The sequence below is a fragment of the Streptomyces sp. NPDC020996 genome (assembly GCF_040641355.1).
Taxonomy (GTDB): domain Bacteria; phylum Actinomycetota; class Actinomycetes; order Streptomycetales; family Streptomycetaceae; genus Streptomyces.
Window position 1 is genome coordinate 1 of sequence record NZ_JBFADM010000020.1, and the last position, 115,343, is coordinate 115,343.

The 115,343-nt window shown below is 72.9% G+C and carries 88 protein-coding genes, 1 tRNA gene and 4 pseudogenes (1 of these 93 running past the window's edge); 44 read left to right on the top strand and 49 right to left on the bottom strand.

Translation table 11 applies throughout. The features are described from left to right. The 11 genes from AB0G63_RS16550 to AB0G63_RS16600 form a co-directional block, all read right to left on the bottom strand. Positions 1–1,409, bottom strand: a 1,409-nt coding sequence (locus AB0G63_RS16550) for a DUF6177 family protein (protein WP_360750425.1), incomplete at its 3' end; no start/stop codon positions are given. Continuing rightward, entirely contained in the window at positions 1,406–5,377 is a 3,972-nt protein-coding gene (gene eccCa, locus AB0G63_RS16555; RefSeq protein WP_360750427.1) for a type VII secretion protein EccCa, read from the bottom strand. The genes eccCa and AB0G63_RS16550, both read right to left, overlap by 4 nt. 49 nt (positions 5,378–5,426) lie before the next feature. After that, positions 5,427–6,740 carry a hypothetical protein gene (locus tag AB0G63_RS16560; RefSeq protein WP_360750429.1) on the bottom strand — a complete coding sequence of 438 codons (1,314 nt, stop codon included), beginning with the start codon at positions 6,738–6,740 and terminating at the stop codon, positions 5,427–5,429. A 14-nt stretch (positions 6,741–6,754) separates the two neighbouring features. After that, entirely contained in the window at positions 6,755–8,140 is a 1,386-nt protein-coding gene (gene eccD / locus AB0G63_RS16565; RefSeq protein ID WP_360750577.1) for a type VII secretion integral membrane protein EccD, read from the bottom strand. 16 nt (positions 8,141–8,156) lie between these two features. Continuing rightward, positions 8,157–8,426, bottom strand: coding sequence for a hypothetical protein (locus AB0G63_RS16570; protein WP_360750431.1), 270 nt, complete (start codon positions 8,424–8,426; stop codon positions 8,157–8,159). Further along, positions 8,423–9,169: an immunity 49 family protein gene (locus AB0G63_RS16575; RefSeq protein ID WP_360750433.1), complete on the bottom strand. Its 747-nt coding sequence runs from the start codon at positions 9,167–9,169 to the stop codon at positions 8,423–8,425. Before AB0G63_RS16575 ends, AB0G63_RS16570 begins: the two co-directional genes overlap by 4 nt. A 126-nt stretch (positions 9,170–9,295) precedes the next feature. After that, positions 9,296–11,920 carry a hypothetical protein gene (locus AB0G63_RS16580; RefSeq protein ID WP_360750435.1) on the bottom strand — a complete coding sequence of 875 codons (2,625 nt, stop codon included), beginning with the start codon at positions 11,918–11,920 and terminating at the stop codon, positions 9,296–9,298. Continuing rightward, a complete protein-coding gene (locus AB0G63_RS16585; RefSeq protein WP_360750437.1) occupies positions 11,917–12,306 on the bottom strand; it encodes a DUF6507 family protein in 390 nt (129 codons plus the stop codon). The genes AB0G63_RS16580 and AB0G63_RS16585 overlap by 4 nt, the downstream gene beginning before the upstream one ends. A gap of 71 nt (positions 12,307–12,377) precedes the next feature. After that, entirely contained in the window at positions 12,378–12,689 is a 312-nt protein-coding gene (locus AB0G63_RS16590) for a pore-forming ESAT-6 family protein (protein ID WP_324783973.1), read from the bottom strand. 33 nt (positions 12,690–12,722) lie between these two features. Beyond that, on the bottom strand, positions 12,723–13,055 hold the full coding sequence (locus AB0G63_RS16595; RefSeq protein ID WP_324783972.1) for a hypothetical protein: 333 nt from the start codon (positions 13,053–13,055) through the stop codon (positions 12,723–12,725). A gap of 372 nt (positions 13,056–13,427) precedes the next feature. Next, positions 13,428–14,330, bottom strand: a complete 903-nt coding sequence (locus AB0G63_RS16600) for a ribokinase (RefSeq protein ID WP_360750439.1) — start codon at positions 14,328–14,330, stop codon at positions 13,428–13,430. 183 nt (positions 14,331–14,513) lie between these two features. Here AB0G63_RS16600 and AB0G63_RS16605 point away from each other — a divergent pair, with 183 nt between their 5' ends. Further along, positions 14,514–16,778 (top strand): ATP-dependent RecD-like DNA helicase, encoded by a 2,265-nt coding sequence (locus AB0G63_RS16605; protein ID WP_360750441.1) that lies wholly within the window; start codon positions 14,514–14,516, stop codon positions 16,776–16,778. 240 nt (positions 16,779–17,018) lie between these two features. Continuing rightward, positions 17,019–18,308, top strand: coding sequence for a citrate synthase (locus tag AB0G63_RS16610; protein WP_351884897.1), 1,290 nt, complete (start codon positions 17,019–17,021; stop codon positions 18,306–18,308). Between the two features lie 684 nt (positions 18,309–18,992). Here the strand turns inward: AB0G63_RS16610 and AB0G63_RS16615 are convergent. Together AB0G63_RS16615 and AB0G63_RS16620 are read right to left on the bottom strand one after the other, a co-directional pair. Then, positions 18,993–21,245 (bottom strand): heavy metal translocating P-type ATPase, encoded by a 2,253-nt coding sequence (locus AB0G63_RS16615; protein ID WP_360750443.1) that lies wholly within the window; start codon positions 21,243–21,245, stop codon positions 18,993–18,995. Positions 21,246–21,329: 84 nt separating this feature from the next. Next, positions 21,330–21,569 carry a heavy-metal-associated domain-containing protein gene (locus AB0G63_RS16620; RefSeq protein WP_360750445.1) on the bottom strand — a complete coding sequence of 80 codons (240 nt, stop codon included), beginning with the start codon at positions 21,567–21,569 and terminating at the stop codon, positions 21,330–21,332. A gap of 292 nt (positions 21,570–21,861) precedes the next feature. On the opposite strand from AB0G63_RS16620, the gene AB0G63_RS16625 reads away from it, so the two are divergent. Beyond that, positions 21,862–22,905 (top strand): zinc-dependent alcohol dehydrogenase family protein, encoded by a 1,044-nt coding sequence (locus AB0G63_RS16625; protein ID WP_324783967.1) that lies wholly within the window; start codon positions 21,862–21,864, stop codon positions 22,903–22,905. A gap of 28 nt (positions 22,906–22,933) precedes the next feature. Here AB0G63_RS16625 and AB0G63_RS16630 read toward each other — a convergent pair whose 3' ends face one another. Continuing rightward, the gene (locus tag AB0G63_RS16630) at positions 22,934–23,134 is read right to left on the bottom strand and encodes a MerR family transcriptional regulator (RefSeq protein WP_324783966.1); all 201 of its coding nucleotides are present in this window, start codon (positions 23,132–23,134) and stop codon (positions 22,934–22,936) included. 360 nt (positions 23,135–23,494) lie between these two features. Here AB0G63_RS16630 and iolC point away from each other — a divergent pair, with 360 nt between their 5' ends. The 10 genes and pseudogenes from iolC (at position 23,495) to AB0G63_RS16680 (ending at position 38,357) form a co-directional block, all read left to right on the top strand. After that, complete coding sequence (gene iolC / locus AB0G63_RS16635) at positions 23,495–24,445, top strand: 5-dehydro-2-deoxygluconokinase (protein ID WP_360750448.1); 951 nt, start codon at positions 23,495–23,497, stop codon at positions 24,443–24,445. Between the two features lie 233 nt (positions 24,446–24,678). Continuing rightward, positions 24,679–25,563 carry a deoxyribose-phosphate aldolase gene (locus AB0G63_RS16640; protein ID WP_360750579.1) on the top strand — a complete coding sequence of 295 codons (885 nt, stop codon included), beginning with the start codon at positions 24,679–24,681 and terminating at the stop codon, positions 25,561–25,563. A 123-nt stretch (positions 25,564–25,686) separates the two neighbouring features. After that, a pseudogene (locus AB0G63_RS16645) lies at positions 25,687–25,835 on the top strand (5-deoxy-glucuronate isomerase); the annotation flags it as partial. A gap of 83 nt (positions 25,836–25,918) precedes the next feature. Next, complete coding sequence (gene iolD, locus AB0G63_RS16650) at positions 25,919–27,811, top strand: 3D-(3,5/4)-trihydroxycyclohexane-1,2-dione acylhydrolase (decyclizing) (protein WP_360750450.1); 1,893 nt, start codon at positions 25,919–25,921, stop codon at positions 27,809–27,811. A gap of 14 nt (positions 27,812–27,825) precedes the next feature. Then, positions 27,826–29,328, top strand: a complete 1,503-nt coding sequence (gene mmsA, locus AB0G63_RS16655; protein ID WP_360750452.1) for a CoA-acylating methylmalonate-semialdehyde dehydrogenase — start codon at positions 27,826–27,828, stop codon at positions 29,326–29,328. 304 nt (positions 29,329–29,632) lie between these two features. Further along, positions 29,633–31,036, top strand: coding sequence for an APC family permease (locus tag AB0G63_RS16660; RefSeq protein ID WP_360750454.1), 1,404 nt, complete (start codon positions 29,633–29,635; stop codon positions 31,034–31,036). A 258-nt stretch (positions 31,037–31,294) separates the two neighbouring features. Next, on the top strand, positions 31,295–34,531 hold the full coding sequence (locus AB0G63_RS16665; protein WP_360750456.1) for an alpha/beta fold hydrolase: 3,237 nt from the start codon (positions 31,295–31,297) through the stop codon (positions 34,529–34,531). Further along, positions 34,528–35,400, top strand: coding sequence for an ABC transporter permease (locus AB0G63_RS16670; protein ID WP_351884871.1), 873 nt, complete (start codon positions 34,528–34,530; stop codon positions 35,398–35,400). The genes AB0G63_RS16665 and AB0G63_RS16670 overlap by 4 nt, the downstream gene beginning before the upstream one ends. Positions 35,401–35,422: 22 nt before the next feature. Then, positions 35,423–35,991: pseudogene (locus AB0G63_RS16675) on the top strand (YfbK domain-containing protein); the annotation flags it as partial. 437 nt (positions 35,992–36,428) lie between these two features. After that, positions 36,429–38,357 (top strand): AMP-dependent synthetase/ligase, encoded by a 1,929-nt coding sequence (locus AB0G63_RS16680; protein WP_360750458.1) that lies wholly within the window; start codon positions 36,429–36,431, stop codon positions 38,355–38,357. Positions 38,358–38,421: 64 nt separating this feature from the next. On the opposite strand, the gene AB0G63_RS16685 is transcribed toward AB0G63_RS16680, so the two are convergent. After that, the gene (locus tag AB0G63_RS16685) at positions 38,422–38,811 is read right to left on the bottom strand and encodes a rodlin (RefSeq protein ID WP_360750460.1); all 390 of its coding nucleotides are present in this window, start codon (positions 38,809–38,811) and stop codon (positions 38,422–38,424) included. Between the two features lie 247 nt (positions 38,812–39,058). Between AB0G63_RS16685 and AB0G63_RS16690 the strand changes: the two genes are divergently transcribed. The 3 genes from AB0G63_RS16690 to AB0G63_RS16700 all read left to right on the top strand — a co-directional run bounded on the left by AB0G63_RS16690 (position 39,059) and on the right by AB0G63_RS16700 (position 40,830). After that, the gene (locus tag AB0G63_RS16690; protein WP_360750462.1) at positions 39,059–39,448 is read left to right on the top strand and encodes a rodlin; all 390 of its coding nucleotides are present in this window, start codon (positions 39,059–39,061) and stop codon (positions 39,446–39,448) included. Positions 39,449–39,705: 257 nt separating this feature from the next. Further along, on the top strand, positions 39,706–39,927 hold the full coding sequence (locus tag AB0G63_RS16695) for a chaplin (protein WP_360750464.1): 222 nt from the start codon (positions 39,706–39,708) through the stop codon (positions 39,925–39,927). A gap of 102 nt (positions 39,928–40,029) precedes the next feature. Next, positions 40,030–40,830 carry a chaplin family protein gene (locus AB0G63_RS16700; protein ID WP_360750466.1) on the top strand — a complete coding sequence of 267 codons (801 nt, stop codon included), beginning with the start codon at positions 40,030–40,032 and terminating at the stop codon, positions 40,828–40,830. A 59-nt stretch (positions 40,831–40,889) separates the two neighbouring features. On the opposite strand, the gene AB0G63_RS16705 is transcribed toward AB0G63_RS16700, so the two are convergent. Next, positions 40,890–42,179, bottom strand: a complete 1,290-nt coding sequence (locus AB0G63_RS16705; RefSeq protein WP_360750581.1) for an NAD(P)-binding domain-containing protein — start codon at positions 42,177–42,179, stop codon at positions 40,890–40,892. Next, positions 42,179–43,546: an ATP-grasp domain-containing protein gene (locus tag AB0G63_RS16710; protein WP_360750468.1), complete on the bottom strand. Its 1,368-nt coding sequence runs from the start codon at positions 43,544–43,546 to the stop codon at positions 42,179–42,181. The genes AB0G63_RS16705 and AB0G63_RS16710 overlap by 1 nt, the downstream gene beginning before the upstream one ends. A gap of 180 nt (positions 43,547–43,726) precedes the next feature. Here AB0G63_RS16710 and AB0G63_RS16715 point away from each other — a divergent pair, with 180 nt between their 5' ends. Continuing rightward, complete coding sequence (locus AB0G63_RS16715; protein WP_360750470.1) at positions 43,727–45,016, top strand: glycosyl hydrolase; 1,290 nt, start codon at positions 43,727–43,729, stop codon at positions 45,014–45,016. 19 nt (positions 45,017–45,035) lie between these two features. Here the strand turns inward: AB0G63_RS16715 and AB0G63_RS16720 are convergent, their stop codons facing one another. From AB0G63_RS16720 to AB0G63_RS16760, 9 genes and pseudogenes are all read right to left on the bottom strand, one after another. Further along, complete coding sequence (locus AB0G63_RS16720) at positions 45,036–46,124, bottom strand: GNAT family N-acetyltransferase (protein ID WP_360750472.1); 1,089 nt, start codon at positions 46,122–46,124, stop codon at positions 45,036–45,038. Continuing rightward, positions 46,121–46,774, bottom strand: a complete 654-nt coding sequence (locus tag AB0G63_RS16725) for a lipopolysaccharide biosynthesis protein (protein WP_360750474.1) — start codon at positions 46,772–46,774, stop codon at positions 46,121–46,123. The genes AB0G63_RS16720 and AB0G63_RS16725 overlap by 4 nt, the downstream gene beginning before the upstream one ends. Further along, the gene (locus AB0G63_RS16730; RefSeq protein ID WP_360750476.1) at positions 46,774–47,922 is read right to left on the bottom strand and encodes a glycosyltransferase; all 1,149 of its coding nucleotides are present in this window, start codon (positions 47,920–47,922) and stop codon (positions 46,774–46,776) included. The genes AB0G63_RS16725 and AB0G63_RS16730 overlap by 1 nt, the downstream gene beginning before the upstream one ends. Position 47,923: 1 nt before the next feature. Next, on the bottom strand, positions 47,924–48,682 hold the full coding sequence (locus tag AB0G63_RS16735) for a polysaccharide deacetylase family protein (protein WP_360750478.1): 759 nt from the start codon (positions 48,680–48,682) through the stop codon (positions 47,924–47,926). Continuing rightward, entirely contained in the window at positions 48,666–50,510 is a 1,845-nt protein-coding gene (locus tag AB0G63_RS16740) for a lipid II flippase MurJ (RefSeq protein WP_360750480.1), read from the bottom strand. The genes AB0G63_RS16735 and AB0G63_RS16740 overlap by 17 nt, the downstream gene beginning before the upstream one ends. Then, on the bottom strand, positions 50,507–51,859 hold the full coding sequence (locus AB0G63_RS16745; RefSeq protein ID WP_360750482.1) for an O-antigen ligase family protein: 1,353 nt from the start codon (positions 51,857–51,859) through the stop codon (positions 50,507–50,509). The genes AB0G63_RS16740 and AB0G63_RS16745 overlap by 4 nt, the downstream gene beginning before the upstream one ends. A 4-nt stretch (positions 51,860–51,863) precedes the next feature. Beyond that, entirely contained in the window at positions 51,864–53,294 is a 1,431-nt protein-coding gene (locus AB0G63_RS16750; protein WP_360750484.1) for a sugar transferase, read from the bottom strand. Positions 53,295–53,947: 653 nt separating this feature from the next. Further along, positions 53,948–55,066 (bottom strand): annotated as a pseudogene (locus AB0G63_RS16755) (glycosyltransferase); the annotation flags it as partial. A 54-nt stretch (positions 55,067–55,120) separates the two neighbouring features. Beyond that, positions 55,121–56,221 carry a DUF3344 domain-containing protein gene (locus AB0G63_RS16760; protein WP_360750486.1) on the bottom strand — a complete coding sequence of 367 codons (1,101 nt, stop codon included), beginning with the start codon at positions 56,219–56,221 and terminating at the stop codon, positions 55,121–55,123. Positions 56,222–56,505: 284 nt separating this feature from the next. Between AB0G63_RS16760 and AB0G63_RS16765 the strand changes: the two genes are divergently transcribed. The 6 genes from AB0G63_RS16765 (at position 56,506) to AB0G63_RS16790 (ending at position 60,277) form a co-directional block, all read left to right on the top strand. Beyond that, positions 56,506–56,745, top strand: a complete 240-nt coding sequence (locus AB0G63_RS16765) for a chaplin (protein ID WP_360750488.1) — start codon at positions 56,506–56,508, stop codon at positions 56,743–56,745. Between the two features lie 370 nt (positions 56,746–57,115). After that, on the top strand, positions 57,116–57,403 hold the full coding sequence (locus AB0G63_RS16770; RefSeq protein WP_360750490.1) for a hypothetical protein: 288 nt from the start codon (positions 57,116–57,118) through the stop codon (positions 57,401–57,403). 141 nt (positions 57,404–57,544) lie between these two features. Beyond that, the gene (locus AB0G63_RS16775) at positions 57,545–58,066 is read left to right on the top strand and encodes a DUF5949 family protein (protein WP_360750492.1); all 522 of its coding nucleotides are present in this window, start codon (positions 57,545–57,547) and stop codon (positions 58,064–58,066) included. A gap of 231 nt (positions 58,067–58,297) precedes the next feature. Continuing rightward, positions 58,298–58,816 (top strand): hypothetical protein, encoded by a 519-nt coding sequence (locus tag AB0G63_RS16780; RefSeq protein WP_360750494.1) that lies wholly within the window; start codon positions 58,298–58,300, stop codon positions 58,814–58,816. A gap of 95 nt (positions 58,817–58,911) precedes the next feature. Next, positions 58,912–59,427 carry a tyrosinase cofactor gene (locus AB0G63_RS16785; RefSeq protein WP_360750496.1) on the top strand — a complete coding sequence of 172 codons (516 nt, stop codon included), beginning with the start codon at positions 58,912–58,914 and terminating at the stop codon, positions 59,425–59,427. Beyond that, complete coding sequence (locus AB0G63_RS16790; RefSeq protein ID WP_360750498.1) at positions 59,411–60,277, top strand: tyrosinase family protein; 867 nt, start codon at positions 59,411–59,413, stop codon at positions 60,275–60,277. Before AB0G63_RS16785 ends, AB0G63_RS16790 begins: the two co-directional genes overlap by 17 nt. 129 nt (positions 60,278–60,406) lie before the next feature. On the opposite strand, the gene AB0G63_RS16795 is transcribed toward AB0G63_RS16790, so the two are convergent. The 3 genes from AB0G63_RS16795 to AB0G63_RS16805 form a co-directional block, all read right to left on the bottom strand. After that, positions 60,407–60,730: a chaplin gene (locus AB0G63_RS16795; RefSeq protein ID WP_360750500.1), complete on the bottom strand. Its 324-nt coding sequence runs from the start codon at positions 60,728–60,730 to the stop codon at positions 60,407–60,409. 164 nt (positions 60,731–60,894) lie between these two features. Beyond that, positions 60,895–61,854: a D-2-hydroxyacid dehydrogenase family protein gene (locus tag AB0G63_RS16800; protein WP_360750502.1), complete on the bottom strand. Its 960-nt coding sequence runs from the start codon at positions 61,852–61,854 to the stop codon at positions 60,895–60,897. A 38-nt stretch (positions 61,855–61,892) separates the two neighbouring features. Then, the gene (locus tag AB0G63_RS16805; RefSeq protein WP_360750504.1) at positions 61,893–62,375 is read right to left on the bottom strand and encodes an SAM-dependent methyltransferase; all 483 of its coding nucleotides are present in this window, start codon (positions 62,373–62,375) and stop codon (positions 61,893–61,895) included. A gap of 184 nt (positions 62,376–62,559) precedes the next feature. Here AB0G63_RS16805 and AB0G63_RS16810 point away from each other — a divergent pair, with 184 nt between their 5' ends. After that, positions 62,560–63,618, top strand: a complete 1,059-nt coding sequence (locus tag AB0G63_RS16810) for a hypothetical protein (RefSeq protein ID WP_360750506.1) — start codon at positions 62,560–62,562, stop codon at positions 63,616–63,618. 46 nt (positions 63,619–63,664) lie between these two features. Here the strand turns inward: AB0G63_RS16810 and AB0G63_RS16815 are convergent. Continuing rightward, positions 63,665–63,751, bottom strand: a pseudogene (locus tag AB0G63_RS16815) (GntR family transcriptional regulator); the annotation flags it as partial. 1,257 nt (positions 63,752–65,008) lie between these two features. Between AB0G63_RS16815 and AB0G63_RS16820 the strand changes: the two are divergent. The 8 genes from AB0G63_RS16820 (at position 65,009) to AB0G63_RS16855 (ending at position 73,760) form a co-directional block, all read left to right on the top strand. Next, the gene (locus AB0G63_RS16820; protein WP_360750508.1) at positions 65,009–65,239 is read left to right on the top strand and encodes a hypothetical protein; all 231 of its coding nucleotides are present in this window, start codon (positions 65,009–65,011) and stop codon (positions 65,237–65,239) included. 6 nt (positions 65,240–65,245) lie between these two features. Next, a complete protein-coding gene (locus AB0G63_RS16825; RefSeq protein WP_360750510.1) occupies positions 65,246–65,842 on the top strand; it encodes a hypothetical protein in 597 nt (198 codons plus the stop codon). Positions 65,843–66,254: 412 nt separating this feature from the next. Further along, on the top strand, positions 66,255–70,055 hold the full coding sequence (locus AB0G63_RS16830; protein ID WP_360750511.1) for a hypothetical protein: 3,801 nt from the start codon (positions 66,255–66,257) through the stop codon (positions 70,053–70,055). 266 nt (positions 70,056–70,321) lie between these two features. Continuing rightward, on the top strand, positions 70,322–71,173 hold the full coding sequence (locus tag AB0G63_RS16835; RefSeq protein WP_360750513.1) for a helix-turn-helix transcriptional regulator: 852 nt from the start codon (positions 70,322–70,324) through the stop codon (positions 71,171–71,173). Positions 71,174–71,270: 97 nt separating this feature from the next. Continuing rightward, on the top strand, positions 71,271–71,660 hold the full coding sequence (locus AB0G63_RS16840; protein WP_360750515.1) for an ATP-binding protein: 390 nt from the start codon (positions 71,271–71,273) through the stop codon (positions 71,658–71,660). Between the two features lie 175 nt (positions 71,661–71,835). Continuing rightward, positions 71,836–72,687: a sigma-70 family RNA polymerase sigma factor gene (locus AB0G63_RS16845; RefSeq protein WP_360750517.1), complete on the top strand. Its 852-nt coding sequence runs from the start codon at positions 71,836–71,838 to the stop codon at positions 72,685–72,687. Beyond that, complete coding sequence (locus AB0G63_RS16850) at positions 72,684–73,505, top strand: integrase (protein ID WP_360750519.1); 822 nt, start codon at positions 72,684–72,686, stop codon at positions 73,503–73,505. The genes AB0G63_RS16845 and AB0G63_RS16850 overlap by 4 nt, the downstream gene beginning before the upstream one ends. Positions 73,506–73,550: 45 nt before the next feature. Beyond that, the gene (locus tag AB0G63_RS16855; RefSeq protein ID WP_360750521.1) at positions 73,551–73,760 is read left to right on the top strand and encodes a tyrosine-type recombinase/integrase; all 210 of its coding nucleotides are present in this window, start codon (positions 73,551–73,553) and stop codon (positions 73,758–73,760) included. A gap of 119 nt (positions 73,761–73,879) precedes the next feature. Here AB0G63_RS16855 and AB0G63_RS16860 read toward each other — a convergent pair. Next, positions 73,880–73,955 (bottom strand) — tRNA-Arg (locus AB0G63_RS16860). Between the two features lie 321 nt (positions 73,956–74,276). Between AB0G63_RS16860 and AB0G63_RS16865 the strand changes: the two genes are divergently transcribed. The 4 genes from AB0G63_RS16865 (at position 74,277) to AB0G63_RS16880 (ending at position 80,351) form a co-directional block, all read left to right on the top strand. Then, positions 74,277–75,884 (top strand): dynamin family protein, encoded by a 1,608-nt coding sequence (locus AB0G63_RS16865; protein ID WP_360750523.1) that lies wholly within the window; start codon positions 74,277–74,279, stop codon positions 75,882–75,884. A gap of 3 nt (positions 75,885–75,887) precedes the next feature. Further along, on the top strand, positions 75,888–77,906 hold the full coding sequence (locus AB0G63_RS16870) for a YfjP family GTPase (protein ID WP_360750525.1): 2,019 nt from the start codon (positions 75,888–75,890) through the stop codon (positions 77,904–77,906). A 296-nt stretch (positions 77,907–78,202) separates the two neighbouring features. Continuing rightward, positions 78,203–78,691 (top strand): single-stranded DNA-binding protein, encoded by a 489-nt coding sequence (locus AB0G63_RS16875; RefSeq protein ID WP_360750527.1) that lies wholly within the window; start codon positions 78,203–78,205, stop codon positions 78,689–78,691. A 310-nt stretch (positions 78,692–79,001) separates the two neighbouring features. Then, the gene (locus tag AB0G63_RS16880) at positions 79,002–80,351 is read left to right on the top strand and encodes a Cys-Gln thioester bond-forming surface protein (RefSeq protein WP_360750529.1); all 1,350 of its coding nucleotides are present in this window, start codon (positions 79,002–79,004) and stop codon (positions 80,349–80,351) included. 649 nt (positions 80,352–81,000) lie between these two features. Here the strand turns inward: AB0G63_RS16880 and AB0G63_RS16885 are convergent. After that, a complete protein-coding gene (locus AB0G63_RS16885) occupies positions 81,001–81,564 on the bottom strand; it encodes a hypothetical protein (protein ID WP_360750531.1) in 564 nt (187 codons plus the stop codon). Positions 81,565–82,538: 974 nt separating this feature from the next. Between AB0G63_RS16885 and ettA the strand changes: the two genes are divergently transcribed. From ettA to AB0G63_RS16900, 3 genes are read left to right on the top strand one after another with little or no spacing between them, the layout of a single operon-like run. Further along, entirely contained in the window at positions 82,539–84,203 is a 1,665-nt protein-coding gene (ettA, locus tag AB0G63_RS16890) for an energy-dependent translational throttle protein EttA (protein ID WP_324783927.1), read from the top strand. Between the two features lie 6 nt (positions 84,204–84,209). Further along, complete coding sequence (locus AB0G63_RS16895; RefSeq protein ID WP_360750532.1) at positions 84,210–84,626, top strand: thioesterase family protein; 417 nt, start codon at positions 84,210–84,212, stop codon at positions 84,624–84,626. Beyond that, complete coding sequence (locus AB0G63_RS16900) at positions 84,623–85,294, top strand: hypothetical protein (protein ID WP_360750534.1); 672 nt, start codon at positions 84,623–84,625, stop codon at positions 85,292–85,294. The genes AB0G63_RS16895 and AB0G63_RS16900 overlap by 4 nt, the downstream gene beginning before the upstream one ends. Positions 85,295–85,392: 98 nt before the next feature. On the opposite strand, the gene AB0G63_RS16905 is transcribed toward AB0G63_RS16900, so the two are convergent. From AB0G63_RS16905 to AB0G63_RS16920, 4 genes are all read right to left on the bottom strand, one after another. Then, positions 85,393–86,358 (bottom strand): ABC transporter ATP-binding protein, encoded by a 966-nt coding sequence (locus AB0G63_RS16905; protein ID WP_360750536.1) that lies wholly within the window; start codon positions 86,356–86,358, stop codon positions 85,393–85,395. A 139-nt stretch (positions 86,359–86,497) separates the two neighbouring features. Further along, a complete protein-coding gene (locus AB0G63_RS16910; protein WP_360750583.1) occupies positions 86,498–89,245 on the bottom strand; it encodes an FtsX-like permease family protein in 2,748 nt (915 codons plus the stop codon). A 319-nt stretch (positions 89,246–89,564) separates the two neighbouring features. Beyond that, positions 89,565–92,861, bottom strand: coding sequence for an FtsX-like permease family protein (locus AB0G63_RS16915; protein ID WP_360750538.1), 3,297 nt, complete (start codon positions 92,859–92,861; stop codon positions 89,565–89,567). A 197-nt stretch (positions 92,862–93,058) separates the two neighbouring features. Then, the gene (locus tag AB0G63_RS16920; protein WP_360750540.1) at positions 93,059–93,463 is read right to left on the bottom strand and encodes a globin; all 405 of its coding nucleotides are present in this window, start codon (positions 93,461–93,463) and stop codon (positions 93,059–93,061) included. Between the two features lie 134 nt (positions 93,464–93,597). Between AB0G63_RS16920 and AB0G63_RS16925 the strand changes: the two genes are divergently transcribed. After that, the gene (locus AB0G63_RS16925) at positions 93,598–94,584 is read left to right on the top strand and encodes a methyltransferase domain-containing protein (RefSeq protein WP_360750542.1); all 987 of its coding nucleotides are present in this window, start codon (positions 93,598–93,600) and stop codon (positions 94,582–94,584) included. A gap of 59 nt (positions 94,585–94,643) precedes the next feature. Here AB0G63_RS16925 and AB0G63_RS16930 read toward each other — a convergent pair whose 3' ends face one another. The 9 genes from AB0G63_RS16930 to AB0G63_RS16970 all read right to left on the bottom strand — a co-directional run bounded on the left by AB0G63_RS16930 (position 94,644) and on the right by AB0G63_RS16970 (position 108,482). Further along, positions 94,644–96,185 carry an FHA domain-containing protein gene (locus AB0G63_RS16930; protein ID WP_360750544.1) on the bottom strand — a complete coding sequence of 514 codons (1,542 nt, stop codon included), beginning with the start codon at positions 96,183–96,185 and terminating at the stop codon, positions 94,644–94,646. A gap of 58 nt (positions 96,186–96,243) precedes the next feature. Beyond that, entirely contained in the window at positions 96,244–97,599 is a 1,356-nt protein-coding gene (locus tag AB0G63_RS16935; RefSeq protein ID WP_360750546.1) for a VWA domain-containing protein, read from the bottom strand. 100 nt (positions 97,600–97,699) lie between these two features. Beyond that, positions 97,700–99,217, bottom strand: coding sequence for a protein phosphatase 2C domain-containing protein (locus tag AB0G63_RS16940; RefSeq protein ID WP_360750548.1), 1,518 nt, complete (start codon positions 99,215–99,217; stop codon positions 97,700–97,702). A gap of 3 nt (positions 99,218–99,220) precedes the next feature. Next, on the bottom strand, positions 99,221–101,746 hold the full coding sequence (locus AB0G63_RS16945; RefSeq protein ID WP_360750550.1) for a tetratricopeptide repeat protein: 2,526 nt from the start codon (positions 101,744–101,746) through the stop codon (positions 99,221–99,223). A 22-nt stretch (positions 101,747–101,768) separates the two neighbouring features. After that, positions 101,769–103,103, bottom strand: coding sequence for a hypothetical protein (locus AB0G63_RS16950; protein ID WP_360750552.1), 1,335 nt, complete (start codon positions 103,101–103,103; stop codon positions 101,769–101,771). A gap of 127 nt (positions 103,104–103,230) precedes the next feature. Continuing rightward, positions 103,231–104,271 (bottom strand): glutamate ABC transporter substrate-binding protein, encoded by a 1,041-nt coding sequence (locus AB0G63_RS16955; RefSeq protein ID WP_360750553.1) that lies wholly within the window; start codon positions 104,269–104,271, stop codon positions 103,231–103,233. 32 nt (positions 104,272–104,303) lie between these two features. After that, a complete protein-coding gene (locus AB0G63_RS16960) occupies positions 104,304–105,764 on the bottom strand; it encodes a hypothetical protein (protein WP_360750555.1) in 1,461 nt (486 codons plus the stop codon). A gap of 357 nt (positions 105,765–106,121) precedes the next feature. Continuing rightward, complete coding sequence (locus AB0G63_RS16965) at positions 106,122–107,069, bottom strand: SDR family oxidoreductase (protein ID WP_360750557.1); 948 nt, start codon at positions 107,067–107,069, stop codon at positions 106,122–106,124. 312 nt (positions 107,070–107,381) lie between these two features. Then, the gene (locus AB0G63_RS16970; RefSeq protein WP_360750559.1) at positions 107,382–108,482 is read right to left on the bottom strand and encodes a mechanosensitive ion channel family protein; all 1,101 of its coding nucleotides are present in this window, start codon (positions 108,480–108,482) and stop codon (positions 107,382–107,384) included. A gap of 317 nt (positions 108,483–108,799) precedes the next feature. Here AB0G63_RS16970 and AB0G63_RS16975 point away from each other — a divergent pair, with 317 nt between their 5' ends. Further along, positions 108,800–109,336 carry an HNH endonuclease gene (locus AB0G63_RS16975; RefSeq protein WP_351895811.1) on the top strand — a complete coding sequence of 179 codons (537 nt, stop codon included), beginning with the start codon at positions 108,800–108,802 and terminating at the stop codon, positions 109,334–109,336. 76 nt (positions 109,337–109,412) lie between these two features. Here AB0G63_RS16975 and AB0G63_RS16980 read toward each other — a convergent pair whose 3' ends face one another. The 3 genes from AB0G63_RS16980 to AB0G63_RS16990 are packed head-to-tail and all read right to left on the bottom strand — an operon-like array spanning position 109,413 to position 111,999. Further along, positions 109,413–110,780 carry an ABC transporter permease gene (locus tag AB0G63_RS16980; protein WP_360750562.1) on the bottom strand — a complete coding sequence of 456 codons (1,368 nt, stop codon included), beginning with the start codon at positions 110,778–110,780 and terminating at the stop codon, positions 109,413–109,415. After that, on the bottom strand, positions 110,777–111,469 hold the full coding sequence (locus AB0G63_RS16985; RefSeq protein WP_360750564.1) for an ABC transporter ATP-binding protein: 693 nt from the start codon (positions 111,467–111,469) through the stop codon (positions 110,777–110,779). Before AB0G63_RS16985 ends, AB0G63_RS16980 begins: the two co-directional genes overlap by 4 nt. Beyond that, positions 111,466–111,999 (bottom strand): PadR family transcriptional regulator, encoded by a 534-nt coding sequence (locus AB0G63_RS16990; protein ID WP_360750566.1) that lies wholly within the window; start codon positions 111,997–111,999, stop codon positions 111,466–111,468. Before AB0G63_RS16990 ends, AB0G63_RS16985 begins: the two co-directional genes overlap by 4 nt. Positions 112,000–112,244: 245 nt before the next feature. On the opposite strand from AB0G63_RS16990, the gene AB0G63_RS16995 reads away from it, so the two are divergent. The 3 genes from AB0G63_RS16995 (at position 112,245) to AB0G63_RS17005 (ending at position 114,971) form a co-directional block, all read left to right on the top strand. Further along, positions 112,245–112,550, top strand: a complete 306-nt coding sequence (locus tag AB0G63_RS16995; RefSeq protein WP_360750585.1) for a hypothetical protein — start codon at positions 112,245–112,247, stop codon at positions 112,548–112,550. Continuing rightward, positions 112,551–114,626, top strand: a complete 2,076-nt coding sequence (gene malQ / locus AB0G63_RS17000; protein ID WP_360750567.1) for a 4-alpha-glucanotransferase — start codon at positions 112,551–112,553, stop codon at positions 114,624–114,626. 66 nt (positions 114,627–114,692) lie between these two features. Then, entirely contained in the window at positions 114,693–114,971 is a 279-nt protein-coding gene (locus AB0G63_RS17005) for a hypothetical protein (RefSeq protein WP_360750569.1), read from the top strand. A gap of 204 nt (positions 114,972–115,175) precedes the next feature. Here AB0G63_RS17005 and AB0G63_RS17010 read toward each other — a convergent pair whose 3' ends face one another. Then, on the bottom strand, positions 115,176–115,343 hold the 3' end of the coding sequence (locus tag AB0G63_RS17010; protein ID WP_360750587.1) for a TetR family transcriptional regulator. 354 nt of this gene lie beyond the right edge of the window; the window shows 168 of its 522 coding nt (coding positions 355–522); its start codon lies beyond the right edge, outside the window — the gene reads right to left on this strand; it ends in the stop codon at positions 115,176–115,178.

Genomic DNA, 115,343 nt, shown 5'->3' on the forward strand with positions numbered 1-115,343 from the left:
CCTGGCTGGTGTGCCGGGTCGTCGCACGGGTGCCCGCGGGCGACCACCGCATCGTCGTGGCCGAGGTCGTCCTCGGCGATCCCACCGGCCCCGAGCGGGTAGTGCAGGGCCGGGGCGGAGGCGGGGCCGAGCTGCACCGGCCGCCCGGCGACCGGCGGGCGGCGGGCATGGGTGAGACCGATGCCGCGCACGTCACGCGCCCCGAGGGTGAAGGCCAACGGGGTGGGCGGCGCCTGGAACCGAGGGGGCGCGGTCAGGTCGCGGGGGGCCCGGCGCAGCGATGTGAGCATCGTCGCCAGACCGTGGTCCGCGGCCAGGGCCCCGGCCAGCGACTCGATCCGGTCCGTGGGCGGGGCCTCGTCCGCTCCGTAGCCGACGGTCAGGGTGACGTCCTCCTCGACCCCGCCCTCCGTGCGCGAGATCCGCAGCGAGGCCGTCGCCGGGCGGCCGGGGTGTCCGACGGCGAGCAGATGGGTGGGTGCGGGCGCCCGGTCGCGCGCCAGATCGGTCAACTGACGCGGGGACCAGGGCAGATTGACGGGTTCGGCGGTGCCCCAGCCACCCGGTGCGGCCCCGGTCAGCGTGCGCCAGGCCGTCTCCAGCGCCCGGCCCAGCACCAAGTCGGCGGCGGCCGGCCGCAGGGTGCGGAACGCCACCACGAGCTGCCGTTCCGCGGCCGGTTCCGCCCTGGCGAACGCCTCCGCGACCACGGCCGCGCCGTCGGCGGTGACCACGGGCGCGAACGTGCCGTCCCGCCAGCGCAGTACCGCCCCGGACAGGCCGTCGTAGTAGCCCTGCGCCGGATCCTGGACGACCCAGCGGTTGGGCACCTGCAGCAGCGTCGCACGGGCGGCGGCGGTGAGGCGGACATGCGGCGGGGTGACGATCTGCAGGGCGCGTCCCGAGGCCGCCGCCGTCCGGAAGACCTCCGACAGCCACGGTGTCAGGGCGAGCACGGGCCGGTCGGCCAGCACGACCGCCGTGCTGTCCGTCAGCACGTCCACGACGGGCTGACCGTCGTCCGGCGCGACGACGGCCGTGACGTCGACGACCCTTGTGTCCGCCGCTTCCGCCGGCCACACGCCGCCGTCCAGCAGCAGGGCGAGCCGCCCGCAGACGGAGCCCGCCAGCCGCTCGGCCTCGGGCGCCGCGGTCGAGGCCCGGGCCTCGGTCCACCAGAACGGCACCGGAGTCGTCCGCCCGAGCAGGCGTTCGGCCTCGCCCGGCACCTGGACCAGGACCGGCGCCTCCACGGACACCAGCGGCCGGCCGTCCGGCCCGCGCAGGTGCAGGACCGCGCCGTCGGCGCCGGCGCTCACGTCCGCGCCGGGGCCGCCCGCGTAGAGCCCGGCCAGCAGGGCCCAGGTGTCGGGCATCTTCCGGGTGAGCGCGATGACGTCCTTGGTCACCTGGTTCCCTCCGCGACGAGGGCCGTCTGGACCAGGAGGTGGGAGCGGCCGCGGCGGACGAGGGTGCCGCGCCCCGGCGGCTGCTGGGAGGCGTACAGGCCGGGAAAGAGCTGTCCCTCGGTACGGTCGCCGGTCATGACGAGAGCGGCCGTGCCGGTCTCGCGCAAGGTGGTCAGCAGCGGTTCGTACAGCGCGCGGGAGGCACCGGCCGTGCGCCGGGCGAGGACGAAGTGCAGGCCGATGTCCTGGGCCGAGGAGACGTAGGGCAGGAACGGCGCCAGCGGCTGCTGTCCCGCGGTGGTGAGGATGTCGTAGTCGTCGACCAGGATGACGATGCGCGGTCCGCTGAAGGAGGGCCCGGTGTCGGGTGCGTCCGGGTCGGCCGTCTCCGGCAGGCGCTTCTCCAGCTCGGTGGCGATGCCCGTGGCCAGGGCGTTCGCCAGCTTGGCGTTGTGCGCGTAGCCGCCCCGGTACGGCTCGGGAACCACGCCGCGCAGGCCGCGGCGCGGGTCGAAGACGCCGAAGACGAGCTCCTCGTCGGAGTACCGCGCGACGAGCTGGGTGGCGACGAGCTTCAGCAGGTTCGTCTTGCCGCACTCGTTGTCGCCGAGGATCAGCAGGTGCTGGTCGGCGCCGAACAGGTCGAGCGGGACCGGCGCGAGGGTCTCCTGGTCGACACCGAGGGGGATCCGCGCCGGTTCGGCGGCCGGCGGGGGCAGCCGGTCCGCGTGCAGGCGGGTCGGCAGCACCCGTACGGGCCGTGCGACGTCGCCGTGCCAGGTGGCCCGGACGGTACGCGCGGCGTCCTCCAGCGCTGCCGCCACGTCGCCCGTCGTGGCACGGCCGTCGACGCGGGGCAGCGCCACCTGGGCGAAGAGCTTGCCGTCGGTCAGCACCCGGCCGGGGGTGTCGGGGGAGAGGGTCTCGGACAGCTTCCGGTCGACGGAGGAGTCCGCGGGGTCGTTCAGCCGCAGTTCGAGGCGGGTGCCGAACATCGACTGGGTGGCGATGCGGACGTCGTTCCAGCGCAGCATGCCGGCCACGACGTGGATGCCGTAGCCGCCGCCGCGTTTGAGCAGGTCGGCCACCGCGTCGTCGAGGTCGGCGAACTCGTCCCGCAGCGCGCCGAAGCCGTCGATCACCAGGACGACGTCGGTGGCGCCCAGTTCGGGCAGCCGGCCCAGGCCGCGCAGCCGGCGCAGTTCGTCGACCGAGTCGATCCCGTGCTCGCGGAACACCGCCTCGCGGTGCGTCAGCATGGCGCGCACCTCGGCGACCGTGCGGGCGGCCCGCTCGTGGTCGGCCCGCCCGGCGACCCCGCCGACGTGCGGCAGCCCGGCCAGCACGGACAGGCCGCCACCGGCCAGGTCGAGTCCGTAGACGGCGACGTCGTCCGGGGTGTGGGTGAGGGCGAGCGAGAGGACGAGCGTGCGCAGCAGCGTCGTCTTGCCGGACTGCGGGCCGCCGATCACCGCCGCGTGCCCGCCCGCCACCGTCAGGTCCAGCAGCCACCCGCCCTGCCACTGCCGGGCGGGATCGTCGAGCACGCCGAGCGGCGGGCGCATCCCGCCCGCGGCGCCCGCCAGGTGCAGTCCGCGCTCGGAGACCCGCACCGGGCCGGCGGCCGCGTCGAGGGTGACGGCGTCCGGCAGCGGCGGCAGCCAGATCCGGCGGACGGGAGGTGCCGCCGTGGCGAGTTGTCCGACCACGACGGACAGGACGGTGGGTCCGGTCTCGCGCTTGGTGGCGACCGGCTCGTCGGCCACGGCGTCGGACGTCCGCTCCGGGCTGTAGGCCGGGTAGGGCAGGGCGAGCGGCCGGTCGCCGTCCTCCGTGCGCCGCTCGGGGCCGTGATGGGCGCCGGAGACGTAACCGGCCTTGAACCGCTGGTAGGTGGAGGTGTCCACCTTCAGGTAGCCGAACCCGGGCAGCGGCGGCAGGTGGAAGGCGTCGGTGGTGTCGAGGACCGTGCGGGACTCGTCGGCGGAGAAGGTGCGCAGACCCAGCCGGTACGACAGGTAGGTGTCGAGGCCCTTGAGCCTGCCGCCCTCGATGCGCTGGCTGGACAGCAGCAGATGCACGCCGATGGAGCGTCCGATGCGGCCGATGGACAGGAACAGGTCGATGAAGTCCGGTTTCGCGGTGATCAGTTCGCCGAACTCGTCGATGACCACGAAGAGGTGGGGGAGGGGCTCCAGGCCGGGGCGCCCGGTGGCGCGCAGGGCGGCGTAGTGGCCGATGTCGGCGACGCTGCCCGCGTCCTTGAGCACCTGCTGGCGGCGCTTGACCTCGCCGGCCAGGCTGGTGTGGACGCGTTCGACGAGGCCGGCCTGGTTCTCCAGGTTGGTGATCACGCCGGCCACGTGCGGGAGTCCGGTGAAGGGGGCGAAGGTGGCGCCGCCCTTGTAGTCGACGAGGACGAGGGCGAGGTCCTCGGGGGAGTGGGTGGCCGTCAGCGCGAGCACCAGGGTGCGCAGCAGTTCGCTCTTGCCGGAGCCGGTGGCGCCGACGCACAGCCCGTGCGGTCCCATGCCGAGCTGTGAGGACTCCTTCAGGTCCAGCAGCACCGGCTCGTGACGGTCCGTCACGCCGATCGGCACGCGCAGGAAGTCCCGTTCGCCGCGCGGCGCCCACAGCCGCTCCAGGTCGAGGGCGGCTGGGTCGTCGACGCCGAGCAGGGCCGGGAAGCCGACCGGTCCGGTGACCGGCGTGCCCTCGGCGGCCGACTCCGCGGACAGCCGCAGCGGGGCCAGCATGCGGGCGATCCCCTCGGCCCCGGCCGCGGTCACTGCGTCGGCGGTGCCCTGCGCACTGCTTCCGACCAGGTCGTCCACGACCACCTGGTCGCCGTCGACGCTGATGCGCACGCTCACCTGATCGGGTTCGTGCACCTGCCGCTCCAGCAGGTGCAGCACCGTGACGCCCAGGTCCGGCAGGCCGACTGCCGAGTCCGGGCTGGGCAGCTCGGCGGCCGGCTCACCGTAGGAGTCGTGGACGACGAGCAGCCGGGACGTCGCCCGCAGCGCGTCCCGGTCGGCGAGGCCGCGCCGCACCTCGGCCGCGTAGCCCGCCCGCCGTCCCAGCTCGTGCCGGAACCGGTGGGCGAGCTGCGGCAGGCTCGGCGCGATGCGCCGGGCGGCGACGGGACCGTCGTACTCCTGGGCGTCGAGGACGTGGGGGAGCCACTTGGCCCACTCCCACTCCGCCAGCCGGTCGCCGGGCACCGCGAGACCGACGGCCAGGTCGTCGGGCGCGTGCGTCACCGCTGCCTGCACGAGCAGGGCGCGCGCCACCCGCAGGACGCCTTCCCGGTCGCCGACGACGCTCACGTTCCCCGCCCGGTCCAGGGGAACGGTGAGCGGGAAGTCGGGGGCGGCGGCGAAGCGGCTCTGCAGCGCGCGGGCCTCGTTGAGCATGAACGGATCCGGCGGCGTCAGCACCCCGCCCGCTGCGCTCTGGCCGATCGTCACCTCCTGGGCGGGTACCTCGCCCGTGCCCAGCCGCGGGTGCAGGAAGTCCGCGTCCCGGCGGCGGCGCTCCCACAGCCGGGCCGGGTCCCGCACCACGTCGTACAACGCCTCGGGCGGGGGGTTCACCTCGCGGGCCGCGCGTCGTCTCTCCCGTTCCGCCGCGCCCAGCTCCTCCCGCAGCTCCTCCAGATACTCCAGGTACCGCTCCCGCTGCACCCGCCGGGTGCGCTGCGCCTTGCCGCGCTGCGACAGGAACAGCGCCACCGCACCGAGCAGCGCGAAGACCAGGACGACCGCGCCGAGCACCGCGAACTGGCTGTTGCGGACGACCGTCATCATGATCACCGACCCCATGACGCCGGCCATGGGGAGCAGCGCCGTCGCCGCGTTGCCGAGCTTGCCCTCGGGCAGGTTGGGCGGCGGTTCCACGGCGCGCCGCGGTGCGGGCGGCAGCGGACGGGTGCTGCGGGCGGGACGGTGGACGAGGCGCAGGGTCACGGGCCGGGCTTTCGACGTCGGCGGGCAGGACGGGCGGGCGGGCGCGGTGTCACCGGACCCTCACCGCCCGGCGCATCGCCTCGGCCGCCAGTCCGAGCGCCGCGTCCCGGGTGGTACGGCCGAGCAGATCCGTACGGATGGGTCCGCCGCCGGCGAGGTGGCGGTCGTACGGCAGGACGACGACGGTGGCGCCGGTCTCCTTCAGGTGCGCGGTGGCCGTCTTCACGTCCAGCCGCGTGTCGGGCGTGTTCGCGGTGAGGGCGACCACCGTGGTCGCCAGGGCGGAGTGCGGCAGCCCGGCCAGCCAGTCCAGTACCTGACGGGTGCCGCCGACGCCCTCCGCGGTCGTGGGCGCGACGATCACCCTGGCGTGGGCGGTGTCCATCGCGGTGCGGGCCACCTCGCCGGGCAGCGTCTCGCAGTCGACCACCGTCACCGCGAAGTACCGCCGCAGCGCGAGGGTCACCCTGCGGTACGTCGGCACGTCCAAGGGGGCGCCCACCCGGCCCTGGCTCGCGGGCAGCAGCCAGCCGCCGTCGGACACGGGCACCAGGTAGCCGGTGACGTCGGTCAACTGCATGGCGGGGGTCAGGATCCGCGCCAGGTCGACGCACGACCACCGCACCGACTCCGCGCCCATCCGCACCGCGAGCGTGCCGAGCGCGGCGTCGGCCTCCAGGGTGAGGACCGGATCGTGACGGTAGTGGTTGAAGGCCCGGCCGAGCAGCGCGGCGACCGTGGACTTTCCGACACCCCCGCGGATGGAGGTGACGGCGATGATCCGCCCGGTGGTGACCGGCTGCTGCAACTCCTCGGCAAGACGGGTCTGTTCGGCCACGTCCTGAGAGACGGAGGAGGCCAGCCCGCGCAGCGAACGGCCGGTGCGGCGGCCGAGCGAGTCGCCGTGCCGGGGGCGGCCGAGGGCTATGGCGAGGCGGGGGTCGACCGTGGGGACGGACTCCGGCGCGGGGACGGCGGAAGCCGACTCCGGCGCGGGGGAGGGGCGCCGGGGGCCGGCCGGGGGGACGGGCGCGGGGGTGCGGGGATCGGCGGGCGGAGCGGCCCCGGGGTCCGGCTGCCGGCGTTCGACGGGCGGGGTGGGGTGCGGTTCCGGCCGGCGATGCCCGGTGGGCGGGGTGGGTTCGGGTTCCGGCTGCCGGGGTTCGGGCCGGGCCGAGTGGACCAGGCGCAGGGTCGGCTCGCCGGCGCTGCGTGCCGGAGCCGCGCGCTGCCCCAACTCCCGCAACACATCACGCTGCCAGTCGCCGCTGCCGCCTCCGCCTCCGCCTTCGCGCTCGCCTCCGCCCCGGCCCTCGCGTCCCGGCCGCTGCTCCCCCTGCGCCATGCCGTCCCGCTGCGCCATGCCGTCCCGCTCCCTCAAGCGAAGGTGCCGAGCAGACGCCCGTACACGCCGAAGACCCCGATGAGCAGCGGGAGCAGCGCGATGACGCCGACGGACTCGAGCAGGTCGCCCGCCCGCCGCAGCCGCACCCGCACGTGTTCGGACGGCTGGACGGCGAGGACGGCCAACGGCAGCACGGCCAGCGCCGCGAGCACGATCAGCGGCGCCCCCGCCGTGCCGGACCGCTCCGACCACACCGACACCAGCCGTACGGCCACCACGGCGCTGCCCGCGAGCAGCACCACCACCTCGCCGACCAGGGGAAACGCCCGGGCCCGGAGGGCCAGCACCACGGCCGTGACGACGGCGAGCAGCACCGTCCACACCGAGGGCGCGCGCAACGCCCACACGCCCGCGACCGTCGCCGACACGGTCAGGACCACCGTGGCGAGCACCAGCCCGCGATGGGCTGCCGCCAGGGCCGCGGAGACCTGGTGCCGGCTCACCGACACCCCGCCCGACCGCCGGTCGTCGAGTCCCGAGAGCCCGGACGCCATGAGGGCGAGACGCGGCAGCAGCCCCAGCACCACCACGGAGGCGACGGCGAGGACGGCCCCCGTCCTGGCCTGCTGTCCGGCCGTCTCCGCGCCGTTCTGCACGGCGGCGACGGCCTCCCAGCCGAGCACGGTGACGGCCACGGCGCCGGCCCCGACCACCGCGCCGCGCCCCAACGGCGTGCACAGGCCGAGCAGCACCAGAGCCGCCGCCACCACCGCGGACACGCCCGCGACCCGCAGCGTGCCCGGCCAGCCCTGAGCGTCGGCGAGACCGAACGCACCGAGTACGCCCAGCACTCCGGCGGCGCAGACGAGGGTGGCGGCGATCCCGCGCCGCCCGGCCCGCCCGAGCAGGGCCCCGGCGAGTGCGGCGACCGCGGCCGGGACGAGCAACCCACCGGCGACGGCGCCGGGCGGGTAGGCGTTCCGCGCGAACAGGGCGGCGACGCCGGCCCACCCCACGGTGGCGAGCCCCGCGGTGACCCGCCGCGCCCGCGGTCCCCACCGCCACGCCCGGCCGCCCAGGTCCTCGGCGACCTCGTCGCTCACGTCGTGCACGACGGGCGCCGAGGGCGCGTCCTCGGCGCGCACGAGCCGCAGCACGGCGCCGTCGCGGACGCCCGCGGACTCCAGGGTGCTGTCGTGGTCGAGCGCGGAGCCGTCCGTGGTCACGAGATGCCGTGGCTCGGGACGCTCACCCACCCGGTCGTCCAGCAGCCGCAGAATCTCGGGCAGCAGCAGCCCGACCGGCTCCCGCGCCGGCAACACCAGATCGATACGACGCCGCTCACCGACCAGGGTGACGCGGCTGAGGACGACCGCGGTCCCACCGGCCGCCGTATGACTCAACGCCCCCGCAGACATCACGTGTTCGAACCTATCACCGGCCGGAAGGGCTGCCCGAGGGCACGGACGACTGCACGGACCCGCCGTACGGGCTCTTCCCGACCACCCGGTGCGACACGAACGACCACCCCACACACCCGGCGCACAACACGGCCGCGATCACCACTCCGGCGAACACCTTTCCCACCCGCTCATCGACGGAGCGCCGTTGCCGCTGGGCACCGAAGAGCAGAGCATCCCGAAGACGCCGCCGCCGCACCGACACCGACTCCAGCAGCTGACTGTCGTAGTCCTGGGCCGTCACGTGGGGAACTCCCCGAGCCAGGCCCGATTCAGCAACTCACTGGGGAGATAGTCGGATTCCACCTCGATCGGGAGGCCGGCGTCGTAGGCGAGGCAGGCAACGGCGAGCGGCCCCAGTGCGAGGTAGCCTTCGACGGTTCGCTCCCGGTCCTGCGTCGCAGTCCAGAACGCCTTGTGGAGTTGCAGCGCTTCGACCAGAGCCTGATTGAACCCGGCGCGGTCCTTCCGCAGGAACTGGTGGAAGAGGCTGATCGGCTGGTAAAGAATCTTGTCCAGGAGGTCCCGGTCGGCGATTCGAGCGTTTTCCGGGGCGGACGCCTGAATTGCAGTGACCAACTTTTCGCCCAATCCCGGGCGCTCCAGCCAGTAAGACTGGAGAGCGTCGATCCAGTGGTAGACGTACTCGTCGTATTCGGTTCCCGATGCGCGCAGCGTATCGATCGAGACATCGCACAACTGGGTCATCCGGTCCTGCTCACGGCATACGACGGAGAGCCAGAAGGCCGTGAGCCAGTTGCCCGCCTTGACGTAGGGCTGTGGACCGGTCGCCGGAATCGCTCGCACGTGGTCACTGATCCGGCACTCCACGACCCCATCGGTCCGGCCGGCGACTGCGAACATCGCGGTACTCACCTGCATGGCTGTGACGACGGCCTCCCAGGTGGCCAACGCCGACGCGTCGGGATTGACCGCCAGGCGTGCCTGCACATGAGTCATCGCCTTGCTCAACGCGAGGTCGAACATGCGCGGCGACTGCTCAAGAGACGCGACGGACCGGGCAAGGCTCTCGCCCAGCCTCTGCGCGTACGCCTGGTCGTCAGGTCCCGGGCTGCCATGCCGAGCCACCCTCACCGTCACTGAATGCTCCCGTTACCCGATGTCGAACTTGTGCATTTCGTAGCCAGCGTACTTGGCGCCGTCGACCTTGCCCTTGACGAGTATGTAGTCGACCTTGCCTTCAGCAAGGGCCTGTTCGAGTTCATCCGCCAGAATATCCTCGCTGGGGTGCTCGCGGCCCCGGAGTCGCATTTCCCGGAGGATGTCCAGAAAGTATTCACGGGTCCCTTGCATGGCTCTCCCGCCGCCATCCTCCGGAGGTATTCGGCGGGAGCCGAGGTCCGTGGTAACGTTGGACTTTGCTTCGACTACGGCAAACCCGCCGTCGGCGCGGCGCCAAACCTGGTCGAACTGATCGTTGCCGTTGGCCGGTCCGTACAGTGTCTCTTTGGTGGAGTTCGGGTACAACTCCGGGATTGCCTGATGCTCCGCTACCGCCTCGCCAAAGGCTTCAGCGGCTTTGGTGCGTTCAGTCATCGCGGATTTGTACTCATTTCCGACCTCTCGCAGAGTCAGGTCGTCCGCCGTTCCTGCGAGCAGCCCCCTGTGACGGTCGGCACTCGCTGAATAGTCGATGGAACTCCGTCGGCGGCCTGCCGCATCATCCAAGGTGCGAAGTGTGTCGTCACTCAGTACCTGATTCCGCGCCCGATTTACTTCGGCACCATGGACGTACTTCTCCGGAATGGGCGGTGGGGCGTCCGAGGCTGCTGTCTTCACGCGCGTCACTGGGTCTACATCCAGCTGAACCGGCGCGAAGCCGCTCTCATCCGTGATCTTCGTGTTCAGTCGCCGGCCGTCGGCCATGTAGTATTTCGCGAAGTATCCGGGCTCATTATTGGCGCGGTAGACCTGTATCTCCTTGATCTGCGCAGGAGTGAGTCTTCCCCGGGGTCCGTAGGGGTTCGGGCCTTCCTGCATAAAGGCTGGCCGCTCCGGGCTCGTCTGCCGGCCCGGAGCATCCTGGTCGGGATAGCGTATGGCGCCCGTTGCGTCGTCCCCGGTACGGCCGAGGTCGTCCGTACTGCCGCCCCCGTGACCACCTTCTGCTCTGCCGTGCTGCGCACCGCCGTGACCGTCCTGGCCCCCGGCGCCGGTGTCGGAGCTGCGGCCTTCGGCGCCGCGCGCTGGCAACGCGTCGGCGTCGTGCCGGCCTGCCTGCTCGCCGGCATGCGTGGCGGCGTGTCCGCCGCCGTGCCCTGTGGTGCCGTCGCCGAGCGGGCGTGCTGCGGCCTCGCCCCCGGCATGTGCCGCGGCGTTGCTGCCCGCGCCCACCGGCACCGCCTCCCCGTGCGGCAGGGTGTGTTCCAGCATCGCCCGGTCCGCGGCCGAGAGTTCCACCGTGGCCGCCGCCCGCGTGCCGTCCGGTTTGATGACCGAGCCGTCGTCCAGGTTCAGGCGTGTTCCGTCCGGCCACTCGATGTGGTTGCCGACCACGACCGGGACGTCGTCGGCGATCTTCAGCACGCTGCCGTCCGGCTGGACCCTCCCCGCCCCCGAGAGGACGTCGGTGTACGCGCCGGTCCGCAGGTTCTTCAGACTGCCGAACAGGTCGGCGACCTTGACCGTGCCGAACTTCGCCGCCTTGCCGATGTACGTCATCGGGTCGACCAGCCGGCTCGCCTTGCCGAGCGCGCCGATCGTCCGTGCGACGGCGCCGCCCTTGGCCGCGGTGCCCGCGCCGCCGGTGAAGACGGTCGTCAGCACGTTGAAGGTGACCGCACCGCCGGCCCGCGCCGGGTTCCTGCCCCACTCGTCGTAGGCGATCAGCGCCTTGCCGGCCTCGGTCACCGTCCGGCGGGAGTCGCGCAGGTAGGCGGGCAGTTTGTCGTCGGGCAGCAGCCAGTACGCCGTCCCGAGCGGCGAGAGCGTGATCCCGAGGCCGGTCACGAGCTTGCCGAGCCCCTTCCAGGCCTCGCCCATCGCGTCCAGGCCGTCGAAGCCGACCAGCGTGCCGAGCCCGCGGATCGTGCCCCACACGCCGTCGACGAAGAAGCCCTTGCCGAACTCCACGACCTGGTGGCCCAGCCAGTCCAGGCCGTGCCGCTCCTTCTCGACCGTCCTGCCCCAGGGCAGTTCGTCGGAGGAGTCGAGGAGATCCTCGGTGAAGCCGTAGGTGGACGTGCCCCGCTTGAGGAGACGTTTCTGTGCGCCGTCCTCCACGATCAGCGTCGAGCCGTGCACCAGTGCCGTGATCTTGTTGTGGCAGGTGATCTCGGCCTGCCAGAAGGCCGCGGTCGCGGCGTTGACGTCGTGCACGAGGTCGTTGTTGAGCTGGACGTTGTCGTCGTCCTCACGCCAGTGGTCGTCGCCCGCGATGTCCGCCCGGAAGGTCTCGGCCCGCGCCTTCAGGCTCCTGAGCCTTGCCACCAGCGGCTGGATCTCCGCCTCGTAGGCGCTCAGCGCCGCGCCCACCTTCTCCAGGTCGTCGGCGAACCTGTCGGCCTTGGCCGCGACCGGAGCGGTCGTCGCGAAGAGCTGCTCCGCCTCCGGGGCCGAATAACACGCGGACAGGCCCTGGAACTTGGCGTGCACGTCCGCCCCGGCGAACCGGAAGGCGGACGCCTCCGCGGTCAGCAGCAGGGCGTCGGTGCTCAGCTGCTCCAGGTCGCCGGTGAACTGCGGGATGTTCTGCGGATCGATGAGGTCGGCGCTCACTGACCCCCCTGCGGTCCCTCGGCCCCGGGCAGATCGATCTTGGGCTCCTTCAGCGCGTTCGCCTGCGCCTTCGCGGCCATCTCCAGATCGCCCTTGACGTATTCGCTGGTGGCGGTGGCCGCACCGCTCAGGGAGTTCGACGTGCGCACCGCCACGTACGTCAGGTCCTTCTGGTACGCCTCGAAGAACTCACCCAGCGCCGCCGCGACCGGCCCCTGCACCCCGCTCTTCTCGACACCGCCCTGCTGGATCGTGCCGGCGGACTTCGCCGCGCTCGGCAGGGTCTCACCGAGCGCCTTGCCGGTGTTCGAGAGCCCCTCGGCGGCCTTCCCCGTCTCGTTCAGGACGTGCTGCACGCCCGAGGGCGAGATGTCCCACCCCGTCATGTGGATCCCCCGTGAAGTTCAGGCACTTGCCGTCGCCGTCGCCATGACACATCCGTCATGACACATCCGCGTCAACCGATGTTGTCGACCGCCGCCCGCGCCTTCGCCATCGTCGACTGCGCGGTCCCGTCGTTCTCCTCGAGCGTGGTGCGGACGAGGTGGATGATGTTGCGCACCTCGGTCGCGGCGTGGTTCCAGCGGACCTCCTTGCCGTGGTACTCGTCCGAGACGCCGTCGGCCTGGAAGTCGGCCATCGCGGCCTTCACCGCACGGTCACGGTCGGACAGCACCCGCTCCAGCTGGCCGATGATGCCCTGCAGGCTGCCCTGCACCTCGCTGGAGGCGCCGGTGTCGTACGAGCGGCGGTCCTGGCTCTGACCCATCGTCACAATCCCCCTGTTCCCTGTCGGCCGTGTCTACCGGCCGCCGAAGCGGGCGGCGTCGAAGTTGGCCGCGCCCATGTTCTTGGTCGCGTTGTCCCGGGTCTCGACGTCACCGGTACCGAAGGCGGTGTCCATGCCGCTCTGACCGCCGAGGATCGCGCCGAGCGAGCTGTTCAGGGCGTTGGTGATCTCGTCCGCCCTGGCCTTGAACGAGTCGAAGGCGACCTTGCCGGATCCGTTGAACTTGCCCTCCAACGGCTCCGCCGCCTGGATCAGCCACCGGATCAACGTGCCCAGGTCGTCACTGGAACCGACCGTGCTCCTGCCGAGCTCCGACAGGGTCGTCGACCCCATGTCGAACTTCACGTGCCCACCCCCGTGCATCACGTAATCATCAAAGAATCACAGCGCGTTCGCGCATGTTGCATCACAACAGGTTGCACACGCAACGCAGTTGATCGTGGTGTGGCAGGATCCGGACATCTCCGCGACGTGATCACCGCACCGCTCCGCCGACAGAGGGGACAGGCGCCCGCCGGGCCCGGAAAAAATTCCGCGCCCCCGTACAACCCTCCCCCCGCCTGGCGGGTCGTACGTGGCATCAGGGCTTCTGGGTGGGGATCCGGGGGGATCGCGGGGGTTCTGAACGGGAGGGGAGAACCGAGGGGGTTCGGCCGACGGGCCGGGCCCCCTCGAAGCATGTCCGGGCACCACGGCACCGCAGCTCAGCGGCGCGTCTCACAGCTCCTCGACCTCCGTCGCCGTCGGGAACGACTCCTGCGCGCCGCGCCGGGTGACCGCCACCGCTCCCACCCGGGCCGCGTACTCCGCCGCCTCCGGCAGGGGCGCGCCGGTGCCCAGGCGGTAGGCCAGCGCCGCCGTGAACGCGTCGCCCGCGCCCGTCGTGTCCACCGCGTCGACCCGCACGGGCGGGACCCGGCCGACGCCCGCCGAGGACGCCACCAGGGCGCCCCGCGCGCCCAGCGTCACCACCACCGAACGCGGGCCCTTGGCGAGCAGCAGCCGCGCCCAGTCCTCCGGCCGGTCGCTCACGCACGCGTCGCCCAGGATCACCCTGGCCTCGTGCTCGTTGACGATCAGCGGGTCGCAGGCCGCCAGCACCTCGCCCGGCAGCGGCCGCGGCGGGGACGGGTTCAGCACGAAACGGCTGTCCGGCGTCAGGTTGCGGACCACCTCCACGACCGTCTCCAGCGGGATCTCCAACTGGGCGGAGACCACCCGCGCGGCCTGGAAGAGGCTCGCGGCCGTCCGGACGTCCTCGGGGGTCAGCCGGCCGTTCGCGCCCGGCGAGACCACGATGCTGTTGTCCCCCGACGGGTCCACCGTGATCAGCGCGACCCCGGTCGGCGCCCCGCCCACCAGCACGCCCACCGTGTCCACCCCGGCCGCCCGCTGCGAGTCCAGCAGCAGCCGGCCGTGGGCGTCGTCGCCGACCCGGGCCAGCAGGACCGTACGGGCTCCGAGCCGGGCCGCCGCGACCGCCTGGTTCGCGCCCTTGCCGCCCGGGTGCACGGCCAGGTCGGAGCCGAGCACGGTCTCCCCGGCTCCCGGCCGGCGCTCGACCTCGATCACCAGGTCGGCGTTGGCCGACCCCACGACCAGCAGGTCGTAGTCGTACATCAGGGTCCCCGTCCCGTCGTCCTCGTCCCGTGTGGTCCTCGTCGCGCGGTGCTCGTCGCGTGGTCCTCGTCCCGCCGTCCTCGTCGTCCGGGACCACCTTCACCGGCACCCCGGGGGCGCACCGCGGGACGCAGGGGCCCGAGACCGGATCGTGATGTCAGAGCCCGGGGGTAGCGTCGGATCATGTCCAATCAGGCGGGGAGTCCCTCCCATCCGGGGGAGCGGCGCACGGCCGTGCTCGAGGGCGTGCTCGAGCGCATCACGTACGCCAACGAGGAGAACGGCTACACGGTGGCCCGGGTCGACACCGGCCGCGGCGCGGGCGACCTGCTGACGGTCGTCGGCGCGCTGCTGGGCGCCCAGGTCGGCGAGTCGTTGCGGATGGAGGGCCGCTGGGGCTCTCACCCCCAGTACGGCAAGCAGTTCACGGTCGAGAACTACACGACGGTGCTGCCGGCCACCGTCCAGGGCATCCGCCGCTACCTGGGCTCCGGCCTGGTCAAGGGCATCGGGCCGGTCTTCGCCGACCGCATCACCCAGCACTTCGGCACCGACACCCTGAGGATCATCGAGGAGGAGCCGAAGCGCCTGATCGAGGTGCCCGGACTCGGCCCCAAGCGCACCAAGAAGATCGCCGACGCCTGGGAGGAACAGAAGGCCATCAAGGAGGTCATGCTCTTCCTCCAGACGGTCGAGGTCTCGACGTCCATCGCGGTGCGCATCTACAAGAAGTACGGGGACGCCTCCATCTCCGTCGTGAAGAACCAGCCCTACCGGCTGGCGGCCGACGTCTGGGGCATCGGCTTCCTTACCGCCGACAAGATCGCCCAGTCCGTCGGCATCCCGCACGACAGCCCGGAGCGCGTCAAGGCCGGCCTGCAGTACGCGCTGTCGCAGGCCACCGACCAGGGCAACTGCTACCTGCCCGAGGAGCGGCTGATCGCGGACGCGGTGAAGCTGCTGCAGGTCGACACCGGCCTGGTCATCGAGTGCCTCGCCGAGCTGGCGGCGCCCCCGGAGGAGGGCGAGGACCCCGGCGTCGTACGTGAGAAGGTGCCCGGACCGGACGGCGGCGATCCCGTCACCGCCATCTACCTGGTCCCCTTCCATCGTGCCGAACTCTCCCTCTCCGCGCAGCTGTTGCGGCTGCTGCGCACCGACGAGGACCGGATGCCGGGCTTCCGCGAGGTGGCCTGGGACAAGGCGCTGGGCTGGCTGAGGGGCCGCACCGGGGCGGACCTCGCCCCCGAGCAGGAGGCCGCCGTCAAGCTGGCGCTGACCGAGAAGGTCGCCGTGCTCACCGGCGGGCCCGGCTGCGGCAAGTCCTTCACGGTCCGCTCGATCGTGGAGCTGGCCCGCGCCAAGAAGGCCCGGGTCGTGCTGGCCGCCCCCACCGGCCGGGCCGCCAAGCGCCTGGCCGAGCTCACCGGCGCGGAGGCCTCCACCGTCCACCGCCTGCTGGAGCTGAAGCCGGGCGGCGACGCTGCCTACGACCGGGACCGGCCGCTGGAGGCCGACCTGGTCGTGGTCGACGAGGCCTCGATGTTGGACCTGCTGCTGGCGAACAAGCTGGTCAAGGCGGTCCCGCCCGGCGCCCACCTGCTGTTCGTCGGGGACGTCGACCAGCTGCCCAGCGTGGGCGCCGGCGAGGTGCTGCGCGATCTGCTCGCCGAGGGCAGTCCCGTCCCGGCGGTCCGCCTCACGCGCGTGTTCCGCCAGGCCCAGCAGTCCGGCGTGGTCACCAACGCGCACCGGATCAACGCCGGGCAGCACCCGGTCACGGACGGCATGAAGGACTTCTTCCTCTTCGTCGAGGACGACACCGAGGCGGCCGGACGGCTCACGGTGGACGTGGCGGCCCGGCGGATCCCGGCCAGGTTCGGCCTCGACCCGCGCCGGGACGTCCAGGTGCTCGCGCCGATGCACCGCGGGCCGGCCGGTGCCGGCACGCTCAACGGGCTGCTCCAGCAGGCCATCACCCCGGGCCGTCCGGATCTGCCCGAGAAGCGTTTCGGCGGCCGGGTCTTCCGAGTCGGCGACAAGGTGACCCAGATTCGCAACAATTACGACAAGGGCAAGAACGGTGTCTTCAACGGCACCGTGGGCGTGGTCACCTCGCTGGACCCGGTCGATCAGCGCCTGACGGTGCTGACGGACGAGGACGAGGAGGTTCCGTACGAATTCGACGAGCTGGACGAACTGGCGCACGCGTACGCGGTGACCATCCACCGCTCCCAGGGCAGCGAGTATCCGGCCGTGGTGATCCCGGTGACCACCGGCGCCTGGATGATGCTCCAGCGGAACCTGTTGTATACGGCGGTCACCCGGGCCAAGAAGCTGGTCGTCCTCGTCGGTTCACGCAAGGCGATCGGTCAGGCGGTGCGCACGGTGTCCGCGGGACGCCGCTGCACGGCGCTCGACTTCCGGCTCGCCCCCAGGCCCCTGTAGGCCCCCGCGGGCGGCTCCCGGGGCAGGCATCGTAAAAAATGATCGATCAAATGAGTCGCCTAGGTCACACAGCACTTCCGGATGAGCAACAGAGGGGGCAGGATGAGCAAGTTGACGGCACTGAGTGCCGTCAATAGGCCCGATGGTCGACCCCGAGTGCACTCTCCTGAGCCAATTGGGGGATGGTAGAGACAGTCAGGGCAACCTCGAAGATGAGGCACTACGTCGGTGAGGGAAGACGTGAGCGACAACTCTGTAGTACTGCGGTACGGCGACGGCGAGTACACCTACCCGGTGATCGACAGCACCGTCGGCGACAAGGGCTTCGACATCGGGAAGCTCCGCGCCCAGACCGGTCTGGTGACCCTGGACAGCGGCTACGGCAACACGGCCGCCTATAAATCCGCGATCACCTACCTCGACGGCGAGGCGGGCATTCTCCGGTACCGCGGCTACCCGATCGAGCAGCTGGCCGAGCGCTCCACCTTCCTGGAGGTCGCCTACCTGCTCATCAACGGCGAGCTCCCGACCGTCGACGAGCTGTCGTCCTTCAAGAACGAGATCACGCAGCACACCCTGCTGCACGAGGACGTCAAGAACTTCTACCGGGGCTTCCCGCGCGACGCCCACCCGATGGCCATGCTGTCGTCGGTGGTCTCGGCGCTGTCCACGTTCTACCAGGACAGCCACAACCCGTTCGACGAGAAGCAGCGCAACCTCTCGACGATCCGCCTGCTCGCGAAGCTTCCGACGATCGCGGCGTACGCGTACAAGAAGTCGATCGGCCACCCGTTCGTCTACCCGCGCAACGACCTCGGCTACGTCGAGAACTTCCTGCGGATGACCTTCTCCGTGCCCGCGCAGGAGTACGACCTCGACCCGACCGTGGTCTCCGCGCTCGACAAGCTGCTGATCCTGCACGCGGACCACGAGCAGAACTGTTCGACCTCCACGGTCCGCCTGGTGGGTTCGTCGCAGGCCAACATGTTCGCGTCGATCTCGGCCGGCATCAACGCGCTGTGGGGCCCGCTGCACGGCGGCGCCAACCAGTCCGTCCTGGAGATGCTGGAGGGCATCCGGGACGCCGGCGGCGACGTCGACTCCTTCATCCGCAAGGTGAAGAACAAGGAGGACGGCGTCCGGCTGATGGGCTTCGGCCACCGGGTCTACAAGAACTTCGACCCGCGCGCCAAGATCATCAAGGCCGCCGCGCACGACGTGCTGTCCGCCCTCGGCAAGTCCGACGAGCTGCTGGACATCGCGCTGAAGCTGGAGGAGCACGCGCTCTCCGACGACTACTTCGTCTCGCGCAGCCTCTACCCGAACGTGGACTTCTACACCGGCCTGATCTACCGCGCGATGGGCTTCCCGACCGAGATGTTCACGGTCCTGTTCGCGCTGGGCCGGCTGCCGGGCTGGATCGCCCAGTGGCACGAGATGATCAAGGAGCCGGGCTCCCGCATCGGTCGCCCGCGCCAGATCTACACGGGCGTCGTCGAGCGCGACTTCGTGCCGGTCGAGGAGCGCTGACCCGCGGTCGAGGGCTCGGGCGCGCGGAGACGCGAAAGCGCTGAACGCGGTCGGGCCCCCGACACCGGCTGAGGCGCCCCACTCGGAGGCGAGCCGAGCCGTACAAAGCAGAAGGCGCCCTGGCGCCGGTCCCCCCACGGGCCGACGACCAGGGCGCCTTCCCATGTCCCGGTGCGGATTCCCCCCACGGGATCCGGCCGGGCGTCTGTGAGGACAGCGCCTGAATCGCTGTTGTGCAGATCGAGCAGTTGAGCAGAACGAGCAAAAGTCGCCGTGCCGCTCGGGTGTGCGATCTGCCGGGACAGCGCACGCACGGGAGGGCCGCTCAAAGCTTCCCGCTGTACGTGCCCCGGCAACGCATCTCCGGAGAAAGTCCCCCAAGACATTCTCCAGACGCCAGTCGGCGCCCCCCAAGACGCCTTCTGACATCGTCAACTTAGACCTTCGAGCCCCCTCGATGGTTACGTTCACATCACTGTGATCTGTGTCTCTTGCATATGTCCGTTAGATGCGCAAGAGCCCCGATCCGGCGACCGGGACTCAAGCGTAAGGATGATGCGCGAGCCTTGTGAAGAGCTTATGTGAGGCCGAGGCAGGACTCTAGAGGGACTTTTACTTCCGCCCCCACCAACCCGCCGGTAATAAAATCGCCGGCCGTCGGCGGAACGTTCCCTCGGTGGAACGTCACCGGAACGTCCGCAGCCGCAGGCTGTTCGTCACCACGAACACCGACGAGAAGGCCATCGCGGCCCCCGCGATCATCGGGTTGAGCAGGCCCGCGGCGGCCAGCGGCAGCGCGGCCACGTTGTATCCGAAGGCCCACACCAGGTTGCCCTTGATGGTCGACAGCGTGCGGCGCGAGAGCCGGATCGCGTCCGCGGCCACCCGCAGGTCCCCGCGCACCAGCGTCAGGTCGCCCGCCTCGATCGCCGCGTCCGTTCCGGTGCCCATCGCCAGGCCCAGGTCGGCGGTGGCCAGCGCGGCCGCGTCGTTGACCCCGTCGCCCACCATGGCCACGCTGCGCCCCTCGGCCTGGAGCCGCCTGACGGCGTCGACCTTGTCCTCCGGGAGCACCTCGGCGATCACGTCGCCGGGGTCGATCCCGACCGCCCGGGCCACCGCCCGCGCCACCGCCCGGTTGTCCCCGGTCAGCAGCATCGGCGTGAGCCCCAGCGCCCGCAGCTCGCGCACGGCCTCGGCGCTGGTCTCCTTGACCGCGTCCGCGACGGCCACGACACCGCGTGCCACTCCGTCCCAGCCGACCACGACGGCCGTACGGCCGTCCCGCTCGGCCTCGTCCTTGGCGCGGGCCAGGTCCGCGGGCAGTGCCTCGAAGAGCCGCCCCACGGCCACCTCCAGGCCCTCCACGCGCCCGCGTACGCCCCGTCCGGGCACGTTCTCGAACGCCTCGGCCTCCGGGAGCCGCCCGACGCGCTCCTCGGCGCCCGCGGCCACCGCCCGGGCGACGGGGTGCTCGGAGGCGTGCTCCACCGCGCCCGCGAGCCGCAGCACCTGCTTCTCGTCCGCGCCGTCGGCGGCGTACACCTCCTGGAGGGTCATCCGGCCGGTGGTGACGGTGCCGGTCTTGTCGAGGACGACCGTGTCGACGCGCCGGGTCGACTCCAGCACCTCGGGGCCCTTGATGAGGATGCCGAGCTGCGCGCCGCGCCCGGTGCCGACCATCAGCGCGGTCGGCGTGGCCAGGCCCAGCGCGCACGGGCAGGCGATGATCAGCACCGCGACGGCCGCGGTGAACGCGGCGCCGGTGTCGCCGCTGGCGCCGAGCCACCCCCCGAACGTGGCGACCGCGATCCCGATCACGACGGGCACGAACACCGCGGAGATGCGGTCGGCGAGCCGCTGCACCTCGGCCTTGCCGTTCTGCGCGTCCTCCACCAGCCGCGCCATCCGGGCCAGCTGCGTGTCGGCGCCGACCCGGGTGGCCTCGACGACCAGCCGGCCCCCGGCGTTCACCGTCGCGCCGGTGACGGCGTCGCCGACGGTCACGTCGACCGGCACCGACTCGCCGGTCAGCATGGCGGCGTCCACCGCGGACGTGCCCTCGACCACGGTGCCGTCGGTGGCGATCTTCTCCCCGGGCCGTACGACGAAACGGTCGCCGACGGCCAGCTGGGACACCGGCACGCGGACCTCGCGGCCGGCGCGCAGTACGGCCACGTCCTTGGCGCCGAGTTCCATCAGCGCCCGCAGGGCCGCTCCCGCCCGGCGCTTGGAGCGGGCCTCCAGGAAGCGGCCGAGCAGGATGAAGGCGACGACGCCGGAGGCGACCTCCAGGTAGATCGTGGACGTGCCCTGGGCGCGGGAGACGGTGAAGCTGAACTCGTCCCGCATGCCGGTCATGCCCGCGTCACCGAAGAACAGCGCCCACAGCGACCAGGTGAACGCGGCCAGCGTGCCGACCGAGACGAGGGTGTCCATGGTGGCGGCGCCGTGCCGGGCGTTCGTCCAGGCGGCCCGGTGGAAGGGCAGGGCGCCCCAGACGACCACGGGGGAGGCGAGGGTGAGCGCCAGCCACTGCCAGTTGTCGAACTGGAGGGCCGGGATCATGGACATCAGGACGACCGGGGCGGCCAGCAGGGCGGAGACGGTGAAGCGCTGCCGGTAGGCGGCGAGTTCGGGGTCCTCCGGCGTCGTCTCCCCGGCCGACTCCGGCTCCGGCCGCGGCGGCGCGGGTTCCTCGGCCGTGTAGCCGGTCTTCACCACGGTGGCGATCAGGTCGGCGACCTGCACCCCGGAGGGGTAGCTGACCTTGGCCTTCTCCGTCGCGAAGTTCACCGTGGCCGTGACGCCGTCCATGCGGTTGAGCTTCTTCTCGACGCGGGCCGCGCAGGAGGCGCAGGTCATCCCGCCGATGAGCAGCTCGACCTCGGAGTGGCCGTCCTGGTCCGCCGGTGTGTGGGCGGTGGTGCTGGTCATGTCCGGACTCCAGACATCGGACCGGACCGCGCGGACGCAGTATCAGCTGGTCGGCACGGTCGGTCGGAGAACAGGTGCTGTCGGTCAGACGGTACCGACGAGCTCGTAGCCCGCCTCGTCCACCGCGGCGCGCACCGCGGCCTCGTCGAGGGGGGCCGCGGAGACCACGGTGACCTCGCCGGTCGAGGCGACGGCCTTCACCGAGCTGACGCCGGGGATCTCGGAGATCTCACCGGAGACGGAGCCCTCGCAGTGTCCGCAGCTCATGCCGCTCACCTTGTAGACGGTGGTGACGGAAGCCGGGGTGTCGGACTGGGCGGTCATGTCTCTCTCCTCGTCGAGGCGGGTGGGGCTGTGGGGGCCCACGGGGACCTCCACCAACTCCACTGTACCCCTAGGGGGTATTTATCCAAGGACCGCCCGCCGCGGCGGGCTCCCCCGGGTCTTCGCCGGGCCCTCCCCGGTCCCTCGCCTAGAGTTCAGCGAGAACGCGGTGATCTCCAGGAGCCGAGGCCAGGGCGTATCCGGACCGGCCCCTGCACGGACGAACCGGACAGGCCTATGGGGCGGACGAACCGGACAGGCCCCTGGGGCGGACGAAAAGGCGAGGCGGCGGATGCGCGCGGTGGTGTTCGAACGGTACGGGGAGCCGGCCGAGGTGCGGGACGTGCCGGATCCGCGGCCCGCCGAGCACGGCGTGGTCGTGCGGGTCGAGGCCACCGGCCTGTGCCGCAGCGACTGGCACGGCTGGCAGGGCCACGACCCGGACATCACGCTGCCGCACGTGCCCGGCCACGAGCTCGCCGGTGTCGTCGAGGCGGTGGGCGACCGGGTCACCGGCTGGCGTCCCGGCGACCGGGTCACCGTGCCGTTCGTGTGCGCGTGCGGCACCTGCGGCGCGTGCGCGGCGGGCGAGCAGCAGGTGTGCGAGCGGCAGACCCAGCCCGGCTTCACCCACTGGGGCTCCTTCGCGCAGTACGTGGCGCTGGACCACGCCGACGTGAACCTGGTCGCCGTACCGCCGGAGCTGTCCTCCGCGACGGCGGCCTCGCTCGGCTGCCGGTTCGCGACGGCGTTCCGCGCGGTGGTGCAGCGGGGCCGGGTGGCCGCGGGGGAGTGGGTGGCGGTGCACGGCTGCGGGGGCGTGGGCCTGTCCGCGGTGATGATCGCGGCGGCGTCGGGCGCGCGGGTCGTCGCCGTCGACGTGTCGCCCGGGGCGCTGGAGCTGGCACGGCGGTTCGGTGCGGCGCACTGCGTGGACGCGTCGCGCACGCCGGACACCGCGCAGGCCGTACGGGAGCTGACCGGCGGCGGCGCCCACCTCTCCCTCGACGCCCTCGGCTCGCCCGCCACCTGCGCCGCGTCGGTGAACGGCCTGCGCCGCCGCGGCCGGCACGTGCAGGTGGGCCTGCTGCCGTCACCGGACGGCACCACGGCCGTCCCGATGGCCCGCGCGATCGCCCTGGAACTCGACGTCATGGGCAGCCACGGCATGGCCGCCCACACCTACGCCCCCATGCTGGAGCTGGTGCGGGCGGGCGTGCTGCGCCCCGATCTGCTGGTGACGTCGACGATCCCGCTGGACGCGGTGCCGGAGGCGCTGGCGGCGCTCGGCACGGCGCCCGGAGCGGGGGTGACGGTCGTCGCGCCGTGGGACTGACGGCGACCGGGGGGCCGTGCCGGGAGGGTCAGTCCTCCCGGCGCCCGCGGTTGCGGGGCCGGGCGGCGACCCAGGCGCGGACGGTGTCGGCGTACCAGTAGGGCTTGCCGCCCTCGACGTGGTCGGGCGGCGGGAGCAGCCCGTGCTTGCGGTAGGACCGCACGGTGTCCGGCTGTACCCGGATGTGCGCCGCGATCTCCTTGTACGACCAGAGCCTTCGGTCGGTCATCGACTTGCACCTCCCCGCGCGCACCGCGGTGGCGGCCGGGGGCGGCCGTCGGGGGGACCGGGCGCTGCGCTGGCGATCAGGAACCCTGTGCCCAACGAGCCACCCCGGAGGCGGGCAGCGGCTGTGCGCCGGGTGTGACGGCCCGCCCGCGAAGATGCGACATGTGTGACACGGGGGTGGCTTTTGTGACAGGAGTGCAGCAAAGGCGTACGCGGGCTCACCGGCGCGGCGCGTTGACGCCGGCGGCGCGGACTCATGGCAAGCGCTGTCAAAGGACTCGTCCGAATGTCCGGACAAACCATTGACACGGCTCGCCGTGCGGAGCTAGAAACGCCGGAGAGCCGATGCGAAGGGAAGCCGATGGCGTACGACCTGATCACCATGGGGCGGATCGGGGTGGATCTGTATCCCCTGCAGACCGGTGTCCCGCTGCCGCAGGTGACGACCTTCGGCAAGTTCCTCGGCGGCTCGGCGGCCAACGTCGCGGTCGCCGCGGCCCGCCTGGGCCGCCGCTCCGCGGTGATCACCCGGACCGGCGACGACCCCTTCGGCGTCTACCTCCACGAGGCGCTGAAGGGCTTCGGCGTGGACGACCGCTGGGTCACCCCGGTCCCCGGGCTGCCCACGCCCGTCACGTTCTGCGAGGTCTTCCCGCCGGACGACTTCCCGCTCTACTTCTACCGGCAGCCCAAGGCCCCCGACCTGGAGATCGACGCCCACGAACTCGACCTCGACGCCGTCCGCGAGGCCCGCGTCTTCTGGGTCACCGGCACCGGCCTGAGCGAGGAGCCGAGCCGCACGGCGACGCTGGCCGCCCTCGCCCACCGGGCCAAGGCCGGCACCACCGTCTTCGACCTCGACTGGCGCCCCATGTTCTGGCGCGACCCCGACGCGGCCCGCCCCTTCTACCGGGAGGCCCTGCGCCACACCACCGTCGCCGTCGGGAACCTGGACGAGGTGGAGGTCGCCACCGGCGTGCGCGAGCCGCACGCCGCCGCCCGCGCGCTGCTCGACGCCGGGGTCGAACTCGCGGTCGTCAAGCAGGGACCCAAGGGCGTCCTCGCCGTCGACAGCAGGGGCGGCACCGCCGAGGTGCCTCCGCTGCCGGTCGACGTCCTCAACGGCCTCGGCGCCGGCGACGCCTTCGGCGGCTCCCTGTGCCACGGCCTGCTGGAGGGCTGGGACCTGGAGACGGTCATGCGGCACGCCAACGCGGCCGGCGCGATCGTCGCCTCCCGCCTGGAGTGCTCCTCCGCCATGCCGACCACGGACGAGATCGAGGCCGCCCTGAAGGCCGGAGCGGTGCGGTGAGGGCCGGCCGCGTCACGGGCGCCCACCCCGGCGACGGGGACGGGCCGGCACCCGCGCGCGTGGACACCGCCGCGCCCGCGCCCGCGCACCGGAACGCCGCCGGGCCCGCGCCCGCGCACCACAGCGCCGAAGGGCCCGCCCGCGGGGCCATCGGCAGGCCCGAGCCCGCCCCCGCGCACACCGTCGGCCCCAACCTCGCCCCCGCGCACACCCCCGGCCCCGCGCCCGACCGCGTGGACGTGGCCGAACTCGTGCGCATCCGCGCCCGCCACCCCGAGGCGGTCGCGGAGGCCGCCGCCCGCCGGATCCGCCGCCCGCTGCTCGGCGACACCGGCCGGCTGATGATCGTCGCCGCCGACCACCCGGCCCGCGGCGCCCTCGGCGTCGGCGACCGCGGGTTCGCCATGGCCGACCGCGCCGACCTGCTCCGGCGCCTGTGCCTGGCGCTGTCCCGCCCCGGTGTGGACGGCGTCCTCGCCACCGCCGACATCCTGGACGACCTGCTGCTGCTCGGCGCCCTCGACGGCAAGGTCGTCATGGGCTCCATGAACCGCGGCGGCCTGCAGGGCGCCCGCTTCGAACTCGACGACCGCTTCACCGGCCACCGCCCCGAGGACATCGACCGCCTCGGATTCGACGCCGGCAAGCTGCTGCTGCGCATCGACTACGACGACCCGGGCTCCCTCACCACCCTGGAGTCCGCCGCCCGCGTCGTCGACGCCATGGCCGCACGCCGGCTCCCCGTCTTCGTCGAGCCGTTCATCAGCCGCCGCACCGACGGCGGCGGACTGCGCAACGACCTGTCCGCCGAGGCGGTGACCAGGTCCATCGCCATCGCCTCCGGCCTGGGCGGCACCTCGGCCTACACCTGGCTGAAGGTGCCGGTCACCGACGACCCCGACGCCATGGCGGAGGTCATGGCGACCTCCACGCTGCCCGCGGTCCTCCTCGGCGGCGACATCGGCGACGGAGCCGAGGACCGGGCGGCGGCGTACGAGAAGTGGCGCGGCGCCCTGCGGCTGCCGACCGTGCGGGGCATGGTGGCCGGCCGTTCGCTGCTGTATCCGGCGGACGGCGACGTGGCCGCGGCCGTGGACGCCGCCGTGGGGCTGCTGTGAGGCCGCCGTATGAGCGACATCAGCGACATCAGCGACATCAGCGACGAGCTGCGGGTGCTCCCGCGACACGTCGGATGTACCGTGCAAACAGGTCCTGAGGAACCACAACTCCCGGACGGGGCAAGCGTGTTCGCGTCGGACACCGGCGCGGCGCACGCCCCCCGAGCCCCCGGGTCCAGATCGCCTCCGGCGCGGGAGACCGCTTCGCCCTGGCAGGAGCGAAGTGCGAGCGACGACTCCCCGCCCGCTACGGCCCCGCGCCGGAGGTCCCGAACGGCTTCGGCCGCACACGCGTGTCTCCCCGGCGTGAAAGCGCACCCGACGGCTTTCACCCGGACCACAGGGAGGGATACCGATGACGGTGCAGACCTCGACGACGAGGCTCACGGTCGCGCAGGCGCTCGTGCGCTTCCTGTCCGCCCAGTACACCGAGCGGGACGGCGTACGGCGCCGGCTCATCGGCGCGACCTGGGGCATCTTCGGCCACGGCAACGTGGCGGGGATCGGCCAGGCACTGGTGGAGTACGCCGCTGACATGCCGTACCACCAGGGCCGCAACGAGCAGGCCATGGTGCACGCGGCGGTCGGCTACGCCCGCCAGTCCGACCGGCTGTCCACACACGCGGTGACGACCTCCATCGGTCCGGGCGCGACCAACCTCGTCACCGGCGCCGCGCTCGCCACGATCAACCACCTCCCGGTCCTGCTGCTGCCCGGCGACGTCTTCGCCGGCCGCCCCGCCGACCCGGTGCTGCAGCAGCTCGAGGTCCCCCACGCCGGCGACGTGTCGGTCAACGACTGCCTGCGCCCGGTGTCGAGGTACTTCGACCGGATCACCCGCCCGCCGGCCCTGATCCCCGCGGCCCTGAACGCGATGCGCGTGCTCACCGACCCCGTGGACACCGGCGCGGTCACGCTCGCGCTGCCGCAGGACGTCCAGGCCGAGGCGTACGACTGGCCGGAGGAGTTCTTCGCGCAGCGCACCTGGGCCGTCCGCAGGCCGGGCCCCGACCCGGCCGAGCTCGCCGACGCGGTCCGCGTGATCCGGTCGGCCCGCCGGCCCCTGGTCGTCGCGGGCGGCGGGGTGCACCACAGCCGCGCCGAGGAGGCCCTCGCGGAGTTCGCGGAGGCCACCCGCATCCCGGTCGCCTCCACCCAGGCCGGCAAGGGCTCCCTGCGCCACGACCACCCGCAGGACGTCGGCGGCGTCGGTCACACCGGCACCGCGACCGCGGACGAGCTCGCCCGCACCGCCGACCTGGTGATCGGCGTCGGCACCCGCTACACCGACTTCACCACCGCCTCCGGCACCCTGTTCACCGGCGACGGCGTCCGCTTCCTCAACGTCAACATCGCGCCCTTCGACGGCCACAAGCTCGCCGGCCTGCCGCTGGTCGCCGACGCCCGCAGCGGCCTGCAGGAGCTGACCGAGGCGCTTCAGATGCACGACCACCGGGTCGCCGACTCCTACGTCGCGGAGTACACCGAGGACAAGGAGCGCTGGGAGCAGCGCGTCGACGCCTGCTTCGAGGCCGACGACCCCGACGTGCGGCCGACGCAGCCACAGGTCCTCGGCGCCCTGGACGCCGTGGTGGACGACACGGACGTGATCGTCAACGCGGCCGGTTCGCTGCCGGGCGACCTGCACAAGCTGTGGCGGACCCGCTCCCGCGACCAGTACCACGTCGAATACGGCTACTCGTGCATGGGCTACGAGATCCCGGCCGCGATAGGCGTGAAACTCGCCGCCCCCGACCGGCCCGTGTGGGCGCTGGTCGGCGACGGCACATACCTGATGATGCCGACGGAGATCGTGACGGCCGTGCAGGAGGGCCTCGCGATCAAGGTCGTCATCGTGCAGAACCACGGGTACGCCTCCATCGGCGGCCTGTCGGAGTCGGTGGGCGGCGAACGGTTCGGCACCGCCTACCGCTTCCCGGCCGGCGACGGCACGTACACCGGCGCCCCGCTGCCGGTGGACCTCGCCGCCAACGCGGCCAGCCTCGGCATGCGCGTGCTGCGCGCGAGGACCGTCGGGGAACTGCGCGAGGCGCTCGCCGAGGCGCGGGCCGCCGACACACCCACATGTGTCTACGTCGAGACCGAAACGTCAGACACAGTGTCGGGCGCGCCTCCGGCGCAGGCCTGGTGGGATGTACCCGTGGCCGAGACCGCGACCCGAGCGTCGGCGGTCAAGGCGCGAGAGCTGTACGAACGGCACGTCTCTACCCGACGCCGCCATCTGTGAAGGAGAAACCGGGCATGACGAAGATCGTCAACCACTGGATCGGCGGCAAGACCGTCGAAGGCGCCTCGGGTACGTTCGGGCCGGTGACCGACCCGGCGACCGGCGCCGTCACCGCGAAGGTCGCCTTCGCGACGGTCGACGAGGTGGACGCGGCGGTCGCCGCCGCCAAGGACGCCTACGCGACCTGGGGCCAGTCCTCGCTGGCCAAGCGCACGGAGATCCTCTTCCGCTTCCGCGCCCTGCTGGACGCCAACCGGGACGCGATCGCGGAGCTGATCACCGCCGAGCACGGCAAGGTGCACTCCGACGCCCTCGGTGAGGTGGCGCGCGGCCTGGAGATCGTCGACCTGGCGTGCGGGATCACCGTGCAGCTCAAGGGCGAGCTGTCCACGCAGGTCGCCAGCCGCGTCGACGTGGCCGCGATCCGGCAGCCGCTCGGCGTCGTCGCGGGCATCACGCCGTTCAACTTCCCGGCGATGGTCCCGATGTGGATGTTCCCGATCGCCATCGCCTGCGGCAACACCTTCGTGCTGAAGCCGAGCGAGAAGGACCCGTCGGCGTCGCTGAAGCTCGCCGAGCTGCTCGCCGAGGCGGGCCTGCCCGACGGCGTCTTCAACGTCGTGCACGGCGACAAGGTGGCCGTCGACCGCCTGCTGGAGCACCCGGACGTCAAGGCCGTCTCCTTCGTCGGCTCCACCCCGATCGCCCGCTACATCCACACCACCGCCTCCGCCAACGGCAAGCGCGTGCAGGCCCTGGGCGGCGCGAAGAACCACATGCTGGTACTGCCGGACGCCGACCTGGACGCGGCCGCGGACGCCGCCGTATCGGCCGCCTACGGCTCCGCGGGCGAGCGCTGCATGGCCATCTCCGCGGTCGTCGCGGTCGGCCCGGTCGGCGACGAGCTGGTGGAGAAGATCCGCGAGCGCGCCGAGAAGATCAAGATCGGCCCCGGCAACGACCCCGCCTCCGAGATGGGTCCGCTGATCACCGCCGTCCACCGCGACAAGGTGGCGTCCTACGTCACGAACGCGGCCGCCGAGGGCGCCGAGGTCGTGCTCGACGGCACCGGCTACACCGTCGAAGGCTACGAGGACGGCCACTGGATCGGCATCTCCCTGCTCGACAAGGTGCCCACCACGGCGAAGGCCTACCAGGACGAGATCTTCGGCCCGGTGCTGTGCGTGCTGCGCGTCGACACCTACGAGGAGGGCCTGGCCCTCATCAACGGCTCGCCCTTCGGCAACGGCACCGCGATCTTCACCCGGGACGGCGGCGCGGCCCGCCGCTTCCAGCTGGAGGTGGAGGCCGGCATGGTCGGCGTGAACGTCCCGATCCCGGTCCCGGTCGGCTACCACAGCTTCGGCGGCTGGAAGGACTCCCTCTTCGGCGACCACCACATCTACGGCAACGACGGCACGCACTTCTACACCCGCGGCAAGGTCGTCACCACCCGCTGGCCCGACCCGGCGGACGCCCCGACGGGCGTCGACCTGGGCTTCCCGCGCAACCACTGAGAGTCACCCGCACCCCCGGTGGGGCCGTCCGGTAAACGGACGGCTCCACTTTTTTTCCGGCCGCGCTACGGTTACCGTACGGCTGAAAGTGGCCCGTTTTGCGGTCTTGACGCAACGTTAACGCTCGATGAATCGCACACCGGCAACGGAATCCGTAGGTAAACAGCCATTGACGTGATGGTTTTCGTCGGGGTTCCATGCTGGCGCCGGGAGCGGACGTAGAGAACCAGGACGCGATCCGCCGGAGGCGATAGCGCGCTCCCGACCCACACCCTCAGTCGTACGAGTCGATCGGACCTGTTGCATGACCGACACGCTCCGCCCCGCCGAGACCGCCGCCGCAGCAGCAGCGGCGGCGGACAGCCCCCAGAAGCTCAAGCGCTCCATCGGCGTGGTCGGCGGGACCCTGCTGACGCTCTCGTGCGTGACACCGGCCTCCACGCTGTTCGTGGTCGTCCCCGACCTGTTCGGCTCGCTCGGCACCGCCACCGCCCTGACGATCGCCATCGGCTCCCTCCTCTGTATCGCCGTGGCGTTCTGCTACTCCGAGCTGGGCACCCTCATCCCCAGCGCGGGCGGCGAGTACGCCATGGTGTCGACGATGGCCGGGCGGCTCGCGGGCTGGCTGGTGTTCGTGCTGTCCCTGCTGGTGGTCATGATCGTCCCGCCGGTGATCGCGATGGGCACGGCCGACTACCTCGCCCCGATCGTGCACCTCGACCCGGCGATGACCGGCGCCGGCGTGATGCTGCTGGCCACCCTCGCCGGTCTGCTCGACCTGCGCGCCAACGCCTGGATCACCGGCATCTTCCTGGTCCTCGAGGTCATCGCGGCGGCCGTGGTGGCCTTCCTCGGCTTCGCCCACGGCGAGCGGGGCGCCGACAGCCTGGTGTCGATGCAGGTGGCCGGCGCCGACGGCCACGCGGACACCGTGACGGCCATGATGGTGGTCTCCGGCCTCGCCATCGCCCTCTTCATCACCCAGGGCTTCTCCACCGCCGTCTACCTCTCCGAGGAGCTGGAGCACCCGCGCCGCAACGTCGCCCGCACGGTGCTGGCCACCCTCGCCATCTCCACCGTGATCATCCTGGTCCCGGTCGCCGCCATCACCATGGGCGCCCCCGACATCGCCGCGCTCACCGGCGGCGACATCAGCACCATGGTCACCGACTGGTCCAACTCGGCCGTCGGCACCTTCGTCAGCCTCTGCGTGGCCCTCGCGATCATCAACGCCGGCATCGTCATGGTCATCCAGAACTCCCGCGTCCTGTTCGCCTCCGCCCGCGACAAGGCCTGGCCCGAGCCGGTCAACAACGTCTTCTCCCGGCTCGGCCGCTTCGGCTCCCCCTGGGTCGCCACGCTCGCGGTCGGCGTCCCCGGCGCGCTGCTCTGCTTCGTGAACCTCGACACCCTGTACGGCGTGACGGGCGTCTCCGTCACCGGCATGTACCTGCTCGTCGCGGTCGCCGCGCTGCTGTCCCGCCGCGGCCACCACAAGCACACGCCCGCCTGGCGCATGCCGCTGTGGCCCGCGGTGCCGGTGCTGCTGATCGTGGTCCTGGCCTACGTCCTCAGCCAGCAGGAGACCGGCTACCTGCTGTGGACCGGCGGCATCACCGCCGTCGCCACCCTGTACTGGGTCCTGTACCTCCGCCCGCGCAAGGACACGCGCTGGCTGGTGTCCCTCCCGGAGGACGCGCAGGCCTGAGCCCGGCAGGCCCGGCAGGCCCGGCAGGCCCGGCAGGCCCGGCAGGCCCGGCAGGCCCGGCAGGCCCGGCAGGCCCGGCAAGCCCGGCAAGCCCGGCAAGCCCGGCAAGCCCGGCAAGCCGGGCGGGCCCGGCGAGTCCGGCAGGCCCGGCCTACCGCGACCGCGGTACGCCGGCCCGGGCGCGTACTCCCGGGGGAGGGCCGGCGGCTCACCCCGGGGTCTGCCCCGGTCGCCGACGGCGGACCGTACCGTTGACGCATGGATCTTCGACTGCCCCGCGTGCGCGGGCTGCTGCGGAGGCCCCGGAGGCTGCTGGCCGCCGGGGCCGCCGTCGTCGTGCTCGCCGGCGCCGGCACCTGGACGGCCGTCGCCTCCGACGACGCCCCCCGGGTGCGCCGCAGCGACCGGGTGATGGCCGTGGACGGGGTGCGCCTGGACACCTCGTACTTCACCGCGGGCCCGGCCGGCCGCCGCCCGGCGGTCCTGCTGGCGCACGGCTTCGGCGGCAGCAAGGCCGACGTCCGGCAGCAGGCGGAGGACCTGGCGAGGGACGGCTACGCGGTGCTGACCTGGTCGGCACGCGGTTTCGGCAGGTCCACCGGGAAGATCGGGCTGAACGCCCCCGACGGCGAGGTCGCCGACGTCTCCCGGCTCATCGACTGGCTGGCGGCCCGCCCCGAGGTGCGGCTCGACAAGCCGGGCGACCCGCGCGTCGGCGTCGCGGGCGCCTCCTACGGCGGCGCGGTCTCCCTGCTGGCCGCGGGCCACGACGACCGGGTGGACGCCATCGCCCCCGCGATCACGTACTGGAACCTGGCGGACGCCCTCTTCCCGAACGGCGTCTTCAAGAAGCTGTGGGCGGGCGTCTTCGTCAACACCGGCGGCGGCTGCGCCAGGTTCGAGACCCGGCTGTGCCGGATGTACGAGCGGGTCGCGGCGTCCGGCACGCCGGACGCCGCCGCGCGCTCCCTGCTCCAGGCCCGCTCGCCGTCCGCCGTCGCCGGCCGCATCAAGGTGCCCACGCTGCTGGTGCAGGGCCAGACCGACTCCCTCTTCCCGCTCGGCCAGGCCGACGCGGCGGCCCGGGCGATCCGGGCGAACGGCGCCCCCGTCGACGTCGACTGGATCGCGGGCGGGCACGACGGCGGCGACCTGGAGGCCGGCCGCGTGCAGGCCCGGGTGCGCGCCTGGTTCGACCGCTACCTGAAGGACGACCGGCGCGCCGACACCGGCCCGGCCTTCCGCGTCACCCGCACCGGAGGCGTCGACTCCACCGACGGCGCGGCCCTGCTGCGGGGCGCGAGCGGCGACACGTATCCCGGGCTGGCGAGCGGGCGCAGGACGGTCGCCCTGACCGGACCCGAGCAGAGCTTCGCCAACCCGGCAGGCGCCAGCCCGCCCGCCGTCTCCGCCCTGCCCGGCCTCGGCGGCTTGGGCGGACTGGCCCAGCTGTCGTCGCTCGGCGTCGGGGTGTCGGCCGACTTCCCCGGCCAGTACGCGCGCTTCGAGTCGGCGCCGGTCCGCACCGACCTCAGGATCACCGGCTCGCCGACGGTCACCGTCCACGTGCGCTCCACCAGCGACACCGCCGTGCTGTTCGCCAAGGTGTACGACGTCGGCCCCGGCGGCGGGCAGCCCGTGCTGCCCGCCCAGCTGGTCACGCCCGTCCGCGTCGAGGGAGCCGGGGCGGGCAAGGACGTCACGGTCACCCTCCCGGCGATCGACCACGAGGTCCAGCGGGGGCACCGGCTGCGCCTGGTCCTGGCCTCCACCGACCTCGGCTACGCCTCCCCGGCGGCCCCGGCGACGTACACCGTCTCCGTGCGGGGCGGGCTGCTGGTCCCGACGGCGCCCGGCGTGAAGACGGCCGCCGCGCCGCTGCCCGCGTGGGTGTGGTGGCTGCCGCTCGCCGGCGCGGCGGTCGCCCTGGCCCTGCTGCTGACCGGCCGCCGCCGCACCGCCGCCGCGGCCCCCGACCCCGCGCTCGACGGCGTCCCGCTGCAGATCACCGGCCTGAGCAAGCGGTACGCCGGCGCGGCGGACCGGTACGCGGTCCGCGACCTGTCCTTCCGCGTCGAGAAGGGCCAGGTGCTCGGCCTGCTGGGCCCGAACGGCGCGGGCAAGACCACCACACTGCGCATGCTGATGGGCCTGATCAGGCCCGACGCCGGCGAGATCCGCGTTTTCGGCCACGCGGTCCGCCCCGGCTCCCCGGTGCTCTCCCGGGTCGGCGCGTTCGTCGAGGGCGCGGGCTTCCTGCCGCACCTGTCCGGCCGGGAGAACCTGGAGCTGTACTGGCGGGCGACGGGCCGGCCGCCCGAGGACGCGCACCTGGACGAGGCGCTGGAGATTGCCGGCCTCGGCGACGCGCTGGCCCGCGCGGTGCGCACGTACTCGCAGGGCATGCGCCAGCGCCTCGCCATCGCCCAGGCCATGCTGGGCCTGCCCGACCTGCTGATCCTCGACGAACCGACCAACGGCCTGGACCCGCCGCAGATCCGCGAGATGCGCGAGGTGATGATCCGGTACGCGGCCGGCGGCCGCACGGTGATCGTCTCCAGTCACCTGCTGGCCGAGGTCGAGCAGTCCTGCACCCACCTGGTCGTCATGGACCGCGGCAGGCTCGTCCAGGCGGGCCCGGTGGACGAGATCGTCGGCTCCGGCGACACCCTGCTCGTCGGCCTCGCGGCCCCCGTCCCCGACCCGCTGATCGAGAAGGTGGCGGCCCTCCCGGGCGTGAACTCGGCGACCCGCACCCCCGAGGGCCTCCTGATCCACCTCTCCCCGGCTGCGGCGGCACCCGCATTCGCCGGGACGCCGCTCGCCTCTGCCGGGACGCCGGTCGCCCCCGCAGGGACGCCGGTCGCGCCGGCCCCTGTCGGGACGTCGGCCGCTCCGGTCGGGCCCGCCTCCGCCGGTGCGCCGGTCGGGCCGGCCTCCGCCGGTGCGCCGGTCGGGCCGGCCTCTGCCGGTGCGCCGGTCGGGCCGGCCTCTGCCGGTGCGCCGGAGGGGCCGGCCTCTGCCGGTGCGCCGGAGGGGCCGGCCTCCGCCGGGACACCGGACGCGGCACCCGGCCCCGCCGGGACAGGGGAGACGCCCATCGCGCCCGCGCCCGTCCCCGTAGGGACGCCCGTGGCGCCGGACGCGCCCGTCGGAACGCCGGACGCGCCGGTCACATCCGCCCGCGCCGGGGGGCCGGTAGCGCCCGTCGAGGCGTCGGGCGTGCTCGACGCGCCCGCGTCCGCGCCGGTCGCCACGACGCCGGTCGCCACGACGCCGGACGCTCCGGTCGCCGGGGCGTCAGACACGGTGTCCGCGCCCGTCGGGACGGCGAACGCCGCGTCCGCCCCTGCCGGGACGCCGGAGGCCCCCCGTGCCGCGGCTGCCGCGCGGCTGTTGGCCGAGTTGGTGCGGCTCGACGTTCCGGTCGCCTCGTTCGGCCCCCACCGGCGTCTGGAAGACGCCTTCCTCACCCTGATCGGAGGCTCCGCATGAGCACGCTCGCCGGGCACGGCCCGTCCGCGCAGTCCGCCTCCGGCTACCGGGCCGGCCGCACCCTGCCCCTCCGCGTCGAACTGGTCCGGCAGTTCAAGCGGCGCCGCACGCTGATCATGGGCGGCATCCTCGCCGCGCTGCCGTTCGTGCTGCTGGTCGCCTTCGCGATCGGCGGCGACCCGGGCGGCCGCAACGCCCAGGTGACGCTGATGGACACGGCCACCGCGTCCGGCGCCAACTTCGCCGCCGTCAACCTGTTCGTGTCGGCGGGCTTCCTGCTGGTGATCCCGGTGGCCCTGTTCTGCGGGGACACGGTCGCCTCCGAGGCGAGCTGGTCCTCCCTGCGCTATCTGCTGGCCGCGCCCGTGCCCAGGGCCCGCCTGCTGTGGTCCAAGCTGGTCGTCGGGCTCGGACTCAGCCTGGCGGCCATGGTGCTGCTGCCCGTGGTGGCGCTCGCCGTCGGCACGGCAGCCTACGGCTGGGGCCCGCTGGAGATCCCGACCGGCGGCGCGCTGGAGCCGGGGACCGCCGCCCAGCGGCTGGCGGTGGTCGTGGCGTACCTCTTCGTGTCCCAACTGGTCACCGCGGGACTGGCGTTCTGGCTGTCCACGAAGACCGACGCCCCGCTCGGCGCGGTCGGCGGCGCGGTCGGCCTGACCATCGTCGGCAACGTCCTGGACGCCGTGACCGCCCTCGGCGACTGGCGCGACTTCCTGCCCGCGCACTGGCAGTTCGCCTGGGCGGACGCCGTCCAGCCGCACCCCGAGTGGTCCGGCATGATCCAGGGCACGGCGGTCTCCGTGACGTACGCGCTCGTGCTGTTCGCCCTCGCCTTCCGCGGTTTCGCCCGCAAGGACGTGGTGTCCTAGGCGGGTCGTGGCCCGGCCCCAGCACGTGTCCGGCGAGGACGAGGCCCGCACGGTCTTCAGCGAGCAGCTCCCGCGCAACATCGACCTCACCGCCCGCGACGCCAAGGCCCAGGTCTCCTTCGACCCGGCCACGGTCGCCGACTTCCGCCTCGTCGGCTATGAGGACCGCCGGGTCGCCGACGACGACTTCCGCGACGACGCGTCGACGGCGGCGAGGTCGGCCCCGGCCACACGGTGACCGCCCTCTACGCCGTGCGCACCCGGCCCGGCGCCGACGGCCACCTCGCCACCGCGACCGTCCGCTGGCTCGACCCCGCCACCCGCGCCCCGCACGAGCGCTCCGGCGACCTGGAGACCGGCGCGCTCCACGACACGGTGGGCGCGGCGAGCCCCCGCTTCCGGGTGAGGGGCGTCGCCGCCTGCTTCGCCGACGCCCTGCGCGCCGGAGCGGACCGCGGCCGCACCCTCCCCGGCGCCCCCGGCCTCGCCGCACTCCACGAGACCGCCTCGAAGCTGGCCCGGCAGACCGAGGACGAGCAGGTCCGCCACCTGGCCACAGCAATAGCCCAGGCCCACCGAACCGAAAGCTGAGCCCCACCTCCGGGCCCGACCTCGGCCTCGGCCCCAGAGCTCTGGCCCCTGGCCCCAGGCCCCAGGCCCCTGGCCCGTGGGCCCCGGCCCCCGGCCTCGGGCCTCGGGCCCCGGGCCCCGGCCTCGGGCCTCGGGCCCCGGCGTCAGGCCTCGGCCCCCGGGCCTCGGCTCCGGGCCCCGGGCTCGGGCCTTGGGGTTCCGGGCTCGGCTTCGGGCTTCGGGCCTCGGGCCCCGGCTCCGGCCTCGGCCCCCGGCCCGCGGCGTTGGCCCCCGGCCCCCGGCCCCCGGCGTCGGCCCCCGGGCCTCCGGCCCCGCCCCTCACCCCCCGACGCGCCCGCGCGGATGCGGTCGGACCCATTGACCTTCCTTTACGCGCGGGTAAGTTGACTCCGGAGTAAGTTCGAGCTGTCCGTCCGAGGCCGCGATCTGGAGCCGTCATGGGTGTACGCAAGGATCTGAAACGGGCGAAACGGCGCACGGACCTGGCCGCGCGTGCCGAGGTCGAGCTCGTGCGGGACGACACCGGCACGGTGCGCGAGGTCCGCACCGCCCCCATGGCCGCGCCGGTCACCACCGGCAGCACCGCCGACCTGCCCTTCACCAACGCCGCCGAGGCCCCCGACGCGGTGGTCCTGCGACGCAGGCGCGACGGCGGCTGGCAGCCGGTGACCGCCGCCGCGTTCGCCCGTGAGGTCACCGCCGTGGCCAAGGGACTGATCGCCGCGGGCCTCGAACCGGGCGGCCGGGTGGCCGTGATGTCCCGCACCCGCTACGAGTGGACCGTCCTGGACTTCGCCATCTGGGCGGCCGGCGGCCAGACCGTGCCCGTCTACGCCACCTCCTCCGCCGACCAGGTGGACTGGATCGTCCGCGACTCCGGCGCCCGCTTCGTCGTCGCCGAGACCGCGGACAACGCCGGCACGGTGACGACCGCCACGGCCGGCCACCCGACACCGCCCCGGGTGTGGCAGCTGGACGCGGACGCGCTCGCCGACCTCACCGCCCTCGGCCGCGACGTGCCGGACGACGAGGTCACCAAGCGCCGTACGTCCCTCACCCCAGGCACGACCGCCACCGTCTGCTACACCTCCGGCACCACCGGACGGCCGAAGGGCTGCGTGCTCACCCACGCCAACCTGCACGCCGAGGCCGCCAACACCGTCGAGCTGCTGCACCCCATCTTCAAGGAGGTCACCCACCAGGTCGCCTCCACCCTGCTCTTCCTGCCGCTCGCCCACATCCTCGGCCGCACCCTGCAGATCGCCTGCCTGATGGCCCGCATCGAGGTCGGCCACTGCCCGAGCCTCAAGCCCGACGAACTGCGCCCCGCGCTCAAGGAGTTCCGCCCGACCTTCCTCGTCGGCGTCCCCTACCTCTTCGAGAAGATCCACGACACCGGCCGCGCGACCGCCGAGAAGCTCGGCCGCGGCGCCTCCTTCGACCGCGCGCACCGCATCGGCGTCCGCTTCGGCGAGGCCCACATGAACAGGTTCCTCGGCCGGGGCAAGGGACCCGGCCCCGGCCTGTACGCCGCCTGGGCCCTGTACGACCTGCTGGTCTACCGCCGCATCCGCAAGGAACTCGGCGGCCGCACGCGCTACGCCATCAGCGGCGGCTCCCCCCTCGACCGCGACCTCAACCTGTTCTTCTACGCGGCCGGGATCATCGTCTACGAGGGCTACGGCCTGACCGAGACCAGCGCCGCCGCCACCGTCGTCCCGCCCCTCGGTCCCCGCCCGGGCACCGTCGGCCTGCCCGTCCCCGGCACGGCCGTACGCATCGCCGACGACGGGGAGGTGCTCATCAAGGGCGGGGTCGTCTTCGGCGCGTACTGGAACAACCCCGCCGCCACCGAAGCCGTCCTGGACGACGGCTGGTTCGCCACCGGCGACCTCGGCTCCCTCGACGAGGACGGCTACCTCACCATCACCGGCCGCAAGAAGGACATCCTCGTCACCTCCGGCGGCAAGAACGTCTCCCCGGCCGTCCTGGAGGACCGGCTGCGCAGCCGCCCGCCCGTCGGCCAGTGCATCGTCGTCGGCGACAACCGCCCGTTCGTCGCCGCTCTGATCACCCTCGACCCGGAGGCCGTCGCACACTGGCTGTCGGTCCGCAAGCTGCCCGCGGACACCCCGGCGTCCGAGCTGGTACGCGACCCGCGGATGCGCGCCGACGTGCAGCGGGCCGTGGACTTCGCCAACCAGGCGGTCTCCCGCGCGGAGTCCATCCGCGCCTTCGCCCTCGTCGAGGGCGAATTCAGCGAGGAGAACGGAATGCTGACGCCGTCCCTGAAAGTCAAGCGGCACGCGGTGCTCGACGCCTACGCCGACGACGTCGAGGCGCTGTACGGGGGCGGCGGCCGCTGACCGCCGCCGGGACACGCCGAAGGGCGGAGCCGCCGGCCGGCGACCCCGCCCTTCGTGGACCGTGTCAGCGGTCGCTGTTGGCGGACAGCAGCGACACGTCCTCGAGCAGGTGCGACAGCGCGCCGTCGCGCTTGGCCTGCGTGGAGTTCTCGGTGCACTGCTGGTTCAGGTCGTCCGACAGGAGCGGCACGTTCTGGACCGGGGCGGCGAGGACCCCGACGGGGAGGTCGTTCACGGCGACGCACGGCTTGTTGAACGAGCCCTGGATGAGGGCCATCTGGGGGCTCATGTTGCCGTACGTGGCGGAGTTGCCGTAGCTCTGGATCGCGCCGTTGCCGTTGGCCACGGTCGGGCCGCTGTCGTCGCCCAGGGCCATGGCCTGGGGGGCGGTCGCGGCACAGGCTCCCATGACGGAAGCGGCGACAGCCGCCGAGGCGAAGACCTTCTTGATCATTGCTCAGTCCCTTTCTGAAGAAACCCCGTCCACCGGAGCGCTCTGGACAACTTCGCGCGGGTGGTGCGGTTTCTCCGGTTCACCCGGTCGGCGGACACGGCGCGGCGCAGCGAAATCATCGTGCCGCAGCCGTGGCCGGAAAATCCGGAGCGGTGCGGCCAACCGGGTGAACGCCCGCAACCAATTCCGCCGGTCCCGGTTGTTGTCGCCGTAGGACAGTGCGTCGCTACGAGGAAAGGAACGCGAAGTGCTCAAGAAGGCAATGGTCGCCGCAGCGGCCGCCGCTTCTGTCATCGGTATGTCGGTCGCGGCCGCTCCCATGGCTCTTGCCGCGGGTGACGACTCGGGCCCGACCGTGGCCAACGGCAACGGTGCGTCGTCGGCGTTCGGCAACTCGGCCACCAAGGGGGACATGAGCCCGCAGCTGTCGTTCATCGGCGGTTCGTTCAACAAGCCGTGCGCGGCCGTGAACGACGTTCCTGTCGCCGTCTTCGACTTCATTCCGGTCCAGAACGTGTCGCTCCTGTCGGACGACCTGAACCAGCAGTGCGCCGACAACTCCACGCAGGCCAAGCGCGACGGCGCGCTGTCGCACGTCCTGGAGGACATGGCCGTCCTGTCGGCGGTCAGCGGCTGAGGCACGCCGTCCCGTGAACGGTGCGGCGGCCCGCGGACTTCCCCGCGCGGGCCGCTCTCCGTCACCCTTTGCTCCTCTCGGAGGAGCGACGTCTCACGGCGTGATGCATTCGGATGAACCGGTCGTATTGCACGTTTTCCCTTCCACCTCTGCCGTCAATTCCTGGTGTGCAGATGCGGGTCATGGTGCGAGCCGTTCCTGTTGTGCTCGCTCGGTCTAGGCCGTCATCGAGGCATGACCCCAGAGAAGGGATAGCAATGAAGAAGACCGCTGCCGTTGTCGCGGGTGTGGTTCTGGCACTCGGTATGGCCGCCCCCGCCTTCGCCGACGACGACACGATCGGCGCGGCCATCGGTTCGTCGGGTTTCCTCTCCGGCAACGTGCTCCAGCACCCGGTCCACAACCAGCTGAACGTGTGCGGAAACCAGCACAGCTTCCTCAGTCTGCTGAACGCACCGACGGTCTGTGTCAACCGCTGACGACGCGCCATCCCGGCCATCCGGCCGGGTGAGGCCGGTCTCGGGCACCTTGCTGTGCGCCCGGGGCCGGCCTTTCCCATCTCTCAAGGAAGACCACCACACATGCGACTGACCCTGAGCAAGGGAATGGTGGCGGCCGCCGCTGCGACGGGCATTCTGTCCCTGTGCGGCGGTCACGCCCTCGCCGATACACACAGCGACGGAGTGGCCGCGGGTTCGCCGGGTGTTCTGGCCGGCAACAACGTCCAGAGCCCGGTCGACACACAGGCCAACGTCTGCGGCAACACCGTCGACGGGCTCGCCGCGCTCGACCCGGCCTTCGGCAACGCCTGCGCGAACACGTCGGGTACGGACGACCACGGCACGCAGGACACACCGCCCGGAGACGACTCCGGTCACGGGGACGACTCCGGTCACGGGGACGACGCCGGTTACGGCGACGACTCGGGTTACGGCGACGACTCGGGTTACGGCGACGACTCCGGTCACGGGGACGACTCGGGTCACGGGGACGACTCGGGCTACGGGGACGACTCCGGTCACGGCCACGGCACGCCCCCCGAAAGCCAGCCCACGCCGGGCCCCACCGGTCCCACACCGGGCCCCACCGGGCCCAAGGGGCCGTCCACCGGCGGACCCACGCCGGGCCCCAGCGGGCCCACGATGCCGCCCCCCGGTGGCGAGCAGATGCCTTCCGGCGGTCAGGTCACCCCGGCCCCGCCCTACGGTGAGAACCGCGCCCTGCCCGGCGGCGAGGGCACCGCGGCGTCCTCCGCGCGCTCGCCCCAGCTGGCCCACACCGGCAACGACGCCGCGCTGGCCGCCTCGGGTGCCGGTGCCGCCGCGCTGCTCGTGGCCGGCACCGTTCTGTACCGGCGAGGCCGCACCGCGTCCCGCCGCTAGCGTGCCGGGTGCCGGGTGCCGGACGGTTCCGCGTCCGTCCGGCACCCGACCCCGCGCTGCTACGCGGTGCCGCCCGGCAGCGGGACGGACGGCGAACCGGTGGCGCCGCTGCCCGTGGGCTGCCGGACGATCGTGCTCGGGCCGCCCCCGGCGCGCAGCCGTCGCCGCACCCCCCGGACCAGCGCGCCCGCCGTGTAGGTCGCCCCGTGCACGAACCGCATCGCCGGGCCGAAGCCCGAGGCCGTGACCAGGCCCGCCATGAACAGGCCGGCGTGCGACGACTCGAAGTCCCGTCCCACCTCCGGCGATCCGTCGGCCACCGTGGCCAGCGCCCCGCGCAGGTCGTCCGAGAGCAGGCCCAGCCGGTCGCACGTCGCCGTGAAGCCCGTGGCCGCGATGACGTGCTCGGTCTCCAGGGACCGTTGCGACCCCGCCGCGCCTCCCCGGCCCACCAGGTCCAGCCGGACCCCGCCGGACACCGGCCGGGCCGCAGCGACCTCATGGCCGAGCAGCACCTCCACGGCCGGCTCGACCCGGTCCCGTACCCACCACGCCCCGGCCGGACCGAGCGCCGTCGCCGCGATCCGGGCGCGCGTCGGCTCCGGCAGGCGCCGGAAGAGGCCGGGCCGCTCGGAGTAGAACCAGTTCCGCCAGCCGCAGCCCAGGCCGCTCTGCGGTGAACGGACCGTCTGCCACCAGGGGCGTTCCCACGGCGGCGGCACGTCGTTCCAGCACAGCCGGTCGGCGCGGGCCAGCACCCGTACCCGCGAGCCCTCCTCGGCGAGGATGGCCGCCGTCTCCAGGGCCGCCTGGCCGCCGCCGATCACCGTGACGTCCCGGCCCTGGAACCGGGCCAGGTCGCTGTGGTGGCTGCTGTGCGAGACGAGCGAGGCGTCGAGTCCGCGCAGGGCGGCCGGGATCTCGACGAAGGGCATGACGCCCACCGCGAGGGCCACGGTACGGGCGTGGAGCATCTGCCCGTCGTCCGTGACCGCCTCGAATCCGCCCGGGCAGGGCGACACCCGGGTCACCATGCGCTCGTCCACCTCCGGTACGGCATGGCGGGCGAACCACAGGCCGTACTCGGCGAACATGTCCAGCGGGATCGGGTGCCCGTGCCGGGCGGCCACGCCCCGGCCCGAGCAGTACACGTCCAGCCGCCACCGCCCTTCCGGGTCGGAGAGGTTGGAGGCCCACGGCTCCGACTTGAGGAACATGCCGCGGGGCATGTGGTCGCGCCAGGACGCCATGGGCCGGCCGAAGACGCGCAGGTTCAGCCCGGCGGCCGCGGCGTGGGACGCGATGGACAGGCCGTAGGGGCCCGCACCCACCACCAGCAGGTCGTACATCAGCAACTGCTCGCTTTCTCGTCGTCGGTCGGGCCGGCGACATCGGTCGGTTCGTTCGGTTCGGTCGGGTGGGTCGGTTCGTGCGAGGAGTGGGAGGAGTGGGAGGAGTGGGTCGGCTGGGTCGGCTGGGTCGGGTGGGCCGGCTGGGCCGGGTGGGTCGGCTGGGGGGCGTCGGTCCGGTCGGGCGGGCCGCCCAGGCGGTCCCGCAGGCGCCGGGTGACGTGGCGGCCCCACAGCGGCCACAGCGCCCGGCCGGGGGAGGGGTCGTCGGCGGCGTGCCAGGCCAGTTCGCGCCCGGCCGGGGAGGGCCGCAGCGCGGTCAGCGGCGCGTAGTTCTCCACCACGAACTCCCGCCCGGGCACGGGCACCCCGGGGGGCAGCGGACGGTGTGTCAGGTCCAGGTGCAGGGCACGGACCACGTCCAGACCGGCCGCGTCGGCGAAGAGGCGGAACTGGGCGCCGGGGCGGGGGTTGAAGTCGAGCAGGTGGTAGCGGCCGGTGGTGCCGCAGCGGCGGAAGTCGAGGTCGAGGATGCCCCGGTAGCCGAGTGCGGCGGTGAGACGCTCGGAGAGCGCCTGCACCTGCGGGTTGGGTGTCCAGCGGCCCACCGCCGTCAGGCCCGCGCCGCGCGGCCAGGACCGCAGCTTGAGGCCGGGCCCGCCGCCGCGCATTCCGCCCGCCCGGTCGGCGTACCCGTGGAAGAACCAGTCGCGGTGCGGCCCGGGCGGCAGGAAGGCCTGCAGCAGCAGCCGGCTGCCCGCCTCCGCCGAGCGCAGGAACAGCTCCCGCGCCTCCCGCGCCGAGCGGACCACGACCGTGCTGCGCAGACCGCTCCCCGGGGGCAGCAGCCAGGGGCGGCTCCACTTGGCCACGACCGGCAGGCCGAGCCGCCCGGCGTCGGCGGCCGCCTGGCGCGGGCTGTCGGGGACGTGCGTCTCGGGGTGGGGGACGTCCAGGTCGGCGCACACACCGGCCAGTGCGGCCTTGTCGGCGACGCGCTCGGACAGGGTGGCGGGCAGCGTGGGCAGCAGATAGGAGGGGGCGAGTTCCTCGCGCAGCCGGCCCACGGCGAGGGCGCTCGCGTCGTCCATCGGGATCAGGACGGCCGGGCGCGGGATGTGGGCGGCCACCCGGTGCAGCGCGACGGAGATGTCGTGGGCGGACGCGCCGGGCGGTGGCGGGGGATGGATCTGGCGCACGAAGCGCGATCGGGACACGGGGCTTTCCGCGGTGTCGGCGACCACGTGCACATCGATCCCCGCCCTGCCGAGCGAACGCACGGCGCCGAGCGTGCCGTGGTGAAAGGGATTCCGGTCGATGCGCAGCAGAACGGCCGGCACGCGGGTGTCGAAAAGCGACGCGGGCATGGTGTCTTCTCACTCGATAGCCGTAGCGGCGGTGGCGTACTTGCGGTTCGTGTGACTGAGTGTCAGTGACAGAAGTCCAGTGATGGGCGGTCGGCGCCGGAAATTCAGCGACGGAGAATCAGTGGCGGAGATTCAGTGACGGAAATTCAGCGCAGCACGAGGACGGAGAAAGGAGCAGGAATGGCCACACAGCAGCGGCGCCCCCGGTTCGGGCGGCCGGCCGTCGTCGTGGCGGCGGTCGCCGCGACGGCCGTTCTGGCGTCGGGTCCTGGTGTCGCCGCGGGCGCGGGAACGGATCGGGTCGCCGATCCTCCCGCTCCCGCGCCGACGTCCCAGGCTCCGTCGCCCACCACGCCGCCGCCCACCACTCCGTCGCCCACCACGCCGTCGCCCGTCGGGACCCCGCGCGGCAAGGACGTCCCCGCCTTCGGCGCCTACCTCGACTACGGGCCGCTCGGCCTGGCGCGCATGGCCGCGCTCAGCCACTGGCTGGGCGGCGCCGAACTGCGCGTCGGCCACACCTATCTGCCCGGCGACCGCTGGAGCAACATCGAGGGAGCCCCCGGCTTCCTCGACATGTGGGCGGACTGGCGCACCGAGAAGGCCGACCGGATGCTCGTCCTGAACGTCCCCATGCTGGAGCGCAGCGAGGACGGCGTCCCCGACGACGAGGTGCGCACGCTGCTGCGCGAGGGCGCCGCCGGCGCGTTCGATCACCACTTCAGGGCCCTCGCCGAGCGGCTGGTGCGGCTGCGGGTGCCGGACACGGTGATCGTGCTCGGCTGGGAGATGAACGGCATCACGTACACCCATCGCTGCGGGCCGGATCCGGAGGCCTGGAAGAAGTACTGGAACAGAATCGTCACCACCATGCGTTCGGTGCCGGGGCAGAAATTCCGGTTCGATTTCGCGCCGACCCGCGGCCGGGACGCCGTTCCCTGGACGGAGTGCTATCCGGGTGACGACACGGTCGACATCATCGGCATGGACGCGTACGACCAGCCGTCCGGACTGTCGTTCGATCAGCAGGTGAAAGAGCCCTACGGACTTCAGCAGCACGTGGATTTCGCCGAAGCCCACGGCAAGCCCATTTCCTATCCCGAATGGGGACTCTTCCGCAACGGCGACAACGCCGGGTACATGAAAGGGATGCTCGCCTGGATGGGCGAGCACAAACCGCTCTACAACACGCTGAGCGACTACTGTCCGCACGGCGTGTGGCAGTGCCCGGCCAACCCGAGGGCGTCCGCGGTCTACCGCTCCGTGCTCTCCGGCCGCACCGGCGACCCGGACCCGGCGGCCCCGGCGGCCCCGGTACCCGGCCTGCCCACCGACCCGGCCGACGTACCCGCGCCCACCGCCCCGCCGCCCTTGTCCGACTGCTCGCCGCTGGACCTCGGCGAGTGGGTCGAGTACTGGATCGGCGGGAAGGTGTGCCTGCTCCTCGACCGGTGGTCGCGTGACCGGTGACCCCGCGGCGGCGGGACGGTCACGCCCCGCCGCCATCGCGTTCCCTCCACTTCCGCAGGAGCTGCCCGCCGCGGCGCCGGGCGGCGACCGCGCCGACGGCCGCCGCGAGCAGCGGGGCGGTGTGCGGCCGGGCCAGCAGCAGCCGCCGGTTGACGACCGGTACCGGACGCCAGTGGTGCTTGTAGGGCTCGTCGCCGCGCAGCAGGCTCAGCGTGCCGGAGCGGACGTGCTCGGTGCACGCGTCGAGCAGCATCACCGCCACGTCGGCCTTGCGCTGCCGCAGGCACGGATGGGCGCCGTACAGGTAGCCGCCGGTCAGCCGCCGCGACAGCAGTGTCAGGTCGACGGCCACCACGTCGTCGTCGAGCCGGAACTCGGTGACGACCGCGTCCCCGGCGCGCACCATCGGCTCGACCGCCCGCACGAGGTGCCGGGCGAACCGCGGCCGCAGGTGCTCGGCGGTCACCTTCCGGCCCTCCCACTGCAGCCGGTGCAGCTCCAGCAGCCGCCGCAGCGCCTTGTCCACCTCCTCCGGGCCGACGGCATGACGCTCGACGCCGAGCGCGGACAGCTTGCGCAGCTTGGCGCGCACTCGCTGGGCCTTCGCCGACGGCAGCCGGGCGACCAGCTCGTCCATCGGCACGCCCGGCAGCTCCAGGCACAGCGAGTCGTTCATCCGGTGCCGGGGCCCGCGCCAGCGCTCGTAGACCCGCTCGGCCGCGCCGCCGGGCCGGACCTCGCGCAGGTCGATCAGCGCCGTGCCGGCACAGACCGCCAGGGCCTCGCTCAGCGCGGCGACGGCCGCCTCGCCGTGCCCGTCGTCCAGCAGCACGTCGCCGTAGTCGGAGATCGCCCCGCCGAGCGGCACCAGCGCGGGCACCGGGCGCCGGACGCGCATCAGCGGCGCGGCCGCCACCAGGTCCTCGCCGTCCCGCACCACGAGCAGCCGCAGCCGGCCGGGCCTGCCGTAGCAGCTCCACCAGGAGTGCAGCCAGGCATGGCTCTGGAACGGGGTCGCCGACGCACACCGCCGGTACAGCCGGTCCCAGTCCGGGGCGAGCCGCGCGAAGGCGGCCTCGTCGGTGACGAGCCGCGTCGTGTACGTCACAGCTGCCCGTGGGCGTCGGCGGCGACGGCCGGACCGGGCACCGCGGCGGACCCTTCCCGCTGCCTCCACCCCTGCCGCGGCCGTACCAGCAGCACCAGCCCGCCCAGCAGCCCGCCCGCGCTCGCGCCCACCAGAGCCGTCACCGTCGCCGAGGGCGAGGACGGCTCGGCCGGTTCGGTGGCGCGGGCGAACGACTCCAGCGTGACGTTGGTGTCGGCCTTGGTGTTCTGCGCGTGCCGGGTCACCGCCCGGGAGACGGCGTTGGCCATGTCGGCGGCCAGGTCGGGGCGGGTGGAGGTGGCCGTGATCGCGACCATCGGGGCGTCCGGCGAGGTCGCCGTCCGCACGCTCTCCTTCAGCGTCCGCACCGGCACGCCCGCCCACACCTGCGCGTCCCCGAGCACCGCCAGCTGGGTGGCGACCCGGCCGTAGGCCTGCGCGAAACCGAGCGCGGAGGCCGGGTCGGCGGTCTTCGTCGGCACGGCGACGACATAGCTGGTGGCCGTGTAGGCGGGCGGCTCGGCGAGGCCGTACGCGCCGCCGATCAGGCCGCCGGCGAGGACGCCGGCCGCGAGTACGGACCAGGGCGGCGGCGTCAGGCCGCGGAGGAACGCGACCGCGCGGCGCGCTCCGGCGGGATGGTCGGTCATCAGGAACTCGCTCCCAGGAGTGAGGGGGACAACGACGGGGACACCGTGGCCGTGTACACGTCCATCAGCCGTGCGGCGCTCCGGGTGATGCAGTAGTGGCGGGCCGCGTCGGGGACGGCCCGCGTCCCCGGGTCCCGCGCGCGGGCCGCGGCCACGGCGGCGGCGAACTCCGCGGCGCCGCCCCGCACCCGGCGCGCGCCGGACGCCGCGTGCGGCGGCAGGTCCTCGAGCGCCGGGCAGGACGCGTACAGCACCGGCAGCCCGGCCGCCAGCGCCTCGACGACCGCCAGGCCGAAGGCCTCCTCGGGGGACGGCGAGGCGAGCACGTCCATGGCGGACAGCAGCGACGGCAGGTCCGGGCCGGGGCTGCCGTCGGGCACGTAAGGACGCTCGCCGGTGAACAGCACCCGGTCGGCGACTCCCGCCTCGTGGGCGGTGCGCCGCAGGACGTTCTCCTCCGGCCCGCCGCCGACCAGCACCAGCCAGTGGTCGGGCGGCAGCTGCGCCAGCGCGCGGACCAGGACGCCGAAGCGCTTGCCGGCGGTGAGCCGGCCGATGCCGCCGACGACATGGGCGTCCTCCGGCAGCCCGAGACGCCGGCGGGTGCGGTGGCGCCGGGCCGGGTCGAAGCGGAAGCGGGCCAGGTCGACGCCGTTGGGGACGACCTCGATGCGCGGCGCCGGCACGCCCCAGCGCCTGAGCCGCTCGGCGACCGTGGGGGAGACGGCGACGGTCCGGCGGCCGAGGCGCTCGCTGGCCAGGTACAGCCCGCGCACCCCGGCACTGAGCCGGCGCCCCTCCATCTGCGAGTCGCCCAGCGAGTGCTCGGTGGCGACGATCGCGCGGACACCCGCGAGGCGCGCCGCGAGCCGGCCGTAGACGCAGGCGCGGTAGAGGTGGGTGTGCACGAGGTCGTAGCCGCCCGCGCGGATGAACCGCACCAGGCGCGGCAGCGCGGCCAGGTCGCGGTTGCCGGCCATGCCGAGGTGCACCACCCGCACCCCGTCGGCGGCCAGCCCGTCGGCGACCGCGCCCGGGTTGGTCAGCGTCACGACGTCGCAGTCCACGGGCAGGTGCCGCAGCAGCAGCCGCAGCTGCTGTTCGGCGCCGCCGACGCCGAGCCCGGTGATGACGTGGAGGGCCCGCATGTCACAGCCCCCCGACGGGGCGGCGGCGCAGGCGGTGCAGCCGGTGCTTGAGGAAGAGGCGCACGGCGGTGTCGTTCTGGCCGATGTGGACGCGGGGCAGGGCGTGCGGGCCGGTGAGCGGGCCGGGGTCGATGGCGCAGGCGTACGCGTATCCGGCGTCCCGCACGGCGGCCACCGCGCGCCGGTCGACGGTGCCGTACGGATAGCAGAAACCGGCGACCGGGGCGCCCGTCAGCTCCGCCAGCAGCGAACGGCTGTCGCGGACCTCGGCGGCGAGGGTGGCGTCGTCCGCCCGGGTGAGGTCGACGTGGGTGAGGCCGTGCGAGCCGATCTCCACGCCCGCGGCGGCCGCCTGCCGGATGCCGTCGGCGGTCAGCAGGGGCTTGCGCGGGCCCAGCGGGTCCCAGGCGTTGTCCCCGCCGAGCCGGCCGGGCAGGACGAACAGGGTGGCGCCGCAGTCGAAGCGCCGGAGCAGCGGCAGGGCCGTGTCGACGAAGTCGGCGTACCCGTCGTCGAAGGTCAGCCCGACCAGGCCGCGACCCTGGCCCCGGGCGCGGGCGGCCAGCAGGTCGGTCATGCCGACGCCCCGCAGTCCCCGCCGGCGCAGCCAGCGCAGCTGCGCCCGGAGCCGCTCGGGCGTCACGGTGATCCGGTACGGGTCGTCCGAGCAGTCGCCCACGGAGTGGTACATCGCCACCCACGGGACGGGGCCCGCGGCGAGGCGTCTGCCGGTGTCGGGGGAGTCAACGGGTACGGCCATCGGTGAGCCTCCGGGTGGCGGAACGGACGAGACGGAGCGCGGGTTCGATGCCCTGGACGTCCAGGGCCCGGCCGAGCAGGACGAAGACGGCGGCCACGACGGCCGCGCCGGTGACGAGTGCGGGCAGGGGGGAGCCGATGCCGTGCGCGGTCAGGGCGCCGGCCGCCGCCGCGGCCAGCGCGGCGCACACCGGCCTGCCGAGCCCGGCCAGCACCAGCCGGCCGCGGATCGGCACGCCCCGGGGGCCGCCGGCCGGGCCGGCCAGCAGCAGGGCGGCGGTGAGGGTGATGCCGGCCGCGTTGGCGACGGCGATGCCGCACACGCCCCAGACCTCCACGGTCGCGGCGCCCAGACCCGAGGTGAGCAGGATGCCCGCGCCCATGGCGCCGGCCGGGTACCAGGTGGGACGGCCCGCCGAGAAGTACGAGCGGACCAGCACGCCGACCAGGGTCTGGCCGAGCAGGCCGAGGGCGTACACGCGCATCACGCCGGCCGTGGCCGCCGTGTCCCTCGCCGTGAACGCGCCGCGCTGGAAGAGGAGTTCGACGATCTGGGGCGCGCAGGCGAGCACCGTGGCGGTGCCGAGCAGCACCAGGCACGCGGCCAGCGCGATGTCCCGCTCCACCCGGTCGCGGGCCCGCCCGGTGTCGCCGTCGGCCAGGGCGCGGGCGACGACCGGGAAGGTCACCGTGCACAGCATCAGCGACAGCACCATGGGCATCTGGGCGACCTTCTGGGCGTAGTTCAGGTGCGAGATGGCGCCGGCCGGGAGGTGCGAGGCGAAGAAGCGTTCCACGAGCGTCTGGGACTGGCGGCACAGCGCGAAGAACAGGACGGAGCCGACGAGGGCGAGGTCCATCGGACGCGGTTCGTCCGCCGCGGCGCCGCCGGCCGGTGCCTGTCCGCGCAACTGCCGCCACAGCGCCGGGAGTTGCGCGGCCACCATGAGGCAGCCGCCCGCCGCGACCCCGGCCGCCGCCGAACGCACGCCCCAGCGCCCGCCGAGGACGAGCATCCCGGCGATGATGCCGGTGTTGTAGGCCACGTAGATCGTCGCCGGGGCCAGGAAGCGGCGGTGCGCCCGCAGGGCCGCGCTGCAGTACCCGGCCAGGCCGAAGCTCAGCACGCAGGTCGCCGTCAGCCGGGTGCAGTCCACGGCGAGGGCGGGGTCGGGCAGGCCCGGGGCGAGGACCCGGACAAGGTAGGGAGCGGTGCCGACGAGCAGCGCGGACACCGCGATCAGGGCCAGCGACAGACGGGGCAGCGTGGCGGCGACCAGGGCGCGCACCGGGTCGCCGGGAGCGCCCTGCGCGCGGCGGGCCAGGGCCAGGCTGAACGCCGGGATCAGCGCGAAGGCCAGCCCGTCCTCGATGAGCAGCGTGGAGGCGAACTCCGGCACCGTCCAGGCCACCAGGAACGCGTCCGTCTCACTGCCGGCCCCGAACAGCCGCGCCAGCGCCTGGTCCCGCACCAGCCCGAGCAGCGCCCCGGCGACGGACAGCGCTGCGGTGAGAAGTGCGGCCTTGGCGAGGAAACGGCGGGAGACATGGGAGGCGGAGGAGGCGGAGGAGGCGGAGGAGGCGGAAGAAGCGGAGGAAGCGGAGGAAGCGGAAGAGACAGGCGGGGTTGGCGAATCCGGAGAAGTCTGAGAGTCGAGAGAGCCAGGAGAGTCGAGAGAGTCGGCAGAGGCCGGCGGGGCCGGGGCGGCCTCCGGTCCCGCCTGGCCGGGGGCGTGCTGGTCGGCGGGGGCGGGGGCGGGGGCGGTGGCCGGGGCGGGGGCGTGCAGGGCGGTGGGGGTGCGCGGGGCGGGGGGCGGCGTCGGCGTCATCGGGCGGCCGCCTCCTCGGCCGGTGCCGGGGCCGGCGCGTCCGGCGCGGTGCCTGCCGCGCCGCCGTCGGCCAGCGCCCACCACGCCACCAGCCCGAAGCACACCGCCGTCAGTACCGTCGACGGCCCGCCGATGTCGGCGTACGCGAAGTCGACCAGCTGCCAGACCAGCAGCCCGCACGCGACGAGGGCGCAGTCCAGCCCGCCGCCGTGTCCGCGCGCCCGCCGCAGTCCCCGCAGCCCGCACACCAGCAACGCCAGCCAGCTCCCGACCAGGGCGAGGACCCCGAGCAGACCCTGCTCGGCCAGCACCAGCAGGTACATGTTGTGCGGGGACAGCAGCGGCTGCCTGCGGAACGCGGCCCCCGCGCCCTCCGTGTCGCTGGCCGACGACAGCGCCAGCGAGGCGTGCGCGTCCCGGTAGTCGGGGAAGCCCTTCAGCCCCACGCCGGTCAGCGGGTGCTCGCGCCACATGTCCACGGCCGCCGCCCACATGGTGTACCGGTCGACGACCGACTGGTCGGGTGCGTCGGTGACCTGCGCGATGCTGCCGATGCGCTCCTGCAGCGGCGTCGTACCGGCCCCGAACCCGCCCACCAGGACCACGCCCGCGGCGACCAGGGCCGCACCCACCCGCAGCGCCCGGCGCAGCCCGGACAGCACGAGCAGCACACAGCAGGTGGCCGCCGTCGCGATCCACGCCCCCCGGCTGAAGGACAGCGCGAGCGGCAGGACCAGCGCCGCCGCGCACCCGGCCGCCACCGCCCGCTGCCGCACCGGGCCCCGGCCCAGCGCCAGACCCAGCGCGCTCACCAGCCCGAAGGAGACGACCGTCGCCATGCCCATCACGTCCGTCGCCCCGAAGGTGCCCACGGCCCGGATGTCCTCGCCCTGGTAGGAGGCGCCGGTCCCGGTGACGTACTGGTGCACGCCGACCGCCCCCTGCCACCCGGCGAACGCCACCAGCGTCCAGGCCAGCAGCCGGAAGTCGCGCCGGTCGCGGATCAGCAGCAGGACGGCCGCCGGGACGAGCACGAAGACCTGGAGGTAGCGGCCGAGTCCGGTGATCCCGGCGTCCGCCGACGCGGCCCCCGCCGCGGCGACCGCGAGGCCGAGCACGGGCAGGCCCAGCACGACCCCGGCGGTAGGCGTCAGGGGCCGCCGGCGCTGCCGTACGAGACCGATCGCGCAGAGGGCGACCACCAGCCCGGAGAGCGCGTCGGCGGGGCGGGCCCCGCCCTCGCCGCCCGGCCCGGACGGCAGCGCGAGCACGGCGATCACCGCCGGCACCGACAGCAGGGGGGCCAGCGAGCGCACCCGGGGCAGGGAGAGGGGCAGGACCAGGCTCATCGGCTCAGCTCCCGGTGGGACGCACGATGGCGACAGCCGTGCGCAGCAGGATGCAGACGTCCTGCCACAGCGACCAGTTGTCGATGTAGGCGTTGTCGAAGCGGGCCCGGTCCTCGATCGAGGTGTCACCGCGCAGACCGTTGATCTGGGCGAGCCCGGTGATGCCGGCCCGCATCCGGTGGCGGGCCGCGTAGCCGGGGTAGGCCTCGCTGAACTGCGCGACGAAATAGGGGCGTTCGGGGCGCGGGCCGACCAGGCTCATGTCGCCGAGGAAGACGTTCCACAGCTGGAGCAGTTCGTCCAGCGAGGTGCGCCGCAGGAACCGGCAGAACCACGACATGCGCTCCTCGCCCGCCACGCTCCACCGGGTCGCGGACTCGTGCTCGTCGGCCGGGCGGTGGGTGCGGAACTTCAGCAGCGTGAAGGGGCGGCCGTCCCTGCCGATGCGTTCCTGCCGGAAGACCACGCCGGGGCCCTCGCCGATCCGCAGCGCCACCGCGCACACCAGCAGCAGCGGGCTGACCAGCAGGAGCAGGGTCCCCGACACCGTCACGTCCAGCATCCGCTTGCCCACGTCGCCGCGCCGCCGCCGCGAACCGAGGTCGAGCCGCCGGCAGGCGAACCCGGCGACCTGCTCCCGGCTCGCGTACGCCGGGGAGTCCGCGTCGACCTCCCACACCGCGCATCCCGACTCGGCGAGCGCCACCAGCAGCGGCCCGTGCTGGGTCCGCACCGACGGGTGCACGGTCAGGACGTCCCGCACACCGTTCTGGATGAGGGCCCGCTGCACTTCCTCGCCCGTCGTGAGCACCGGCAGCCCGTCCGCGCCGTCGGACTCCTCGGCCACGATGCCCACCGGCTGCACCCCGCAGCCGGGGTGGCGCAGGACGGCGGTCGCCACCCGCCGCGCGGTCGGCGCCGGGCCGACCACCAGGGCGGCGTGCGGCCGGCGCAGCAGCGCGACGCGCCGCCGCCAGTGCACCAGACCGCGGCCCGCGCAGGCCACCGCCGACTGGAGCAGGAAGCCCAGCAGCAGGGTGCGCGCGGACAGCGCGTGCCACGGGGCGTACGCCGCCACGAGCGCCGCCGGCGTCGTCCAGGCCACCGCGATCCGGCCGCAGACGGCGGGCAGTTCGTCCAGGACGCCGGTCACCGGCCGGGGCGGGCGCGGGCGCAGCAACAGCGTCCCGGCCAGCAGCAGGGCGGCGAGCAGCAGGGGGTGCCGGGTGTCGGCGAGCACGGCCGCGCCGAGCGTCGCCGCCGCGAGGTCCACGGCGAGCAACGGCACGGGCGAGGCGGGCCGCGCCGACGCGCGGCGGGCGGGGAGACGGGGGCCGGCGGCGGCGCCGGGCGGCGGCGGCAGGAGCGAGAGCGGGGAGGATCCCGGGTCCCGTGGCTGGCCACCGGGGGAGGGGACGGTGCTTTCCGCGGTCACGAGTGAATGGACTCCCTGCACTCGGTGGGCTCGACGCTGTGGGTCGTTCGGTTCGCGTGCGGGCCGTCCCGGCCCACACCGGGCCCCACCCCTTCAACGGCGGCCTCCGCCTCCTCTGCGGCGGGCCCCGCCTGTACGGCGGCGGACCCCGCCCGTACGGCGGCAGGTCTCGCCTGCACGGCGGTAGCCCCCGCCTCCTCGGCGACAGCCCCCGCCTCCTCGGCGACAGCCCCCGCCTCCTCGGCGACAGCCCCCGCCTGTACGCCGCTGGGCCGCGCCTCCTTGTCGCCGGGCATCGCCCTCTTGCCTTCGTGCCCTGCCGCCTCGGCGGTGGGCCCTGACTGCTGGGTGCCGGGCTTTGCCCTCGTGGCTGCGTGCCCTGTTCCCCCGGTGGGGCCTGTCTGTCGGGTGGTGGGCCGCGCTGCCTTGTCGCCGGGCTCCGCCTGCTCGGCGCCGGGCATCGCCCTCTCGGTTCCGTACCTCACCCCCTCGGCGGTGGGTCCCGCCTGCCGGGTGCTGGGCCCCGCCTCCTTGGCTCCGGGCCCAGCCTCCTTGGCTCCGGGCTCCGCCCCCTTGACGCTGGGCCCCGCCCTTCCGGCGGCAGGCCCCGCCTGCACGGCGGCAGGCTTGGTCCGCTCGGCGGCGGGCGCGACTCCGAGGAGGTCGCGGTACACGTCCGTCACCGCTTCGGCCGCGTGCCGCACGTCGTGCGTGGACAGGACGTGGAGGCGCCCCCGGTCCCCGAGCGACTCGCGCAGCAGCGGGTCGAGCAGCAGTCCGGTGACCGCCCCGGCGAGCGCCGCCGGGTCCTCGGGTGGCACCAGGCAGCAGGGCACGAGCTCCGGCGGCAGGCTCTCCCGGGCGCCGTCCACGTCCGTCATGACCACCGGCCGCCCGCACGCCATCGCCTCCAGCGGGGCGAGCGCCATGCCCTCCCAGCGCGACGGCAGCACGACCAGGTCGGCGGCCTGGTACCAGGGGACGGTGTCGGCGACGGCACCGGCGAACAGCACCGAGCCGGGGGCGCGGGAGGCGAGCGACGCCCGGTCGGGACCGTCCCCGACGAGCGCCAGACGGGCTTCGGGCACCCGCTTCCGCACGGCGTGCCACGCGTCGAGCAGGACGTCCTGGCCCTTCTGCCGGCACAGCCGCCCGACGCACACGACGAGCGGGGCCGCCGGATCGACGCCCGGCAGCAGCGCGGCGCGCACGATGTCCACGGCGGCCGGACGCCAACGCCCCGGGTCGATCCCGTTCGGTACGACGCTCCACCGGGCGGCGACCCCGGCGCGTACCCCGGTCGCCCGTTCCGCGTCGCTCACGCACACCACCCGGGAGGCCCAACGCGCCCCCCAGCGCTCCCACTTCAGCGCGAGCGCCGCGGTGATCCCGCCGACCGCCTCGAACGACCAGGCGTGCGGCTGGAACACCGTCGGGATCCGCCCGCGCACCGCGAGCCGTCCGGCCAGGCCCGCCTTCGCGCTGTGCGCGTGCAGCAGATGCGGCCGCACGTCCTCGATCAGGCGGGACAGCCGCCGTACCTCGCGGCCGAGGGCCGGCCCCGGCGAGCGGGTCGCCTGCCAGCGCCGTACGTCGGCGCCCAGCGAGGCCAGCCCGGCGGCGAGCGGGCTGTCGGGGCAGGCGACCGTGACGTGCAGGCCGGCCGCGAGCTGGGCCCGCGCCAGGTCCGTCACGACCCTGGCGACCCCGCCGTCCACCGGCTGGGTGACGTGCAGGACCCGGGTGCGCGGGGCGGTTGCTGACAGGTGCATTGCGCGAATACCTCGCTCACGGGTGGCGCCGGGGGCTGCGGGCGGGAACGCGCCTCACCGTGGTGCGTCGACGGCGGCGAAGAGCACGCCCGCCCACACCACGTCCCGCGGGGAGCGAAGCCGGAAGGCGAGCCCGTCACCGCCGGACCGCAGAGCCTTCCCGAGGTCGAACACGTCGGAGTCGTAGCCGAGGGTGTTGGCGTACGACGGCACGCGCCTCGACCGGACCGCGGCCGGCTCGGAGATCGTCGAGTTCAGCACGTCGTCGCGCGGGTTGGCGGCGTCCGTCAGCGGCGTGGCCGGCGAGCCGCCGGCCGTCACGGTCAGCGTGTCGCCGGTGATGCCGCGGTCGCCGTCGTAGGTGACGAGCCCGGCCCGGCCGGAGGCGTTCTTCGCGAACCCCGTGTCGCGCAGCCGGACCTCCCGGCCGGCCTTGGGGTCCAGCGGCTCGAAGCCGTCCCACAGGGCGAGCCGGCGCAGCGGCTCCGCCGGGTTCTCGTACGCCACCACCAGCGTCCAGCCGCCCCACGCCCCGGCCGACGACTTCCCCATGGCCGTGTTGACCTGGGCCACGGTCCACATGCCCGAGCCGCTGTCCCGGACCAGCCGGGTGACGTCCGCCGAGGCCTGGAAGGCGTCCGCGCCCCGGGCCACCCGGTGACCGACGACCGAGTCGGCGAGCACCTCCTTGTACTCGCCGCCGGGCTCGGCGATCAGCACCCGTCCGTTGTCCGCGGGCGGCTTCTGCTCGCCCACCCGGAGGTTGCCGCCCCAGTACAGGCGCGCGTACGACACCCGGGCGCCTTTCGGCAGGCGGACCTCGGCGCTGGAGGAGTTGTAGGTGTTCGGGTCGCTGTCGACGTCGACGTAGAACATGTCGAAGTCGCCGTTGACCGCGGTGCCGCCCTGGCGCACCGCCGGACAGTCGGGCTCGGCGTCCGGAGGAGCTACGACGCGGCAGCTGATGGTCGCGTTGGCCGCGCGGACGATGCCGCCGTGCTGCACCGCGCGGTACCGCTCGGTGAACGCCAGCCGCTCGGCCTCGGGGGCGGGGGGTGCGGTCGGCGCGGCGGCGCAGACGGGAGCGCACAGCGCTCCGAGGACGAGAACGCCCACCGTTGCACGGCGCAGCAGCGGACCCGGGGAATTGCGCATGACCGGCATGGCCCTTTCGGGATTCGAGGAACTCGGGAAAAGCGAGTGCGAAGTGCGGGCTACAGGGATGCGTAGGGAGGCCGGCGACTCGTGGGCGAGGCCGACGACTCCAGCCATTATGCGTATAAACCCTTTCAAACCCGACAAGTGCGTCGTAAGGGTCGAGTCCGGCTCTCCGTCAGATCACTCAAGTGGCGGCACAACCCGCCTGGACGCCCGAGCGTTGACACGGCGTCGGGCACGTCCGCCCGGATGTCTGCGTCAATCCCAAGGAGCACCTCTCCATGTCCCGTATCGCGAAGGGCCTGGTCCTCACCTCCGCCGCCGTCGCGGCCGTCGCCGGCACCGCCGGTATCGCCTCCGCCGACTCCGAGGCGCAGGGCGCCGCGCTGCACTCCCCGGGCTTCCTGTCGGGCAACCTGGTGCAGCACCCGCACCACACGCAGCTCAACTTCTGCGGCAACACCGGTCATTTCATCGGTCTGCTGAACCCCGCGTTCGGCAACAAGTGCTTCAACGGCTGACGCCGACGCCGACGCCTGCTGCCGCGCGCCGCACGGCGCGCCACGCCTGGCCGGCCGCCCGCCCGAGAAGCATCGGGAGGGCGGCCGGCGTGCGTCGTGCACGGGCGGATGTCGGCGCGCCGGTACCGGACGGGGCGTCAAGCCCGTACCGGGCGAGGCGTCAAGCCCGTACCGGGCGAGGCGTCGTACCGGAAGGAGCGTCGGGGCGTCACGTCCGTACCGGACGGGGCGTCACGCCGTTGACGTGGGCCGCTCGTTCGGGTGGACCGCGGAAAGTCTCCGTGCCCGGGGTTTCCGGCGTGGCCGGGAGTCGTTAGGCATGGCGCCACCGTTCCCGCCGGCGCCATGTGTCGCCGAAGAAAGGATCCCGATGAAGTCCCTGAAAGCCGCCGCCGTCGTCGCCGGTACCCTCGCCCTCGCCGGCGCCACCGCGCCCGCGTACGCCCAGAACGCCGCCGACGTGACGCCCACCAGCCTCAACGGCGCGGTGAACACGCTCACCAAGGGCCGCATCGACCCCGTCGACGCGACGCCGCTGCACCACCGGTCGAACGCTCTGAACACCGAGAACAAGGACTCCGTGCTCCACACCGTGCGGTCCACCACCAACACGCTCAACGACAAGGGACTCCTCGGTGGTCTCCCGCTGGGACGCTGAGGCGCCGCCGCGTCGGCCCCTCGTCCGCGGGGACGCGGAGCGGGCCGTCACCGGGTCGGTCGCGAGACGCCCGGCCGGGTCCGGGTCCGGGGCCGGGTCTGCGTCCGGGGCCGGGTCCGGGGCCGGCGGCAGGGGAGCGCGGTGACCTCGGCCCCACGCGAGAACCACGCCTCCCGTGCGGCCGACCCGGGCACGCTCGTGGTGATGGCATGGAGCGCCGAGGCGCCCGACGGCGACATGCCCTACCTGCTCGCCTACTCCCTCGGGGACGTCCCGGGCGGCCCCCAGGCCGCGACGGCCGCCGTCGAGCGGCTGCTGGAGGACAACGGCCTGCCCGCCGACGGGGACGTCGTCGACGGCGCCGCCAGACCGGACCTGCCGGTCGGTCTGGTCGTCGAGGGCGACCAGGCCGTCGTCACCATGGTCGGCTTCAGCGCCCGGTGCCTGCCGCCGCGGGAGTGGCTCGCCGCGGTCGCCGAACGCGGCTACGCCTACTTCCTGTTCACCACGCGCCCCTGGCCGCGGGCCGAGCCCGGCAAGGCCGTCGCGCCCGAGGCGCTGGCCGCGTTCGCCGGCGCCGAGGAAACCCTGAACGCGGCGGCCCACGTCGTCCTGCCGGCCCGCAGCCCGCGACCCGCGACCCGCGTGACTGACGGCGACTGACGTCGGGCGACTGACGTCGGGCGACTGACGTCGGGCGACTGACGTCGGGCGACTGACGGCGACATCCCGGGAACGCCCGGCTGCCGCTGCCGCTGCCGCTGCCGCTGCCGCTGCCGCTGCCGCTGCCGACGGCTGCGGCGGACGGGGGAATCGTGCGCCGACGGCCCCGGCCGCCTCGTTACCCCGTACGCATCCGCAGCCCGCCGCCTTCCGAAAGGAACCGCAGCCGAGATGAAGCCGATCGCCCGAGGAACCCTTGCCGCTGTCGTCACGGGTGTCGCGGCCGCCGTGGGCGCCGCCGTCGCGACCCCGGCCGCCGCGGTCCCCGTCCCCGTACCGCTGAGGGGTGCCGAGCAGTCCCTCGGCACGAAGCTTCCCGAGATCGGCGGAGAGATCCCGGTGCCCGTGACGGGCGAGCCCCAGGGCCCGCGGCACGTCCGGGGCCGCATCGTCCCCGAGCGGGCGGTCCCGCAGGTGCCGGTCAGCGGCGGGCTGCCCGGTCTGGGGATGCGCACGCCCCTGCCGCACGCGCTCGACGACGGTTTCGACCACCTCACCGTCGAGGCCCCCGCCGCCGGCCTGCACACGCTGACACCGGGACTGTCCCCGGACGCCCCGCTGACCCCGCCGCACCCTCGCGATGCCGGCAGCGTCGGCCTGCCGGACCTGAAGGTCCCCCGGACGGACGTCGTCACCCCGGCCCTGCAGTCGACGCCGGCCGCCGAACTGGGCCTCGGCCCGGGCCGGTAGCCGCACCGGTTCACTCCCGAGGCCGTCCGACGGTGACCGCGCGGGGCCATCGACGGTTACCGCTGTGGACACCTGAAACGGACGAGGAGCGAGCCATGGTCGTCGGCGTCGGCGAAGTACCGGCGGGGAACCGCCCCGCAGCGAAGGAGTGGGCGAGAGGCGGGCCCGACGGCGGCACCCGGCGGGAGGTGCTGCGCGGGCTGCTCGCCCCGGCCGTCGTCCTCGCGCTGGCCCCCGTCGTAGCCGCCTCCCGTCCCCCGCACACACGACCGGGCCCCGAGGAGCCCGAGGCGACCCTGTTCGACGAGACGTACCGGGGCCGCCGTATCCGCGGCGTCAGAAACCCGCTCGGTGCGGCCGCCGACGGCGGCCGCGGCGACGCGGCCGAGTGGCAGGTGACCGTGGACGGCCGCCCGCTGCACCTGATGCGCCGCGCCGACGGGACCTGGCTGAGCATGGTCGACCACTACCGCTCGTACCCCACGCCCCTCGACGCGGCCCGCGGGGCCGTCGACGAACTCGGCCCCGGAGAGCGGCTGCGCGACCTGGCGCCAGGGCCGATCAGCGAGGACCACCGGCACACGGGGGACGCTCATGGCGTACCTGCGTAAGGACGTCAGCACGCTCACGCCCGACGAGCGCCGACGGTTCGTACAGGCCCTGCTGGAGGTCAAACGGCGGGGAGAGTACGACGAGTTCGTGCGGACGCACCTCGAGTACTACACCGCCGACGGCGACGACGGCCTGCGCACCGCCCACATGGCGCCCTCCTTCCTGCCCTGGCACCGCATGTTCCTGCTCGAACTGGAACGGGCGCTGCGCCGGGTGGACCCGTCGGTCACGGTGCCGTACTGGGACTGGACCCGCGACCGTACGAAGACGTCGGTGCCCTGGACCGCGGACCTCCTCGGCGGCGACGGACGTCGTTCGGACCGCCGGGTGACGACCGGGCCGTTCGCCTACGCGGAGGGCAACTGGACCCTCACGGAGGGCGTGACCGACGGCGCGTTCCTCACCCGCGACCTCGGACGCGCCCGCGACCCGATGGAGCTGCCGACCAGCGGTGAGCTGGAACGGGCGCTCGACGACCCGGTCTACGACACCGCGCCCTGGGACTCCACGGTCACCAGTGGGTTCCGCAACAGGCTGGAGGGGTGGGGGACCGGCCGGGGCAGCGCCTCCTGGCGCAACCACAACCGCGTGCACCGGTGGGTGGGCGGGGTCATGCTGGGCGGCGCCTCCGTCAACGACCCCGTCTTCTGGCTGCACCACGCCTTCGTCGACCTGCAGTGGACCCGCTGGCAGCGCCGCCACCCCGGCGCCCGCTACCTGCCGGCCGAGCCGCCCGGACCCGGCGACGCACAGCACGAGCGGGTCATCGCCCGGAACCAGAGGATGCCGCCGTGGGACATCACGCCGGACGAACTGGAGGACGTCAGCGGGATCTACCGGTACGCGTGAGGCGCGGTGCGGTGCGCCTGCCCTGCGGACGGGGGCGCGCCTGTGGACGGGCGGAGCCCCGGCGCTCGAGGTGCCGGGGCTCCGGGTGCGCGCGGACGGAGCCGTGCGCGGGTGCGGGCGATGCGTACGTCAGCCGCCGTAGCCCTTGTGGCCGTCCTTGTGCTCCTTGTGCTCCTTGTGCTCCTTGTGGTCCTTGTGCTTCTTGTGGTGGCCGCCGTCGTTGACGCAGACCTGGCCGAAGGCCGGGTTGAGCAGGCCGGCACCGCTGATGGTGTTCCCGCAGAAGTTGATCTGGGTGTCGACGGGTACCTGGATGACGTTCCCCGACAGCACGCCGCCGGAGCCGACGGCCGCGCCTTCGGCACCGGCGTCCGCCATGGCGAGGCCGGTCCCGCTGAGGACCACGGCGCCCGTGCCGAGCGCGACAGCGGCTGCCTTCGCGATGCGAGACATCACGTTCTCCTTATGACTCGGTAAGTGCGCCGGCACCTCTCGCCGCCGCACTTCCCGTTCAACGCCGCCGCTGACGGCTGGTCACGCCATTTCCCGCTGCGTCACCCCTTTCGGCCGCGTGACGGGGCCGGGGGAGGGAGACAGAGGAGGGGAGACCGTCGGGGTCAGCCGAGCCGCCGTACCGGTGCCCCGTCCAGGAAGGCCCGGATGTCCTCCACGGCCTGGCCGTAGTACGTCTCGTAGTTCGCGCGCGACACGTAGCCCAGGTGAGGAGTCGCGAGCAGGCGCGGGGCGGTGCGCATCGGGTGGCCGGCGGGCAGGGGCTCGGTGTCGAAGACGTCGACGCCGGCGCCGGCGATGCGGCCCTCGTGCAGGGCGGCCAGCAGCGCGTCCTGGTCGACGATCGCGGCACGCGAGGTGTTGACCAGATAGGCGGTGGGCTTCATGAGAGCCAGCTCGGCGGGACCGAGCAGGCCACGGGTGCGGTCGCCGAGGACGAGGTGCACGGAGACGAAGTCACTGCCGGCCAGCAACTCCTCCATGGAGGAGGCCAGTTCGACTCCCACCTCGTCGGCACGCTGCTGGGTGAGATGCCGGCTCCAGGCACTGACACGCATGCCGAAGGCGAGGCCGACCCGGGCGACCCGGCTGCCGGTCTTCCCCAGACCGAGCAGCCCGAGCCGGCGGCCGTGCAGGTCGGCGCCCACCGTGCTCTGCCAGGGGCCGCCCGAGCGCAGGGCCGCGTTCTCGGTGACGATCCCGCGGGCGAGGCCCAGCAGCAGCGCCCAGGTCAGCTCCACGGGCGGCGTCGGGGAACTCCCGGTGCCGCAGACGGTGACGCCGTGCGCCTCGGCGGCGGCGTGGTCGATGACGCTGTTGCGCATGCCGGAGGCGACGAGCAGCTTCAGCCGGGGAAGCCGCGCGAACAGCTCCGCCGGAAAGGGGACACGTTCGCGCAGCGTGACGACGATGTCGAAGTCGGCCAGGGCGAGGGCGAGTTCGTCCAGACCGTCGAAGTGCTCCGGAAAGCTGACGACGTCCACCCGGTCGGCCACCGCGGACCAGTCGGCAAGCTGTGTCGCCACCTTCTGGAAATCGTCGAGCACAGCACACCGCAGCCGCACGGGAACCCCTTTCCGATGCACCTCAGCACGTCCGAACGTCAGTAATAGTCGCGCATCAGCTCGGTGGCCCAGCCGGGCTGGCTGGTGGGGCCCTGGGGGCCGAACTCGGCCATGTACGGCTTGACGTCGAGCACGGGCGAGCCGTCGACGGCGTCCAGTCCCTGGACGTGCAGGTCGAGTCCGGTCACGCGCAGCAGGCGGCAGCGGGAGACGCCGAGCCGGTTGGGGCGGTTCTTGCCGCGCTGGGCGAAGATGCCGACGGCGGGCCAGTCGGCGTTGCCGCGCGGATGGCGGGCGCCCGTCTCGATCCGGTCCGGCGGCACGCGGTCGAAGTGGTAGACGACCTCGAGGTGCGAGAACGCGTCCAGACCGGCGACGGCGCCGGGCCCGAAGCGGTCGGCGTCCAGCCGGACCACGGACGTCACGTCGCCCCACTCGTCGTCCCGGACCTCCTTCCGCCCCCCGATCACCCACCCGACGGGACGCACGACCAGCTCGGCGGGAGTGCTGCTCACGGGCATACGGCATGCCTTTCGTCGCGGTGAACCCGGGCCGGGACCATCCGGCCACGGTACCGAGCCGGCGACGGAGGCGTGGCCCGTCCGCCCGAGGCGGGCACAGTCACCGTCACCCCCACGACCGCCCCCTACGCTTCCTGCTGCACAGGATCTTCCCGATCTTCCCGACCGTGAGGCGGTTGTCACCGTGGCGATCTCGTGGGCGACGCGGCAGTTGCTCGACCGGCACGCGGCCGACCCGGCGACCGTGGACTGGCGCTGGGAGGCGATGGCCGTGCACGTCGTGCTGCGGTACGGCTCCGGGGCCGACGCCGAGGCGCTGCTCCCGGTGTTCCTCGACGCCCCCGCGCAACGGGATCACCTGGTGCCCGTCTTCGCCCGGCACGGAGACCTCGCCATGGCCGACCGTCTCCTGGAGGCGAGCATCGAGGCGGGCCGGCTACGCGAGGACGTACCGCCCGAAGTGCTGCACGCCGTCGGCTACCTGGGGTGCGAGTCCGCCGAGCGCATCCTCTGGGAACACGTCGAGGGCCTGTACCACGCCTCGCGCAGCGCCTGCCTGGGACTGCTGCACCTGTCGTGCCGGGGACTGCGGACGGAGATCGCGGAGGCCCTGGAACACCACGCCGGCGCCAGCCTGTTCCCCGAGTTCCTGCCGGCCCTCGCCACGAAGACGGGCGATCCGTCGTGGCCGGCGAGACTCGTCGAGTGGGGAGAGGACGGCGCGTCCACGGACTGCAACGGCGGCCTGTTCCTGGGCATCGCCCTGCACGGCGACGCGGCGCGCGCCGACTTCGTCAAGGCGCTGTGGAGCCCCCGTTGGGAGGCGAACGGCGGCGGCACGGGCTCGGACCGCTGGGCCTACGCGGGCGCCCGAGTGCTGGGACTCGGTATGCCCGAACTGTACGCGGACCTGCTGGCACGCCTGGACTCCGACGCGTTCGGCGTCAGCGGCTCCGCCGTCAAGCGGCACTGCCTCGACACGTTCGCCGCCCTGCTGGGGCACTGGACGGACCGGGACTGGCTCGGCCTGCGCATGGCCCCCGACCCGCAGGAGAGCAGCGAGGCCCTGTACCGCCTCCTCTTCGCCTGGTCGACCCCGTCCGTCAACGACTCCCTGACCGGCCACGCCCACCGCGTGCTCGATCCCGGCGACCCACTGATCACCAGACTGCACCACCTGGAAACCCTGCTCCTACGCGAGGCACGCCACGAACTGGAACTCCACGCGACCACGTCGAACTGACCGCTCCACCGTCCCGAGGCCCTCCCCGGCGAGGAGGAGTAGCCCCTGTGCCGGCGGTGAAACCGTACGGCTCCCAACTCGTGGACAGCCGCACGTGCCTGCCATCGGCCGGGAAACCGTACGTCGTCCGTACGAACTGACCACCCGCACCCGCACCCGCACCCGCTGCCGGGGCTCGGCGACATGAGTGCCCGAACCGGCACGGCCCTCCGGCCCGCACGACCGACGGCTCGAAGCGGCGGGTGATCTCCCAGGGTCGGAGACGCTCGGCGCTGGCTGATCTTCTTCAGGTCGAGAACTTCGGTACGTACTCGATCGGCCGCCCGCGAGAACCCGGTGACAGCCGGACAGCCCCGGAGTCTGCCCTTGATCATCAAGAGGGCGTCCAGGGCCTCGTCGTGGTCAGCAAAACCCGCTCTGACCAGCAAAAAGCCCTCCCGGACGGGAGGGCGGAGACTGCCCCCGGCAGGACTCGAACCTGCGGCCAAGCGCTTAGAAGATGCGGGCACCGCCCCGGGGTACCCGTCGCTCGGCGGACGACGACGTCGTGACCGACCGCGGACGGCCACCGCCGTCCGCCGTCGTTGCCGTCAGCGCTGCCGTCACTGCCGTCGACGTCTACAGCTCCAGCAGCCTTCAAAGGTGTCTGAGCCTCAGCCGACGAAAGCCAGCCACGATGGTGGGTAGGCCGACCGATCACGCACGTGTGTGCCTCGCTGCACCCCCACTGGCCTCAACCATGCTGCTGCCGTCGACCAGAGCACGGTACGACGGCCGGCCCGTAACGACGGTAATTTGAGCCCTCAGCTTGGGAAGCTTGGGTGCTTCAGGGCGGGAAGCTTGCTGACCTGCGGCGTAACGGTGTCGACGCCTGCCGTCCCCGGCTTGCATTTCCCGGTGTTCCCCGTGGCTTCCCGCACGGCCTGGCACGGTTCTGGCACGTCTGCCGGGGTGCCGAATGGCTCCGCACTCACCCTTCGTCTTCATGCGTCGGCCGTTGTCGGTGCGGTCCCGTAGCTGAGGCCATGGTTGGTACAGGCGAGAACTTCTCTCACCTCGGCGAGTCGTCGGCGGTGGGCCGGCCCGCTGCGGGCGTCCAGTCTTACTACGCGCAGCGCGCCGAATTGCTGGGGCAGAGGTACGGGAGCGTCACCTTCGAGGAAGTGCATGGCGGGGTGTTGGATCTGCTTCCGCTGGCGCCGGCGAAGGTGCTGGACGTCAGTGCGGGCACTGGGCGGGACGCCGTGGCACTCGCGCGGCGCGGTTACCAGGTGGTGGCGGCGGAGCCGGTCCGTGAGCTTCGGGAGGTCGCGCAGAGCCTCAACCCGTGCGAGGACGTCCGTTGGGTGGAGGACTCGCAGCCCGCACTGTCCCACTTGCAAGGGCCTTTTTGGCCCAGGATCCGCAGGCGCCGCAGACACTTGAACTGGGTGAGAAGAACTTCCTCACCGTCGCTGAGCAGGAGAGAGCCGCGACGCTGGAGGCCGGCCGGCCCATCGAGCGTCTGCTGGCGGCCGCAGTGCGTTCCATGCCGATGATGGTGATGCAGAAGTTCCACAATCTCCGCGATGAAACTGCGGTGCCCCACACCTTCTACGAGCTGGCAGGGACGGGACGGTAGCGTGTCGTGCGCCTGACTCCTGACCTGCTGCGACTGGCGCAGTCGGAGCAGGCACCAAGCCTGGCCGCGGAGCTGGGTGCGCGCTGGAGCATCGTGGAGAGCTCCTTCGCTGCCGGCATCGGACGTAGCCTCGTCGAGGAGGGCGTCACGGTCGACTGGGACACCCTTAGGGTCACCGACAAACGCCGACGCCGCTCGGTGACCGGCATCGTTGACGCCACGGTCGGGTTTCAACACGGCCGCTGCTTGATCTGCGGCGATGTTCTGGCCCCGGGGGAAGCCATAGCCGTCGACCACGTCTTCCCGTTCTCCCTGATGCGTCGCTTCGACAGCGTCGGCTCCTGGCACGGTCCAGATCTGGACGCCCTGTGGAACCTTGCCCCCGCACACGCCGCCTGCAACGGAGCCAAGAGCGACCGACTGCCCACCCCGGCCGAACTCGCCCGCCTCGCGGCCCGGAATGACGCAATCATGCAGTCTCCCCATCCCCTGTGCCGCACACTGCAACTCAGCCTGAAAAACGCCCTGTCCGGCCAGAAGACGCTCTCGTGGACAGAGTTCCTGGGAGCGGTTCGGACAGCAGTCGGAGTCCGATTGGGCTAGCGCTTCTTGGAGCCCGGGAAGTACCTGTCACCTCCTGCCTCTGACAGCCTTCGTCGGCGCGCTTCGCTGCCGGGGTCCTCCACGCATAGCTGCTTTGCTGACCTGCGGCGGAGAGGCCACGGCATCTGGCAGGTCGGCGATTCGGTCCTCGCCATTCCCCATTCCCCGTGGTCTCCACAAGACCTGCCACGATGCTGGAACGACCTCGTTGCGCCGGACTCCCATCTGACGTCTGATGGTGACGCGTCGCTCCTAGGTAGAGCAGAAACGTTCTTCGGCTTGCAGATTCCCACACAGCCGACGCGAGCTTCCGGCGAAGATGCAAGGTCATTGCGGGTAACTCCCCCATGTGGAACCGGCCTTGGCTACGATGGCTTCCAGCCGGTGATCAGTCCTGGACATGGAGGCGAGAATGGCTGAGCGATACGACTATGAGTCACTAGGGGCAGACGTCTTCCAGCAGTTGTGTCAAGCAGTGCTCGTTGCTACTAATCCTCAGGTCCAATGTTTCCCTGTAGGGATGCCAGACGGCGGTCGTGATGCCTCAATGCCGAAGGGAAGGGTCTCGGATGTAATCGTATACCAAGTCAAGTTTCGCCAACCTACCCCCAATAAGCTCGCCACACCTGATGGGATTCTGGCGTGGATCATCAAAGTCCTGAGTGGTGAGATTGAGAAAGTCCAACACCTTGCATCCCGAGGAGCGGAGCAATATGTTCTGATGACGAACGCTCAGTGTTCATCTCACCTCGATATCGGCACGCGAGATCGCGTCCAGAAATGGCTGGACGATGTGATGCCGATTCCTTCACAAGTGTGGTGGAGGGATGATTTGGATCGCCGTCTTGATGGCCTGACCGAAGTTAAGCGCACTTATGGATTCATTCGCGATCTGTCCGGCTTGGCTGAAATCTTGGGTTTGAAAGATCCCGATATCACCGAGCAGTCGTTTATTCAGATTGCGAAGAGAGATCCTCGAGTTAGCGCTCTCATGAAGTATATGCGGCACCAGTATAAGCGTGACCAGTTCGTAAAATTCAAGCAGGCGGAGCTTGAACCGCAATTGCTCGACGTATTCATTGATATCCCACTCGCTTTTAATCCTGCAGAACGACCAGTGTACACACATAGTCTTATCTATTTCGACGGACACGATAATCGTCGGAATCCGGGGGCGTTGGAGAAATGGTCAGGTCTCATCTCTCCGGAAGTTTCTAGCGCCTTTATGACCAGTAATCGAACAACTGGCGCCCCGGCAGCATCCGTCCTTCTCTCCGATGGAATGGTAGGCGAGGAAGCGCCGTCAACGTCCAGGGTCGTACTCGAAGGGGCTCCTGGACAAGGGAAGTCCACCGTCGGGCAGTATGTATGCCAAGTTCATCGCTCCCGACTCCTCGGAAGCTCCGATATTGAACGATTTAGTGCTGAGCATCGTTCGAGTCCTGTACGGCTGCCGTTTCACGTTGATTTTCGTGACTTGGCTGCTTGGATGCGACGTCAGGATCCTTTTGATGTAACCAACGATGGACTTCCAGAAGGCTGGGCAGACACACTCGAGGCCTTTCTGGCTGCGCAGGTTAGGCGCTCGTCAGGTGGTATGGACTTCTCGGTTTCTGACTTGGACGCCGTACTCCGGTCTACTCCAGCAATCCTCGTTCTAGATGGCCTAGATGAGGTTCCCGATCTTAGCGATCGCCGATCAGTGGTGGCATGCGTAAATGAGGCTCTGAATCGCATCGAACCGTTCAGCCCCTCTTTTCGAACTGTAGCAACGAGTCGTCCGAGTTCTTTCTCAAAGACGCCGGGTTTCTCCAAGCGAGAATATACCTACTTCACCCTTGGGGACCTTCCCCTGAATCTGGTTCTGGAATACACAGACGGCTGGCTAGATTCTCGCAAGGTGGCCCACCAGGCGGCGCACGAAATTCGTCAGGTAATGGGACAGAAGTTGGGTCAATCACATATCGTCGACCTGGCGCGAAACCCTATGCAGCTTGCCATACTTCTCTGGCTGGTACGCAAAAAGGGGCCATCTCTCCCGGATAAGCGCACTGCCCTCTATCGCGAATATATGGAAACTTTCCTTGATCGCGAAGCGGAGAAGAGTGAAATTATCAGGGACGAGCGGGAGCTAATTCTCGATCTGCACGGATACGTGGCATGGGTGCTCCATTGCCTAGCCGAAACTGGTGAGTCGAATGGAAGTATCTCGGAACCTAAACTAAAGTCTCTCCTAAAGAAATACCTGGTGCTGCGGGGGTATAAAAAGAAAAAGCTCGAGCTTGTAGACCGCCTCTTCACAGGAATGACTGACAGGGTGATGGTCCTTACGAGTAGAGTTCAGAACACGTTCGAGTTCGAGGTGCAGCCCCTAAGGGAGTATTTCGCTGCTCGGTACCTGTACTCAACCGCCCGTACTTCGAGCCCAGGGGCGGAGCGTGCAGGGAATCGATCTGATCGCTTCGAAGCGCTTTTGCGTAATCCATACTGGTGGAATGTAACTCGCTTCTATGCTGGGTTCTCGGATGTAGGGGAGCTGGCAAACCTAGTCGATCTGCTGGAAGATTTGGTGAAATCGGGAGGAGATTTCTCACTTATCTCGTACTCGCGTGAAGTTGCCCTAACGCTTCTGCGCGATCAAGTTTTCTCTCAAAAACCGCGATCAGTTTCGAAGGTCGTTGACTTGCTTTCCTCAGAGGAGTCAGTGGCCCTGCTTACGTCTCGGGGACTTGCACTCTCGGGTCTGTCACTTCCCGGCGACTCCGGTGGAGAGGAGGTCGCTGAACGCATGATGAAACGGGTCGAGAAGCAAATCTCTTCAGGATTTATGGAGTTTGACGCGGCACGGCTACTAGCGTCGAATGCTACGAGTCACGATCTTATTGGGTGGTGGTTTAGAAAGTGGTCGAATGCGCGAGGCGCTCATGTGCGCCGGTTGTGGTTTGCTATCGGCCGCTACATGAACACCCTCGACGCTATCTCACCCGAACAAGCCCGACGGCTGGTGGCTGAGATGGGCGAAGACATGCGATTCTGGCATATGCTGCTGCAGCCGGAACCCTCGTATCAGGTGTTCACGGACGAAATGAATTTCGACTCCTTCTTGAAGGCGCTTTGCGCTGGTGTCCGAGTCCATTCAGGAATAATTCTTGGGCAGCCTGTTGATAGTGGTGAAATGGCTATTGTGTCGCTGACGTCGATTGACTATCTGGGCTCCATCCTTCATAACAATGGAGTATTTAGCAGATGGATGCGCCTGGAATATTTGCTATCCACCGTCGAGGAAATTCCCCCCAGCTATGCTGATCTGCTCGACAGAATCCGTGACGCTCTTACACCAGTCAGCAGAGGAAGGGGTCCTCGCAATGACTACAAATTGTGGGTAGATTGCCACGAAGCGTTGACGGAGGCTTTGGGCGGTGAATGTCGACGAACTCTCGCGCTCGCCACCTGTCTAGGGGACGTGCGAAGCGGGAATCTGAGCCAGAAAATGATGGATTCACTCATTGATAAGGACGTCTCGCCCGTTCTTCGTTCCCGCTATGCTCGTCAACGGCGCGCGGATACCGATTGGTGGGCGGATCAGGTGAAAAACATCCAAGACGCGGATGATGCATTCTTCGTGCTCTGTTGCATCATGCGTTGGGCTCCTCCATCTGTGCTTGCCGACAATGCTAGGGCACTTGAAAAGTGGGTGCGAGGATTCGATGCGTACACCCTGTATACGATTCGATCTCTGGCTGCGCAGCAATGGGTGCGTGCCGATCGGGGCGCACCCATTGCATGGCCGCAAAGGACTGCCCCGGGTATCCTCTACCTGGCTTCGACCCAAACCTCCAGAAAGGATTCGTTCTCTATTCTTGAAGGGATCATGGAGCGCTGCAGGGACCGCGATCTGGTTGGCCTTGCCGGCGCAGCCAAGCTGAATGGGCTGATTTACTCACCCAATAAGGATTGGGTCGAGGCGATTGATGATATCGCCAATGCGTACGCTGTGTATCTACGTGACGGGTATGCGCAGCCAAGTCCCTATCGGGCCAGGCCAATGTCTGTGCAATCGAGTCGGGAGGTACTCCGGCGTGTCACGGATTTGCCTCACAGTGTGAGGTACGCGGCGAACGATTCGCTTACAACGGAGGTGGCCCAGAAGGCGACAACCCTCGCGGAAGTCTCCGATAGAGAAGAGTGGTTTGACCGGGAGACGCTTGACTGAGGCCTGATTTCGGTCACTGATTCCAGAGTGGCTCGCTAAATTCGCGGAGCCGACCGCCCCAGCCAAGATGTACCCCCTTCTCTGGCGTCAGGCGGCTGCATGCCTTGAGCGCGGCACGGACGCTGGTCGGGCTGGAGCGGGGCGGAGACAGGAGCGCAGGCCCGGCCGGGGGCCGGGCCGCGCGCGGGGAGCGGAGCGAGCCGCCTTGAACCAGTAGAGAAAGTTTGAATCATGCTGGAGTTGGCGGGTGGTGTAGAACCCTGGGCATGGGGAGCGAACGGCAGGAGCGGATGGGGGCGCTTGGTGCGCGTCTTCGTGTGCTTCGTACTGAGACTGGTCTGACGGGTGCTGCGCTGGCGCAGCGCGCTGGTGTGGGGCAGCCGACCGTGTCCAAGGTCGAGACCGGGCGCATGGTTCCGAGCCAGGATGTGCTCAACCGGCTCTCGCGTGCCCTTGGCCTCGACGAGTCGACCGCTCGCGAGGTGCGTGACCTCCTGGCCACCGTGGTTGCTGCCGCGGATTCTGACCAACTGGCAGACGGGGCAACTCCTGCCGGTACGACCGTCGACGAAGAGGTTCGCTCTGCTCGGCTGGTGCGGTCGTTTCAGTGCGTGGTCCTGCCGGCCATGCTCCAGAGCGCGGAGTATGCCCGGTACGTCTTCGCCGGTGTGCCGAACTCGACTGCTGAGGCGGTCGGCCGTGCTGTCGCTGCCCGTGTGGAGCGGCAGAGTGTGCTGTACGAGCCGGGGCGGCAGTCGGTGTTCGTGCTGACGGAAGCCGTGCTGCGGACCTGGCCCGGCACCCCGGCGTTGATGCTCGCTCAGCTCGACCGGCTGCTGGCTGTCGAGAGTCTGAGCACTGTCCGGCTCGGGGTGGTTCCGTGGCGTCGGCCGGTGCCGGTGTTGCCTCGGCACGGGTTCACGTTGTGCGATCAACGGGCGGTCGTGGTCGAGACGTTCGCTGGTGAGAGGGTGTCGGTCGACTCCGCGGAGTTGGCCGCGTACGAGGAGACGTTCGGGCGGTTCGAGCGGGCTGCCGTCTTCGGCGGTGAGGTGCGGGAGCTGCTGTTGCGGGTGATGAAGGAGTTCCGGGACTTGGGAGACACCGTCACTCCTTAGAGGAATAATTCCTCCTGATGCCTGGCTTGCTGGTCAGGCCTGGGAATACTCTGCCGCTGTGCTGTCTAGACCCCTAGACAGGGATGAGGAGTTTCCCATGCGGTCAAAGTGGTGCCGTGCCTTCCCCGGCCTGGCCGAAGAGGTGGCCAACGCCCGTCACTTCGTCGCCACCCTGCTCGACGAACGGGGCCCGGTCGAAGATGCCGTCCTGATCGTGAGTGAGCTCGCGACCAATGCCGTGCGGCACTCGCTGAGCGGTTCGGCCGGCGGCTGGTTCCTCGTGGTCGTCGACCTCGGCGATGACCTGGTGCGCATCGAGGTGGTCGACCAGGGAGGCCCCCGGGTGCCACACCTGTGCGACGTGACCAGCCAGGAAGAGGGCGGGCGCGGCCTGGTGCTGATCGCGGGCTGCGCCAAGGACTGGGGTGTGAAGAACTGGCCCGACGGGCGCTCGGTCTGGGCCGAACTGGCGCGGGAGGGTGCGTGACCGTGTCCCGCTCGACCGCGGTTGGCTTCTGCCTGGTGGGCGGTGGCGGGTGAGTCCTCGGGGCGTGCCTCGACGGCGGTCCCGGTTCTTCGTGATCGGCGTTCGCACGGGCCGACGTCTCCCGCCCATACCGTCTAGGGCCCTAGACTCCTGGTTACTGCTAGGAGGTGAGGACATGTCGGACGAGCTGCAACGGATCATGGCAATCGATGATCCGTACCTGCTCCTGCGCGAGGTCACGACCCGGTTGGCCGACGCACAGCAAGAGGTGACCGAACTGGCCCGCCTCCGCCGTCGCGTAGTGCAGGACCTGCACGCGCAAGGGCTGTCGTACGCACAGATCGCGGCAAAGGCCGGCCTGAGCCGCGGGCGGATTCACCAGATCCGGCACACCGGCCCGGCGCCGGAAGGTGCCTTCCTCGGCCGGGGTGCGGTCACCGTCGCCACTCCGCTGCGGCGCGACGACGAACGCGGGCGGACGGTCGTCGCCGTGGACGACGTCACTTCCGGCAAGCGACTGGAGGACCTGGCGCGGTTGTACGGGCTCGACGTCACCTCGGAACATGTGCCGGTGAGCGGTGTGATCGACCTCAACCGCGACGGCCTGGTCGTCGTCTGCGGTCCGCGCATGTCTCAGGAGATGTGGGACACCTACGCGCAGGACCCCGTACTGAGCTGGGAGCGCGCGGAAGACGGGCCTTGGACGGTGGTGGACCGGCGGACCGGCACCGTTTACCGGTCGGGACAGGACAGTGATCCGGCCCGGCCGTACGACGTCGGATACCTCGGCAGGCTGTCGCGTCCGGACGGCAAGGGTTCGCTGCTGGCCATCGCCGGTATCCACACGCAAGGCTCCCTCGGCGTCGTGCAACTCCTCGCCAACGACCTCAACACGCTGTGGGGGCAGGTGGGCGATCACCGGTTCTCCACGCTGGTGGGTGTCGAGTACGACCCCGAGACCAGCGAACCGCAGTCCGTCGAACTGCTCTGCCCCCTGTACCGGCACGACGAGGAGACGCCGGCGTGAGGGTCGCCCTCGCCACACTGCCCGCCGACCCCGAGCGAGAGAACGAGGACTTCGCCGCCGCTGCTCCCGGTGCGGCCGTACTCCTCGACGGCGCCGGCGTCGGTGGAGCGGAAACCGGATGCACGCACGGTGTCGCCTGGTTCTCCGGAACGCTCGGCGGTCTGCTGCTGCGCAGCATCACCACGCACCCCGCCCGGCCGCTCGCCGGGTGCCTGGCCGACTCGATCGGCCTCGTCCGGTCCCTGCACGAGGGCAGTTGCGACTTGACCTATCGGGCCAGTCCGACCAGTACGGTCGCCGCCGCCCGGACCGGCGGGGGAGCTCTGGAATACCTCGTCCTCGGTGACTCCTCCCTCCTCCTCGCCGACAGGGACGGAGGAACGACCGTCGTCACCGACCGGCGCCTGGACGACATCGGCAAACGGCTGCGCGGGCCGGTTGACGCACTGCCCACCGGTTCACCCGAACACACTGCCGCACTCGCCGACTATCGCGACGCTCTGACAGGGCTTCGCAACCGGCCCGGCGGCTTCTGGATCGCCGGCCCCGACCCGCGAGCGGCCGAACATGCCCTGACCGGGACGGTGCCGCTCGACTCGCTCGCATCCGTGACGCTGCTGAGCGACGGCGCGACACGGCTCGTCGACCGCTTCGAACTCGCCGACTGGCAAGAGGCGTCGGCTGTCCTCGACTCGTCCGGGCCGGATGAGCTGATCCGCCATGTGCGGGAAGCTGAGGCCGGCGACCCCGACGGTCTTCGCTGGCCGCGTGGCAAGGCGCGGGACGACGCGACCGTCCTTCACTGGGTCCTGTCGTAGAGCGTCCGCACGGGCTCTGAGGCACGCTGGTACACCCCCCGATCCGTGAGCGGCTTGGGGCTGGAGGTTCGCTTCCATGACCTGCGCCACACCTGCGGCACGCTGCTGCTCGGACTCGGTATCCCGCCCCACATCGTCCGCGACATCGTCGGGCACAGTGCCCTGGACGTGACCATGAACATCTACGCGCACGCCGAGATGACCGAGAAGCGCGCCGCGCTGGACCGGCTGGGGACGCTGCTGGACGACGATTGACGCGGCACCGGTGAGCGGCCTGGGCGGTTGATCCGGGCCGTTGCCGTCAGCGTTGCCGTCAGAGACGCGAAACGCCCTGGAAGGGCTGGTCCTTCCGGGGCGTTCTTGCTGCTCAGACATGGCGCCCCCGGCAGGACTCGAACCTGCGGCCAAGCGCTTAGAAGGCGCCTGCTCTATCCACTGAGCTACGGGGGCCGGGTGTGGTGGCCTCTGTCGTGGTGCCCGGGTCTGGGCTGATCCGTGACGTTGCCGGGGACAAGGATAGGGCTCCCGCATCCTTGTCCCTGTTGCTTCGCCTCCGTGGCTCAATGTGGAGGTTCGGTGAAGCGGTCCTGATAATCGCAGGCAGGTACGAATCGTGCATCGCTTTTGGCGTCTCGCGCACCGGGTGTTGTGTACTCGTTATGCCTGGACTGTGCCGGTGTCCCGGTTGCCCCTTTCGTCTCTTGTGTCCCTGTCGGCGCGCAGGCGGCCCATATGCTTTGGATATCCCCTAAAATTGGGCATTCTTCGCATGTGGTGACCTTGGACGTACGGCCTCAGCTGCTCGACGCACTCTCCGCCCTGCGCGACCGTGTCGCCGCCGCACGCTTCCCGCTGCCCCTGGCGGGGGCCCCACGCGCGCGTGCCAACCGCGACGAACTGCTCGCGCAGCTCGACGACTACCTGGTGCCCCGATTGCGGGACCCCGAAGCGCCGTTGCTCGCCGTCGTGGGGGGATCCACCGGCGCGGGAAAGTCCACCCTCGTCAACTCCCTTGTGGGCCGCAGGGTCAGCGAGGCGGGCGTGCTGCGGCCGACGACGCGGACACCGGTGCTGGTGTGCCACCCGGAGGACCATCACTGGTTCAGCGGGATGAGAGTGCTGCCCGACCTCACGCGCGTGTGGGTACCGCAGCAAGACGTGAACGACGACCTGCTGCTACCGGGCGAGCACCCCGGGCGCGTGCTGCGCATCGAGACCGTCGACACGCTGCCCCCCGGCCTCGCCCTGATCGACGCGCCCGACGTCGACTCCCTGGTCGCCGACAACCGCGTCCTGGCCGCCGAACTCATCTGCGCCGCCGACGTCTGGGTCATGGTCACAACCGCCGCCCGTTACGCCGACGCCGTCCCCTGGCATCTGCTGCGTGCCGCCAAGGAGTACGACGTCTCATTGGTGACGGTGCTCGACCGCGTGCCCCACCAGGTCGTCTCCGAGGTGTCCCGGCAGTACGCCGCCCTGCTCACCAAGGCCGGGCTCGGCGACGTCCCGCGGTTCACCGTGCCGGAGCTGCCCGAGTCGGCCTGGGGCGGCGGGCTGCTGCCGGCCAGCGCCGTGGCGTCGCTGCGCGACTGGCTCGTCCACCACGCGCAGGACCCGGTCGCCCGGCAGCACGCCATGGCCCGTACCGCCTACGGTGTGCTCGGCTCGCTCAAGGCCCGGATGCCCGAGCTGGCCTGCGCCGCGGCCGCGCAGTACGCGGCCGCGCTGCGGCTCACCACCGCCGTCGACCTCGCGTACGACAGCGAGCAGGCGCGTGTGCGGGAGCGTCTGCAGGCCGGTGCCGTGCTCGCCGGGGACGCCCTGAAGCGCTGGCGCGCCTTCCCGCTCGACTGCACCGCCGGGGAACTGCTCGACGCGCTCGTGGAGAGCCTGGCCGCGCTCCTGCTGTGCCACGTCACGGCCGCCGACGAGCGCATCGACGACGCCTGGCGACGCGAACCCGCGGGCGCCGCCCCGGAGCTGGCCGACCAGGACCCGTCCCCGGGCGGCGCCGAGCACCGGATCGCGCTGGCCGTACGGCGCTGGCGGCGGGAGCTGGAGGAGTACGCCGAGGAGGAGGTCCGCGACCTCGACCGCGCCGTCGCGCCGGACCCCGAGGCGGTCACCGCGCTGGTCGCCACCGCACTCCTGGGCGGCCGCCGGGCGCGCTCGGCGGGCGAGAAGCTCGCCGAGCGGATCGGCCCGCACGGTGCGCTGCGGCTGCGTGACCGGGGCGGGCGGCTGCTCACCGGCCACCTGGAACGGGTGCTGCACGCCGAGCGCGAGCGCCGTCTCGCCCCGCTCGAGTCCCTCGACGTCCGCGCCGAGCCCCAGGCCGAACTCATCGCCGCGCTGTCCGTACTGCTGAAGGAGAGGTGACCGGTGACCGCCATGACCGACCAGGACCGCACCGAGCACGCCGACCGTGACGACGACGCGGACGCCGACGACGTGGACGCCACGAACGTGGACACCGAGGGCGTGGACGCCAAGAACGTGGATGTCGAGGACGTGGACGGCGAAGACACGGATACCGAAGGCGGGGAGGCCAGAGCCGTGGAGGTCGAAGACGGGGAGGCCGAAGAGGTGGACGTGCAGGGCGGCCCCGGTGACGGTCAGCGCGCCGACGGGGCCCACGCGAGCGTGGAGGGCACGTACGCAACCGGAACTTTCGGGAGAGCAGACGGCGCGGACGGCGCGGACGGGTGGGGCGGCGGGCTGATGGCGTGGAGGGGCACCGCCGCCGACGCCACCCGGGAACCGGCCGCGGCGGTCGAGAACCGCGGGCCCGGTCCGCAGGCGTCGGGGCCCCTCGTCTACCCCGGACCCCTGCGCGCGCGCCTCGAGGCGTTGCGCGAGCTGGTGGGCCTGTCGCGCACCCGGCTCGACAGCCGGACCCTCGCGCAGGCCGGCCGGGTCCTGGACGAGTCGGCGGCCCGGCGCAGGCTCTCCGGGCAGCACACCGTCGTCGCCATCGCGGGCGCGACGGGCAGCGGCAAGTCGCAGCTGTTCAACGCGCTCGCCGGGGTCGTCATCTCGGAGACGGGCGTGCGCCGGCCCACCACGTCGGCGCCCATCGTGTGCAGCTGGAGCGACGGCGCCTTGGGCCTCATCGAGCGGCTCGGCATCCCGCCCCGGCTGCGCCGCCGCCCCCTCTACAACGGCGAGGCGGACGCGCAGCTGGACGGACTCGTCCTCGTCGACCTGCCCGATCACGACTCGGCGGCCGTCCAGCACCGCGAGCAGGTGGACCGAGTCCTCGCCCTCGTCGACGCGGTCATCTGGGTCGTCGACCCGGAGAAGTACGCCGACGCCATGCTCCACGAACGGTATCTGCGGCCCATGGCCGGCTACGCCGAGGTGATGTTCGTCGTCCTCAACCAGACCGACCGGCTGCCCGGTGAGGCCGCCGAGCAGGTCCTCGACGACCTGCGGCGGCTGCTCGACGAGGACGGCATCGCGCTCGGCGAGCACGGCGAACCGGGCGCCACCGTGCTCGGGCTTTCCGCGCTCACCGGGGACGGCGTCGGCGAACTGCGCGACGCGGTCGGCCGGTTCGTGGCCGAGCGCCGCGCGCCGGCGCGCCGGGTCGCCGCCGACGTCGACGTAGCCGCGGCGGGACTGCGGCGGGTGTACGCCACCCGGCGACGTACCGGGCTGAGCGAGGAGGCGCGCGACGACTTCTCCGCCCGGCTCGCTGACGCGGTGGGCGCCACCGCGGCGGGCGAGGCGGCCGAACGTGCGTGGCTGCGCAATGCCAACCGCGCGTGCGGAACGCCCTGGCTGCGGCTGTGGCACTGGTACCACGACCGGCGAGAGCCCCCCACGGGCCGGCTGTTCCCGCGGACGCAGGCGGACGAGGAGGCCACCGCCCGCCAGCGCGTCGAGCAGGCCGTGCGGACCCTGGCCGACCGGGCCTCGGCCGGGCTGCCCGCACCGTGGGCGCAGGCGGTGCGCGAGGCCGCCGTACGCGGCTCCCAGGGGCTGCCCGAGGCGCTCGACCAACTGGCCGCGCGCGCCGCGCTGCCGGGGCGGCCGCCGCGGCCCGGCTGGTGGCCGGCGGCGGTGCTGGCGCAGGCGTCGATGACGATCCTTCAGGTCGTGGGCGGGCTGTGGCTGCTGGGCCAGATCCTCGGGGTCATGGCGCCCAATCTGGGGGTGCCGGTGCTGCTGATGGTGGCCGGCATCGTCGGCGGCCCGCTCGTGGAGTGGGGCTGCCGGATGGCCGCGCGCGGACCGGCACGGCGCTACGGCACGGAGGCGGAGAGACGCCTGCGGGAGGCGGCCGCCGCGTGCGGACGGGCCCGGGTGCTGGATCCGGTGGCGTCTGAGCTGCTGCGGTACCGGGAAGTGCGGGGGCAGTACCTGCGGGTGACGGGGGTGACGGCCGCGTCCCTCTGAGCCGGTTCTCGGCTCCCGGCTCCCGGTACCCGATTCCGGCTCTTGGTAGCCGATCCCGGCTCCCGGCTCCCGGTACCCGATGCCGGATCCCGGTACCCGATCCCGGCCCCGGGTTCCGGGTGGGGGCTCACTCGTCCGGGTGGTGAAGTTGTCCACAGGCGGAGGGTGGTCCACAGGGCTCGGCGGGCTCGGCCCGGCGGAGGCAGTCTGGCGGTGCGGCGATCGCGAAGGGCGGCCGCCGCGGCAGACGCAGCCGTACGGGACGGGCCCGGCGGCGTATCCGGGAGGGGTCGGCGATGAACGAGACCATCATCTGCGCTGTGGGGAACGTGGCCACGCAACCGGTGTACCGGGAGCTCGCGTCGGGAGCGTCCGCGCGGTTCCGGCTCGCGGTGACCTCGCGCTACTGGGACCGCGAGAGGAGCCTGTGGGCGGACGGGCACACCAACTTCTTCACGGTGTGGGCCAACCGGCAGCTCGCCGTGAACGTGGCGGCGTCGCTCAACGTGGGCGATCCCGTCGTCGTGCAGGGCAGGCTGAAGGTGCGTACGGACGTGCACGAGGGGCAGAACCGGACCTCGGCGGACCTCGACGCGACGGCGGTCGGTCACGATCTCGCCCGCGGCACCTCGGCCTTCCGCCGGACGAACAGGCCCGAGCCGGGGGCGGCCGCCGTACCCCGGCAGCCGGAGCCCGACTGGGAGAGTCCGCATCCGGGCCCCGCGGCCCCGGGTTCCGCTCACCCGGCTTCCCGACGGGGCGCGCAGGCCGCCGCGGTGACGTGATGTCAGGCCGTGCCCCGGGCTGACCCGAGTGCGACATATCGGCCCATGCCTTCCCGACGGCACGGTGGATTTGTCGATAAGCCCTGCTCATGGGCCGTCTCGGGGATAACGATTCCGAGTCGGATCGCTTGTCTGACGATATGACTGGGAGTCGCGGTGTGCCGCGTCCTTAGGATGCCGGGCATAGCTCTCGGGGCTTCTGATTCTGCTGCTGGGACCGCACCCCCCACGTCAACGGTCCTGCTCGAAGGGGAATTTGGTGTTTGCTTCGTTCTCTGTGCCGTCCCTGCGAGGGCGTCGAGCGGTCCGCGTGGCCGCCGTGACGCTGGCGTCCGGGCTCCTCACCGCCGGCGTGCTGACGGGGGCCGGTACGGCCGCGGCCGCGGAGACGACACCGGGGCAGGGCGGGGCGACCGCCACCATAGGCGGCCTCAAGACGTACGGCGCCGCGGTGATCCACGGCGACTCCGGTGACCAGCAGGTGTCGGCGGGCCTGTTCGAGATGTCGGTCGACGGCGGCGGCACGCTGCAGACGTACTGCGTCGACATCCACAACCCCACGCAGCGGGACGCGAAGTACCAGGAGACCCCCTGGAGCGGCACCTCGCTGGGCGCCAACAAGGACGCGGGCAGGATCCGCTGGATCCTGCAGAACTCCTACCCGCAGGTCAACGACCTCGCGGCGCTCGCCGCCAAGGCCGGCGTCGCGGGCGGCCTGACGGAGCAGGACGCGGCGGCCGGCACCCAGGTGGCGATCTGGCGCTACTCGGACGGGGCCGACGTCGACGCCGTCGACCCGCAGGCCGAGAAGCTCGCGGACTACCTCCAGCGCAGCGCGGTCGACGTCGCGGAGCCCGAGGCGTCGCTGACTCTCGACCCGCCCGCCGTCTCCGGCCGCCCCGGCGGACTGCTCGGCCCGGTGACCGTGCACACCAACGCGGACGCCGTGACACTGGCGCCGCCCGCGGACGCGGCCATCAGCGGTGTGCGGATCGTCGACAAGGACGGCAAGCCGCTCACCTCCGCGGCGGACGGCGGCAAGGTCTTCTTCGACGTCCCCGAGGACGCCGCCGACGGGTCGGCCGAGCTGACCGCGCAGGCGTCGACCACCGTGCCGGTCGGCCGGGCCTTCGCGTCCGAGAGCAGGAGCCAGACGCAGATCCTGGCCGGTTCCAGCGAGTCGACCGTCTCGGCGACGGCGAGCGCGACCTGGGCCAAGACCGGTGCGATACCGGCGCTGTCGGCGGAGCGGAACTGCGCCGAGGGGGGCTTGGACATCACCGCCGCGAACCAGGGCGACGAGGCGTTCACCTTCGAGCTGATGGGCCTCGAGCACAGCATCCCCGCGGGGCAGTCGCGCACGGTGACGATCCCGCTGCAGGAGGACCAGGCGTACGACTTCACGATCACGGGGCCGGGCGGCCTGGAGAAGCGGTTCACCGGGGTGCTCGACTGCAAGACGCAGGGCAGCGGGGGCGGCGAGGTGACCCAGACGCTCAGCGAGCCGAGCCCCGCCACGGTGGGTGGCGTCGCCGACGACACCAACCTCGCCGCGACCGGTGGCTCCAGCGCGACACCGCTGATCGCGGGCCTCGCCATCGCCTTCGTGGTGATCGGCGGCGCGGCCCTGGTCGTCGTCCGCAGGAAGCAGACCCCCTGAGCACGGGCGGCGCGTGCCGCACGTGCCGGGGTCCCCGGACGGGACGGATCCTTGGCAACTCAACAGCGTGAAAGTACGCACCGGCCCGCGGACGGGCTCGTTCGGCGCGGGCCTGCTCGTTGTTCCAGGCGATGCGGTGTTTGCCGGGATCGGTGCAGTCGTGCGTGGTGCACCCAACGGCAGCGACCTCGGCGGCGCGGGGCACTTCGCGGACCGCTGCACCTGCAACAGGCGGGGCACCGGCTGTTCTTCGAGCCCGCCTGCTTCGGCCCGCCGCCCCCGGCGGCTCCACCCTGGACGACTTCGCCATCGACACCGCCGCCACGGTCCCCTGCTCCGCCAGGCACACGGTTGCCCTGTCGGACCCCGGCGGACAGCACAACCAGCACAAGGCGGCATTCCGGAACCTGTGCACCGGATGCCTGCTCCGCGAGCGGTGCGCCAAGGCCAAAGCCGACCGCATCCTGATCAACCCCGGACTCACTCGCACTGGCGGCAGCCGGCAACTCGCCCCGGCCACCGCTTGGTGAAAAGGGGCTGCCCGGCCTCCGGCCGGACGCCCCCTCGCCAAGATCTTCATGAGCCTTCCGGCGCGCAACACCGACCCTGTCATGGTGGGTCAGGGAGAAGAGGCCGGAGGCTTACAGCATCAGCTCTTCTTCGCCTCAAGTCCCTCCAGAGCGAGCCTGGTGTCGTCGAACGGCAGGATCGCTGCCTCCTCCGACATGATCATATAGCCCACCGTGTCGGAGTCGACCCAATAGCAACGGGTACCTTCTCCCTCGGCGAGGTTCTGGCAGGAGGCCAGAGCCGGGGACGAGCCGGGATTCACGGGCACCCAGTCCGTCCTTGCACCGGCCGGCTTGCCGGCCTTCTCAGTCAGCATGGCCATGGCGGCTCTGATGTCGCTCACCTCGGCCTGCGCTCCGGTGGCGGACAGCTTCCAGCCCTTGTCACCCCGGTAAAGCACAGTGAGCTGGTCGCCGACAACCTTGTGATGCGCCCCCTCAGGAATCTGGGAGGCCCCCTCGGCGGGGGTCACGGAGACGAGGTTCAGTGTCCCGAACAGCTTCTCGGGGAACGGCTCTGCGAAAGACCCCGGAGCCTTCGTCTTGTTCGGGACGCCCTTGGGCGGGTCAACGTCGGCCGAATGGCTGCATCCCATGAGGCCAACCGCCGTGAGGGCCGTGAGGGAGGTTTTTGCGACGTTCATTCCCCAGAGGCGCGCTGTCGTTCGCGCTTGACACCTGTACTCCACTTCCTCGATCCCCCGCCTACTTGCCATTGAATTTCGTCGCCGCTCAATGCGACCCAGATAACGCATATCTCGGCCAGTTTGTGCGAGTTATTCATATTTGTCCTGAGTGATAATCACTCAACTCATGCCCTGCTGTAGGTCTCACCCGACCCGGATTGCAGAGCACGCCAAGGGTCGCCGCCGCGGAAGAACTGCACGCCCAGGAACAACCATCTTCAGCAGCATCGCGAAACCCCGACGTCCGGGGCTCGCATCGTCGGGCCGGAGTGCTGGGTGCAGCCTCAGGAGGTGTGTGGCCGATCTCGGTCTGCCACGGCAGCGGCGTGTCGAACTCGGTTCCGATGGGCACCACGGCGGTCGGCGTGACGGCTGCGGCGTGTTCGTCGTAGCTGTCGGATTTCGGCCGGTTCTCGGCGAGGTGCGTGGGCTTGCGCAGCGCGGTGTCCGCAACTGCTTCGCAGCAGCAGCCGCGCCTTTCTGTGGCCCCGCTCGATGTGCGCCAGGAGGGGGATTTGTCCGTGGCCGACGCTGCATCGCTCGGTGGCAGTTCAGCGGGCGGGGCGGGTGCTGGACGGTGAGGCGCCGCGACTCCTGTCCGCCGGCCGGCGCGGCGGCCCTTCGCGGCCGGCGTGCCCGGTCGTGGCTGTCGGTGGCTGTGGTGCACGCGGCCCGTGTCGGTGGCGGCCTGTGTCGGCCAACGGCCGTTCCTGGTGATCACCTCTGGGCCGTTCCTGGGCCGTTCCCGGGCCGTGCGAGGGTGGTCGAGGCCACCCGACGACGACGGGCAGCGACCCCCGCGCTACCGCCGTCGGGGGCAAACCACCAGGTCACAGCCCCCCGGCCAGACGCGTTTCCCCCCAGGGGTGGCGGTCAGGCAAGATGGGGTGTATCTGCCCACTGCCAGATTTCAAGCTGCCGGACGGTTTCTCTTGGCTGAGTTCATTTACACCATGCGCAAGGCGCGCAAAGCGCACGGCGACAAGGTGATCCTCGACGACGTCACCCTGAACTTCCTGCCGGGTGCCAAGATCGGCGTCGTCGGTCCGAACGGTGCCGGCAAGTCGACCGTGCTGAAGATCATGGCGGGCCTGGAGCAGCCCTCCAACGGCGACGCGTTCCTGTCGCCCGGCTACAGCGTCGGCATCCTGCTCCAGGAGCCCCCGCTGAACGACGAGAAGACCGTCCTGGAGAACGTCCAGGAGGGTGTCGCCGAGATCAAGGGCAAGCTCGACCGGTTCAACGAGATCGCCGAGCTGATGGCGACCGACTACTCGGACGCCCTGCTCGACGAGATGGGCAAGCTCCAGGAGGAACTCGACCACGCCAACGCCTGGGACCTCGACGCCCAGCTGGAGCAGGCCATGGACGCCCTGGGCTGCCCGCCCGGCGACTGGCCCGTGGTCAACCTCTCCGGTGGCGAGAAGCGCCGGGTGGCGCTCTGCAAGCTTCTGCTGGAGGCTCCCGACCTGCTGCTCCTCGACGAGCCCACCAACCACCTCGACGCCGAATCGGTGAACTGGCTGGAGCAGCACCTCGCCAAGTACGAGGGCACCGTCGTCGCCGTCACCCACGACCGGTACTTCCTGGACAACGTCGCCGGGTGGATCTGCGAGGTCGACCGCGGCCGCCTGCACGGCTACGAGGGCAACTACTCCAAGTACCTGGAGACCAAGGCCGCCCGCCTCAAGGTCGAGGGCCAGAAGGACGCCAAGCGGCAGAAGCGGCTCAAGGAAGAGCTGGAGTGGGTGCGCTCCAACGCCAAGGGACGGCAGGCGAAGTCCAAGGCGCGTCTGGCCCGCTACGAGGAGATGGCCGCCGAGGCCGAGAAGATGCGGAAGCTGGACTTCGAGGAGATCCAGATCCCGCCGGGGCCGCGGCTGGGCAACGTCGTCGTCGAGGTCGAACACCTCAGGAAGGCCTTCGGTGAGAAGGTCCTCATCGACGACCTCTCCTTCACGCTGCCGCGCAACGGCATCGTCGGCATCATCGGGCCGAACGGCGCGGGCAAGACCACGCTGTTCAAGATGATCCAGGGGCTGGAGAAGCCCGACTCCGGTTCGATCAAGGTCGGCGACACCGTCAAGATCTCCTACGTCGACCAGAGCCGCGAGAACATCGACCCCAAGAAGACGCTGTGGGCCGTCGTCAGCGACGAGCTGGACTACATCAACGTCGGCCAGGTCGAGATGCCCTCGCGGGCCTACGTCTCCGCCTTCGGTTTCAAGGGCCCGGACCAGCAGAAGCCGGCCGGTGTGCTCTCCGGCGGTGAGCGCAACCGCCTGAACCTGGCGCTCACCCTCAAGCAGGGCGGCAACCTGCTGCTCCTCGACGAGCCGACCAACGACCTCGACGTCGAGACGCTCTCCAGCCTGGAGAACGCCCTGCTGGAGTTCCCGGGCTGCGCCGTGGTCGTCTCCCACGACCGCTGGTTCCTGGACCGCGTCGCCACCCACATCCTCGCCTACGAGGGCGAGTCCAAGTGGTTCTGGTTCGAGGGCAACTTCGAGTCGTACGAGAAGAACAAGATCGAGCGGCTCGGGCCGGACGCCGCGCGTCCGCACCGCGCCACCTACAAGAAGCTGACCCGGGGCTGATCGATCTTGCGGCACATCTACCGCTGCCCGCTGCGCTGGGCGGACATGGACGCGTACGGGCACGTCAACAACGTGGTCTTCCTGCGCTACCTGGAGGAAGCCCGTATCGACTTCCTGTTCCGCCCGGACAAGGAGTTCCAGCAGGGGTCCGTGGTGGCGCGCCATGAGATCGACTACAAGCGGCAGCTCGTCCACCGGCACGCGCCCGTGGACATCGAGCTGTGGGTCACGGAGATCCGGGCGGCGTCCTTCACCATCGCCTACGAGGTGAAGGACGACGACGTCCTCTACGTCCGCGCCTCGACGGTGATCGTGCCGTTCGACTTCGAGGCGCAGCGGCCCCGCCGGATCACCGCGGAGGAGCGGGAGTTCCTGGCGGAGTACCGGGATGACGACGACGAGGAGGAGGCCGTCGCCGCATGACGGTGCTCCACCTCGCGGACGAGGGGGAGGCGGCGGATCTCGCGGCCTTCCTCTCCCGGCTGCTCCACTACGACCGCGGAGCGGCGGTACGCATCCAGGCGGCGGGCACCGCGCTCGCCGTCTTCGGACGGCCGCCGTCCTTCGAGGTGCTGGCGATCCGCGCGGTGCGGCTCGCCAAGCCGTACGAGGACGGGCCGGCCGCTGCGCTGGACGTGACCGTGTCGGCCGGTGAACTGCTCGAGTCCGTCGACGAGCCGGCGTCCACGGCCGTCGTGCCGGCCGCGGTCACCGGGCCGCCGTGGGCGGGTGTGCTGCCGCCGCGCGGAGGGTGGCGGCCCGAGCCCGGTCTTCCGGCGCCGGACGCACTGCGCGCGGCGGTCGGCGCGGCGGTCGCCGAGTTCCGCTCCCGCACCGAGGAGTTGGCGCCGCAGCAGCGGACGCGGGCCGAAGTGGACCGCATCGGGCGGGAGATCTGGTCCCGCACGATCGGCGGCACGGGGCTGCCGGTGCGGGTGGTGCACGCGGCCCAGTCGCTCGGTTTCCTGCGCCCCGAGGGGGACGACCCGGCGCTGTTCACGTCGGGCGCCTGGCTGAGGCTGCGCACGCCGTACGGGTCGGTCGCCGTGCGGCGGGCGGGACGTGAGGCGCTGGGCGTCAGCGTCCGCTGACGACTGCGTCCGCTGACGACTGCATCTGCTGACTGCGTCCGCTGACTGCGTCCGCTGACTGCGTCCGCTGACTGCGTCCGCTGACGACGGGCGAGCCGTCAGCCCTGCTCGCCGCTGTCGTCCGGGCGGACGGCGATGTGGTCGCTCTCCAGTTCCAGGGCCACCCGGTCCCGCATGCCGAGGGCCTCGGTGTACTCGGCCGGGAGCTGGAGGCGGCCGGCCCGGTCGAGCATGGCGTACTCGCGGGCGACCACCGTCTCGTGACCGGTCGCCGCGTCGACCTCGCTGCGGCGCAGCACCTCCGTGGAGGTGCGGCCGTCCCGGATGGCGACCGTGCGGCGCACCTCCGTGGCGACCGCCTGGTCGTGGGTGACGATGACGACGGTGGTGCCGAGGCGCTCGTTCGCGGTGCGGAAGGCGGCGAAGACCTGTTCCGCGGTGTGGGAGTCGAGTTCGCCGGTGGGCTCGTCGGCGAGCAGGACCGCGGGGCCGTTGGCGAGGGCGACGGCGATGGCCACGCGCTGCTGCTGGCCGCCGGACATCTGGTGCGGGCGGCGGTCGCGGCAGTCGGCCACCTGTAGCAACTCCAGCAATTCCAGGGCGCGTTCGGCGTGGGCGCGGCGGGCCCCGCGGCCGCGGGCGCCGGACAGTTGCAGCGGTAGGGCGACGTTCTGGGCGGCGGTGAGGTAGGGCAGGAGGTTGCGGGAGGTCTGCTGCCAGACGAAGCCGACGGTGCCGCGGCGGTAGGCCAGACGGTCCCTGGCGGTCATGGTGAGCAGGTCGTGCCCGGCGACGCGGGCGGCGCCGGCGGTGGGGGTGTCCAGGCCGGCGAGGATGTTCATGAGGGTGGACTTGCCGCTGCCGGACGCGCCCACCAGCGCCATCAACTCGCCCTCGCGGACCAGCAGGTCGAGGCCCTGGAGCGCCTGCACCTCCACTCCGTCCGCGCTGAAGATACGGACCAGGCGGTCGCAGGTGATCAGCGCGTCGTGGCCGTAGGCCGGGCGGTCCCGGCGCGCGGCGGCGCGGTCGGCCAGGTCGGCGAGGGTGGGGTTCGTCGTCATCGGGCTGCCTCCTCGACCGGCGCTCCGACGGGGGCCGGGTGGGTCGTCGGGCGGGTCACGCCCGTGGTCCGGGTGGGCGCTTCGACGGGGGGTGTTCCGTCCGTGGTCGGGGTGGGTGCTCCGAGGGGGGCCGGGCGGGTCATCGGGTGTCTCCCGCGCGGAGTTCCGTGATCGATCCCCGGCGTCCCGTCCACCATGCCTGCACCACCGCGACGGCCACCGTCACCGCCAGGATCGCCAGCGCGGGCACCGCCAGCGACATCGCGTCCGTGCGCAACTCGGTGCGGCCCGTGGCGGTTTCGGCGGAGGCGAGGGCGATCGTCGTCAGGTCGACGCCGGGCGACAGCAGCCGGATCGCCGCCCAGCCGGTCAACGCCCCGCCCGCCGCGGCCGGCAGCGCCTGCGGCAGCGACTCCAGGACCAGCAGACGGCGGCCCTGCGCACGGGTCAGCCCCATCGTGCGCAGCCGGGCCAGCAGGGCGGCCCGTTCGGGGGCGGCACGCAGCAGGGACAGCAGCAGGGCCAGGACGGCGTAGCCCGCGCCGGCGGCCACGGCGGCGGTGTAGACGCGCTCGGCGCCGGACTGCAGGGGCGAGTCGACGTACCCGGCGCGCTCCTCCGCCCGCACCTGCACGGCCCCGGCGCCGCCCGCCGTCCGGCGCAGCGCGCCCGCGTCGAGCCGGCCGCCGGTCAGCAGCAGCACGTTGGGACGGGCGGCCTCGCGGCTCAGCCCGGCGCGGTCGACGACCAGGAAGTCCGCGCCGGTCACCGCGGGCGTGCGGGCCCGGACCAGGGCGACGCGGACGGCGACCGTGCTGCCGTCCTCCAGCCGCACCGGGAACGGCCGGGTGCCGTACGTGCGGGCCACCTGCGGGGAGGCCAGCGCCGGAAGCGCCCCGCCGCCCGCCGGACGCCTCAGCCGGCCCGCGTCGAACGCCCCGAGCCGGGTCCGGTCCGCCAACTCGGCGTAGGCGCGCGGGTTCACGCCCGCCAGCGGCACCGACTGCCTGCCGTCCTCCGGCTTGGCCTGGTACGCGAGGCTCACCTCGGCCAGCCCTCGCACGCCGGGCGACCGGCGCACCCGCTCGGGCAGCCCCGACGGCAGCGGGGCGGTCGCCTCGACGCGGGCGTCGGCGCCGACGGCGAGCAGCGCCGCGTGATCGCGGGCCTCGCGCACGCCCGCCAGGACGGAACCGCCGAACGCCGCCGTGGTCAGCGCCGCCAGCAGCGCCAGCAGGGGCAGCACCGCGGAGGCGGAGGCGCGGCCCGCGCGGGCCAGCGACAGGACACCCAGCAACCCCCGCAGCCGGGCCGCCGGGCGGGCCAGCGCGCGCAGGGGCAGCGGGTGCAGGCGGGCCAGCAGCAGGGCCGCGGCGACGCCGATCAGCACCGGGGCCGGCGCGCCGAGCTGGTCACCGGCCGCGCCTCGCCTGCGCAGGGTCTCGACCGCGCCCAGCGCCACGGCCAGCACGGTGAGCTCCGCGACCGTACGGCGCCGGGACGGGCGTACCGCCGTCACGTCCTGTCTGCCGCCGTGGACCCGGACCGTCCGGTGCGCGAGTGCGGCCCGCAGCGGGAACGCGGTGCAGGCGGCCACCGTCACCGCGGCCGCCGCGGTGAGGGCGGGCAGCGGGCGGCCGCCGGGGAGGGCGAGGAGCGCGACCGCCACGCCCACCGCTCCCGCGGGCAGCGCGACGACCGCGGTCTCGGCGAGCAGGCGTCCCGTCACGCCGGGCAGGGAGCCGCCGCGGGCGCGCAGCAGGGTGAGTTCGGCGCGGCGGCGGTCGGCGGTCAGAGCGCCGGCCATCAGCAGGACGACGGCGGCGACCGTGCCGGTGCCGAAGGCGGCCACGGCGACGAGCGGCCGGACGCCCGCGCGCAGCCGCGTGAAGCGGCCGAGCACCTCGTCGAGGTCGGTCTCGGCGTCGGTGGCCGGGTCGGTCGCCGCGCGCACCGCGCGCAGGTCCGGGCCGGACTCCAGGGAGGCGATCGCCGACCGCAGCCTGTCCGCGTCGTGGGAGTGGAGGTCACCGGTGGCGGGCGCCAGCTGCCAGTAGCGCCAGGGGTCCCCGGCCGTCCCCAGCATCGCCGGGGCCGCCTCGGGGGCCAGCAGCAGGGCGCCCAGCCAGTACTTGTCGGCGTCCGCGCCCCCGCCCGGCACCCGGACCAGGCTGGGGCTGCGCAGCAGGGGCTGGGTCGCCCAGTAGCCGCCGTCCGGGTCGCGCGGGGCGATGACGCCGGTGACGCGGACGGCGAGCGGGGCGCGTTCCACGGCGGGCAGGTGGATCACCGCACCGGGCTCGATGCGCAGCTTCTTCGCGGTCTCGGCGGTGACGGCGGCCTCCACCGCGGGCGTGGCGGCGGTCACCCGCGCGCCGGCCCGGGGCAGACGGCCGGAACGGACCGTCGCGTGCCCGGCCAGACCGTGCTGCGCGGCGAGCACGAACTGGGCGGGCAGCCCGGTCGGCCGGGGCAGCCACGGGTCCGGCGCCGGCAGCGGGCGGGCGGTGCGCACCCCGTACGTCGACTGCCCGGGGTCCGTGACGAGCGGCCGCCGGACCGCGGTGCGGACGCGCGCGTACTGCCGGCCGAGCGGGCCGGGACGCAGCGCCTCCTCCCGCCGTTCCCGGGGCAGGCGCAGGTCCGGCTGCGGGGCGGACAGGCGCAGGGCGGTGCTGTCGGGGCGCGCCTGCGTGACTGCCCGGCGCAGCCCGGCGTCCTCGTACCGGTCGACCGCCGACGGGAAGGCGGCCGCCAGACACGCGGTCAGCGCCACCAGCAGCGCCAGCGCGCACGCGGCGGCGGGCGCGGCGCGCAGCCGGGTACGGATCCACGGCGCCGGGACCGGGACCGGGGCTGGGACCGGGACCGGGGCTGGGACCGAGATCGGGGCCGGGACCTGGGGAGAGGCCGGTGACGGAACCCGCGACGGGGGCGCGCCACCGGCTCCCGTGCTGCCGGCTCGCGTGCTGCCGGCTTCTGGGCTGTCCGGTTCCGTGCTGTCGGCTCGCGTGCCGCCGGCTTCCGGGCTGCCCGCTTCCGTACCGCTGGTTCCCGTGCCGCCGGCTCCTGCACTGCCCGCTCCCGGGCTCCTGGCTTCCGTGCGGCCAGCTCCCGTGCCGCCGGCTCCCGTGCCGCCCGCTCCAGCGCCGCCGGCGTCCGTGCCGTCGCCCTCCGTGCCGTCCGCTTCCCTGCCGGGGCTCATGTCACTCGCCTCCCTGCTCGCGCAGTGACCTCGCCGGGTCCGTCCGGCGCAGTGCCAGCAGGGCGGTGACCAGGAGCGGGGTCACCGCGACGGCCGCGAGCACCAGGGCCAGCCGGGGGAGCGGCAGTTCCACGAGCACCTCCGGCACCGGGCGCGTCGCCTGCGCGGTCAGCACGGTCAGCGGGATCACCGCCCGGGCCAGCACGGTCCCCAGCGCCGCGCCCACCACCAGCGCCAGCGCCGCCAGCACGCCCTGCTCCACGGCGATCATGCGGGCGAGCCGCCGGCGCGGGGCGCCCAGGGCGCGCAGTACGGCGAGTTCGGCGCCCCGCTCCCGCAGCGAGCCCGCCGCGCTCACCGCGAACCCGACCGCGGCCAGCGCCGCCGCCACCGCGGCCGTCGCCGCGAACGCCGCCTCGGGGCCGGCCCCGAACGGGTCGTCGCGCAGGTGTGCCGCCGTCTCGTCCCGCACCACGACCTGACCGGTCTCCAGGTCGGGCAGCGCCCGCAGCCGCGCGGCGACCCGCGCCGACGCGCCCGGGTCGGTGCGCAGCCACCACTCCGTCGGTGTGACGCTCGCCCCGTACCGCTCGGCCAGCACCCGGTTCACGGACCGCAGATCGACCAGCAGCGCCCCGCCGTCCGCGTCGCCGGTCGTCGGCAGCGCGCGCACCGACCGCACGATCCGCACCGGCACGTTCTCGCCGCCGAGCGTCACGTCCACCCGCCCGCCGGCCCGCGCGCCCGCCGAGGCGAGGAAACGGTCGGTCGCGACGGCCCTGACCTCCGCGGCCCGCGCGGGCTGCGCGACCCGCATCCGCACCGTCACCGAGGCGATGACCCAGGTCTCGTCGACCGGGATGTGCCCCGTGTCGTACTCGATGGCCGGCGGCCCCGACGAACTCACCTCCGGGCGCGTCGGGTTGGTGTCGGCCTCCGGGGACGGGAGCTGCCCGTCGCCGCCCGAGTCGGCCGTCCAGGCGGCCGGCAGCGGCAGCCGCCGTACGGTCCCGTCGGCGCTCGTGGCCGTCAGGCGGCCCAGGACCAGGCGGTGCCGTTCGGAGTGACCGACCGGCTGGGACATCACCAGTTGCACGCCGGTGAGCGTCAGCGGGCCCGGCGGGAGGGCGACCCCGAGGGTGTGGGCGCGGCCGTCGGCGGGGAGTTCGCCGGCCGGGACCTGGTACGGGGTGCCGTACCGGTCCTCCAGGGTGAGCGTCGCGTCCGTCGTGGTGCCCTGCTGACGCGAGCTGCGCAGGGTCGCCGTCAGCCGCAGCCGGGCGGCGCGCGCGGGCACCCGGGCACCGGCCGTCGTCCCCTTCGGGCCGAGCCCGGCGAGCAGCGGCCGCACCGGCCGGGACGCCAGGTCCCGGCGCATCAGCACCGCGTCCGCGGCGTGCGCGGTGTCCAGGGCCAGCAGGGCCGCCGTGCGGTCGCCGGACAGCGGCAGCTCGGTACGGACGGCGGGCGCGGCCTCGCGGACGTGCGGGATCGCCGCGTACGTGTCCGTGCGCCCCAGGCCGCCCTCCCCGGCGGCGACGACCCGTACGGGGGCGCCGGCGCCGAAGTCCGCCTGGTCGTCCTGCGAGCGGTCCCAGGAGGCGCCCTGCGCGACGGCCAGCATGCCGAGCGCGACGGCGAGCACCAGCAGCAGCACCGGGCCCGCGCCGCGCGCCGGACGGCGGCTGAGCTGCCAGCCCGCCAGCGCCGCCGTCAGCCCGCGCCCGCCGGCCGCCCGGCGTTCGGCGAGCCGTGCCACCAGCGGCAGCAGCCGCAGCGTCAGCACCGTCCCGGCGAGCAGCGCCAGCGCGGGCGCCGCCACCAGCAGCGGGTCGATGCCCAGGGCGCCCCGGCTCCCCTCGGCCACCGCACCCGAGTCCTGCCGGCCGAGCTGCCAGTACGCGACCCCGGCCACCGCCAGCAGTCCCAGGTCCGCGCCCGCCCGCACCGCCCCGGGCAGCGACCGGGCCCGGCCCGCCCGGAACCCCTCGAAGGTGAGCGCCGGCAGCGTCACCGCCAGCGCGCACCCCAGGGCCACGCCCGCCGCGACCAGCCACACCCCGGGCCGTCCGCCGGGCGGCACGTCCAGGCGCAGCCCGATCCGGGCCAGCGCCCCCTGCCCGGCCAGCAGCCGGGTGAGGGGTCCCGACAGCGGCGGCGCGCACACCACCGCGGGCACCGCCAGGAACAGCGCCTCCACGGCCGCGATGCCCGCGATCCGGGCCCGGGAGCCGCCGCGCGCCCTCAGCAGCCGCGTCTCGCCGGTCCGTTCGGCGCTCAGCAGCCGGGCCACCAGCAGCAGCGCGCAGGCGGCGAGCAGGGCGAGCTGCAGCGCGACGATCAGCAGGGTGGAGCGGGAGACCAGCAGCGAGCGCTCGACACGGTCCAGGACGTCCGGGAGGGAGGTGCCGGCGGCGGTCGTGCCGCTCAGCGCGGGCTGCCCGCGCAGCGCCGCGCTCTCCCTGCGCGCCGCCCGGCGCAACGCGTCGATCCGCCCGGTCGTCACGGAGGAGAAGTCGGCCGACGCCAGCCAGGCCGACGGCCCGCCGCTCACCTTGCCCGCGTGCCCCGCGTGCCCCGCCTTCCCAGCGGTCAGGACGCCGGGGGTGGTGAGCAGGGGGCCGTACGTCGTGAAGCCGACCGTCCGCACGCCCCGGCCGCCGAGGTCGTCCAGCCGCCAGTAGGGGGCGTCGGCCGCCGCCGGACGGTAGACGCCGGTGAGCGTGACGCGCACCTTCGGGCCGCCGAGCCGGTCGGCGAGGGTGAGGCGGGCGCCCGGCCGCAGGCCGAGGGCGCGGGCGGCGGCCTGCGGCAGGGCGGCCTCGACGCCGTCCCCCGGGCGGTCGCGGGGGGCACGGCCCGCGACGATGCGCACCTGCGTGGGGTCCAGGGCCGCGAAGTACGTCAGGTCCGGGTCGCCGGACCGTTCGGCGGGCGGCCGCAGCGAGCGGGGCAGCGCGTACGGCCCGGAACGCAGCAGCGCCCGCATGGTCACCGGCAGCCCGTCGAAGGCGCGCCGCGCGCCCGCCCGGACGGCGTCCTCGGCGGCGGCGCGACGGCCGGCCGGCACGTCGGCCTTGACGATCAGCGCCGAGTCGGCGGCGTTCGAGGGGTCGGCCAGCGAGTGCCGCAGGGCCGCGTCGCCGATCGCGCCCGCGTAGGCGGTCAGGGTCGTCAGGACCGCCGTGGTCAGCAGAACGGTGAGCAGGGCGGCAGCGAGCAGCAGGCGGTGCGCGCGGGCGCGCAGCAGCACGAACCGCGCGGTCGCTCCCCATCCGGTCGCCGCTAATCCGGTCACCCGGCCCCCCGTGGTCGTCCAGACCTCCGGGCGATGCTGTCAGAGGCGGGGGGCGCGGGTAAGCGGTTGTGAGGCGGCCTTGACCGGATTGTGACCGGAATCCGGCGCGATGCGACCGGAATCCGTACGTCCGACCTGCCGGTCGGCCCCCGGTCGGTCCCCGGTCCGTCCCCGGTCGGTCCTCGCTCGGTCCCCGGTCAGTCCGGCGTGTTCACCATCGAGGCCGCCGCGTACGTCAGGTACTTCCACAGCTGCTGCTCGTGCTCCTCGGACAGGCCGAGTTCGTCGAGGGCCGTCCGCATGTGCCGCAGCCAGGCGTCGTGCGCCTCGCGGTCCACGGTGAAGGGGGCGTGCCGCATGCGCAGACGGGGATGGCCGCGGTTCTCGCTGTACGTGGTCGGACCGCCCCAGTACTGGATCAGGAACAGCGTCAGCCGGTCCTCGGCCGGGCCGAGGTCCTCCTCCGGGTACATCGGCCGCAGGACCGGGTCCTCGGCGACTCCCTCGTAGAAGCGGTGCACCAGGCGGCGGAAGGTTTCCTCCCCGCCGACCTGCTCGTAGAAGGTCTGCTCCTGAAGCGTGCCGCGCCGAATCTCATTCACGTCCCCATGGTCGCAGACGGCGCGAGCGAAGACCCAGGCCCTCCGGCCCTCCCGCGCCTGCCCTGTGCCGGTCCCGCGCCCCTCCCGCGCCCGTCTTGTCCGTCGCCGTGCCGGACCGCCCGTAGTGTGGAGGTATGGGCGCGCACGCTCTCGACAGGGGCCTGGAAGACCTCGCCGCCTCCGGCCGGCAGGCGCTGGTGCGGCGGATCGACGCGACCGGGGCCTGGGACGCCGACCCGGTGTGGCGGGAGGCGTTCGCGGCCGTCCCGCGTCATCTGTTCGTGCCGTACTACTACGTCGGCGTCCGGGGCGGCTACGAACGCCGCTGGGGTGAGACCCCCGACCCGGACGCGCGCGAGAACTGGCTGCGCGGCGCCTACGCCGACGCCCCGCTGGCCACCCGGCTGCGCGACGGCGACCTGGTCTCCTCCAGCAGCCAGCCCTCGCTCATGGCGCGGATGCTGGCGGAACTGCGGGTGCGGGACGGCGACCGGGTCCTGGAGATCGGCACCGGAAGCGGCTACAACGCGGCCCTGCTGGCCCACCGGCTCGGCGACGACGGCCTGGTCACCACCATCGACCTCGACCCGGAGATCACGGAGTCGGCGCGGCGGCACCTGGCCGCCGCCGGACACCGTCCGGCCGTCGTCACCGGCGACGGCGCCCGCGGTGTCCCCGAGCGCGCGCCCTTCGACCGGATCGTCGCGACCTGCGCCCTGACGTCCGTGCCGCCCGCCTGGCTCGCCCAGTGCAACCCCGGCGCGCGCATCCTGGCCCCGCTCGCCACCGGCCTGATCGCGCTGACCGTCCACGACGGGGGACACGCCGAGGGGCACTTCCTGCCCACGCCCGCCTACTTCGTGCCGCTGCGCGGCGGGACCGGCTCGCGCCCCGAGCCGGTCGACCTCGACGCGGTGCCCGACCATGCCCGGGGGGACGAGCTGTTCGGCTTCCTGCTGGCGCTGACCCGCGGCAGCCTCGACGCGCAGGAGGCCTACGTCCTGTGGGAGCGCGAGGGACGCCCGCGACGGGAGCGCTACGGCGTCACGGCCGGCGGCGAGCGCGGGTGGGCCTGGCTGGACGACCCGGAGGGGCCGTACGCCTGGCCCCTCCCCGCCTGATCCCCGTCGGACCGCTGACTGATCCCTGCCCGGTTCCTGCCCGGTCCTCGCCCGACGGCTCAGCCGCGCCGGATGGTGATCGTCGTCCACGCGCCGACGTGCACCCGGTCCCCGTCCTGCAGCGGCACCGGCACGAAGGGCTGGATGGGCTCCTCGGAACCGTTGACCGTGGTGCCGTTGGTGGAGTTCTGGTCGACGACCGCCCAGCCGCCGTCCGGCTGCTGCACCAGCACCGCGTGCTGGTGCGAGACGCCCGGGTCCTCCGGCGGCACCGACAGGTCGATGTCGGGGGTGTCGCCGGTGGAGTGGCGCCGGCGGCCGATGGTGACCTGGTTGCCGCTGAGGGTGCGCTGCTGCTCGGGCGAGTACGCGGGCAGGTTGAGCCCCGCGGCCTCGGGCCCCGAGCGCTGCATCATCGCCATGAAGTACTCGCGGTCCGGCCCGATGGTCGCCGTCCAGGCCGCCGGCTGCTGCGGGTACGCGGGGCCGGGCGGGGCCTGGGTCGCGCCGGGCTGCGGATAGCCGTAGCCGCCGCCCGGTCCGCGGCCGCCGGGGCCGCCCTGAGCACCATGGCCGCCCTGAGCACCATGGCCACCCGGAGCACCGCGGCCGCCCTGAGCACCGGGGCCGCCGGGGCCGCCGGGGCCGGACGACGGCGGGGAGATCACCCAGTCGTCGTCACCGGGGCCGAAGGGCGGACCGCCCTGCGGGGACCGTCCCGGCGTCTCCTGCGGGAACGTGGACGGAGCGGGCGCGCCGGACGGCTGGTACCCCTGCGGCGCGCCCCCGGACGCACCGGGGCCACCGTGACCGGCAGGACCGCCGGGGCCACCGTGACCGGCAGGACCGCCGGGGCCACCGTGACCGCCGGGGCCACCGGGACCACCAGGCCCCCCGGGACCGCCGTGACCACCAGGCCCCCCGGGACCACCGAAGCCGCCGGGACCACCGGTGCCGGGAGCGCCGAAGCCGCCGGAGCCTCCAGGACCCCCGGGCCCGCCGGGCCCGCCGGTGCCGGGAGCGCCGAAGCCGCCGGGGCCCGCGGGGCCGCCGGAGCCGCCGGGGCCCGCGGGCGGGGTCGGGCCGGGCGGCGGGACCGGGCGCGAGGGGTCGGGGCCGAAGTTCGAGGGGCCGGACGGCTCGCTGCCGAAGGACGGGATCGGCTCGGCGGGCCGGTTCATCTGCGACGGGCGGGAGCCCTGGTAGTCGAAGGGGTCACCCGCGCCGTACGACGGTCCCGGCGGCTGCTGGTAGCGCGCGGAGGGGCCCGGGCCGGGCGCCGACGGGCGCGGGGCGGCCGGGGTGTAGGAGGTCGCGGTGTTCGTCAGGAAGTTCCACCGGCACTCCTCGCAGAAGGGCGCGCCGCCCTCGCGGGGCGTGCGGCACTGCGGGCACAGCTCCGGCTCGTGGTCCGGCACGGCCGACAGGTGCGGGCGGCCGCCGGGCTGGGTGCCCTGCGGGGGCGGGAAGCCGTAGCCGCCGCCGGGTACGGGCGGGGGTGGCGGGGGAGGGGGCGGGGGCACGGCACCGGCCATGCGGTGACCGCAGACCTCGCACCAGTCGTCGGAACCCGACTGGTGTCCGTTCGGGCAGGTCGGCATGTCGGCGCTTCCCCCTCTCCTTCAGGGTCCTACTACGGTCCTGCTGCGTCGTTTCGGGTCACTTCTTTACACGAACAGTCTTTGTCGACCGGGTTTCGAGAGTCATCTCGTCGGCGTCCTCGACCTTCGTCTTCAGTCGCACAGTACCGGTCGCCGCGTCGACCACGTCCACCACCTTCGCAAGCAGTTTCGCAGTATCCGCGTTTCCGGAGGCGCTGGCGAGTTGGACGGCCCGGCCCAGCTTGGCCGTCGCTCCATCGAAATCACCCGCTTTGCGGAGGTCCAGTCCCTGCTGGATGGCCTGGGCCAGTTCCGCCTGTCCGGTGTAGTGGGCGACCTGCGGGTTGATCGAGGTGGAGGCGGCCATGTCGTCGGTCCACACGGCCCGTACCAGGCCCTGGGCGCCCAGGTTCCGCGCGCCGCCGTCCCTTCTCTCGCCCTCCGGGATCACCAGCGAGACGCGGGCGGCCAGCATCTCCTGGCCGATGTGGGCGGCCGGGACCTCGACGCAGATGTGGTAGTCGCGGGACTCGTCGCCCCAGGAGCCGGTGGGGTAGTCCCCGGCGCGCGGTCCCGCCTCGGTGCGGCGGTCGGTCAACTCCTCGACGGTGGGCGCCACTTGCTTGACGAACTTGATGGTGGTGCCCACCGGCGTCCACAGCCTGAGGGCGACGTCCGCGACCTCCTTGCCCATGGCCTTCTCCATCATCTGTGTGAAGTCGGAGGCCAGGGCGGCCGGGTCGGCGACGATGTCGGCGGTGCCGAGCAGGGCGGAGGCGACCCCTGTGACTTCTTTCACTTCCCAGTCGGTGCCCACCCCGCGGGCGTCGCAGGTGAAGCGGCCGGCGCAGGCGTCCAGGGATGCCTTGAGGTCCTCGGCCGACTCGTGCTCGTTGCGGCCGTCGGTGAGCAGGATGCCGTGGCGGATGGCGACGTCCGCGGAGGACAGCAGCCGGTCGGCGAGGCGCAGCCAGGTGCCGATGGCGGTGCCGCCGCCCGCGCTCAGCTTGCGCAGTGCCTGCTTGGCCTGGGCGCGGGTGGTGGCGTCGGCGACCGCGAGGCGGCCGCCGCCCGGGTAGACCTCCTTGGCGACGTGCGTGCCGCCGATCACCGCGAAGTGCACGCCGTCGCGCAGGGTGTCGACGGCGGCGGCCGTCGCGTCCCGCGCGTTGCGCATCTTGGTCGCCGGATAGTCCATCGACCCCGAACAGTCGACCATGATCGCCACGGCCGCGGAGGGGCCCTGCCCCGGCGCGTAGAGGTGGGGCGCCGCGACCGCGCTGCCGATCGTGCCGCCGCCGGCGGCGGTCACCGTGACGATCGCGTTGACCTCGCGACCGCCTTCCGGGAGGTACTCGTTCTGGTACACGTCCACCGAGAACTGCGGCACGCTCGCCTTCGAGATATTGGCCATACCTGCTCAAATCCCCCTTGAACGGCCCACGTCCGCGCGGGCCCACGACGATGTGCGGACCGGTCCCCTCCGGTCCGCCGAGGCCTCCCCGTCATCGGCCTCAGGCCGATCCTGCCCCCTGACGCACCGCGGGGAACGGCACGACGGCCACTGTTACGTTGTCGTGGCCCCCACCGTCCAGGGCGTGACCGACCAGTACCTGGGCGCAGTGCAGCGGGCGGACGGCGGCGTCGGGCGGGACGATCCGCGCCATCTCCTCGGCCGCCTCCGCGTAGTTCCACAGCCCGTCGGTGCACACCACCACCACACCCGGACGGTCCGGCTTGAAGGAAGCGGTGTGCGGCTCCAGTTCGTAGGCGTCCGCGCCGAGCCAGCCGGTGATCGCGTGGGCGCGCTCGTCGGCGTACGCCTCCGCCTCGTTCATCAGGCCCGCGGCGACCATCTGCGCCGCCCACGAGTCGTCCTCGGTGAGCCGGGCCGGCGGCGAGCTGCGGTCCACCGGAACCCAGTAGGCGCGGCTGTCGCCGACCCAGCCGACGACCAGCAGACCGGACGTGACGACCGCGCCGACCAGCGTGCAGGCGGGCGCGTTCTGGTGCGGGGAGTGCTCGCGGGCGGTGGCGGGCTCGGCGGCCAGCGAGTTGACGGCACGTGAGGCGGCGACGATCGCGTCGTGCATGGCCTGCTGCGGGTGCGTGCCGCGCGGCAGGGCGCCCAGCAGTGCCTGGCTGCCGGCCCGGGAGGCGGCGAGGGAGGCGTCGTCGGGGCGGGTCGCCGACGACACGCCGTCGCACACGACGGCCAGGGACGCGGGGGTGCCGTCGGGCAGCGTGGTGTGGCCGACGGCGAACGCGTCCTCGTTGCGGTGGTGGCGCAGGCCGCGGTCGCTGACCGCGGCGACCGGGCCGCACTCCTGCTCCATGTGATCGCGCTCGCGCGGCTGCGCGTGCCCGCAGTTCTCGCAGTAGCCGTCGCTGTCGACGCGGCCCGCGCGGCAGGCCACGCACACCTTGGTCTCCTCGGCGGGCGCCGCGAGGTCGGCCAGCCGCGGGTCCGGCGCCTGCAGCGGGTACTCGTCGGGCTCCGGCGGCCGGTCGAAGCGCACCCCGGTGGCCGGCCCCGCGGGCGCCCCGGCGGGCGGCGCCGCAGGCGCTGCGGCAGGCGGTGGCACGGGCGCTCCGGCGGGCTGTGGCACCGGCGGCCCGGCGGGCGGCGACGTGGGCGCCCCGGCGGGCGGTGGCACGGGCGCTGCGGCGGGCGGCGCCTGCGGCGGCAGCGGGGCGCCGCCGCCCGCGGGCGTGGCGTGCGGCTCGCCCGGCCGGTCCACCGCCGCCGGGGCGCCGGAGCCGTCCGGACGGGGCGTGACCGGCGCCGCGGGCGTGCCGGGCGAGGCCGGCGTGCCGGGCGCCGTCGGCGTGGCGGGCCGGACCGCGCCGCCGGCGCGGTCGGCCGGGGGCGGGACCAGCCCGCTCAGCGTGATCGTCGGGTGGTCGTCCGGCCGCGGAGGTACGGCGGACAGGTCGTATCCGCACGCACCGCAGAAGCGATCACCCGACTCGAGCGGTTCCTCACAGCTCGGGCACTTCGACAGAGCGGCCTGCTGGGGCATCTGCGACATCAACTACACCCATGTCCGGGGGCGGTAACGGTTGGCACGTTCCACCAGGTCGATCCTCTCCTCGCCGCCCCGCGCCAGCCGGGCCAGCGTGCGGTACGAACGCTCCAGGCCGAAGCGCAGTCCCCGCTCGTCCAGCTCGCTGCCGAGCAGCACGCGGCGGCCGTCCGGCGCGGAACCCTGGCCACCGGAGAGTACCCAGTCCAGCGCGCAACCGAGGACCTCCGCCGACAACTGCTCCCGGCGCGCCGGATCCAGACCGTACGCGTCCAGCGCCTCGACCTGGTCCGCGGCGGCCAGCAGGTCGTCCAGGAACGGGGCGTCCAGGGCCGTCGCCGTACGCCCGCGCAGCCGCGCCCGCACCGCGGCCACCCGTGCGGCCGTGTAGTGGATGGAGCTCTCCGGAACCGACTCCAGCGTCCGTACGGCGCCGCGCCGGTCGCCGCTCGCGAGCTGCACGCGGGCCAGGCCGAAGGCGGCGCTCACATGACTGGGGTCCGCCGACCACACCAGGCGGTAGTACTCGGCGGCGTTGTCCAGCTGGCCGAGCACCTCCGCGCACAGCCCGAGGGCCAGCTTGGGGGCGATCTCGCCGGGGAAGGCGTCGTAGACCGCGTCGAAGGCGAGCGCGGCGCCCTCCTGGTCGCCGGTGACCATCGAGGCCACGCCCCGGTACCAGACCACCCGCCAGTCGTCGGGCCGCTCCTCCTCCAGGGTCCCCAGGGACACCAGCGCCGCGTCGAAGTCGCCGTTCTCCAGCCACGCCCGGATCCGCCGCAGCCGCGTCTCGACCGACTGTGTCGGAGCCGCCGCGAGCGCCCCGAGCAACTCGGCCGGCGCGGTGGTCATCAGGCCCGCGAGGAACCCGGCGTTGGGGTCGGCGGGGTCGACGCGGGGCACGGGGAGGGCCAGCGCCGCGGCGCGGGTGTCGACGGGCTTGACGAGACCGGCGCCGCCGCCCGCCGGGACGGGCAGCGGGGACGGCTGTGACCCTCCCGGCTGCTTCCCCCGCCCGGCCGCCCGCGCCCCCAGCCGGGACACCTCGCCGTCCAGCCTCGGGAACAACTCCGCGTCCGTGACTCTGACTTCGGGCCCGAACAGGGTGGACAGGGCGGGGCGGGCCCGGCCCGTCTGCAGCGACACCACCTCGCGCAGCACGCCCGTCAGCTGCTCGCCCATCTCCTGCGCGGAGGCGAACCGGCGGGCCGGGTCGGGGTCGGTGGCGCGGACCAGCAGCCGGTAGAACGACTCGTACCGGCGGAAGACCTCGATGTTGTCGGGGTCGGGCAGGGAGTCCACGAAGACGTTCGTGTAGCCCTGGAAGTCGAAGGTCATCACGGCCAGCGTGCGCGCGACGGTGTACAGGTCGCTCGCCACCGACGGGCCGACCTCCGCGACCTCCGGCGCCTGGTAGCCCACCGTTCCGTAGATGGCCGACTCCTCGTCGTCCATGCGGCGCACCGCGCCCATGTCGATGAGCTTGAGCTGGTCCTCGGTCTGGATGGCGTTGTCGACCTTGAAGTCGCAGTACAGCAGGTTGCGGCTGTGCAGGTGGCCGAGCGCCTCCAGGGCCTCGATGCCGTACGCGCACGCCTGCTCCACCGGCAGCGGATCCCGCCTGCCGTCCGGGGTGCGGCGCTCGTTGGCGATCTCCTTCAGCGACTTGCCGCCGACGTACTCCATGACGATGTAGCCGTCGAGCGAGCCGGTGCGCTGGTCGAGGTGCTCCACGAAGTTGTAGATCCGCACGATGTTGGCGTGCTCGATCTCGGCGAGGAAACGCCGCTCGGAGATCGCCGCCGCCATCGCGTCCTGGTCGCCGGTGTCCAGCAGGCCCTTCAGCACCACCCACCGGTCGGACACCGCGCGGTCCACGGCGAGGTAGATCCAGCCGAGGCCGCCGTGCGCGAGGCAGCCCACCACCTCGTACTGGCCGCGTACGACGTCGCCGGCCCTCAGCTTCGGCACGAACGAGTACGGCTGCCCGCACTTGGTGCAGAAGCCCTCCGTACGGCCCGGCCGGTCGCCGCGCGCCCGGCCCACCGGCGCCCCGCAGTCGGAGCGCGAGCAGAACCGCTTGCGCTCGGGCACCTCCGGGTTCTCCAGCACCATCACCCGCGGGTCGGGCCGGGGCACGTCCGGCACCCGCACCAGTCCGGCGCCCAGCCGGTTCCGCCCGCTGCTGCCGGTGGAGGAGCCGGAGCTGCGCACCGACACCGAACGGCTCGTGGAGCGGCCCGACAGCGAGCGCGACAGCCGCCCCGACACCGAGCGGCGGGACTTCGACGACTGCGACGACGTACGGGAGCTGCCGCGGGTGCCGGAGCGCGCGCTGCCGCTGCCCGACGAGCCCTTGCCGCCGCCGGCGACCCCGGTCGGCGGCGAGCCCACCGAGCCCCGCCCGGAGGAGGGACCCCCGGCGGAGACGACCGGCGCCAGGCCGCAGGTGTCGCAGTACAGTTCGCCGCCGCCCACGTCCTCGTACGTTCCGCCGCAGCCGGGTCGCTGGCAGGTCCGCTGTGCCTGACTCATGACGCCGTACCCCCCTCGTCGCTCATGCTCCGGGCCCCCGGCGGTCCTCGGGGGCGCCCTGCTCCGGCACCCGCGGTCCGCTGCCCAGCGCCTCCGCGACCGCCTGCTGGTAGCGCAGCACGGCCTGTCCGGCCACGCGCAGGTCGCAGGGCGCGCTCCACAGCATGCGCCGCGCCGCGTCGTACCGCTCGACGAGCAGCGGATCCTCCGCCAGGCCGTGCCGGGCGGCCTTCGCCTTGTACGCGTCGAGGCGGCCGCGCAGCTCCGCGCGGACCGCGAGCGGCGCGGTGACCGCGGTGAGCGACTCGCGGGCGCGCAGCAGTTCGTCCTCGGCCCGCTGCTCCAGGGACTCCAGCAGCGGCGAGAGCCGGTGCCACTGGGCGTGCCTGCGGTACTCGGCGGCCGTCGCCAGCTGCTCCTGCAGCACGGTCGGCGGGCCGCTGACCACCGGCACCTCCGTCGCGGCGATCTTGGCGAGGACCTCACCGCGCGCGGTGCGCGCCTCGGCGAGCGTGCGGTCCGCGCGGCTGAGCAGGTCCCGCAGCTTCACCAGCCGCGCCTCCGCGTCCTGCCGGACGGTGAGCACGGCGTCGATCTCGCGGCGCACGTCCTCCAGGGCGCGCGCCTCACGGTCGTACACCGTGGTGTCCGGCCGGCCGCCGCCCGGCGCCGAACTGCCCTGTGCCGGGATCCAGTAGGCGAGCGGGTCGGACACCACCTGCTCGCGCAGGGACGTCAGGGTGCGCGTGATGCGCTCCAGGTCGTCGCCCGCCGGATGCTCACCGGGACGCACGCCGACGGAGTGCGCGAGCTGCCGGGTGCGCTGGAGCTCCGCGGCCAGCAGATCTATGCGGGCGGGCAGCGCCGACCACACCGCGTCGGCGGCGACGACCATGTCCAGGCTCGTCGCGTACAGCTCGTTCATCCGGTCCACCAGCGCGCTCAGCGAGAACCGCTCGCTGAGCCTGCTCGCGCCGCCGGTCAGCGTCGGCGCGTTCGCGGTGGCCGGGGCGGAGCCGGCGACCGTGACGGACTCGCCGCGCAGCAGTTCCGTCAGCTCCACCAGGTCCTCGCGGCTGGACCAGCGGCGGCGGGCGCGGATCTCACGGGCGGTGCGCAGCGCGCCGGTGTAGGCGTCGAAGCAGGCCCACAGCAGCGTGATCGACGCCTCCGTGGTCTGCCAGCGTTCCTTGGTGACGCCGGTGAGCTCGGCGCCTTCGAGGAGTCTGCGGCCCGCGTGGTCCTGCAGGGCGAGGAGCGAGGTCTCGATCGCCTCGTGCTCCGCGCCGAGCCGCGCCAGCGCACGGTCCACCTCGTCCCGGTCCATCACCGGCCCGGCGGGGTCCGTGACGCCCATCGATCACCTCTCGCTGCTGTTGTCGTGTCCGGTCGTTCGTTCCGTGTCTGCCCGCGTGCGTGTCTGCCTACGTGTCCGTGGTGCCGGTGTGTTCGTGTGCCGGTCCGGCCGTCCGTCCGGTGGCCGGTCACTTGTAGTGGGCGGCGGGAGGCGTCGCGGACACCGACTTCTTGTCCTTCTGGTCCATCGTGGGGTGCAGCCACTTGTCGTACGACGCCTGCCAGCCCGCGGGGTCCTTGATGTAGTTCTGCAGCGTCCGGTTGACCTGGCGTACCAGATCCTCCGAGCCCCGCTTCATCGCCACCCCGTAGTACTCGTTCGTGAACAGACCGCCCTTGAGTTCGACCGTCGGGTCCTGCGCGGCCTGGCTGGCGGCGAGGGCGCCGTCCGTCACCACCGCGTCGACCTCGCCGAGCTGGAGCTTCACCAGGCAGTCGAGCTGGTTGGGGACGACGGTCGTGATGTCGGTGGAGGCGGGGAGGGCGCCGCTGTCGTGGTCCTTCCGCAGCCGTTCCAGCGCCGTGGAGGTCGCCGCCGAGCAGACCTTCTTGCCGGCGAGGCTCTTGTCGTAGCCGGTGACGGTCGAGGCCTTGGGCGCGAGGACCTGCTGGCCGGTCCTGAAGTAGGGCGCGGAGAAGGCGACGTCCTTGAGGCGGTCGCAGTTGATCGTCATGGTGCGCACCACCATGTCGACCTCGCCGTTCTGGACGGCCTCGATACGGCGGCTGGTGGGGATGGCCTTGAACGTGACCGCGTCCTCGTCGCCGAGGATGTCCTTGGCGATCCGGTGGACGAGGTCGATGTCGAAGCCCTCCAGCTCGCCCTTCTCGTTGTTGGGGTCGAGGTAACCCCAGCGGTAGCTGTTCTGGTCGACGCCGACGACGAGGCGCCCCCGCGTCCTGATGGCGTCGACGTGGATCGTGGAGCCGCCGCCGGACGGGGACAGGCTCTGGTCCTGCGGGTCCTTGCAGTCCTCGGCCCTGGCCTGGCGGCCCCGGGCCAGGCCCTGGCCCGCGCCCTCGGCGCCGTCGTCCGCGCCGTCCGACTGGGTCAGGGGCAGCAGCAGCGCGAAGAGCACGGCGAGGGCGCACACGGCCGCCATCGCACCCACCCCGCCCCAGCCCCGCAGACCGGCCCGCAGACGCCGCGCCACACGTGCCGCGCTCATTCTCACGCCCCCTTCCCTCCGCATGCTGCCCGTCACCGGTACTCCGAAAGCCGGCGGCCGATGCCGGTCACCGCGCCGGCCGCGCCGAGGACGGCCAGGACCGCGGCCCCGACCGGAAGCCCGGTCAGCGCGTCCCGGCCGTCGCCCGCGGCCTGCTTGAACTCGGCCTGCTCGTGCCTGAGCGCCGTCTTCAGGGCGGCGTCGACGCTGTCGAAGCACACGCTCGTGGGGTCCTTGCCGACGCCGATGACCTTGTCGCGGGCCTGCTGGTACTCGCCCTTGTCGCTCAGGCCCTGGGCGACGCCGTGCCGGTCCTTCCACGCCTTCATGTAGCTGCCCGCGTCGGCCACCGGCTTGCGGCCCGCCGAGTCGTCGGCGAGGCCGGCGGCCGCGGTGAGCGCCGCGCCGAGCCTGCCGATCTGGTCGTCGTAGCCCCAGGCGTAGACGTCCGTGGTCTTGCCGCCGAGGTTCTTGGTGTCCGCGCCGCGGCGGATCAGGGCGAGGTTCTCGTCGCTGCGGGCGGTCAGGGAGGCGATGCGGGCGTCGTGCAGGACGTCCAGGGAGCGCACGCCGTGGTCGTAGGAGTCGTTCAGGCCGGAGCGGGCGACGACGTGGCCGACGACCAGCCAGAGCAGGACCACCACGGAGGCGGCGGAGGCGGTGACCAGACCGTGGTTCAGCACCCGGTTGGTGCGCCGGTAGTTGCGGTGCTGGGCCCAGGCCAGCGCCCCCAGGGCGACGACGCCGAGGCCGATCGCGGCCCACGGGAACTCCTTGGCGTCCGCGTAGTCGGAACGCAGCCGCTGGTTCTCGCGCTGGTACAGGCGCTCGGCCTTCGGCAGCATCTCGTGCTGCATCTGCTCGTTCGCCGCGCGCAGGTAGGCCCCGCCCACCGGGTAGCCCTGCCGGTTGTTGGCGCGGGCCGTCTCGACCAGGCCCTTGTACTCCGGCAGCAGTTCGCTGAGCTGCTTGATGGTCCTCGCCGACTCGGACCCCGGGTCGGAGCTGGCCGCGGCGGTGACCAGTTTCGCCGCGGCGGTGCGGATGTCGTCCTCGTAGCGCTTGCGCATCTCCGGCTTCTCCTGACGGCCCGCCAGGTAGCCGCTGGCCGCCGCCGTGTTGGCGTCGGCGAGGGAGCGGTAGATGTCGGCCGCGTCGGAGCTGAGGGGCTGGCTGCTGGTGAGCACGTCGTCGGCGGCCGCCGCGCGATCGGTCATCTGCCAGGCGGTGACCGATCCGAACGCGACGACGAGCAGGGCGAGGACGGCGCCGATGATGCGCAGCCGGCCCGGCTCCGTCATCGCGGCGGCGCGCAGCCGGTCGGCGCCTTCGGCGAACGCGGTACGGCGCGGCTGCGGGGACGCCCCCGCGGGCGTGGGGACCGTGGGCCGCAGCGGCGGCGCCGGGGGCGCCGGGGGCGCGGGAACTGCGGGCGCGGGCCCGGGTGGCGCCGTGCTGCTCTCCGGCGGTTGTGTCACGTTGACCTCCCCCATGGTCATCCTTCGCCGCCAGTATCGCCGCCGTGACCGGCATCCGCACCGGCCTGCGCCGGATCTTGATCGGATCGCAGCGCGGACGGATCGCGGCGCGGTCGGCGGACCACCGGCGCACGGCGCGGTGCCCCGCACCACCCCTGCCCATGAATACGCCGACGGAATCTGATCGGTTCCCGCCTCGATCTCCGTATGTACGCCCTTCCGCGCCTCGGGAGATGAGGGACGCGGCCCTCGGGGAGATCAGGGAGGCGTGGGGGAGGCGCGACCGGTGGCGGGTCTGGTGGCGGGTCTGGTGGAGACCGCCCCCGGGCGACGCGGTGGTTGTCCGGGGGCGGCCGGTCGGACGCCGGGTCGTCAGGTTCCGGGTCCCCGCAGTCGGCCGGCGGCCGGCAGGCGTCCCCAGAGGCCGGGCCGGTCCAGTCCGAGCACCCGCAACCGGAAGCGGTCGAGCAGGGGGTTGGGCAGGGTGCGGGCCAGCAGGATGAGCAGCGCGGCGTGCGCGCCCACGGAGCGGCGGGTGGCCGGACGGGGCGCGGTCAGCGCGCGGTGCACGGCCGCCGCGACCACGTCCGGCGGCGACCCGGCGCGTTCGTGGGCCACGGCCTTGGCGGCCATGGCGCGGAAGGCGTCCGCGTACAGCCGGCGGCCGTCGGGGCCCATCCGGTCGACGACGGCGTCGGTCTCGGCCTCGAACTTGTCGACCGACGGCGTGTCGATGGACCCCGGGTCGATGAGCACGACGGGGATGCCGGAGGCGCGCAGTTCCAGACGGAGGGCGTCGTTGAGCGACCGTACGGCGTGCTTGGAGGCGCACAGCGGACCGCCGAACGGCATGGTGATCCAGCCGCCCGCCGACCCGATGGTGACGATGCGGCCGCGGCCGGCGCGGATCAGCGGCAGGAAGGCCTGGGTGACGGCGACCAGACCGAAGACGTTCACCTCGAACTGCCGCCGCAGTTCGCTCAGCGGGAGGGACTCGACGGGGCCCGCGACGCCGATCCCGGCGTTGTTGACCAGTCCCGCCAGGCCCTCGGGGCCCAGGGCGGCGGCGAGTTCGGTCGCGGCGGACCGGATCTGTTCCTGGTCGCACACGTCCAGCCGCAGCGGGGTGATACGGCCGCCCGGACCGGCGGCGGCCAGGTCCTTGCCGTCTGACTCGCGCCGCACCCCCGCGAAGACGCGGAACCCCGCGTCCGCGAGGCGCAGGACGCTCGCGCGGCCGATGCCGGTCGACGCCCCGGTCACCACGACCGCGCCGGGCGGCGCGGTCCCGCGGCGTAAGTTCGCATCTGATGGCTGCATGACGTTCCTCCCAGGACGGCGCCGACCCGAATTCATCGGGACGTGAAAATGCTGGGCCCAGTGCCGGAGGGAAGTCAACAGCGGGGGGCCGGGGGTGGCCTGTTCCGCTGCGGTCACACGCCCCCCTCCCGTCGCACGCCGGCCCCCGGCGCCAGGGCGGCGCCGGGGGCCGGGAGGGACGAGTCGGACGGGCGGACGGACGGGCGGACGGGCGGACGGAGGCGCCGCGGTTCACTCGAACGGGTGAGCCGCGAAGTCGGGAAGGTTCACTCGAACGAGCGTGCCGACGTGCGCAGAACCGCGCCCCTGCATCTACTTCCCGGGTGCCGTCGACCGCTGCTGAGCGATCGGCGTGGCCGCCGCCACCTGCGGAGAGTCCGGGTTGGCGAACACCGACGGCGCCGCGACCGTCGCCGTCGGGTCCGGGACCTCCTCCTCCGCCGGGGCCGTCGCACCGCCCACGATGCGGATGTCGGCGGCGTCGAAGGCCCGCTTGACGCGCCAGCGCAGCTCGCGCTCGACGGTGAGGGCCTTGCCGGGCATGGTCTTGGCCGTCAGGCGGATCACCATGGAGTCCAGGAGCACGCTGTCCAGGCCGAGCACCTCCACCGGGCCCCACAGCAGCTCGTTCCAGGGCTCCTCCGCGCTCATCTTCTGGGCGACCTCGTCCAGGGTGGCCTTCAGCCGGTCCAGGTCCTCGTCCGACTTGACGGTCACGTCGACGCCGGCCGTCGCCCAGCCCTGGGAGAGGTTGCCGATGCGCTTGACCTCGCCGTTGCGGACGTACCAGATCTCGCCGCCCGCGCCGCGCAGCTTGGTCACGCGCAGGCCGACCTCGATCACCTCGCCGACGGCCACGCCCGCGTCGATCGTGTCGCCGACGCCGTACTGGTCCTCCAGGATCATGAAGACGCCGGAGAGGAAGTCGGTGACCAGGTTGCGGGCGCCGAAACCGATGGCCACACCGGCGACGCCGGCCGAGGCCAGCAGTGGCGCCAGGTTGATCTGGAACGTGGCCAGGATCATCAGCGCCGCGGTGCCCAGGATCAGGAAGCTCGCCACCGAGCGCAGCACCGAACCGATGGCCTGGGAGCGCTGGCGGCGCCGCTCGGCGTTGACCAGCAGCCCGCCGAGCGCGGTGCCGTCCACCGACTCCACGGTCCGGGTCATGCGGTCGATCAGCTTGGTGAGCGCCCGCCGCACCACGATTCGCAGCACCGTGGCGATGATCAGGATCAGCAGCACTCTGAGGCCGATGGCCAGCCATGTCGACCAGTTCTGCTCGACCCAGCTGGCGGCGTTCGTCGCGCTCTCCTGGGCGTCCTGGAGCGAGGGGACCGTCACCGTCGGCGACTCCGAGGGAGCCGGGGACGGCGTGGGGCCGGTGGCCAGTAGGACGGCGGGCAGGGACACGGCAGGTACCTCCAGGTGCAGCGGCCTGCCCCCCGGTACGGCGGTCAAGGTCACGGGCAGGTCACCGGACGGGCAGGTTCACCACACTATCGGGGCATCGTGTGTGGATCGTGTCCGTCTTCCGGGGAGAGACGGTCCTCACCCGGTAATGAACAGGAGGGATGAACCGCCCCCGGCCCTGGCCAGGATCAGGATGTGGTCGAAAACACTCCCAGCCCGTTACCGGGAGATGGTGGCGCGTTCACCAGGCAAGAGGGGACACTGAAGCAGATCGTCCCGGCGCGAGCCACGCGCCGCCGACGCCCAAGGAGGCATCCGTGCCGCATGTCCTGGTCCTCAACGCGTCGTACGAGCCGCTCGGCGTCGTACCGCTCCGCCGCGCGCTCGTCCTCGTCCTCGAGAACAAGGCCGTATGCCTCGAGGAGTCCGGCGCCTTCATGCACAGCGCGACCGTCACGATCCCCGCACCGAGCGTGGTCCGGCTCAAGCGATTCGTCCGGATTCCCTACCGTGGACCCGTTCCGCTGACCCGGAGGGCGCTGTTCGCGCGCGACGGGGGCCGGTGCATGTACTGCGGTGGCGTCGCAACCAGCGTCGACCACGTCATCCCACGCAGCCGCGGGGGCAAGCACGTCTGGGACAACGTGGTGGCCTCCTGCCGCCGCTGCAACCACGTGAAGGCCGACCGCCATCTGTTCGAGATCGGCTGGCGGCTGCGCCACAAACCCGCTCCTCCCACCGGTCTGGCCTGGCGCATCATCGGCACCGGCCATAGGGACCCGCGCTGGTTGCCCTACTTGCAGCCGTACGGCGCGGACGACGCCTTGGCCCGGATCGACGGCATTTCTGCCTGACGGTCCGGGCCTTCGTGTACGCCCGCACGAACGGGTGGGCCGGCCCCGGAGCCCCCTGCGCTCCCGGGGCCGGCTGTCATGCGTAGCGCAGTTCGGCGGGCCGGACGGCGCGGCGCAGCATGGGGAGCGAGGTGGCCGCGGCGAGCAGACACGAGGCGTACACCGCGAGCGGGACCAGCAGCGCGGCGTACGGCACGTCCGGCGCGCCGTGCTCCGTGCTGACCGAGGCGTACCAGACGCCGATCGCCATGCCGCCCGCGCCCGCCACCGCCACCGCGGGCGCCAGCGGCAGCGCGGTCTCCAGCAGCAGCGCCCGGGCCAGCACCGTGTGCGGCACCCCGGCGGCGGTCTGCGCGGCCAGCCCCCGGCGCCGGGTGGCCACGGACTCGGCGGTGCCGACGGCGAGCGCGGACAGGACGATCGCCAGGGCGACGAGGACCGCGGCGGCCGTCAGATCGATCCCGTTCGTGTAGTAGGACATGCCCAGCTCACCCTTGCGGGCCGAGGCGCGCAGATCCGTGAGCAGCACCTGCCGTACCCCGACGAAGCCCGTGCCCACGACCGTCACCAGCAGCACCGCCGCGTGCGTACGCGCCGCCGACCACGGATCGTCGCGCAGCCGCTCCGCCGCGATCAGCAGGGCGGGGCGCTGCGCGCGGGCGGCGAGCAGCCCGCCCAGTGCGCGGGAGGACCAGCCCGCCAGCCACACGGCCGAGGCACCGACCAGCAGGCACAGGGAGAGGACCGCGAGCGGGGCGACGGCGAACCCGAGGACGGCGGATCGGAACGGAGTCCCGACGAACGGGGCCGCCGCGACGCACACCGCCGGCACCGCCAGCACCCAGGTCGCCACCCGGAGCGCCCGCCCCGGCCCCGCGTCCGGCCGCACCCGCCGCAGCCGGCCCAGCGGCGAAGCCACCACCCGGCGCAGCGCCAGCGCGCTCACCGCCGCGCCCAGCACCGGCACCATCACCGCCACCAGGGCCGTTCCGGCCCACGCCAGGGGATCGGGGCGGTGCCACAGCCGCAGCAGCGACAGCGACCAGAACACCGTGGCCACCGCCGAACCGGCCAGGCAGGCCAGCCCGGACTCCAGCGCCGCGATCCGCCGCGTCCGGGCGGGTGCGGCCCCGGCCAGCCGCAGCGCGGCCAGCCGCCGGTCACGGTGCACCGCACCGACCCGCGCGCACTGGCCGAGGAACCCGAACACGGGGATGAGCAGCAGCAACAGCGCGGTGACCACCCCGTCCCGGGTACCCGGCTGGTCGAGCAGCCCGCCGCCGACCCCCACGTGGTACTGCCCTTCCATCGGGACGAGCGCCGCGACCACCAGTCCGATGCCCGTCGCCCACACCGCCCCGATCGCGGTCAGCGTGAACCGCCACCACTCCCGCCGGTCCGATCCCCGGGTGAGCAGCAATGCGAGCCGCAGGTCGGTCCTCATGCGGTCACCCCCGCCGCCACGACGCCGTCGTCCAGCCGGACCTCGCGGTCGGCGTACGCCGCCACCTGCGCGTCGTGGGTGACCAGCAGCACCGCCGTGCCCGCCTCGCGGGCCGTCTGCGTCAGGGCCGTCATCACCTGCTCGGTCGCCAGGGAGTCCAGCGCCCCCGTCGGCTCGTCCGCGAAGACCACCTTCGGGCCGGTGACCAGGGCGCGCGCCAGCGCGGTGCGCTGGGCCTGGCCGCCGCTCATCTCGCCCGGCCGCAGCGCTTGCCGCCCCCCTACGCCGAACCGCTCCAGCCACTCGCCGGCCCGCTCCTGCGCCCGCGCCCGCGGCGTCCCGCCCAGCATCAGCGGCAGTGCCACGTTGTCCAGCGCCGTCAGCTCGGGGATGAGCTGCCCGAACTGGAAGACCACGCCGAAGTCGCCGCGGCGCAGCTCGCTCAGCCGCTCCTCGGGCAGCGTGTCCAGCCGCTCCCCGCCGTAGGTCACCGAGCCGGCGTCCGGGCGGACGATCCCGGCCAGGCAGTGCAGCAGCGTGGACTTCCCGCTGCCGCTGGGGCCGGTCACGGCGAGGAACTCGCCGGCGCGCAGGTCGGCGGAGGCGCCGCGCAGGGCCTGCGTCGCGCCGTGCGCCTTGGTGAGATCACGGGCCGCCAGGAGCGGCATCTTGTCGTCCTCGTTGTTCATGCTGTGTCGACCTCCGCGGTCAGGACGGTGAGCCGGGCCGCCGTGGTGGTCATCCAGCGGAGGTCGGCGTCGAGGTGGTTGAGGGCGTAGTCCGCCGAGAGCACGGTCGCCAGGTCGGCGCCTTCGGCGGTCTTGACCGCCGTCAGCTCCCGCATCCGCTTCATGTGGGCGGCCCGCTGGGCGCGCAGATAGGCGTCCGGGTCGCCGCCGGACAGGATCGACACGACGACCTTGGCGAAGATCTCGTTCGTCACGAAGGGCGCGGGCGGTGCGATCTCGCCGGCCCACCGGGTCAGTTCGCGCGTGCCCTCGGCGGTCGTGCGGTACCGGGTGCGCTCCGGGCCGCCGTCCGAATCGGTGCCCTCGATCTCCGCGAGGCCGTCGCGGACCAGGCGCTGCAAGGTCGTGTAGACCTGCCCGTAGGCCAGCGGACGGGCCTGCGGGAAGCGTTCGTCGTGCCGTCGCTTGAGGTCGTAGCCGTGGCTCGGACCGGAGGCGAGCAGCCCCAACAGGATATGACGGGTGCTCATGCCGATCATTATGCACTCGATACATGTACTGAGTGAATAGTGTGGCGCATCCCGCCCGGCGAGGCCAGGGCAAAACGGGTGAGAATGTGAGAACTGGCACGTTGTTGCGTCGCGCACGTCTGTCACCGCGCCCACGGGGTAGGGCTGCGATGACCCGCGCCGTACTCGACAAGGAGGCCCCCGTGGCCGTTTCTTCGGCACATCTCCTGCTCTCGGCCCTGTCCAAACCCGAGGAGTCCTCGGGCCTGCCCTCCCAGGCCGGGGGGCCTCCGGCCGGGTGGTCCGGGGCCGGGCCCGGGGAGCCCCCGGCCCGGTCCGGCCCCGAGCCGTTCGGCCCCGGGGCGGACTCGGGCGAATCCGAGGCGGGCCCTGGCCACCCCGGGGCGGGCCCTGGCGTGCTCGGCGCCGAGGACGCCCGCGCCGGGATCCCGCTGACCAGCGAACCGCCCCTGCCCGACGCCGAGCCCCTGACCAGCGAGCCGCCGCTCGCCGACGCCGCCCCTCTGACCAGCGAGTCCGCGGTCGTCGAACCGCTCGTCACGAGGCCGTAGATGACCGCGCAGCAGCCGGCCGAGGCGCCCTCCGAGGAACTGTCCCGACTCGCCGAACTGCACGGCGTCGCCCCCTCCTACAACCCCTCCCCGGACCGTACGGTCACGGCCACCGCCACCGCCCTCACGCTGACCCTGGCCGCCCTCGGCGTCGACGCGGGCACCCCCGACGCCGCCCGCGCCGCGCTCGCCGCCCGCGAGCGGGAGCTGGCCGAGCGGCTGCTGCCGCCGACCGTGGTGCAGTGGAGCGGCGGCACCTGCGCCGCGCTCGACGCCCTCCCGGCCGGAACCCGGCTGCGGGTCGTCACCGAGGACGGCGAGACCCGCGCCGCCGCCGACGGACTCCCGCCCGGCCTGCACCGGCTGACCGCCACCGCGCCCGACGGCCGCACCGCCGACGCCCACCTGGTCGTCGCCCCGGACCGGCTGCCCACGCCCGGCGGACGGTCGTACGGCCTGCTCGTCCAGCTCTACTCCCTGCTGTCCCAGCGCTCCTGGGGCATGGGCGACCTCGGCGACCTCGCCGAACTGACCGCCTGGGCCGGCCGCACGCTCGGCGCCGGGTTCGTGCAGGTCAACCCGCTGCACGCGGCCGTGCCCGGCGCCCCCACCGACCCCTCCCCCTACCGGCCGTCCTCCCGCCGCTTCCCCGACCCCGTGCACCTGCGCGTCGAGGACGTCCCCGAGTACGCCTACGTCACCGACCGCGCACGGGCGCAGACGCTGCTCGAACGCGCCGCCCGGCTGCGCGAGTCCGTCCTGCACAAGGACGCCCTGATCGACCGGGACGCCGTGTGGGAGCTGAAGCGGGAGGCGCTGGAACTGGTCTGCGCGGTGCCCCTCGGGCCCGGGCGGCGTGCCGCGTACGCCGACTTCCTCGCCCGGGAGGGCGAGGCCCTGGAGGACCACGCCACCTGGTGCGCCCTCGCCGAGGTGCACGGCCCGGACTGGCGCCGCTGGCCCGCCGGCCTGCGCGACCCCCGCTCCGCCGAGACGGCCCGCGCCCGCGCCGAGCTGATGGACCGCGTCGACTTCCACTGCCGGCTCGCCTGGCTCACCGACGCCCAGCTCGCCGCCGCGCAGCGCACCGCCCGCGACGCCGGCATGCGGGTCGGGATCGTGCACGACCTGGCGGTCGGAGTGCACCCGCAGGGCGCCGACGCCTGGGCGCAGCAGGAGTACTTCGCGGCCGGGATGTCGGTGGGCGCCCCGCCGGACGCCTTCAACGCGCGCGGCCAGGACTGGGGCCTGCCGCCCTGGCGTCCGGACCGGCTCGCCGAGTCCGGCTACGCCCCCTTCCGGCGCCTGCTGCGGGCCCTGTTCCGCTATACCGGCGCCCTGCGCATCGACCACGTCATGGGCCTGTTCCGCCTGTGGTGGGTCCCCGAGGGACACCCGCCCACGGAGGGCGCCTACGTCCGCTACGACACCGAGGCCATGCTCGCCGTCCTGGTGCTGGAGGCGGCGCGCGCCGGGACGGTCGTCATCGGCGAGGACCTGGGCACCGTGGAGCCCGGCGTCCGGGAGGCGCTGCGCGAGCGCGGGGTGCTCGGCACGTCGGTGCTGTGGTTCGAACGGGACTGGGAGGGCGACGGCCGCCCGCTGCCCCTCGACCGCTGGCGCGCCGACTGCCTGGCCACCGCCACCACCCACGACCTGCCGTCCACCGCCGCCCGTCTGACCGGTGAGCACGTCGAACTCCGCCACCGCCTCGGCCTGCTCACCCGCCCCCTGGAGGAGGAACGGGCGGAGGCGGCGGCCGACACCCGCGAGTGGCTGGAGCTGCTGACCGACCTCGGCCTGCTGCACGGTCCGGGCGGCCACGCCGTCTCGGAGGAGGAGGCCGAGATCCAGGCCGTGCACCGCTTCCTGCGGCGCACCCCGTCCCGGCTGGTCGGCATCTGGCTGCCGGACACCGTCGGCGACCGCCGCCCGCAGAACCTGCCGGGCACCTGGGACCAGTACCCGAACTGGCGGCTGCCCGTCGCCGACGCGGAGGGGCGTCCGGTGACGCTGGAGGAACTGGCGGCCTCCCCGCGGCTGCACGCGCTCATCGACGTGGTGCGGGAGGTGTGACGCGAGGAAGGGGCGATGGGTACCCCGGGCGAGCGGCCCCCGACCGGGTTCGATACTTTGGGCCCCGTGGACAAGAAGAACGCCCTGCGCGCCGGCGCCCTGGCCGCCGGTACGACGCTGATGATGCTGCTCATGTCGTCCCCTGCGCTCGCGCTCACCCGCGACGACGGCGACGATCCCGGCAAGGGCCTGAGCGTCGTCGAGACGCTGGGCCTCTATGTCCTGACCCCGGTCGTGCTGTTCCTGGTCATCGCGGGCCTGGTGATGGCCCTCGACAAGTCCCACAAGAAGCAGGACACCACCAGCTCCGACATCAGGACCAAGGCCGGCACCGAGGCCGCCTGACGCGGTCCCCTTCACCGGGTCCCTTCCGCTCCCGCCGCGCGCGCCGAGGGCGCCGAGTCCGCCGTACCGAGACACGGGTACGGCGGGGTCGGCGCCCTCGGCGCTTTTCGTGACGCCCGGCTGCTTATGCCCGGCTGCTTATGCCTGGTTGCGGACGTCTGGTTGCGGACGCCTGGTTACGGATGCCCGGTCACGGATGCCCGGTCACGGGTGGGGTGCGGTCAGGTAGCGCTGGACCGTGGGGGCCAGCCACGCCACGATCTCCTCGCGGGTCAGTTCCACCGCCGGCGGCAGCCGCAGCACGTAACGGGTCAGCGCCAGCCCGAGCAGCTGCGTCGCACCGAGCGCCGCCCGCGCCGGGACCTGCTCGGG

What these genes read in the sequence shown, in the direction of transcription:
- AB0G63_RS16730 (WP_360750476.1), bottom strand. Translation starts at nt 47,922, where the DNA reads ATGCGGGCCCTCCACGTCATCACCGGGCTCGGCGTCGGCGGCGCCGAA.
- AB0G63_RS16900 (WP_360750534.1), top strand. Translation starts at nt 84,623, where the DNA reads ATGACGGTGCTCCACCTCGCGGACGAGGGGGAGGCGGCGGATCTCGCG.
- eccD (WP_360750577.1), bottom strand. Translation starts at nt 8,140, where the DNA reads ATGTCTGCGGGGGCGTTGAGTCATACGGCGGCCGGTGGGACCGCGGTC.
- AB0G63_RS16695 (WP_360750464.1), top strand. Translation starts at nt 39,706, where the DNA reads ATGAAGAAGACCGCTGCCGTTGTCGCGGGTGTGGTTCTGGCACTCGGT.
- AB0G63_RS16990 (WP_360750566.1), bottom strand. Translation starts at nt 111,999, where the DNA reads ATGAGCACCCGTCATATCCTGTTGGGGCTGCTCGCCTCCGGTCCGAGC.
- AB0G63_RS16805 (WP_360750504.1), bottom strand. Translation starts at nt 62,375, where the DNA reads ATGCCCGTGAGCAGCACTCCCGCCGAGCTGGTCGTGCGTCCCGTCGGG.
- mmsA (WP_360750452.1), top strand. Translation starts at nt 27,826, where the DNA reads ATGACGAAGATCGTCAACCACTGGATCGGCGGCAAGACCGTCGAAGGC.
- AB0G63_RS16885 (WP_360750531.1), bottom strand. Translation starts at nt 81,564, where the DNA reads ATGAACGTCGCAAAAACCTCCCTCACGGCCCTCACGGCGGTTGGCCTC.
- AB0G63_RS16935 (WP_360750546.1), bottom strand. Translation starts at nt 97,599, where the DNA reads ATGGCCAATATCTCGAAGGCGAGCGTGCCGCAGTTCTCGGTGGACGTG.
- AB0G63_RS16925 (WP_360750542.1), top strand. Translation starts at nt 93,598, where the DNA reads ATGGGCGCGCACGCTCTCGACAGGGGCCTGGAAGACCTCGCCGCCTCC.
- AB0G63_RS16960 (WP_360750555.1), bottom strand. Translation starts at nt 105,764, where the DNA reads ATGGGGGAGGTCAACGTGACACAACCGCCGGAGAGCAGCACGGCGCCA.
- AB0G63_RS16930 (WP_360750544.1), bottom strand. Translation starts at nt 96,185, where the DNA reads ATGCCGACCTGCCCGAACGGACACCAGTCGGGTTCCGACGACTGGTGC.
- malQ (WP_360750567.1), top strand. Translation starts at nt 112,551, where the DNA reads ATGACCGCGCAGCAGCCGGCCGAGGCGCCCTCCGAGGAACTGTCCCGA.
- AB0G63_RS16845 (WP_360750517.1), top strand. Translation starts at nt 71,836, where the DNA reads ATGTCGGACGAGCTGCAACGGATCATGGCAATCGATGATCCGTACCTG.
- AB0G63_RS16745 (WP_360750482.1), bottom strand. Translation starts at nt 51,859, where the DNA reads ATGAGCCTGGTCCTGCCCCTCTCCCTGCCCCGGGTGCGCTCGCTGGCC.
- AB0G63_RS16615 (WP_360750443.1), bottom strand. Translation starts at nt 21,245, where the DNA reads ATGACCAGCACCACCGCCCACACACCGGCGGACCAGGACGGCCACTCC.
- AB0G63_RS16965 (WP_360750557.1), bottom strand. Translation starts at nt 107,069, where the DNA reads ATGCAGCCATCAGATGCGAACTTACGCCGCGGGACCGCGCCGCCCGGC.
- AB0G63_RS16770 (WP_360750490.1), top strand. Translation starts at nt 57,116, where the DNA reads ATGAAGTCCCTGAAAGCCGCCGCCGTCGTCGCCGGTACCCTCGCCCTC.
- AB0G63_RS16785 (WP_360750496.1), top strand. Translation starts at nt 58,912, where the DNA reads ATGGTCGTCGGCGTCGGCGAAGTACCGGCGGGGAACCGCCCCGCAGCG.
- AB0G63_RS16710 (WP_360750468.1), bottom strand. Translation starts at nt 43,546, where the DNA reads ATGCCCGCGTCGCTTTTCGACACCCGCGTGCCGGCCGTTCTGCTGCGC.
- AB0G63_RS16625 (WP_324783967.1), top strand. Translation starts at nt 21,862, where the DNA reads ATGCGCGCGGTGGTGTTCGAACGGTACGGGGAGCCGGCCGAGGTGCGG.
- AB0G63_RS16590 (WP_324783973.1), bottom strand. Translation starts at nt 12,689, where the DNA reads ATGGGTCAGAGCCAGGACCGCCGCTCGTACGACACCGGCGCCTCCAGC.
- iolD (WP_360750450.1), top strand. Translation starts at nt 25,919, where the DNA reads ATGACGGTGCAGACCTCGACGACGAGGCTCACGGTCGCGCAGGCGCTC.
- AB0G63_RS16735 (WP_360750478.1), bottom strand. Translation starts at nt 48,682, where the DNA reads ATGGCCGTACCCGTTGACTCCCCCGACACCGGCAGACGCCTCGCCGCG.
- AB0G63_RS16715 (WP_360750470.1), top strand. Translation starts at nt 43,727, where the DNA reads ATGGCCACACAGCAGCGGCGCCCCCGGTTCGGGCGGCCGGCCGTCGTC.
- AB0G63_RS16560 (WP_360750429.1), bottom strand. Translation starts at nt 6,740, where the DNA reads ATGGCGCAGCGGGACGGCATGGCGCAGGGGGAGCAGCGGCCGGGACGC.
- iolC (WP_360750448.1), top strand. Translation starts at nt 23,495, where the DNA reads ATGGCGTACGACCTGATCACCATGGGGCGGATCGGGGTGGATCTGTAT.
- AB0G63_RS16875 (WP_360750527.1), top strand. Translation starts at nt 78,203, where the DNA reads ATGAACGAGACCATCATCTGCGCTGTGGGGAACGTGGCCACGCAACCG.
- AB0G63_RS16600 (WP_360750439.1), bottom strand. Translation starts at nt 14,330, where the DNA reads ATGTACGACTACGACCTGCTGGTCGTGGGGTCGGCCAACGCCGACCTG.
- AB0G63_RS16685 (WP_360750460.1), bottom strand. Translation starts at nt 38,811, where the DNA reads ATGATCAAGAAGGTCTTCGCCTCGGCGGCTGTCGCCGCTTCCGTCATG.
- AB0G63_RS16940 (WP_360750548.1), bottom strand. Translation starts at nt 99,217, where the DNA reads ATGTCGCAGATGCCCCAGCAGGCCGCTCTGTCGAAGTGCCCGAGCTGT.
- AB0G63_RS16740 (WP_360750480.1), bottom strand. Translation starts at nt 50,510, where the DNA reads ATGACGCCGACGCCGCCCCCCGCCCCGCGCACCCCCACCGCCCTGCAC.
- AB0G63_RS16700 (WP_360750466.1), top strand. Translation starts at nt 40,030, where the DNA reads ATGCGACTGACCCTGAGCAAGGGAATGGTGGCGGCCGCCGCTGCGACG.
- AB0G63_RS16835 (WP_360750513.1), top strand. Translation starts at nt 70,322, where the DNA reads ATGGGGAGCGAACGGCAGGAGCGGATGGGGGCGCTTGGTGCGCGTCTT.
- AB0G63_RS16765 (WP_360750488.1), top strand. Translation starts at nt 56,506, where the DNA reads ATGTCCCGTATCGCGAAGGGCCTGGTCCTCACCTCCGCCGCCGTCGCG.
- AB0G63_RS16790 (WP_360750498.1), top strand. Translation starts at nt 59,411, where the DNA reads ATGGCGTACCTGCGTAAGGACGTCAGCACGCTCACGCCCGACGAGCGC.
- AB0G63_RS16680 (WP_360750458.1), top strand. Translation starts at nt 36,429, where the DNA reads ATGGGTGTACGCAAGGATCTGAAACGGGCGAAACGGCGCACGGACCTG.
- AB0G63_RS16575 (WP_360750433.1), bottom strand. Translation starts at nt 9,169, where the DNA reads ATGTTCGACCTCGCGTTGAGCAAGGCGATGACTCATGTGCAGGCACGC.
- AB0G63_RS16795 (WP_360750500.1), bottom strand. Translation starts at nt 60,730, where the DNA reads ATGTCTCGCATCGCGAAGGCAGCCGCTGTCGCGCTCGGCACGGGCGCC.
- AB0G63_RS16760 (WP_360750486.1), bottom strand. Translation starts at nt 56,221, where the DNA reads ATGCGCAATTCCCCGGGTCCGCTGCTGCGCCGTGCAACGGTGGGCGTT.
- AB0G63_RS16780 (WP_360750494.1), top strand. Translation starts at nt 58,298, where the DNA reads ATGAAGCCGATCGCCCGAGGAACCCTTGCCGCTGTCGTCACGGGTGTC.
- AB0G63_RS16630 (WP_324783966.1), bottom strand. Translation starts at nt 23,134, where the DNA reads ATGACCGACCGAAGGCTCTGGTCGTACAAGGAGATCGCGGCGCACATC.
- AB0G63_RS16725 (WP_360750474.1), bottom strand. Translation starts at nt 46,774, where the DNA reads ATGACCGACCATCCCGCCGGAGCGCGCCGCGCGGTCGCGTTCCTCCGC.
- AB0G63_RS16830 (WP_360750511.1), top strand. Translation starts at nt 66,255, where the DNA reads ATGGCTGAGCGATACGACTATGAGTCACTAGGGGCAGACGTCTTCCAG.
- AB0G63_RS16905 (WP_360750536.1), bottom strand. Translation starts at nt 86,358, where the DNA reads ATGACGACGAACCCCACCCTCGCCGACCTGGCCGACCGCGCCGCCGCG.
- AB0G63_RS16670 (WP_351884871.1), top strand. Translation starts at nt 34,528, where the DNA reads ATGAGCACGCTCGCCGGGCACGGCCCGTCCGCGCAGTCCGCCTCCGGC.
- AB0G63_RS16985 (WP_360750564.1), bottom strand. Translation starts at nt 111,469, where the DNA reads ATGAACAACGAGGACGACAAGATGCCGCTCCTGGCGGCCCGTGATCTC.
- AB0G63_RS16705 (WP_360750581.1), bottom strand. Translation starts at nt 42,179, where the DNA reads ATGTACGACCTGCTGGTGGTGGGTGCGGGCCCCTACGGCCTGTCCATC.
- AB0G63_RS16585 (WP_360750437.1), bottom strand. Translation starts at nt 12,306, where the DNA reads ATGACGGGGTGGGACATCTCGCCCTCGGGCGTGCAGCACGTCCTGAAC.
- AB0G63_RS16840 (WP_360750515.1), top strand. Translation starts at nt 71,271, where the DNA reads ATGCGGTCAAAGTGGTGCCGTGCCTTCCCCGGCCTGGCCGAAGAGGTG.
- AB0G63_RS16665 (WP_360750456.1), top strand. Translation starts at nt 31,295, where the DNA reads ATGGATCTTCGACTGCCCCGCGTGCGCGGGCTGCTGCGGAGGCCCCGG.
- AB0G63_RS16955 (WP_360750553.1), bottom strand. Translation starts at nt 104,271, where the DNA reads ATGAGCGCGGCACGTGTGGCGCGGCGTCTGCGGGCCGGTCTGCGGGGC.
- AB0G63_RS16605 (WP_360750441.1), top strand. Translation starts at nt 14,514, where the DNA reads ATGTCCAATCAGGCGGGGAGTCCCTCCCATCCGGGGGAGCGGCGCACG.
- AB0G63_RS16660 (WP_360750454.1), top strand. Translation starts at nt 29,633, where the DNA reads ATGACCGACACGCTCCGCCCCGCCGAGACCGCCGCCGCAGCAGCAGCG.
- AB0G63_RS16950 (WP_360750552.1), bottom strand. Translation starts at nt 103,103, where the DNA reads ATGGGCGTCACGGACCCCGCCGGGCCGGTGATGGACCGGGACGAGGTG.
- AB0G63_RS16980 (WP_360750562.1), bottom strand. Translation starts at nt 110,780, where the DNA reads ATGAGGACCGACCTGCGGCTCGCATTGCTGCTCACCCGGGGATCGGAC.
- AB0G63_RS16620 (WP_360750445.1), bottom strand. Translation starts at nt 21,569, where the DNA reads ATGACCGCCCAGTCCGACACCCCGGCTTCCGTCACCACCGTCTACAAG.
- AB0G63_RS16945 (WP_360750550.1), bottom strand. Translation starts at nt 101,746, where the DNA reads ATGAGTCAGGCACAGCGGACCTGCCAGCGACCCGGCTGCGGCGGAACG.